We start from the raw sequence: 115,343 nt of genomic DNA, 5'->3' as shown, positions 1-115,343 counted from the left end.
CTGTTAACTCCTTACCCACCTCGGCATAATACTGGACTCCTTCATCCTCTGAAAAAGAGAACATTTCGCCACCTAGCAACTGCTGTATCCTATCAACAACCTCTAATGCGCCTCCTCCCAATCCGGCTCCGTTATAGGTAGATAAGTTATTAACGGTGTCTGAAAAAAATATCGAGAGTAGCGATGACAAGTGCCCGCCTAAACTGTGCCCTGCTGTAGAAACCTGATCCACATTAGCTAGAGCACCAATACCAACATCATCTGGGAACAACCCTATAGATAGTTTTAGTATGTCTGCGAAAAATGAATAATCAACAGGCATGCCCACTGGCGTTTGCAGTTTTTTGAAATAACGATACATATCAAATGCTTGAGAAGTCGCAATCCCCGACCGCCCAATGCCTAACAGATCAGCGAATAAAACATCGTTTAATTTTTCACTTAATGTCTCTAGTTCAGTACCTCTGTTAGCAAAGACATATTCTTGAGTATGTTTATTTTTAAACAAAGTAGCCGAAAAGCCTGATGCGGTATTCGCCTGGTGGCTCACGACTTCCCAGTCATTTAAGAACTCATCTATTTGGGTTTCACTAAGAGGACTTGTTACGGCTAATAAAGCGGCTTTAACTTTATCAACACTTGTAACTGTTTTATTAGCAGCTTCATCCCATAAATCAGCATAAGCCGCTTCGGCTAACAATGCATGATTGTATGCTGTCTTAATGTCCATAATTTAATCCTTTAAATTCTTAATTAACGACTCAAATGAAAGAAATGATTCACCATTTACTAACCACGAGGACTTATCACTTCTCGAACAAAGGCCTGTTCCCATCCATATTTTATAGTCTTGTAGACGAATGTTAGTACTGTGCATTAACGATCGTATCTCAGCCCTAAAGTCGACCCTTTTAGCTACTACCTCCTTGTTTTTTATATCTACTATCCGATCTTCTTTTTTATATAAGATATGCCAAACAGGTTGGTTAGACTCAATTTCCCATATAAAACGCTGATTCATTTCAAGGTTTACCACATCTCCATTTCTCATGATTTTGGGATTAACGGTAGGCACCAATGTGTTGGCTACCCCAGGGTTCTCCGCCTTCCATTGCTCAGGGGTTTTATACACAGTAAAACCGGCTTCGGTTTCACACTTATATTTATGCAATACATGAATAGGTATAAAATCCCAAAAAACAGGAGCCAGTAAAGCAACCGCCATTAATGAGGACCATAGCCAAGGATTTTTTCCGCGGTTACGCGCCCAACGAAACGTACCTTTTGCTATTGTTGACACCACCCAATAATAAATCGCTAGCGGTATTATAAATAATAGGCCGATCATGTTATCGCTCCCTCAGCCCTTCCTGGCCATAACGTAATAATGGTGCTAAGAAAAATTCTATTATCCTGCGCTTACCTGTTTTAACTTCAGCCGTCACAGCCATACCCGGAATTAACTTCACATTTTTTCCATCTACCCAAATAGTATTTTTATCCATGATGAGCTGCATGCTATAAATCAGTCCTTGTTGCTCATCTACCTTCGCATCATCAGAGACGGTAATAACTTTTGCATCAATAATGCCGTATTTAGTAAATGGAAACGTATGGATTTTTACTTCAGCAGGCATGGTTTCATGGACGAAACCAATATCTTTATTTTGCAGGTAGACCTCAACCGAGAGATGTTCTTCATCCGGAACAACTAACATCAATTGTTGGGCTTCAGTGACAACACCTCCGACCGTATTAACAGCAAGACCCTGCACTTGACCCGATACGGGTGAATACAAAATTTGCTTGGCATCAAGATCGGTTGCTTTTGCCAACTCTTCCTGCAAGGCAGCAATCTGCTGTTGTGTTTCAGCCATACTGTTTAAATGGGTTGCACGTGTTTGCGCCATATACCCATTAATCTGCTGCTGTATTTCTGATTCGCTCGCTTGTAATTGTTTAAGCCGCTGACGTTCTGCCACTAAATCTTGTGTTTGTTGTATACGTTCTTGTTCTAATGCCAGATATTCGGTTTCAGAAATATATTTCTTACGGTTGAGGTTTTTTAAATTTGCGGTACGACGTGTAATAATAGGTAGTATTTGCGTCAGTTTACTAATGATAGCGCGCGTGCCCTCTTGCTCCGCTTTAGTTTTACTTAATGCGCTTTGAAAGGCTTGCAGTTGTGCCCGGTATTGTTGCCATTGCTGCCATAGCAAACGTTTATGTAGCCGCTGGTCTTTTGAGGTGGTAAGAGTATCCGTGACGCTTAAGCTCACTTGGCTAGCCGTCAGTTGGCGCTGTTTCAGGACCGGTTTATCTAACATTCCCATCAAGGTTTGGCTGACAGCATGAAGTAACTGTGCACTCTGCAAGTCGCCCAAAAGACGTTTTTCATCAGAAGCGGTGAGTACACGATCTAACTCTATCAAAGGCTGACCTTCGGCTACCGTTTGTCCTTCCTTAACTAATATTCGTTTCACAAGCGCTTTTTCAATCGGCTGTATCACTTTTACACGTGAGCTAGGAATTATCTTCCCTTCTGCGGTAGCGACAATGTTTACTTCACCAAAATATGCCCAAAGTAGTGCTAAACAAAATAACAATATAAGACTACGACCAATCCATTTAGCCAGCGGGTTTGGCGGGGTTTCCTGTATTTCTAATGCCGCCGGCAGAAAAGCAGCCAGCTCCCGCATGTTATGTTTATCACCCAATTGATCCCGGTTAAGCCATGCCTCTTTAAACGCATTGAAGAGATTCATTATGCGCCCTCCCGCGTAACTTCAGGTGCAACCTGATTGCGTACGCGTGCATCTACCGACTGCAAATTAGGCGCATGACCCTGATAGCTATGTAAGCGGGCATAGTAACCGTTTAATGCTAATAGCTCTTCGTGATTACCTTGTTCTACGATGCGGCCTTTTTCCATCACAATAATCCGATTACAGTGACGTACCGTACTCAGGCGATGGGCAATCATAAAGACACTGCGGCTTTTACAGATGCTTGCCATATTGTCTTGTATTAAGCGTTCAGATTCGTAATCCAGCGCACTGCTTGCCTCATCAAAGATAAGGATGCGCGGATTAGTAATCAGTGCACGCGCGATCGCCAACCGCTGCCGCTGACCACCCGACAAGTTGCTTCCCTGCTCACCAACAAGCGTGTCATAACCTTCAGAAAGCTCGGCTATAAACTCATGTGCCCCTGACATCCTGGCGGCTGCAATGACACGCTCCATCGACGTGGCCGGCTCGCACAGCGCGATATTTTCACGAATAGTACGGTTAAATAGAAAGTTTTCTTGCAGTACAACACCAATCTGTTTACGCAACCACGTCGTATCGACCATAGAAAGATCCACACCATCAATAGACACCCGGCCTGATTCAGGAATGTAGAGGCGTTGGATAAGTTTAGTGATCGTACTTTTTCCTGAACCGGAGCGCCCAACAATGCCAATAACTTCTCCCGGGCGGGCTTGTAAACTAAACTCATCTAAAATAACAGGGCCATCCGTGTTATATCGAAAACGCACACGATCCAAAGATACCGCGCCCTGCAACGCAGGTAACTGAGAGCGGTTGGGATTAAAGCCTGGCTCTTTGGGTGTATTAAGAATGTCGCCCAAACGGGCGATAGAGATACCCGCTTGTTGAAAATCCTGCCACAGTTGCACTAACTTCAGGATAGGACCACTCACCCGACCCGCCAGCATATTAAAGGCAACAAGCTGGCCTACCGAAAGTTGTCCGCCAATCACAAGATGCGCACCTAGCCAAATAATGCCGAGAGTCATTAACTTATTGATTAAACCGGCTATTTGATTTGCAACGTTGTTCAGATTTTGGCTACGAAAAGAGGCATGAACATAATCAGACAGATGATCTTCTAACTTACGCCGCATCTGAGGCTCAACAGCCATGGACTTTACCGTACCGATACCACTGATAGACTCGGTCAAAAATGCTGTATTTGCCGCCCCATGCTTAAATTTTTCATCGAGTCTGCGACGTAAAATAGGCGTAATAAATAGAGAGAGAACTACATAAAATGGGATACTGCCCAAAACAATCCATGTCAGAGCCGGGCTGTAGTACCACATCACACCTAAAAAAACGAAAACAAAAAGCAGGTCAATAACCAGCGTCAGCGCTGTACCCGTAATGAAGTTACGAATAGTATCCAGCTCTCTGACTCGCGCAACATTTTGTCCTACCTGTCGTGCTTCAAAGTAAGCTAACGGTAATGCCATCAAATGATGATAAAGGCGGGAACCCAGCTCTACATCAACTCTATTGGTTGTATGACTAAAAATATAGTTACGAAAGCCACCTAACAGAGCCTCAAAAACAACAACAATAAAAAAACCGACAGCCAGTACATCCAACGTCGTAAAGCCGCGATGAACCAACACCTTATCCATAACGACCTGGAAAAATAACGGGGTGACTAAAGCAAAAAGCTGAAGAAAAAACGAGGCTAGCAAAACCTCAGCAAATAGCCTTCGGTATTTAACTAATGAAGGGATAAACCAAGATATATTAAATGCTTGTTGTAGACTCCCGCCTAACCCTTGTCGTTTAACCAGCGCAATAACGTCACCAGACCATAATGCAGCAAACTCCTCTGCCGAAAGCGACTGTGGAGATTCGTTACGTAAATCATGTATTAATACACCGGTTGCAAGAGGCTTACCCTGATTTGGCTTAGGCGTTGGCTTAGAAGAGTTAGCTTCAGGGTATGCTAAACGGGCCAGTATGATGTACTCGCCCCCCTTTGTTTTGGCAATCGCGGGTAACATCGCATTATTGAGACTGGCAAAATCGAGGGATAGTTTTTTGGCTTTTAAAGAAAGTGCTTTAGCCGCAATTAGCAGCTCAGTGTCAGAAAAAAGTTCACCCGGCGTTCCAAACTCATGAGCTAATTGGGTTGTTTCTGCAGGGAGTTGATGAAATCGCGCCAACGCGACCAATGACTGAAGTCCAGTATCCATATTGCTAATCCTTTAGCTTTCATGGCGGCTTATATGCTACATGCTTTAATTAACAATAGAATGACATAGCCGTTAATACAAATTGTACTGGTTAATCTCTCTTTAATTTTCGCTAAACAAACAAAAAAGCCGGTATAAGCATACTCATACCGGCTGTTAAGACATCTGTTATAAAACCATGTTAACCTTGATAGAATGTTTCTGCAGCAGCTAATGCTTTACCTGCATTAACCGGCGCGCCCATCTGTACCAAGGTGCTTTCCAGTGCAGACAAACATAGCGTGACATTTCGACGGTTGCAGGCAGCACCCATCAAACCGATGCGCCATACTTTACCCGCCAATGCGCCTAAACCTGCCCCAATTTCCAAGCCATAGTTATTCAACAATGCACTGCGTACGGCGGCTTCATCAACGCCTTCAGGCACAATTACCGTGTTCAACTGTGGTAAGCGGTAGGCTTCTTCCACCAAGAATTGAATACCCATCGCTTCTAAGCCTGCTTTAAGCGCTTGATGGTGGTGATCATGGCGTTTATGGGCGTTTTCCAGCCCCTCTTCCTGCAACATCACGAGTGCTTCGTGTAGCGCATAGAGGGAGTTAACAGGTGCCGTATGGTGATAAGCACGCTTGCCTTCACCACCCCAGTAGCCCATGACCAATTTTTTATCGAGGAACCAGCTAGGGACTCTTGATTCACGCGCCTGTACTTTGGCTACTGCTTTAGGGCCAAAACTGACCGGTGAAATCCCTGGTGGGCACGACAAACATTTTTGCGTTCCCGAGTAGATAGCATCAATACCCCATGCATCTACTTCAAGCTCTGTACCGCCTAGTGACGTCACCGCATCAACGATGGTTAATGCGCCATATTGCTGTGCCAATTTACACAGAGCCTGAGCATCAGAGCGAACGCCTGTTGACGTTTCAGCATGCACAAACGCTAATATTTTAGCATCGGGGTGTGCTTCAAAGGCTGCTTTTACTTTATCAACGCTCACCGGTGTGCCCCATTCATCGGACACCAGCACACATTCGCCACCAAAGCGCTCCACATTTTCTTTCATGCGGCCGCCAAATACGCCGTTTTGACAAACAATCACTTTTTCGCCAGGCTCGACCAGGTTAACAAAACAGGCTTCCATTCCCGCAGAGCCAGGTGCTGAAACGGGCATTGTCAGTTCATTTTCAGTCCTGAAAGCGGCTTTAAGCAGCACTTTCAATTCATCCATCATTCCAACAAAAGCAGGATCCAGATGCCCAATCGTTGGGCGAGCCATGGCTTCCAAAACACGAGGACTGACATCTGAGGGACCAGGGCCCATTAAAATTCTTTGTGGTGGATGAAACGACTTAATCATTGGAACTCTCCTCTGGGTAATCTTATTCGGTAAATAATCGGGGGTTAATCTAATACTATAAAGCCAGCCTGGAAAATTAAAGTTTAGCCAAGGAGCGCACGATCTCAATAACCATTTCTGCTGAATGTTTAGCGGCAGTCTCCAGGAACTGATCGAAAGACAAATTTGACTCTTTACCTGCGATATCAGAGAGCGCCCGGATAACGATAAACGGCGTACCAAACTGATGGCATGTCTGTGCGATGGCGGCCGCCTCCATCTCTACTGCTTTCATAGTAGGGAATAGTGCACGGGTGTGCGCTACACGCACAGGATCATTCATGAAACTGTCGCCGGTGGCGATCAGACCATGCACGGTCTGCATCCCATCTAAGCGTTCGATACATTGTTCTGCCACTTTGGCTAATGTCACATCTGGTTCGAATGCAGCGGGTAACCCTGGCACCTGTCCCGGTTCATATCCAAAAATAGTGACATCCACATCGTGATGACGTACTTCGGAGGAGATCACAATATCACCCACATTTAACATGGGGTCAAAACCACCCGCAGAACCCGTATTGATAATACAATCAGGCGCAAACTCATGTAACAACAACGCCGTACTGACAGCCGCATTAACTTTGCCGATACCCGACATCAATAAAACAATATCAAGGCCGGCCATTGAACCTGTATAAAAATCATAACCGGCAATCAAGTGTTGCTGTCGATTTTCTAAACGATCACGAAGAATCTCCACCTCCTGATCCATGGCGCCAATGATACCGACTGTAATTTTCTTGTCATTTTTTATAATGTCATGAAGTGACCGCTGTTTAATCATTGAGCCTAACTGTCCTTATACTCAGCCTTTGGTGAGCTGAATTATCTTCTATTGAATATTTGAGCCTACAGGATACGCAATTTAATTGTCGGTACAAACTGAATATGGCTCTATAAAACATTAACTTTAATCAGACTATACTGATCACTTCTGCTATATGAATATAATTAATCTTCATTCGTGCAAGCTGCATCTGATTCATCTATTTCGCCGGCCAATGCCTCTACGGTTTCAAGAGACTTCCAGGATTCCTGATCCGGATAAAGACCTTGCCACCCCAGCCGGTCAAATAAGTTGGCGACTTTACGTGTCACCGGTGCCTTAATCGTCAACACCTCACCGCTCGCTGGATGTTCGAATGTCAGCTCTGTCGCCATCAACAGCATACGCCGCGTATCCAGATGCTCCCTGAACAGACGGTTATGCCGCCCTTCACCATATTTAGTATCACCGATGAGCGGGTGCAAAATATGCTTCATGTGGCGTCGAATTTGATGCTTGCGTCCCGTGGCAGGCTTAACCTCGACCAATGAATAGCGGGCACAAGGATACTTTCCTACCGCAATGGGCAACTCTACCGTACCGAGACGACGGTACGATGAAACCGCTTCTTTGGCGGGTTTATCAGGATCAGCAAAAGGATCAGCCATTTTATCGAAGATAGGCTTTAATGCGTAATCGATTATCCCCTCTTGCGGTGTATAGCCACGTGTGACACACAGGTAAGTTTTTTGCACTTTGCGCTCGGCAAACAGTGCATTCATCTTTTGCGCCATCTCTTTGTTTTTTGCAAAGACAATCACACCAGATGTTGCCCTATCCAAACGATGTATGGTGTGAACCGGAGCGTTCCTGAAATAGGTTTTCAGTGAATAAACCAGATTCGGTGTATTTTTGGGCGCAATCCAACTGGGATGAACCAAAAGACCCGCGGGTTTATGTACGGCAATAAGATCGTCATCCTGATAAAGGATATCCAGATAAGTCATAAGGGTATTAATGATTCCAGGCGAGAAAACAGGGTAACGGTCATTTTACTTGGAATCTTTATCACAGAATAGGGTCATAACACTTGAAATGGCCTGAAAAGTAGCCATTATAGCTAGTGTTAACAATAACGAACTTCCGGGGATTACATGAGTAACGCACATTCTATTGGCACACGTTCAGAACAATCAGTTCTGCAAACCAACAAGGTCATTCGCAATACTTATATGCTACTGTCCATGACACTGGTTTTCAGTGCAGTAACAGCCGGTATTTCAATGGCGATTAACCCTCCTTTCTTTATGTATCTGGGAAGCGTTATCGTCAGCTTTATACTGCTGTTCGTTTTGAATAAAAAACAAAACAGCGCAGCGGCTCTACCGCTTGTTTTCGGTTTTACTGGCTTACTGGGGTTCGGCTTAGGTCCGATTCTTAACCAGTACCTTGGCTTGCCTAACGGCGGTGAAATCATCATGACAGCGATGGGCATGACAGCACTGACGTTTGTTGGCTTGTCTGCTTACGTACTGACTAGCCGTAAAGACTTCAGCTTCATGGGCGGATTTTTATCTGCCGGCATGATGGTCGCTATTATTGCCATGGTTGCTATGTTCATTCTGCCAATGTTTGGTGTGAATGTGGGTGGTTTCCATCTGGCACTATCAGCGTTAGTTGTTCTGTTAATGGCTGGCTTTATTTTATATGACACCAGCAACATCGTTAACGGCACTTACACTAACTATATTATGGCGACTACGAGTCTTTACCTGAATATCTACAATCTGTTTATTCACCTGTTAATGCTAACAGGTATTTTAAGCGACGATTAATCAGTTCATAGCCAGACCACACGCCCTGTTTTCTTTGATAAGATAACAGGGCGTTTTTCTTTGTACGGATGTTCATATGATTTTTTCCATTCTGATTTATGGCTCTGCGCATAACAGCCAATCTGTACACAGCGCCTACCGTTTTACTGATAGCGTGCTTCGCTCTGGCCATCAGATACACCGTGTGTTTTTTTACGGTGAAAGCGTTCATGCTGCGTCAATCTTAAGTGCACCACCCAGAGACGAACTGAATATACATCAGCTCTGGAAAGATCTTGCCGAAACACATCAGCTCGATATTGTTGTGTGCATTGCGGCCGCTTTAAAACGTGGGGTCATGAATGAAGCAGAAGCCAGGCGCCACGAAAAAGCCAGTTTCAATACCCAAGCCCCTTTTGAACTTTCAGGCCTAGGCCAACTCAGTGAAGCCGCGATCATTTCGGATCGTTTAGTCACCTTTGGAGCCTGATATGTCGCAGAAAAATATTTTACTAATACTGTCTCATGCACCCTATGGTGACGCTTACGCTAAAGAAGCACTGGACATTGCGCTCACTGCTGCGGCGTTCGGATTACCCGTTAGCCTGCTATTGACTCAGGATGCACCTTATCTGCTATTGAAATCGCAACAACCTCAGCAGATTCAACAAAAGAATTTCGCCAATATCTGCTCGGCCCTTCCTATGTACGATATTGAAAACATCTATATTGAAGCTCGGGCCGCACAAACCAAGCGTATCACCCTCGACCAGTTGGTCGTACCGGCAACGTTCGTCAATCAGGCGGATATTGCCTTGATGATTCGCGATCACGATGTTGTATTAAGGTTTTAAGCATGACGACACTCCATACGATTAACAAAGCACCTTCAGACACATCCCTGTGGCAGTCTTGTTTATCAGCAATACTCCCGGGTGATGCCTTACTTATGATTGAGAATGGCGTTTATGCGGCCAGCCAAACCAGTATCACCAGGCAACTACAAAGTATGCATGATGTAAGCCTTTACCTTTTATCCGCCGATATTGAAGCTCGCGGGCTTACGGATCAGATTCGTACGGATGCCACACTCATTGATGACCAGCAATTTGTCGAGCTGAGTTGCCAACACGCTAAAGTCGTGAGCTGGTTCTGATGCGACAGGTTATCATTAACAACACCAGCATAGCATTGGATGACGAAGGCTACCTACTTCACTTAGGCGACTGGTCAACGCCTGTCGCAGAGTATCTTGCTATCGAAGAAAAGATTCAGTTAACAGATGCCCATTGGGAAATCATTGAAGTCATCCGCAATTTTTATCAACAATATGAGTTATCACCCGCCATGCGGCCACTGGTAAAAGCGGTTACCTCAACGCTCGGAAAGGAAAAAGGGAAAAGCATTTATCTGATGAAACTTTTTCCCGAAAGCCCTGCTAAGCAAGCAGCAAAATTGGCAGGCTTACCCAAGCCTACCAACTGCCTCTGAAAATATTCGAACACCCCTTATTTCCCATTAATGATCGACAAAACACTATTGAAATATACTTATTTAAAATCTGCGCTATGCTAAAGCTTATGTACAAAATAAATACGCAATGCAGCTAGATAATATATACAAAACATAACCCCCATTCGGAAAATGTTTTTTTAGCTACTCAGCTAATCAAAAGTGGACAGACCAACATGAGCTTACAAGCTGAAGCAGAACACCTACAATCCATAGAAAGCATGCAGCAAACTCAACAGGATAAGAAAGAGCGGGCCAAGCGCGCCAATCAGGAAGAGATTGCCTACCATCAATGGGCAACGTTCAAAGTCAATAAAGAGCTTTATGGTATAGATGTCATGAAGGTCAAAGAAGTATTGCGCTATACAGACATAACGCCTGTTCCCGGCGCTGAAGATTATATTTTAGGCATTATCAATCTACGTGGTAATGTCGCTACCGTCATTGACACACGCCGTCTCTTCAGGATGCAAACAGCTGCTGTGGATGATAATACACGCATCATCATGGTTGATTACAATGAAGAGGAAGTAATCGGACTTGTCGTTGATAGCGTTGATGAAGTAATCAATATTCCACAAGATGATATTGAACGCGCCCCCAATCTTGCGGCTGAAGAGTCGGGCAGACGCTTTGTACAAGGTGTTTGTTATTACAACAAACTGTTAACCATTCTGCTGGATATCAACAAAATCATGAGCAGCATCACGCCTGCCAGTGAAGAAGAACTACACTGAGTCGAATTCAGTTAACACGAGTTCATGCTAGCTCAAAAAAACGCCTCTGAATCACTTCTGAGGCGTTTTTTGTTATCCGGGCAGGTTGCTGATGACGGCCTACATTACTCGGTTGGTTGTCATAAATTTACTATTCTGGTCCGGTCCTGTTCCGTCAGCATAGAGCGTTACCCCTGAACGCAAACAGATGGATAGATTCAGGTGAGACGCTTCTGTTTCTTTAGGCAACAGATGTTCAATCACCGCTTTTTCCTCTAATAGCTCTTGCTCGGTTTCATCCAAACGCTGTCGGCTAAAGTCATTTATCTCAATGCCACGAACGATCTGATAACGGCCATAGTTACAACGCACAGGGAAAGAGTAGAAAATACCTTTCTCAATCCCGTAACTACCATCACTCAGAATACCCATGCTAACGATTTCACCCGGGTCGGTACCCAGCACCCAATCACACATCTGGTTTACAATAGCCTGGGCTGCAGAGGCTGCACTGGATAATCCCCGTGCTTGTATAATCGCTCCACCACGCTGCTGAACCTGAGGGATGAACGTATCTTTATACCAATCAAAATCGATCTGCGGCAAGGCGGGCTCACCCAAAATAGTTGCATGATGAAGGTCGGGATACTGTGTAGGCGAGTGATTTCCCCAGATGATGATTCCGCTGATATCGCGTGCGGTTGCACCCGACTGACTGGCAAGAATGCCTTTCGCACGGTTATGATCAAGTCGTGTTAAACAGGTAAATTGTGAAGGGCTAAGGTCAGGCGCGTTGCGACTGGCAATCAAGGCGTTGGTATTCGCCGGGTTGCCCGTCACCAATACTTTTACGTCGCGGTTTGCAAAATCATTGAGTGCTTTACCCTGGCGGGCAAAGATCTCCGCGTTCACCTCGAGCAGATCACTGCGCTCCATACCAGGACCACGCGGACGCGCCCCAACCAGCAACGCATAATGAGCATTTTTAAAACCATCTTCAACATTATCATGCAGAGTAATAGTATGAAGTAAAGGATAAGCACAATCCTCAAGCTCCATCGCCACACCACGCAGGGAGTCCAAAGCATGAGGTAATTCGATCAACTGAAGAATAACAGGCTGATCTTTGCCCATCATCTCTCCCGCTGCGATTTTAAATAAAAGGCTATAACTGATTGCGCCAGCGGCACCGGTAACGGCAATTCGAACGGGACGTCTCATGGGTTTTTCCTGCTGTTGTTACTTATTATAATAATTACAACCAAAGTTTATAGCATACCAACACTGTTCAATGAAATATATCGGTCCATAAAAGCACCAAAGAAGTAAGTAATCAGAGACTTCTGTCGCAGGACTGACGTAAAAAGACAGATGACGCGCCGCTAATGGCATTCTCCAGCTGCGCCAATAAGTTTGATTTGTCGGTGCCTAACACGCCTTTCAACACCAACAGATTAGAAGCATGATCACTTCTGAAAATAGTTTTCTTCAATTCAAGTGCCTGAATAAACTGCTGCATCTCCCGAAACAACTGAACGTCACTCATCTCCTCAAAGCGGCCGCTAAAAGCTTCCTTGTAGCGCTGGTCACCTTTTGAAAAGAAAAGCACCAGGCTGGCAAGGTACTCTGGCTGAGTCGCGTTAATCAACCTGGCCGTTTGTGTTGCATGCCGGGCGCTCAACGCCTGTCCACCTAAGCCATTAATCACCATGACAGAACGCTTGATGCCGGCCCCTTGCAATTTGATCAAAGCATCATAGGTTGACTGATATGTTTCACCTTTGTCGATCAGCTTAAGTAGCTCATCGTCACCCGTTTCAACACCCACATAGACCATAGACAATCCGAGCGATTGAAGTTCAGCCAACTCGTCAACTGTTTTTTTCTTCAGGTTTCTGGGCAGGCAGTACGCTGTCACCCTCGTTACCATTGGAAGATGTTCTTTAATCGATTCCAGAATACTTTTCAGACGCCTGAAAGAGAGGGCCATCGCATCGCCATCGGCAAGAAAAACTCGACGCGTATGTGGCAACTCCTCTCCACATCGCTGAATTTCATCCAGGATTTCAGTTTCTGCTTTTGGTTTAAATTTTTTCTGAGGTGCAGTGTACATTTCACAATAAACGCATTTATTCCAGCTGCAGCCATTAGTTACTTGCAGAATCAGGGAGTGCGCTTCGCTCGGTGGCCGAAATAAAGGCTCAATATAGTTCACCGGCGGCATCATCCACATGAAGGGATACCGTCCAACTGAGCGGCTTTGCTAAATAAACGATAAAAATTCCCGGAGGTAGCTTCTGCTACTTGCTCAACTGACACACCTTTTAAGTCAGCGATGCACTGAGCGACTTCCACGACATACTTTGGCTCATTCTTTTTGCCCCGGTAAGGTATCGGTGCAAGATAAGGGGCATCTGTTTCGATCAGTATTTTTTCCAAAGGAATCGCTTTAACGACATCACGCAGTTCTTGTGCATTACGAAATGTGACAATACCTGAAAAAGAGATCAGATAATTCATATCAAGTGCCGCTTTTGCCATCTCTAAAGACTCTGTAAAGCAGTGTAATACGCCACCAGAGTCGCCACCGTGCGCTTTAATTAATGAGAGCGTATCTTCTCTGGCATCACGGGTATGAACAATCACTGGCATGCAGAGCTGATCCGCTGCACGAAGATGATTAATAAAGCTTTGCTGCTGAAGCTCTTTTGTCTCTGCCTGATAATAGTAATCCAGACCGGTTTCTCCGATAGCAACAATTTTTGAGTGTTGCTTTACACTATCCAGCAGGCTTTGAACCGATACGACTGCCGCTTCATTCTCTACATGCAGAGGATGAACCCCCAATGAAGCAAAAACCTTAGGCTGATCCTGAATCAGTTGATACATCCCTTTAAACTGCTCAAGATCGATTGAAACACACAGCAGCCGCGAAATATCTCTGTCAAAAGCCGCCGCGAGCATAGCGGAAAAATTATTATCGTAAGGAGAAAGGTCTAACTTATCGAGGTGACAATGTGAATCTATATACATAAGACTACATATTAAAGTGTGTTAGTTGGACGTCCGGAATTCAGAGCGCCTGCCAGGTGAGTTTCTATTTTTTGAACGAGTGTTGTATCCTCAGGCGAAAGCTGTATACCAATACCCGGTTTTTTTCCTCCCTGAGGCGCTTTTGGCGTCACCCAGATAACTTTACCCGTAATAGGTATTTTGTCCGGATCATCCATCAAGGTCAGCAGCATAAAGACCTCTTCTCCTAGCTGATAAGCGCGAGCCGTAGGTATAAAAATACCCCCATTGGCTACAAACGGCATATAAGCTCTGTAGAGATCTTCTTTCGTCTCGATGTTGAGTGACAATATACCATGGCTTATGCGCGGAACGACTGACATTGTGTCTTGAGAACCCCTTCTCTAGGATCGCACTAATGCGGACCAATCTATGAGTATACGTTCTAACAATAGCTGCTTATTTGGATTTTGCCTGCGCTGCAGACCTAACCGCTCAACCTGAACAAGGTCAGCTAAGGTAAAGATTTTAACTTTCGTGCTGTTTTTAGCAATACCCTTTAACATTTTTTGCATATCCATATTACGAATAAGCTCATCACTGTCTAGTAATAGTATGCGCACAACGTCGGCAAGCAATCCTTGCAACCAGCCGAGCAACAGATCCAAATCAGCCTTGAGAAACTCACCAGCAACTTCAACCGGTGTTTTCCTTTGCCTGAGTATATCTCTCAATGCCGTTAGAAAATCTGCTCTTAGTGCCTGATGGCCTTGTTTCTTAAACGACAACCCCGTTAAAGGGGCGCCATGTACAACATTAAGTAATTGTAATGCTTCCTGCGCGTCGACAGACAGTTGCTGAGATAACCATTCAACCGCAACAGTTTCCGACGGCGGATGACAGTCCAACCGCTGGCAACGGCTTCTGACCGTAGGCAGTACCTGGCCTAATTGATGTGTAATTAAAATAAGCAGCGTATCACGCCCGGGCTCTTCCAGTGTTTTTAACAACGCATTCGCAGCAGAGATATTCATGAATTCAGCAGGTTCAAGCACCACAATACGATAACCACCCTGTTGGGCGGTATTGTGCATAAACTCAGTCAACTGGCGTACCTGGTCAACTTTAATCGGCTTACCCGTTTCTTCCGGGCGCAGAAAGTACAGGTCAGGATGCCCACTGGAGTTTAATAAAATACAACTGCGGCACTGTCCACATGCCTTTAATGACTGAGGCCGGTGACACATAACATAACCCGCTATCGCTTCAGCTAAACGTGCCTTGCCAATTCCGGGCATACCACTGAGTAACAACGCATGCGGCAGGTGCTTATCATTATGCAAGCGAACAACTCTGTGCCACTGATCTTCAAACCAAGGGTAAATAGCCGCATCTAATGAATGATAACGGTCACCGATCTCCATTAAACAATATCCAGTTTTTCGGCTAGCGCAGCGGCTATTTGCCGCTGAACACCCTGCAATGACTGTGAAGCGTCAATCAGTGCAAAACGATCCGGTTCAGCTCTTAATCGATGATGATAGCCTTGCCTGACTTTATCAAAAAAATCCAACTTTTCACGCTCAAACCGATCAGGCTCTCCACGTTGCATTACTCTTGCCATCCCCTCTTCAACAGGAATATCCAGCAAGATAGTCAGATCAGGACGAAGATCACCTAAGACATATTGCTCTAACTGCTGAATGCGGTTCCAGCTTATCCCTCTGCCGGCGCCCTGATAAGCGAAAGTAGCATCAGTAAAGCGATCACTCAGCACCCACCCTCCTTTTTCCAGAGTAGGCTTGATCACCTGATCAACATGCTGCGCCCGAGCAGCAAACACCAGCAGTATTTCAGCATCATCGCAGACCACTTCCTCCCGGGGCTTTAGCAATAGCTCACGAATCTCCTCAGCTAATGGTGTTCCACCCGGCTCTCTGGTCAAACGCAGATCAATCCCTTTATCAGCCAAATATTGACGGATAAATTCTACGTTTGTGCTTTTTCCAACACCTTCAGTACCTTCAATGGTGATAAAGCACCCTTTATTTACCTTGTCCATTATTACTCCGGTGTTGAACGGTATTGTTGCTTTCGTTTCAGCTGATATTCCCTGACCGCTTGATTATGCTTAGCCAACGAGGGGGAAAACTGGTGATAACCGTCGCCTTTGGCAACAAAGTACAACGCTTTAGTCACCTCAGGATTCAATGCAGCGCTAATGGCTTCTCGCCCCACCATTGCTATCGGCGTAGGCGGAAGCCCGTTAATAGTATAAGTATTGTAGGGAGTCGGCGTTCGCAAATCCTTACGGGTAATATTTCCCTGATATTTATCACCAATACCGTAAATAACGGTTGGATCGGTTTGCAAACGCATGCCAATTGATAAGCGCTTAATAAAGACACCTGCTATCAGTGGCCGCTCCTCTGCTACTGCTGTCTCTTTTTCAACAATAGACGCCATTATTAACGCTTCATAAGGTGATTGATAGGGTAAAGAGGCATCCCGGGCCTGCCATGAGGACGTTAGCGCCTGCTGTAAGGCTTTATAGCTACGCTCAAGTAAGGCAAGATCTGTTGAATCACGCTCAATCTGGAACGTATCCGCTAAAAACAAGCCTTCCAGGTGCGGCTCAGTAACACCGAGAGCAGTTAAAATTTCCGCATCGGTTTTACCCTTAAGCGTTTGTTTAATCAGATCCGCTTGGCTTTCCAGTGAAGCCCGCAGCTGCTTAAATGTAGTTCCTTCAATAATGGTAAAGCTATGCTGAACGGCCTCACCATTAACCATCATCATCAATAGCTGAGCAGGTGTCTGATCTTTTTCGATAAAATACTCACCCGCTTTGATTTTGACACCTAACTTATTCAGACGTGCATAAGCTTTAAAATAAAATGGATGGCCAATAATGCTCGCTTGCTCTAAGCCTTCTAACATACGGTTAAAAGACGTACCTTTTGCAACGACAAAAGATGGGATATTTTGCTCTAAAGCGATCGGTGTTTGCATATAACGATGCATTTCCTGCCACACCCACCCCAGCACGGCGGCACTCAGCGCAAACATAATAACAACAAAAATCAGTAACCGTCTCAAACGCTATATTCCTCTTTCAGTAACGCCTGTATTCTGCGTGTATGCGGGCCTATTTGCCATTCCATCACCTCTAGCTTCCTGACAGGCCAAATATCTATTAATGAGTTACAAATAAAAACTTCTTCGGCCTTTTTCAGTACTGTCTCAGTAAACCGGCCTGTAAGCACAGGATTGTTCTGTCTAGCAGCAATATCAATAACAGTCTGACGTAGCACACCAGCGACACCAGATCGATCCAGCTCAGGCGTATAAAGTCGCCCCTGCTCTACCCAGAAGATATTACTCATCGTGCCTTCGATCAGAAATCCGTCAGCATCTTTCATCAAGCCTTCTGAAATATCAGCTGTATCCCATTCTTTTCTTGCAAGCACCTGCTCCAAACGATTCAAATGTTTTATACCGGCAAGCAGCGGATTGATAGACAAAGGTGTATGACACCATCGGAGTACCACACCTTCCATCGCCTTATGCGTAAAGTCCGGTGCTATCGATAAAGATGAGATCGTTGTGGGTCGAAGGTTGTTTGCCGCAAAGTAACCACGCGGCCCTGCCCCCCGGGTGACAGTCAGCTTAAGCACCGCCAGAGAGTGAGGGTTAACGGCTAAAAGATCGCTTATATCAGCCTTAAAGCGGTCTTTAAGGCCATCAGAAGCAATTCCCAAACGCTCACAACCCAGCGCAAGACGGCTAAAATGAGCATCTAACAGCAACGGCTTATTTTGAAAAACTTTAATGGTTTCAAATAAGCCATCGCCATAACACAACCCCCTATCCATCACGCCTAATGAATGGGATTTTTTTCCATTAACCCTTATCAGATCTGACACTTCTGAATCTGGCACTGTCAGATTTTGCGAAAGACAAGAGTACCGTTTGTTCCACCAAAACCAAACGAGTTCGATACAGCGGCTTCGATGACACAAGGTTGAGCGTCATGCGCCACGTAGTTCAGATCACACTCTTCTGATGGATTATCCAGATTAATGGTCGGCGGTGCGACCTGGTCGCGAATAGCTAAAATAGAGAATATTGCCTCAACAGCGCCGGCAGCACCCAACAGATGGCCCGTCATGGACTTAGTTGAGCTCATACGCAGATCTGATACAGAATTACCAAATACTAATTTGGCTGCATTGGTTTCGGCAAGATCACCGGCAGGTGTTGAAGTACCATGAGCATTGATATACTGCACCTGCTCAGGATTTAAGCGCGCATCGCGGATAGCATTAGCCATCGAACTTGCAGCGCCTTCCCCGGTTGCAGGAGGGGCTGTCATATGATGCGCATCATCGCTCATACCTAACCCTGCTAATTCACAATAAATATTCGCACCACGTGCCTTAGCATGCTCATACTCTTCGATAACGAGAACACCGGCACCATCGCCCAATACAAAGCCATCACGATCTCGATCCCATGGACGGCTGGCTCTTTGAGGATCGTCATTACGCGTTGATAATGCACGTGCAGCGGCGAACCCCCCCAAGCCTAATTCAGTCGTGGCCATTTCTGCACCGCCAGCGAGCATCACATCCGCATCACCATACTGAATCATGCGCATAGCAGATCCGATATTATGAGTCCCTGTTGTACAAGCGGTCGTGATCGCAATATTCGGACCCTTCAGGCCATACTTGATAGCCAGGTTACCCGAAATCATATTGATAATACTGCCAGGCACAAAAAACGGAGAGATCTTTCTTGGACCACCGTTTTTAAGCGTGTTGTAGGTACTTTCAATCAGCGTAAGTCCACCAATACCCGAACCAACAGCACAACCAATACGCGATGCATTAGTATCCGTTACTTCCAGACCTGAATCTTTAATAGCCTGAGATGCTGCAGCCATACCATACTGAATAAACAGATCCATCTTACGTGCATCTTTTGGATTCATGTATTCCGCAACATCGAAATTTTTTATTGGGGCTGAAAAACGTGTAGAAAACTGAGAAGCATCAAAATGTTCAATCGTCGCTGCCCCACTTTTACCGGCTAGGATACAATCCCAGGTATCCTGGACAGTGTTACCTACCGGCGTCAGCATACCTATTCCGGTAACTACCACTCTTCTGCGAGACATAGCGCCACTCCAGTGAAAAATCCATATAAATAGAAAAGCCGCACTCTACGTATATAGATGCGGCTTTTCGGTAAAACTTTAATCTAATACGGTTCGATTACTGATGAGCAGTTACGTAATCGATTGCCAGCTGAACAGTCGTAATCTTTTCAGCTTCCTCATCTGGAATCTCAGTTTCAAACTCTTCTTCAAGAGCCATTACCAGCTCAACAGTGTCGAGGGAATCTGCACCCAGATCTTCAACGAAGGAAGCAGCGTTGGTTACTTCTTCTTCTTTAACACCCAACTGTTCCGCAATGATTTTCTTAACGCGCTCTTCAATATTGCTCATAGCTCTTCCTATCTTCTTATCAACCCTTCACACCGAAGGTATGAAATCGTGATTTTATTAGAACCCACCTGTACATAGCAAGCAGGCATTTTAAATTCATTTCAGCTGACGGCCAATTATCAACATATTATCGAAAAAAACAATTCCTAAAATCAAATTGTCTGATTTAGCTCATGTACATGCCACCATTGACCTGAATTGACTCCCCGGTAACATAGGCTCCTCCCTCACTTGCAAGAAAACCTACGACCGACGCAATCTCTTCAGGGCGCCCCAGACGATTCATCGGAATCTGCGACTGCAAAGCCGCTTTCTGCTCTTCTGGAAGCCCACTGGTCATATCGGTATCAATAAACCCCGGCGCAACACAGTTAACCGTAATATTACGCGAACCAATTTCACGCGCAAGCGCTCGTGTAAAACCTTCCATGCCCGATTTTGCAGCAGCATAGTTAGCCTGGCCAGCATTACCCATTGACGCGACAACTGAACTGACGCTGATAATACGCCCCCAGCGAGCTTTTGTCATACCCCTGAGACAACCTTTAACAACACGATATACCGATGTTAGGTTCGTATTCAATACCGAATCCCACTCATCATCTTTCATGCGTAACATTATATTATCACGGGTGATGCCTGCATTATTCACTAAAATCGCGACAGCACCAAATTCGTCCTGAACGGCTTTAATAACCACGTCTACAGATTCGCTTGACGACACATCCAGCGTTATACCTTTACCGCTAATACCCGCTTGCCGGAGATACTCAGTAATTGAACCCGCACCTGAGTCGCTGGTTGCGGTACCAACCACAATAGCACCCTGGCGCCCCAACTCTAACGCTATCGCTTTACCAATTCCACGTGTAGCACCAGTAACAAGGGCTATTTTGCCTTCAATACTCATTCCAATATCCTTTTCTGTCACAATACCAAAGCAGCTTCAAGACCCGCAGAATCATTAATTGCTTTCAAAACCAGCGGTTTATGAATCTTCTTATTCAACCCAGACAATACCTTGCCAGGACCGCACTCGATAGTCGCCTCTACACCCTGAGCCACCATAGCCTGAACACTATCGGTCCATAAAACCGGGCTATATAACTGAGCCAGCAAATTAGAGATCAACTGCTCTTCATTGTCCGGCTGCGATGCAGACACATTTTGAATAACGGGGATTTCGGGCATGACAATAGTGATATTTGCCAAAGCATCTGCCAATTTCTCAGCAGCAGGCTTCATTAAAGAACAATGAGACGGCACACTGACAGGCAAAGGAATAGCACGCTTAGCACCCGCCTCTTTACAGGCGACAATCGCCCGCTCTACCGCCTCTTTCTCACCCGCAATAACAACTTGCCCCGGGCAGTTATAATTAACCGGAGAAACCACTTGCCCCTGCTGAGCAACCTGACAACTCGCCAGAATGGCATCATCAGCCAAGCCAAGAATAGCGGCCATGGCACCCGTACCGGCCGGTACAGCTTGCTGCATGTACTCGCCACGCAATCTTACCAAAGTAACCGCATCGCTAAACTTAATCGCACCCGAACATACCAGCGCCGTATACTCACCCAAACTATGCCCAGCCATGATCGCAGGCTTTGCTCCGCCTTTTTCAAGCCATAAACGCCACAAAGCCACGCCTGCTACCAACAATGCAGGCTGAGTTCTGTCGGTTTGATTCAGATCAGCTTCCGGGCCATTCTGCACCAGTTCCCATAAATCATAACCAAGAACAGCTGAAGCTTCGGCAAATGTATTTTGGATTATTGGATTTTCAGCAGCTAATTCAGCCAGCATACCTACCTGCTGGGAACCCTGCCCAGGAAAAACAAAAGCAAAAGACTGCGACATAAATGCCCTCAACTCGCTAAAATCTGATAAACAGCATAACCTTCGTTATGCCAAAAAAGTGTGTAGTTTACAATATTGCCAGAAAATATGAACGCCTAATCACTTCGAGACGACAGGTAGCCCGACAAACGCTCACTTATTCTTCCCGGAACGTTTTGCAAAACCTCCGCAATAGCACGATCCAGCGCATAGCCAAAACATCGCTGATCTGCACTTCCGTGACTTTTAATAACGATACCTTGCAGCCCCAGTAACGTTGCGCCATTGCGCCTTGAAGGGTCCAGCTGAACCTGAATCTCCTTTAAGACAGGGCGCGCCAATATCGCTAAAAAACGACGATATAAATTACGCGTAAAACCGAGCCGGACTCTGCGAGAGATCAGACGAGCCAAACCCTCGCTACTTTTCAGCGTAACATTGCCGACAAAGCCGTCACAAACAACAATATCAGCCTTACCGGCAAACACATCGTTTCCTTCAACATAACCGATGTAGTTAAGCCCCTCCTGCTGACGAACAAGATCATTTGCAAGCCTCACTTGCTCATTGCCTTTAACCATCTCCTCACCAACATTCAGCAAACCAATCGTAGGTTGAGGCTTATTATCAACTGCCTCAACCATCACACTGGCCATGATCGCAAACTGCAACAGATGCGCCGCACTAGAATCCACATTTGCGCCTAAATCCAGCATATAACAATGGCCATTCATGGTAGGCACTGAAGCAATAATAGCGGGCCGCTCAATGCCGGGCAGCATCTTCAGGGTCAGCCGCCCAAACGCCATCAAAGCACCCGTATTACCTCCACTGACGCATGCATCCGCCTGCTTTTCAGCGACCGCTTTAACCGCAAGGCCCATTGATGAGTTCTGCCGATGACGAATAGCCGATGATGGCTTTTCATCCATAGAAACCGAGTCACCAGAGGGCACAAGCACCAGCCTGGACATGATAGATTCAACAAACCGCTGTTTTGACAATAGGCTTTCTAACTGATCAATTTCGCCAATCAGTAAGATTTTAAGATAAGGATAACGTTCTAATGCGGAAAGGCATGCAGGGAGGATTACGTGGGGACCGAAGTCCCCACCCATCGCATCAACCGAGAGAGTGACGCGATTCAACAACGATATTATTCGCTATCTTGATTTACAACCTGACGGCCGCGGTAGAAACCGTCAGCTGTCACTTGGTGACGACGGTGAACTTCACCTGTCGTTGCGTCTACAGATAATGTCGGACCAGTCAAAGCATCGTGGGAACGACGCATATCGCGACGTGAACGAGACTTTTTGCTTTTCTGTACTGCCATGGTGAGTTAACTCCTAAATCATTTCTTATTGGCCTTAAGCTGGGCCAATACTCTAAACGGGTTCGGTTTTTCATTTTTTGGCTCTTCAGCCATATCCGCATCACCGAATTGGGTTTGAATACTACAATCTGCATGGTATGGAACTAACGGCAGACTGAGAATCAACTCCTCTTCAATGACGTGCAATAGCTCGATCTCTTCGTCCTCAACGATCAATGGATCATAATAGCGAGGCAGTTGCTTTGCCTTCTCCTCATTGAACGCGATAGCCAGATTGAACTCAGCCTGGACATCGACTTCGACCGCTTCCAGGCAACGCTGACACGTCATGTGAACATGACCTTTGGCATCACCTGTTATAATACGAATCCTTCGTTCATCCAGCGAAAAAAGTAGATTGACATCAATAACATCACCATCTTGACACAGATAGGATCTTACTCGTGGCATCTCTTTTACACTGACCTGACCGGCAATTCGGACTTCCCGCTCAGCAAGCTTTCGCGGATCAACTATTTTCGGTATGTTACCGTACGACATAAGCGCGCAATTCTAGGGCCCAGCGGCCCTCCTGTCAAAGGAAAATGAGGTTTCGTTCTTAAAAACGTTTACTATTTTACGCGTTTGCACATCAATAGATAAGTCCTTCAGGAAAAGAAACATGCAACCACTGGTTTTAGCCTCCAGCTCACCTTACCGTCGCGCCCTTTTAGACAAGCTTCAACTGCCCTATCGCTGCCATAGCCCGAACATTGACGAGAGCCGGCATCCCGGTGAAACGCCGCAACATCTGGTGATGAGACTTGCTGAAGAAAAAGCACGCGCCGTTGCCATAAACCACCCCGGTAGCATTATTATCGGCTCCGATCAGGCGGCTGTACTCAATGAACACGTGATGGGAAAACCAGGCAGCAAAGAAAAAGCCATTCAACAACTACAACAAGTTTCAGGCAAGCGTGTCACTTTTCTGACAGGCTTATCAGTCATGGATACGCGTAACACCACAATTCAAACAGAGGTCATTCCTTATCATGTGTACTTTCGCCTCCTTAACACAAAGATGATAGAAAACTATATCGACAAAGAGAATCCACTGGATTGCGCCGGCAGTTTCAAATCTGAAGGGCTTGGAATAGCTTTATTTGAAAGACTGGAAGGCGATGACCCTAACGCACTGGTAGGCTTACCGCTGATCTGTTTAACAAGCATGCTCCTTAACTGTGGTATATCTGCGATATGACATAACTGCCCGGACTCTTAACAAGAGGCTTTTAACAAAAGGCTCTGAAAACCAGGACTCTTCAACCGAGCGATTAAAGCCCGCACTATAAAAAAGGGGCTGTATAAACAGCCCCTTTTTAGTATTAGTAGTCCCTTTTGGATGCCTATATAGGCCCGCTAGAGCAGCTCCTCTGCAGCCCCTCTATAATCCAGAGCTGCTCCTTAGCGCAATGAATAGCCGCTCGTCAAACCCATCTGAGCCGCCAAGGTCTTACCAAATGAGACGCCGAATTTTTCAATCACTTTATCCAATGGAGACATTTTAGAAGAATAATCAATAAGCTTTTCCTGGCCAACAATCTCCCGAGCCACGAAACTGGTACTTCCCAAGCCATCAATCAAGCCTTTTCCAACAGCCTGCTCCCCCGTCCACACCAACCCGGTAAACAGATCAGGTGCGTCAACCAACCTATCGCCACGACCTTTTTTCACCTGATCAATAAACTGCTGATGCGTTGTATCCAAAACCGATTGCCAAAATACTTTATCGCTCTCTTTCATCGGACTGAAGGGATCAAGAAACCCCTTATTTTCGCCCGCCGTCATAGCACGGCGCTCGACACCGACTTTATCCATCAGGTCAACGAAACCAAACCCACCCGAAACAACCCCGATAGAACCTACAAGACTGGCTTTATCGGCATAAATTGCATCCGCCGCTGCGGCAATATAGTAGGCACCAGAGGCACCGATATCCATAATCACGGCATACACTGGCTTAGCCGGATATAAAGCACGTAAGCGCTTTATCTCATCATAAACATAACCAGATTGCACCGGACTGCCACCAGGACTATTAATACGTAAAATCACAGCCTTAGCTTTATCTTCTTTAAACGCATCGCGCAGAGACCAGATAATACTATCCGCATTGGCAGCATCATCGGCAGAGATGGGACCAGTAATTTCGATAACAGCCGTATGCTCGCCTGTTTTGCCTGGCAAGTCACTTGTAAAAGACGTATTAAAATAATAGATGCCTAAAATAGCGATCAGATACGCAAAGGTCAGGGCTTTAAAAAAGATTCCCCAGCGCCGCGCCCTGCGCTGCTCAACAAACAATCCATTGAGCATTTTCTCAATCAGCTTCCACTCTTTGCCAGCACCCTTGCTCGCCGCTTTTTCTAACGTTTTATCCAACGCTTCATCCTTTTCTTCATCCCAATGATTTTCACTCACACCGCTTCTCCTGATTTCAAATCCAGCCATTCCTCCAGATCTGGAAAGGCATGCATTTCCAGAACAGGATTATATTGCTTCAAACGATTTATATGGTGCGCGCCATAGCTCACAGCGATGGTATCCATGCCGGCCTTAACACCCATTTTCAGATCAAATTCTGTGTCACCAATCATCACGGCATCGTCGGCAGAGATTCCGCTCGCTATTAAGATCTCTTCCAGCATATGAGGATGCGGCTTAGAGGTTGTTTCATCGGCACAGCGGGTAATTTCAAATAACCAGCCCAGACCCGTATCGGCTAACACACGATCCAGGCCATGCCGGCTTTTACCCGTAGCAACAGCGAGCCGATAACCTTTCTTATGAAGACTTTCAAGCGTTTGCTGTACACCAGGAAATAACGATGCAGGCGTGTTATCACCTTCCATATAGTGGTATACATAGCGGTCACGCATCGGCACCAACAGATCACTACTGATACCTGGATACAATGCCTGTATCGCTTCAGGCAGTCCCAATCCGATAATCTCTCTGGCTTCATGATCCTGTAAGTGCCTGAGGTCCAGATCTCTGGCAGCCGACTGCATACTGGATACGATGCGTGCGGTCGAATCAATCACAGTGCCATCCCAGTCAAAAATAAGTAACGAATACACAATAGTTATCCTACAATCCGAAAAATCAACTTACTAAGAAGTATACGACACATATTGGAGACACACGTTCAAAATATAAGAGGCTTAACATTGATAAGCGCCGGACAATAACACAAGCCGGCTTAATACGAGGACATTCGGACTAAAAGATTTTAAAGCGGTCAATAAAAAGGGCGTAAACAGGATGCTTAAACGCCCGCTTACACCCTTAGGTAGAGAAGATTATGTCTGGTGGCAATTACAACGCCATCAGCTTTCCTGAATAACCGGACGAATATGCAACTCACTCACATCTATGTAGTCAGGTTGCGTTATCGCATAAAAAATAGCATTAGCTATATCTTCAGGCTTTAGAATCGCTGAACCTTCGGCGTACATATTAGCCTTTACCGCATCACGAATTTTCTCATGCTGAATGCTATCAGGAAGCTCCGTAGCAACTGCGCCGGGCTGAATATCCGTTACCCTTACACCATAACGAATCGCCTCTTTTCGCAAGGTATCTGAAATAGCACGCACAGCATGCTTGGTTCCGGCATATACCCCGGCGCTGGGGTAGGTTTGGCGAGCCGCAATAGAACTAATATTAACAATATGACCATTTTTACGTTCAGCCATGCCAGAATAAACCGCATGAATAGCGTAAAGCACACCTTTAATATTAACGTCTATCATCTGCTCCCACTCATCAAGCCTCCCTGCCAATATTGGGCTAATAGGCATGGTACCGGCATTATTGATTAAGACATCAACACCGCCTATCGCAGCAAGTTTTTCACCCACAGCAGCCATTCCGGCACGATCAGAAACATCAACAGGCTCTACATTTACAGTAACACCCATTAATCGTAATTCATCTGCCAACAACGCTAAGCGATCTTCACGACGCGCACTCAGCACTAAAGAAACACCTTCGCTAGCCAATCGCCTTGCCGTGGCTTCACCGATACCCGAACTGGCACCGGTAATCCAAACCCTTTTGCCCTTTAGCATGAACAATACTCTCCGTTAACGATGCTTAAAATCCGGCTTACGCTTTTCAGCAAACGCCGTCATACCTTCTTTGCAATCTTCAAATGCAAAGGAAGATGCAAAGTTACGACGCTCAAACGCAAGACCGTCACGCAATGACGCATCCACTCCCATATTGACCGATTCTTTTATCATGTAAACAACCGGACGAGAATATGACGCAATTTTACATGCTGTTTTAAAAGCCACGTCAGCTAGCTCATCGACGGCTACAATACGTGATACCAAGCCGCTACGCTCAGCCTCTTCTGCATCCATCACGCGACCACTAAGACACATCTCCATCGCTTTCGCTTTACCCACAGCCTTGGTCAAACGCTGAGTTCCGCCAGCACCCGGAATAGTACCGATACTCACTTCCGGCTGACCAAATTTTGCAGACTCAGCCGCAATAATAAAGTCGCATGCCATGGTCATCTCACAGCCGCCGCCCAGCGCAAAACCAGCGACCGCCGCAATAACAGGCTTACGCGCCTCATCGATTGCACGCCAGCAGTCACGCTGAATATAGGGAAAATCAGCCATATACAGCTGAGGAAAAGTCAGGTCTTTCATCTCATTAATATCAGCACCCGCAGCAAATACCTTATCACCACCGGTGATAATGATGCAGCCAACCTCTTCTGCTTTTTCCAAGGCGTCAACCGCTTCACCCACTTCACGGGTCAGGGTTTGACTCAATGCATTCATCACCTTAGGGCGATTCAGGGTAATCGTCCCAACGCCCTCTTTGATATCAACCAATATTGTTTCATAATTAACAGTTTCGTAATTAACAGCTTCGTAACTCATACTTATTTTCCTTTGCGACAACCCTTTACAACGACTCTTTACAACAACCAATCCAGACGCATTACGCGTGCCGGCGACTCTGTACGACACGGAAACGATTCGCCACAAAGGCCAAGTCAGACAAGCAGGCATTCGCCGCAGGGTTACAACCGGTTGCATGGAAGTCGCTGTAAGCCGCACTCTGGTTAACGAATACACCGCCGGTCAGGTTGCTGCTCAGCGCCACACCGCCGTCCAGCGCGGCCTCTTCTATCTGTTCCTGAACGCTCTCGTTGGTGGTGTAACACCCGAGTGTAATCGCGCCATGCTGTTTGACGGCCTCTGTCGCCAGTGCGATCGATTCGGCAGTGCTGTCTGTTTTGACCACAAAGCTGATCGGACCAAACAGCTCCTGCATGTAGGTATCTTGCTGATCGGCATCAATGCTCATCAACAAAGGGGAACGTAACCGTGCATTCGGAAAGTGCGGATGCGTCAGGGCTTCAGACTCACGCAGCACCGTGCCGAGTGTTTTGCTGTTGTCGATACGCTCCGCCGTCACCGGCGCCTGGATCGCCCCCAGTACCATGGCCGCGCGTTCCGGATCAGAGAGGAATTTGCTGACAGCGGTGGCGATATCATTGGCGACGTCATCAAAGCTTTTATGCCCCTGGTCGGTGTCAATACCGTCTTTGCTGACAAAGATATCCTGCGGTGTGGTACACATCTGGCCGGAGTATAGGCTCAGGGTGAAGGATAAGTTACGCAGCATGCCTTTGTAGTCGTCTGTGGAGTCGATAATCACGGTGTTCACACCGGCTTTTTCGGTATACACCTGTGCTTGTGTGCAGTTCGTTTCTAACCAGTTACCAAACGGTGTGTTGCCGGTAAAGTCGATCAGTTTAATCTCTTCACGTGTGGCCAGTGCCGCGGTGCCGGGCTTGCTGGCGTCTTCATCAATCACCATCGAAACGATGTGAGCAGGCAGACCGTTTTCGCTGAGAACCTCCTGCGCAATTTTGACACTGATCGCGGCGGGCAGAATGGCAGCCGGATGCGGTTTGACAATCACCGGGTTGCCGGTAATCAGATCAGCAAACATGCCGGGGTAGGTATTCCATGTTGGGAAGGTTGAGCAGCCAATCACCAGGCCAATACCCCGGCCCACGGTGGTGAAGGTTTTATTCAGGACTAACGGGTCCTGTTTACCCTGCGGCTTTGTCCACACCGCACTGGCGGGTGTATGCATCATGGCCGTATAGCCATACGCGACCGCTTCGAGTCCTCGGTCTTGGGCATGTGGGCCACCGGCCTGAAACGCCATCATGAAACCCTGCCCTGAGGTGTGCATCACTGCATAGCCGATCTCAAAGCTGCGTTTGTTAATACGTTCGAGTATTTCCAGACAGATAGCGGCACGGCCTTGCGGGCCAATGTCACGCCAGGCTTTGCGTGCATCCTGCATGGCAGGTAGCAACTGATCCAGATCCACCCGCGGGTATTTGACGTTAAGCTCAATACCATAAGGTGATACTTCAGAACCCGTTTCACCGACGATACCCGGCATATCCAGTGCAAAACTCTGGTTGAGATAGCTTTTAAACGCCGCTTCGCCATCGGCATTGGCGGTTTCGCCATAAGCACGCGGGCTGGGGTTTTCTGGGTAGGGCGTCCAGTAATCACGGGTTTTAATGGCATTAAGGGCGGCGTTCAGTGTGTTCTGGTGCTTGTCTAGTAAGGTAGCAAGCTGAGGCGTCATCACGTAGCTCATGAGGATTCTTTGTCCTTGTTCTGTGTCGGTTCTGTATAGAAAGTTCTATATAGAAAGTTCTGTAGGGGGCTTTTTTATATATTCTTTATATATTTTTTATATGCTCTTTGTACGCACTTTTAAGATAAATGAACCATACACCAAAGCTTATGATACATAAAGAACGTCTTTAGTTATAAATATTGTATCCCTTAACAAAGAACTATAACCTCTGCTTTTCGATTTGCGTGCACCTTCGGCGTTGATGCACGAAGACTTTACTCTGCTTAATAACAAAATAATTTCGGTGTACCTCATCCGCGCTTTTTTTTATTTTGGCAATAATCTTTTGCCAATTTATAGCCTGTTATAACCGACTAACCTTGAGTAAAGTCACCCTCTACACCTGCGAAAGGAATGTTGATGTTTTTACCTACCTCTCTGGCAACCATACTTATTCTTGCCTCTGTTGTTGCTCTGGGGCCTCTATCTACCGATATGTACCTACCAGCTCTGCCAAGGCTAACAACTGAGCTGAATGCCTCTATCGATCAGGTACAAATTACGCTATCCATCTTCTTCGGCGGCTTTGCTGTTGCTCAACTATTATATGGACCTTTGGCCGATCGTTTTGGACGTAAATCAGTTTTACTAGGAGGGCTATTTCTTTTTACGGCAGCGTCCTTTGGTTGCGCAACAGCCACCACAATTGAGGAGCTTATCTTGTTTCGCTTCCTGCAAGCACTTGGCGCTTGTGGCGGTCCGGTACTTGGGCGCACCATGATTCGTGACATATACGGACCGACGCAATCAGCCCGCGTACTCTCGATGATGGGTACTATTATGGCGCTGGCACCGGCCGTTGCACCCATCGTTGGTGGTTATATGCTCTTAGTCTTCAATTGGAGTGCTATTTTTATCTTTTTAGGAGTCTATGGTGCAATTGTCACCCTGATTATCATGTTTAAGGTTCAGGAGTCGCTGCAACCTGAAAATATTAGCAGCCTGCATCCAATGTCCATCTTAAGAAACTATAACCAACTGCTTCACAGTCGTATTTTCCTTGGCTATACACTCTGTTGCAGCTTTATCTTCTCTGGCTTATTTTCTTTTCTTTCTGGGTCATCATTTGTACTAATCGACTTTTTTGGCGTGCCCGAAGCCAATTACGGCTTCTACTTCACGGCCGTTGTTCTCGGCTATATGTCAGGCGCACAATTTAGCCAACGATTTGGATCTCGTTTTGGCATCAATAAAATATTAATCATCGGCACCTCATTTGCTACAGTATCAGGCAGCGCCATGCTGCTAGCTTCTTTACTTGAAATACATAACCTTTATTGGGTGATTGGCTGCCAGGTATTTTTTATGATGGCTGTCGGAATGGTCATGCCGCAGACAATGGCTGGCGCCATGGGACCCTTCTCTAAAATGGCCGGCACCGCCTCCGCATTATTAGGTTTCACTCAATCAGGTATTGCCGCCATTGTTGGCCTCATTGTTGGCCATAACCACTCAGGCACACCCACCGTAATGGCTGCCAGCATATCGCTTATGGGCATCCTCTCTTTAGCCAGTTATTGGCTGATTATCAGACCTGCGACGACTGAAGCTGAAAGTACACTTGGCAAGCTAACGGATAAGGAATTATCCTGAGTTCAAATAATAAGGAGAACATTATGCTGATTAGCCCAGAAAAATCCTGCCTACTCGTCGTGGATATCCAGGAAAAGTTGGCTCCGGCTATCTTTGAAAGTGAAGTACTGATCAAAAATAGCAAATGGCTCATTGAGATCGCCACCATTCTCAACGTACCTATAATGACGACCGAGCAGTACCCCCAAGGAATCGGATATACCGTTGAAGAACTTAAAAGGATTTTACCCTCAGATAAGACCATGGAAAAAACCCACTTCTCATGTATGGCTGAGCCAAGCTGTCAGAAGATAATTAACGAGAGCGGCGTTGAGCAGATCGTCATTATAGGCACGGAGTCTCATGTTTGTGTAATGCAAACCGCCATACAATTAAAGCAGGAAGCCTTTGATGTATATGTGGTTGAAGATTGTGTATCTTCCCGAAAACCGGCAGATAAAGCCTGCGCGCTGGCACGCATGCGCGGCTGCGGTATTCATATCGTAACGCGTGAAATGGTCGCCTTTGAATGGATGCAAAAAGCCGGCACTGAATCTTTCAGGCACATCAGTAAAAACTACTTACGCTAATTGGCTCCCAGCCACACTAACAGACTCTGCGTTACATTCACTGACGTCAGGGCATGCTAAAACATGCCCAGGCAGAAGAATATTCGAAATATCAACAACCTAGCCATACTTTTATCTCTCTGCAATCCGATAACAGCAAAAAGCCCTGCTGAATTCTCTATAGAATTTCCGCCGATAATTCTAATAACGCAAAAAACTAAATCCCCATGGAGACCGGCGTAAATGCAATCAATTATAGATTCTATAAACGGAATCATTTGGAGCCCTGCTCTTATCTACTTGTGCCTGGGTGCAGGCTTGTTCTATTCAATACTTACCCGTTTTGTACAGGTACGTTTATTTGGTGAAATGTGGCGCCTGCTTTTTTCAGGCAACAGCTCAGACAAGGGCATCTCCTCTTTCCAGGCACTGGCTGTTTCTCTTTCAGGGCGTGTAGGTACAGGTAACATTGCCGGCGTTGCTGCAGCTATCGGTTTTGGTGGCCCTGGTGCTGTTTTCTGGATGTGGGTCGTAGCATTTTTAGGTGCTGCAACAGCCTATACAGAATCAGCATTAGGGCAAATCTACAAAGAAGAACATGAAGGCCAGTACCGTGGTGGTCCGGCTTTCTATTTTGAAAAAGCGATGGGACAGAAATGGTTTGCGTGGATTTTTGCCATTGCTACCATTATCGCCTGCGGCGTCATGCTGCCAGGCGTACAGTCCAACGGTATCGGTAATGCTGCAGAACTAGCGTTTGGTACCGGCGACATTATCAGCACTACCATGGGCGACCTGAGCCTGACTAAAATAATGACCGCTATCAGTATTGTTTTGGTTCTCAGCTTCATCATCTTTGGTGGTGTTAAGCGTATTGCCAGCTTCACTCAGGTCGTTGTACCGTTCATGGCACTGACCTATATTGTTATTGCCTGCTCTGTGATTGCGCTGAATCTTGATGCTTTGCCTGGCGTTATCAGTGCAATTTTCACTGATGCATTTACTCCCATGGCTGGTATGGGCGCAGCTATCGGCTGGGGCGTGAAACGCGGTGTTTACTCAAACGAAGCCGGACAAGGCACCGGCCCTCACGCTGCTGCTGCGGCTGAGGTTGATCATCCCGCACAACAGGGTCTTGTTCAGTCTTTTTCAGTCTACATTGATACCTTGTTTGTATGCTCAGCGACTGCATTTATGATCCTGATCACTGGCGCTTACAATGTACATGGTGCTGGCGAAGGCATATTCCTGGTGCAAAACTTAGCATCCGAAATTGCAGCAAACAGCCCTGCTTATACACAGACAGCCGTTGAACAAGTACTGCCCGGTGTAGGCAAACCCTTTATTGTGTTGGCGTTATTTTTCTTCTCGTTTACTACGATTCTGGCTTACTACTACATTGCAGAAACGAACCTTGCTTACCTTAAGCGTACGCTGAAATTGCCTGGTTTTGACTTTTTACTGAAGTTTACCCTACTAGCAGCTACTTTCTACGGAACCGTCAAAACAGCTAACCTTGCATGGGGTCTGGGTGACATCGGCGTAGGACTGATGGCATGGTTGAACATTATCGGCATTCTAATCATCTTCTTCATCTCTAAGCCGGCGGTAAAAGCGCTGAAAGATTATGAAGCACAACGTAAAGCAGGTGTAAAAGAATACACCTTCAACCCAGAGAAGCTCGGCATCAAAGGTGCTGACTTCTGGGTTAAACGTTATGCCAAACAATCTGGTAAATCTCAGGCCAAACAGCCAGAAAAAGAACTCGAAAAAGAGCTGGAAAAAGAGATCGCGTAACCTTTAATACAGCTCAACAGTATTAGCTAAACTGTATTAGCTTAATAAGGCCGCTGACTTCAGCGGCTTTTTTATACCAACAAGAATATTCCGCAGGTTTTCCTGCCGGATACCATCACTATTCGCTGCCTCCCACATTTCTTCACTTTCCTATGACACTCCTTCACACTCACTCAAAAAAAAGACAAAACTTTATCCGCTGTAATACAGCCAGGTTTATCCTGATCAGTACTCCCCGATAATCGGAGTTATTGATACCTGTCAATTACGTTTGATTGACGCAAGACTAAAGTAAGTGCATAGCAACAAAGGAGCTACTCAGGTGATATCCAGACCGAACCCCGCGAAACGTGAATGTCACGCTGAAGCCGATACGCTCGTTTATACTATCGACAATCGTTTATACGTAAACTTAACCGACCGCTGCACCCTTGCCTGTCGTTTTTGCCCTAAACATAATGACAGTAAGGACGTTCATGATTACAACCTTACCTTGTCTGAACGCCCTGATGTGCAAAAAATAATCGAACTTATTGGAGATCCCACTCAATATGAAGAAGTGGTTTTTTGCGGATACGGAGAGCCCACTCTGCGCCTCAATGCATTAATTGAAATAGCAAATGCTGTAAAAGTAAACGACGGCAAAACACGATTAAACACTGACGGGTTAGCTAACTTATTTCATAAGAAAAATGTCATTCCATTGCTCGCCACCTGTATTGATGCAATCTCAATTTCACTCAATGCACAGAACGAACATCTCTATACACAGCATTGCGCGCCTAGCTTGCCACACAGTTTTCCTGCCGTACTTTCATTTATAGAAGATGCAGCGCAATCGATACCGGACGTTACCGCCACCGCCATCGATGGTTTAGAAGGGGTAGACATTCATGCGTGTGAAACACTCGCTGTTGCACGCGGTGCTAAATTCAAAGCCAGGATGCTCGATATTGTAGGCTAAAAAATATCGATAAAATATTTTAAGCTTTTGTTTTATATTTAGATTTATATTTACTGCAGAGAATTTGTAAAAATATAATGGTGTCTTGTCGCGTCATAGGAGAGCCCAAAAAATAGCCCTGCACAATATTACATCCTTGATCTTTTAGTGCCGCCATTTGCTCTTGTGACTCTACACCTTCCGCAACAACTTCCAACCCCAAGGACTGCGCCAGAGCAATCGTTGCTTTTACGATCATCTCATCGTTGACATCATGTAACATGTCTCGAATAAAACTTCGGTCAATTTTTAACCGACAGGCACTGAGTTTTCGCAGGGTCACTAATGACGAGTAGCCGGTACCGAAATCATCAATGGCTATTCGTAAGCCATGATTCACATAATTTTCGAGCAATTCAATCGTCTTTTGTGACGCATCCATACATGCGGATTCAGTAATTTCGACCTCAAAATGATGCAGAGGAATACCTGAGTCCTTCAGCAAGGATAAAAGACGTGCTATACCTTTTTCACTGCGTAATTGTACAGGGGAAAGATTAAACGATACCGTTCCAAAATCCAGTCCAGCCTCTAGCCATTGAGCGACTTCGATGCACACATGTTGTGCTACCCAGATGCCAATATCATCAATCATCCCGCGCTTCTCAGCGACAGGAATAAAGGTTAAAGGAGAAATAACGCCCTGCTCAGGATGTGTCCAACGCAGCAGCGCTTCAAATCCAACTAACAAACCACTTTCACAATCAAATTGTGGCTGATAGACCATGTAAAGCTGTTGCAAAAATCGAGCACTGCTGAGCATATGCGCCAATTCAGCCTCTTTCTGAACACGCTCTGTCATTTCTGACTGATAAAAAACATAGCGCCCCCGGCCCTGCTCTTTGGCTCGGTACAAAGCAACATCAGCACGCGAGATCAGTTCATCGACAGATACATCGTCATCGCAAATAACAATCCCTATGCTGGTATTGGTCTTAAGTTTATTACCCGCAACATCAAAAAAATAATCGAAACATCCAATCACTTTTTCCGCCAAAGCAGCGATATCTGACGGGTCATGAATATTACTTTGTAAAACGGTAAATTCATCCCCGCCGAAACGGGCAAAGGTATCGCAGGAACGCAGCACTTTTTTAATCCTGCGAGCGACTTCAATCAATAACTGATCTCCGGCTGGATGACCGAGCGTATCATTGATCTCTTTAAAATGATCCAGATCCATCATAAGCAGCGCCGAAAGCTGACCAGACCTGCGCCCTTGCAGAATATCATGCTCAAAACGGTCAAGAAAAAGTCGACGATTCGGTAAGCCTGTCAATGAATCATGAAATGCCAGATATCTGATCTGCTCCTCTACCTGCTTGCGCTGCGAGATATCATGAAAAGTAACCACCGACCCAACAATTTCTTCATTCAGGTAGATAGGCGAACTCCAGTATTCAACCGGAAATGGCTGATTATCTTTACGCCACAATACGTCTGCTTCTATCCGATAACTTTTTCCCTTACGGATCGACATCAGCATATAGCAGTCCTCTTTAGAAATAGGAGTGCCATCTGCATGCGAGTGGTGAATCAATCCATGATTATCTTTCCCGACCAGTTCATCAGGATCATAACCAAGCATCATCGCGGCGGCAGGGTTAATAAAGGTAGTAATTCCGTTGCAATCCAAGCCGAAAATACCTTCATTACTATGCTCTAATAATAAACGTGAACGGTGCTCCGCTATTTTCACCGCTTCTTCATAACCGAGACGATCACGAATATCTTTAAAAACAGTGATCATATAATTTTTATCGTGGTATGAAAAATGGCTCGAAGACACCTCAATAGGAACTTCCTCACCACTGCGAAGCAGATGTTTTGTTTTCACCGCAACTGTATTGTTCTTAATATTCTTCCAGCGACGCTGTAAGCGGCTTTTAGGGAAATCGGGATCCCAGTCATAAATATGAGTTTGGTAAAGCTCAGCAGTCGAAATGCCAAAATGCTTAAGGGCCGCAGAATTAGCATAAATAATCCGAAAATCCTCATCGGGAGAGGTACAGATTATCGAATCCAAACTGTGATCAACCATCGCATTAACGAGAGACAACTGACTACTCATCAATGCATGTTCCGTGATATCACGACTGACACCCAGTACACCTACCTGATCAATATCGGGAATATAAAGAGGTATGCGTAACGTATCCAATAGCACCCGGCGCCCATCCGGATAAGTCACCCATTCATCATGGCGCAAGGGCGTCTGACTTTGTAGCATCTGTTTATCAAAGTAGTGGAAAGTATTAGCGGTTACCGCATCAAACAACTCGCTATCAGTTTTTCCTACTAACGCGGCTTCTGACTTATCACTAAATTCCTCAAAGGCTTTATTACATCCAATAAAAACAGAGTCGCTGCTCTTGAAGTAAATAAGATCGGGAATAGAGTCAATCAACGTCCGTAACCGCTGCTTTTCCAACTGTAGCGTTTGTTCGGATAAACGTTGCTCTGTGATATCAGTACCCGACGACAAAATCCCGATACGCTGCCCATTCGCATCTTCGAGCACACGGTTATACCAAAGAATCAGTCGCTCCTCTCCGCCTCGCGTTACCACGGGCTTTTCTACTTGCTGGTTAGGATAATGACGGCTGCCCATCAAACGACTAAACGCTGATTCAGCAATATGTTTACCACTTTTGGGAAGAAAGTTTTCGAACCAGTTGAGGCCAAGCGCATCCTGTTGGTTTGTCTTCAGCAATTCACACGCAAAACGATTCAATAACGTTATGTTTCCACCCTGATCCAGGGTAACCAAAATAACACCGGCCATATCGAGATAGTAATTTGCTCGCTGATGCTCCTGTTCAAGCGCCGCAATCACTGATTCTTTATCCGTATAATCTGAAGGCCTGTAAACGCTATCCTCAATAATGGCTGTGGGCTTTTCAGGTAGGCTGGTAACAAGAAATTGCAAATAGAGTTGGTCTGCAGCCGCAGGCAATGGCCCACTGCTATCAAGAGCGCTATCCAATAAAACAGATACTTTTTGAAAACGCCCCTGATTATCCATTATCCGTAAGACTAATAGTTCAGGAAAGCGGCGTTCGGATTGCCACTGAGCCAGCGCTGCCTGCCAAAGCGACAGATCGGCAGTGTGAATCATCGCCGTTAGAAACGTCGTTTTACCCCACAAGATTGCTGCACAACCAAGAAAGAGGTCAGAGTCACATTGCGTGATACTGAACTGATCCTGAGTTATGTCGAAACACCCTCGCATAACACCTATCCTATTTAGGGGGGCATTTATACTTCCGGACATACTGACACTCATCGATCGCTCATTTTTATTTATTCTTAGTAATAATCATGCACAACAGATCTGATGAATATGATTTATTTTTAAGCTAAATTATAACACTCATCATACACATGAGCAGTCTTTAGGCGGGATTTAAACGCAGGTTTGAAGATAAGACAAAAAAAACGGCTAAAAGTCACTTGCTTTTAACCGTTTTTTTATTAAAAAACTAATGGCTAATACTTTTAGATAAAGTAAGTTTTTAACGGCGGAAACCCGTTAAACTCGACTGAACAATAACTACTGGTATACGCCCCCGTAGCCATCCAATACAAGCGATCACCTATTTCCAAAGAAAGCGGCAATTCGTATTTATGATTTTCGTACATGATATCCATGCTGTCACATGTCGGCCCCGCCAGCACAACCGCTTCCTCCTCACCCTCGCATTCCGTATAAAGCGGGTATTTAATACACTCGTCCAGGGTTTCTATCAGACCGTTAAACTTACCAACATCCGTATAGACCCATCGCTCCATAGCTGTTTGTGATTTTCTGGAAATAAGCACTATTTCAGATACGATAACACCAGAATCACCTAGTAAAGAACGGCCAGGCTCCAAAATAACCTCGGGTACCAGATCCGGAAAATCTTCTGTGAGGTAGCGGGTTATCTCTTCAACATAGGTGCTGAAGTCGTTTGTTTTCTGAATATACTGCGCTGGAAAACCGCCGCCCATGTTAATCATTTTTAAAGCGATGCCATGTTCACTAAACAACCGTTCAAAAACAACTTTTACTTTAGCAATAGCGCCATCCCAGGCATCAATTTCACGCTGCTGAGAACCCACATGGAAGGATATACCGTAAGGCTCTAAACCCAACTCTTTAGCCAGTGCCGCTAATTCAATAGCCATTTCAGGACTACAGCCAAATTTACGTGATAATGGCCAATCAGCACCCTCAGAGCCTTCTGTTAAGATGCGAACATAGATACGGGACCCCGGTGCAAATTCTGCAATATTGCGTAAGTCTGCTTCTGAATCTGTAGAAAAAAGACGAACGCCTTTCTCATAAAAATAAGCTATATCTTTACGTTTTTTAATGGTGTTACCAAAGCTGCAGCGATCAGCTGAAACATTGCACTCCAGAACTTTATCTAATTCATAAACTGAAGCAATATCAAAATTTGAACCTAAATCCGCCAGCAAGCTAAGCACTTCTTTAGCTGGATTGGCCTTTACCGCGTAATAGATACGTGCATAATCAAAGCCTTGTTTAAGTTCAACATACTTTTCACGTACCGTATTCAAATCTACAACAATAAAAGGAGTTTCTTTATTGTCGGAAAACGCTTTGATTTTATTCCAATTTTCAGGAGATAAATTTTCTGGATGTTTCACTACTTATATCACCTCACAATTAACTTTCTTTAGTTTTCATGAAAAAAGCCCGTATCAGATATCCTTTACGAGCTAAACTACAGCCTGATAAATCTACTAGCGAACAGCGTTAACACCTAGCATTTTCGCGAGTATAAATTAAACGTAAATGATAGCAATATGCTGGTGAATTAAATTCCGCCACCATGCGTTACAACCCGCTCAATCTCTGCAAAAGACTTGGCTTCATACATTATATCGAAGCCTATTTTCAGCTTTCTGGACACATCACTTGCTGAGATAATACCGCGAATCCGTTTCACCTTCGCTAAGCCTTCATCAATGACTAAAATATGCTGTTCTCCTGAATCTTTAAGGGTCAGCATGACATCACCTATTTTTGAATGTTGTAACTGCTCGAAGGTAAGCGCCTGTAATTGCTCTTTTGCTACCATGACATGTTTCACCAGCACATACTCACGAGGAATGCCGTGTGTCTGCATATAAGACATCACTCGGCTTCCCATGATATCGCGTGAAGTAATCACCCCACTGAAAGCATCATTTTTATCGGTCGCAAACAACAGCCTTACATGCTGGTTTTTCATCCATTCAAGCGCTTCATCGACCTGAACTTCCTGAGAAACTTTGACCGGATCTACTTTCTCAAAATCTGTCATAACATCGGTAGACGGACTGGTTAAACTGATAGGAGCCTGGAGTTGCTCCGGGGAAAGGAGATGCTTTACATCAGCTATCTCCTGTAAACGAATGTGACGAAATGATTCCAGCATCGGTGAACTCCTTTCTGTTATTTTTAGAGTATGAAGTCTGGTAGGATCTAACAACATCTTATTACGACAGCATAGACAGCTTTTTAAGAAAGGTCACCTCTTATACGCGCCGGAAAAGCCATCTTTAGCCTTAAGCATCATATAAATAAAACGGTCCCTCTGACATTACTAAAGCACTGCCAAATACCTCGACGCGACTCATAGTCGTAGCCAAAGGGTTACCACTAAATCACAGCCGTTTTCTATTCACTACTATCCACGCCAAAATGGCTTCTGTGCTTCTGACAAAGCATCTTCAGGACTGATCCCAATATCCTTCAAAGCGCGCCGATCCAGTGCGGCCAGTTGACGGCGTGAATGCTGACGCTGCTGCAACGCACCTAATCTCTGCAAAATTCTTCTAAGCATTTCAATGATAATCATCACTGTACCCTCCTGTAGTTGATGATAAATATCTTATGCCGTAAACTGAAATCATTACAGATTTAGCTTCAATTACTTTAGACGAATACAGATAACCGGCACAGATGACTGTATTGGTAATTTTTTAACAAATCTGTCATGCAGTTATCATTGAGTCAGCGGCGTTATTAACCAATAAAGAAGGCAAGGCAAGGAAATGAAACTTTATGAAAAAGTAGCGCACGCCATTGAAGAACGTATAGAGCAATCTTTTTATCAAGCCGGAGAGAAGCTACCTTCGATTCGGGCATTAAGCCTAACCCATGAAGTTAGTATATCTACCGCTCAGGAAGCGTACCGGTTACTGGAAGATCAAGGTTGGGTTGAATCACGCCCCAAATCGGGTTTTTATGTCGTCAATCGACAAAAAGCCCCTCAGCAGTTGCCCGACCTGTCCCGTCCAACACAAACACCGATAGAAGTGTCTCAATGGGAAGAGGTGTTAAACCTGCTATGCGCCAGTACGACGGCAGATATTGTGCAGCTCAGCCGCGCCATCCCAGACCTTGAAGCGCCCACATTAAAACCATTAATGCGTATCATGTCAGATTTAAACAAGCACGGCGGTGGCAGCATACTCTCGTATGAAGACCTCAGAGGTGCGGATTGCCTGCGTTTACAAATAGCACGCTTGATGGTGGATTCTGGCTGTCGTCTGCATCCAGACGATATTATTACTACCGCAGGATGCCAGGAAGCACTGTCTGCCAGTTTACGCGCTGTCACTCAACAAGACGATGTGGTCGCTGTGGATTCGCCTAGCTTTTATGGCTCCTTACAGGCCATTAAAGCACTCGGGCTAAAAGCGCTGGAGATCCCCACCCACCCTGAAACCGGGATTAGTATCGAAGCCCTGGAACTGGCAATGGAGCAATGGCCGGTCAAAGCGATACTGATCACTCCTACCTGCAACAATCCGCTGGGCTATACCATGCCGGTTGAGCACAAACAGCGTTTATTGGAACTCACCTCCCGCTACGACATCCCTATTATAGAAGATGACATCTACGGTGATCTTTCCTATACATCACCCCGCCCTCCCTCTATCAAGTCTTTTGATACAGAAGGACGCGTCTTGCTGTGTTCCTCATTTTCAAAATCACTCGCTCCTGGCCTGCGTATCGGATGGGTTGCACCCGGTCGCTATGTTAATCAGGTAATGCACATGAAATATGTGGTCACTGCCAGCACACCCACCCTACCTCAACACGGCATTGCGGAATTTATCGCCCAAGGCGGCTATGAACGTCATATTCGTAAAATGCGGGCAAAATATCATCAGAGCAGAGATGTGATGATAGGCTGGGTAGAAAAGTACTTCCCCAAAGGAACAAAAATCAGCTATCCCCAAGGCGGCTTCCTGCTATGGGTCGAACTGCCTACAGATATCGACACCGTGGAGCTTAATCAGCGCACCATGAAGCGAGGAGTCAGCATAGCACCAGGCGTGTTATTTTCTGCCTCAGGTAAATACCGCAACTGCATGCGTCTTAACTTTACCGATAAGCCATCTGAAAAGAATGAGAACGCCATAAAACAGGTCGCTACCTGTATACAAGAGATGGTTTCAGAGCTGACTTAATGGTTGATAGAAGCGAAACTAAAAGCCTTACATAAGATAACGGTATAAACATATCCACTAACGGCTGCTCACCTTATAAAGACACTGAAAAGCGCAATTACTTGACCAAAAAATCAGAAAGATAATATGCTTAAATAGACTTAAGTGTCTGATATTGTCTGATACAGCCGCAAATAGGAGCCGTTAATGATCCATTTTCTACTCAACAATCAGCGGCAATCTATTAGCACGATCGACCCCAATACGACTGTGCTCAACTACTTACGCAACGTACAGCGTCGCATGGGTACCAAAGAGGGCTGTGCATCCGGGGACTGTGGAGCCTGTACCGTCGTACTAGCAGAAGTGGAAAATGGCCAGCTAGCCTATCGCTCAATTAACAGCTGCCTGACGCTGCTGCCTGCATTGAATGGAAAACAACTACTGACCGTTGAAGATTTAAAAGAGGCTGATCAACTACATGCTGTACAACAGGCGATGGTTGACCATCACGGCTCCCAATGCGGCTTTTGTACGCCGGGCATAATCATGTCGCTGTTTGCCTATCAAAAAAATGCCTCGCAAAAAAAATCCATACAAAACAATCCCTGTGTTGAATTCAACAAAGCCGAAGCTTTAGCAGCGCTAGCCGGCAACCTCTGCCGCTGCACGGGTTACCAGCCCATAATGAATGCAGCAAAAGAGATCGGCAACCACCATCAGTCAGACAAGTTTGACCAACAAAAGCAGCGGACAATAGACATTCTTAATAGCATCCAGCCTGTCCAATGCCATGCAATCAGCAACGCGCAACACAGCACCACGCACGCATTAAAAACGGCCTTTTCACCCACCACATTGCAAGAACTGGATGAATTATTACAGCAACATCCTGCCGCTCAGCTTCTGGCCGGTGGTACTGACTTAGTGCTGGATATCACCCAAAAACATCAATCGTTTAATACACTCATCTATCTGGGAGAAATCCTGGTACTCAAACAAATAAACCTCACTGCAACCCATATCGAGATCGGCGCTGCCGTTCCGCTCAGTCAATGCCATTCGGTGATTGCTGAAGAATATCCAGACTTTGGTCACTTATTAGAACGTTTTGCTTCACTGCAAATTCGTAACCAGGGCACACTCGGAGGAAATATCGCCAATGCCTCTCCGATTGGCGACGCACCTCCCGCACTCATCGCCGCAGGTGCTATTTTGCAGTTACGTATAGCCGGAGTAAGGCGCTTTCTGCCGATAGATGAGTTCTTTGTTGATTATCGGAAAACGCAATTAGCGCAAGGTGAATATATCGAAAAGATTATTCTTCCGCGTAAGCCGCAAGACTCTATTTATCGTGTTTATAAGATATCGAAGCGACTCGACGATGATATCTCGGCTGTGTGTGCTGCTATCCATATCAAGATAAACCATGGCCAGGTTAGCAGCGCCATTATTGCGTTTGGTGGCATGGCGGCCATCCCTAAACGCGCCAGCCATTGCGAGCAAGCCTTACTCAACCAGGTATGGGCAGAAACCACGATTCATCAAGCAATGGACGCCTTACAACACGACTTTGCCCCCCTGTCCGACTTCCGCGCCAGTGCAGATTACCGCATGCGGGCAGCACAAAATATACTGCTAAAATGCTGGATAGAGTCACAATCAGCCCTTAAGCCAAACGCCAATGCAAACCATAAGCCAACCCAAACGCTGCCCCATATACCAACCAGAGTGACGGATTATGTCTAAGCAAGCGTCTCCTACCCCCGTTAAGTCGAGGGCAGAGCTGGAACAGCAACTTACACAGGATCTGAAAAACGGTGTAGGTAAAAAGATTCCTCATGAAAGTGCGGCAAGGCATGTCAGCGGCGAAGCTTTATATGTAGATGATCGTTTAGAATATCCTAACCTGCTACATTTATATGCACGCCTCAGCGAACAGGCACATGCCACTATTGTAAAAATAGACACCTCCCCCTGTGACGAGATTCCCGGCGTTGTCTGTGTCATTACCGCTAAAGATGTACCCGGAAAACTGGATATAGGCGCCGTGTTTGCCGGAGACCCCTTGTTGGCAGATGGCGTTGTCGAATACCTGGGCCAGCCGATACTTGCGGTTGCGGCCAACTCACTCGATATTGCAAGGCAAGCTGCCAATGCTGCCATTATCGAATATGCACCGCTACCCGCTGTACTGGATGTAAAACAGGCGCTCGACAACAAACAATTTGTTCAAGAAAGTCACCAGCACAAACGCGGCGATGCGAGAAAAGCGCTGCAAAACGCCAAGCATCGCTTACAAGGCGAACTGCATGTTGGCGGGCAAGAGCATTTTTACCTTGAGACACAAGTCTCTTCCGTGATGCCAACGGAAGACGGTGGCATGCTGGTTTACTGTTCCACGCAGCACCCGAGCGAAATACAAAAGCTGGTCGCCAGTGTACTTGACCTACCCATGAGTAAGGTTGTTGTTGATATGCGCCGTATGGGTGGTGGCTTTGGTGGCAAAGAAACTCAGGCAGCAGGCCCTGCGTGTATGGCGGCTGTGGTTGCAAACATCACAGGACAACCCGTAAAAATGCGTCTGCCACGTATTGACGATATGATGATAACCGGCAAGCGCCACCCTTTTTATATCGAATATGATGTTGGCTTTGATGATACGGGCAGGTTACAAGGCATCAATATGCAACTGGCTGGTAACTGCGGCTATTCTGCAGACCTGTCGGGTTCCATCGTAGATCGAGCCATGTTTCACTCTGATAATGCGTATTACTTAAGCGATGCTCTCATTACCGGCCACCGTTGCAAAACTAACCTTGCCTCCAATACTGCCTTTCGAGGTTTTGGTGGTCCGCAAGGCATGCTAGCGATTGAAAATGTGATGGATCATATCGCCCGTCATTTAGGTAAAGACCCGTTAGAGATTCGTAAGCGTAATTTTTACGGCAAAACCGAACGCAATATCACTCACTACCAGCAAACGGTAGAAGAGAATTTACTGGACGAGATAATAAGCGATCTGGAACAAAGTTCTTGTTACGCAGAACGTCGCACCGCGATTAAGCAGTTTAACCAATCCAGTTACATCCTAAAAAAAGGGATTGCACTCACCCCGGTTAAATTCGGCATCTCCTTTACCGCGACCTTTCTGAATCAGGCCGGCGCGCTTATCCACATCTACACCGATGGCAGCATTCACCTGAACCACGGCGGCACAGAGATGGGCCAGGGGCTCAATACCAAGGTGGCGCAGATAGTAGCCGAGGAATTTCAGGTCGATTTGGAACGTATCCAGATCACCGCAACTAATACCGGCAAAGTACCGAACACATCCCCGACAGCTGCCTCCTCTGGAGCAGACCTGAACGGCAAAGCCGCACAAGCGGCAGCTCGTATCCTCAAACAACGTCTCAGCGATTTTGCCGCAGCACATTTTGGCGTGGATATTACCGAGATCAGATTCAATAACAATCTGATTCAAGCAGGCGAGCAGCTCATCAGCTTTGATGATTTGGTACAACTCGCCTATTTTGCGCAAGTTTCACTCTCTAGCAGCGGTTTTTATAAAACGCCTAAAATTTTCTACGATCGTGACAAAGCCAGCGGCCACCCTTTCTACTATTTTGCATACGGAGCGGCCTGCTCAGAAGTCGTTATTGATACCTTAACCGGCGAATATAAAGTATTGCGCGCCGATATTCTCCATGATGTAGGTGCATCGCTGAACCCTGCCATCGATATTGGACAAGTTGAAGGCGGCTTTATTCAAGGCATGGGCTGGTTAACTACCGAAGAGCTGGTTTGGAACGAGCAAGGCAAGCTTATGACCAATAGCCCTGCCAGCTACAAAATTCCGGCAGTGGCGGATACGCCGTTAGATTTTCGGGTAAAACTGATCGAAAATCGCAAAAATCCAGAAGATACCGTATTTCATTCTAAAGCCGTCGGCGAGCCACCGCTTATGCTGAGTATTTCAGTATGGTCAGCGATTAAAGATGCGGTATCCAGCTTATCGGGTTATCGAATTCATCCGCTGATAGATGCCCCTGCCACACCAGAAAAAGTACTCATGGGCGTAACAGCATTGCGTCAACAATTGGCGGCGGAGCAGGAGTCATGAACTGGCTGAATACGCTTAATCGCCTGAACAACGAAGGTACAGCGGCAATTCTGATTACCGTCGTAGCAAACCGCGGATCAACACCCCGTGATGCGGGTACTAAGATGATTGTCACCGCCGACGATACATATGAAACCATCGGAGGTGGTCATCTCGAGCACAAGGCAATTAAACAAGCCCGCCAGCGATTAGCAGAACACTGCAGCAGTGCGCAGCTTGAGAGCTACGCATTAGGCGCCAGCCTTGGCCAATGTTGTGGCGGCACAATCCAACTGTTATTTGAACCCATCAATCCGCCTGCGTTACATATTGCGCTTTTTGGTGCAGGCCATGTGGCTAAAGCCTTAATTCCTTTGCTGGGTAACCTTCCCTGCAAAGTCACCTGGATAGATAACCGTGCTGAACAATTTCCCGCCGTATTGCCGTCTAATGTCACCCATTGTGTATCTGAGGAACCCGTAGATGAAGTACCTGACCTGGCCGCTTTCAGCTACTGCTTAGTAATGACCCACAACCACCAGCTAGACCAGGCATTGATAGAAGCGCTTCTAAAACGAGATGACTACCGTTACCTCGGCATGATCGGATCAAACACCAAACGGCGTAAATTCGAACATCGCCTGCGCCACAAAGGCTTTGATGAAAGCAGTATTGCGCAGTTACATTGCCCGGCAGGTCTGGCCTCGGTCTGCGGCAAACTCCCCGGCGAAATTGCCGTCTCCATTGCTGCCGAGCTTATTGCCCATTACCAGATAGCCGCCACAGGCAATAAAACGAAAAGCGCTACACCTGACAAAAATATAACCAGCATCCCGCTCCAACACACAGCATCACTGGCACACAAGCGATGACAACAACTTATTCAGACTCTCTCTTTCACCCTCATGCTCACGCATACCGTGCCGCCATTATTCACACGCTTGATGATCCGGCAAGGGTCGGTATAGATGCCAGCTATCAATACTTTGAAGACGGTCTGCTCATCGTAGAAAACGGACTCATCACAGCAGTAGGCCCTGCTGAAACATTACTCGCCACATTGGCCGCCGAGACACCCATCACTACATTTAAAAACGCGCTGATCACACCGGGCTTTGTCGATACGCATATTCACTACCCGCAAACCGGCATGATCGCCTCTTACGGTGAACAGCTACTCGACTGGCTGAATAACTACACCTTTCCTGAAGAAGACAAATTTGCGGATAAAGACTACGCGGATAACGTCGCAGAGATCTTTTTAACCGAACTACTGCGCAACGGCACCACCTCAGCATTGGTATTTGGCACGGTGCACCCGCAATCGGTCGATGCTTTTTTTGAGGCGGCAGAAAGCCGTAACCTGCGGATGATCGCCGGTAAAGTCATGATGGACCGTAATGCACCTGACACACTCACCGACACGCCAGAAAGTAGCTATCACGACAGCAAAGCACTGATCGAACGCTGGCATGGCAAAGGTCGGCTGCACTACGCCGTGACTCCCCGATTTGCGCCCACCAGCAGCGGCCAACAGCTCACATTAGCCGGCAAACTGCTGAGCGAGTATCCGCAGCTGTATATGCACACGCATCTGAGCGAAAATAGACAAGAAATAGAATGGGTAAAAGCGCTGTTTCCTAATCAAAGCGGCTACTTAGATGTATATGACCATTTTAACTTATTAGGCGAGCGTTCTGTCTTTGCCCATGGCGTACACCTGTGTGATGACGAATGTAAACGCCTGGCCGAAAGCGACTCTGCCCTCGCCTTTTGCCCGACGTCCAATCTATTTTTAGGCAGCGGATTGTTTGATCTGGCCAAAGCAGAGCAACACAATATTAAAGTAGGACTCGGTACTGACGTAGGCGCAGGCACCAGCTTTTCGATGCTGCAAACCCTCAACGAGGCCTATAAAGTGATGCAACTACAGGGCAAAAAACTTAATCCGTTTAAATCCCTCTACCTGGCGACACTCGGCGGCGCGCGCGCACTTAAATTAGAAGATAAAATCGGCACCTTGCAACCCGGTACAGAAGCCGACTTTGCCGTACTCGACTACCACGCCACGCCGCTTATGGCGTATCGCATGCAGCAAACAACCTCAATTGAAGAACGCTTATTTGTACTGATGACACTCGGTGATGACCGTGCCATTAAAGCGACGTATGTAATGGGTGAAGCGGTACACACTCGGGGCTAACCATCACTCAGCTATCACCTGCTTAATCATCACCGAGTCATCCATAGCACATGCCCCCAAGCTATTGCACACTGAGCACCGCAGCGCTATGGTGAAAATAGCGTGTTTAAAAAACAGTCTTTTATAGTAGAAAGCATCAGTAATAGAGCCTTCTTTAATAAATAGTCACTGAAGAAAGAGTTTGAGTTGTCCTTTCTGCTAAATACGGTTCAACGAACAATCTAGCGGGGATCAATCATGACAAACGTAAACGTTAATGAAGCGCAACAGCCTCTGCGAGCTCAATACAAAGCATCGCCTGATACAGCCATGGTAACGGATCATGCCCGCACCTCCGGTCCAGATGCCAGCGATCCCTTTCACTCAATAGTTGAACCGATGCAAGGCTGTGGTGTAAATGTGCCTATTGGTGTCCACCGCGCACTCGGTGGCTTGCACGATGCCCCCACACCCGGCGATATGCTATGTGCAGCACTGGCCGCCTGCCAAGATTCTTCCATCCGTATGGTGGCTAATTTATTGGGCATCGAACTGGAATTTCTTCAAGTAAACGTCGAAGCAACAGTAGATGTACGTGGCGCAATGGGTATAGAAAAGAGCGTCCCGGTAGGTTTTCAAAACATACGATGTACAGTCCAGCTACGTGCCAAAGAAGGTACCGATCCTACCATGCTGCAGAAACTACAAATAGGCGCAGAGCGATGCTGTGTAGTACAACAAACTTTACGTAACCCACCACCAGTGGAAACAGTATTTACTACTGCTTAGCATCTGGCAACACTACTCTGTCGCGCACTGCAGGGTAGAACTACCCAGCCAATTTCGCACTCATACCAGCCATAGTAATGGATAGCTTGTTTTCGACATCAACTCTAGCCGTGATGCTAAACTGTACGTTTGTAACCCTTGCCATTTGTTGGAAGTTAACATCTAATTAGCGGCATAAACCGATACTGATGACACCTGCCCTGAAGAGCCTCTATTAATGATTAGTAAATATTTTCCACATATCCTTGCTGGAACCTATCTGATTTTTTCGATTGTGTTGGCTATCAACCCGGTTTCACGTGATGTGTGGATCGCAGAGATCATCCCTGTCGTTGTGATCTTCCTGACTTTTGTGTTTACGTTCCACCTATTCCGCTTCAGTAATCTGGCTTATGGGTTGGTTTTTATCTGGATCTTTTGGCATACGGTTGGCGGACATTACACATTTGCCAATGTCCCTTTTGGCTGGGTAACGGAGCTGCTGGGCGCTGAGCGCAACCATTTTGATCGCATAGGTCATTTTACCATCGGATTTTATGCGTTTGCGATGGCCGAGTGGTTATTACGTAAAGGCGATTGCGGTTTTAAATTAGCGATGACATTTAGCTTGTTCTTCATTATGAGTGTTGCTGCCGCTTATGAAATTATTGAGTGGTGGTATGCTGCGCTCGAAGGTGGTGATGCAGGTGTTGAGTTCTTAGGTTCGCAAGGTGATATATGGGATGCTCAAAAAGATATGCTATCCGATACATTAGGTGCTATTAGCTCGCTTGTACTCTTTTACTTTTATCGACCAGACCAAAAACTACAAGACTGATAGAACAAGCTTAATAGTACCTAGCACAAAGAAAAGAATATAAAGCAACAATGAACTGCATAACCCCGGGTTAATTCAGGGCCATGCAGATCGTCAGGGAATATAAATCCAGGCAGATAAGTCAAGGAGGATGGTTAGATGAAAAAATTACTACTTATTGGATTGCTCGGTTTTGGTGGATGGCAGTATTATTCAGATAATCAGACAGGAACCCACTCACTTCCAAGCATCTCATCATTCGCACCCGTGACAAGCAAAATACAAGCCGCTCCTCAGCCATCATACACTTGTGATGGCCGAGAGCATTGCTCACAAATGAGATCGTACGAAGAAGCTGTATATTTTATTCGCCATTGCCCAAATACTAAAATGGATGGCGACCATGATGGCATTCCCTGTGAAAGGCAATTTGGTAGGTAGTTGAATTAAGAAGCTGAATTCGAGAAGTTAAATAAGAGGGTCACGTTTCAACACCGTTCATTTTTAAATTCCCAGCAAGCCGTTTTCAGTGATATTTACAGGTGTTATTAACGTTATTATTTTCGCTCAGGTGTCTCGGCTAACTCTACTTTCTGTAAGTATAAACGCAGCAACGGCGGATGAACCACCAGAGTATAAAGGCATAAAACAAAAACCAAACATAACATTTCGAAGCGATAAATGTAGTCCGCAGGGATCATCAGCACCAGAGCGGCAGACACTGCACCACGTAAACCACCGAGCATCATCACATGCTGCCACGGTAATGGTAATGGTTTACGTACCGAGCGCAGTAACAGTGAGCCGCCATAAACCACCACGGCTCGCGACACTAACAACACAATGACGACACCCGGGAGTGCCCAGTTAATCGGAAAATCATGCGCTCCGGCGGCGGTTCCCAGTGAAAAAAACAATATACTGCCCGCTAAAACTTCTAAATATTCCCAAAAGGACGTAAACAATTCACCTTCTTTAGGTTGTGCACCTGCCTGGCGGCTGCGAATAAATGCCAGGGAGGCACACAATACGGTAATAACACCGGAAACATGCAGCACTCCCTCGCCTAACAAATAGCTTCCATATGCCAGTAATAATGTCAGAGTCAGGCCGGAAAAACGGTTCTGTTCACGCCAGTGCAGTACTAGCTTTCCTGCCAACCAACCCAATGCCAAGCCCAGAGGTATAGCCCCGGCAATAGACCAAACAAATTGCATCAGAGCCTGTGTCAGAGATAGCGGCACATCGGTTAAGGCCAACGCAGCCATTAAACTGAAAAGCACGATCGCCGTTCCATCATTAAACGTCGACTCCCCTTCCAGTAAAATATTTAACCGTTCGGGAATAGGAAAGCGTTGGAAAATAGCCGCTACCGCAGAAGGGTCTGTTGCTGCAACTGCCGCGGCAAAAAACAAACCATCTGCTAACGGAATCGACATCATCCACGAAAGAGGTATACCAATAAGAAATAGTGTCAAAATAACCCCTAAGCCTGCGAAGCAAAAGATTGGCAGAGCCTCCTTTCGCAGGGCTGGGATTGAAGTATTGCGGGCGCTGGCGAAGATAATAATAGGCAGTAACAGCCAGATCACCAACTCAGGCGAAAGCTCGATAACAGGTAGTGTTGCTACATAATTGTGTTGCACAGAACCGTAAACGACACCCGCCAGCAATAACCAGGATTCAGGTGGTAAGAAATTACGCGAGCTGTAGTGGCGCAGACAGGCAACGAAGAAAAGAAAAGCACAAATGCCGACAAGAATGAAGAAAAGCGGTTGATCGTGGGCGCTCATAATGTAGCCCCTCTTGGTTTACTATGACGCCAGTGTTTCTCAGTTATTCTGTGCGCCCTAGCTGCGCTGTACTCGTCTGGCATTACATCCGTGACGAATTCAACAAGCAATATTAATCAGAGTAAGCGCTATAAACTTAAAAATCTACCGTTATGACATGCGTTTCGCCTGAACTACTGCTGTCTCCAAACCTATGCTTATCTTTAAATAAAGGTTAGTACACAAGGTTTATACATAAGACGTATGCACACAGATCTGAGCTTACAATAATTCCCTGCCGCCATAGAACTCTGCCAATTCATCTAACTGCGAGCTGGTGGCATCAAAGCCCTTACCTGAAAAGTAGTAAGACACCTTCACTTTATCCGCACCCCGATGTAGCTTCACTTTCACATCAGCGACGCTCCATACCTTTAATGCATTCAAAAAGCGGGTTGCCTGCTGGCCCGTTGCAAAAGCATATATAATTTGTGTTTCCATGGAAAAAATTCTGAATACTAAAAAGCGCGCAGTGTGGCACAAGTTTGCAAATAAGGCATTTCGTTTTTTCTGATTAACTAATTAGATAAAATATTAGTGGTTTTGTTTTTATAAAAATTACTCATCATTTTATTTTTCGAATAGTATCTACCTATAGTTAACTATACTGTTACCAGAACACCATCATGTACCAGAAACATATAGCTACTGGAACATATAGGCGAAAACCATACTTTTCGGCTATCTGCATAACTTTGATTGTGACACTACTGCTGAGTGAGCTTACTTGGGTATGGATGAAAAAAAGAAAGAACAGCGCGCAATCGCTTTCGATTACCTATTTGACTCAGTCGTGATTACTGATTTACAGGGTATTATCACCGATTGGAACAACGGCTCTGAAGATCTTTACGGCTATTCTCAAGCAGAAGCCATTGGTCAACCCGTTTGTATGCTGCATGTGCCCCAAGACTCTGCACACATTACAGCTGAGGTTATTGCGGCTGTTGAAGAATTTGGTAAGTGGACGGGCGAAGTAAAAATGCTACGCAAAGATGGGTCGATAGGCTGGATTGAATCCATGTGTGTACCATTACTCGACGATAACGATCAGATCATTGGCGCACTTGGCATCAATAGAGATATTACCGAACGTATAAGAAAATCAGAACAGCTCCTACAACTGGCTCACTATGACCAACTAACTCAAATCCCTAATCGGTATTTGTTACTCGAACGCATCTCTCACTTGATTAACCAATGTGAAAGAAACCAAGGCACCTTCACGCTGCTATACATTGATTTAGATAAATTTAAGACCATTAATGATGCAAAAGGCCATGCATTTGGAGATAAGGTACTACAAGAAGCGGCCCGTCGCATGACACAGTCAATTCGCAAATCTGATACATTGGCACGCTACGGGGGCGATGAGTTCGTCTTACTATTGGAAAATCATCTCACCAGAGAAGAAGTTACTACCCTGTCCAAAATACTGATTAATACTCTCAGCAGGACATTCAAAGTAGATAACAACCCAGTAGATATCAGTTGTTGTATTGGCATTGCAACCTACCCCGATAACGGAACCACCACTGAAACATTGTTATCTTTTGCTGACAACGCCCTGTACAAAGCTAAAAGCAAAGGCAACGGTACTTATCAATAAACGCAACAGACTACTTGCCACTAATTACCTACCAGTGACCACTGAAGATTCGATATGAACAAAATACTTGGTTTTATGCTTATCAGCGCTTTCGCGATCTTTTCCATTGCATCTGTTGTCATTCACACCCTTCCCTTTTTGGTGCCCGCCTTTTATTTAGTGATCAGTGTTATCACCTTTATCATCTATGCCTTTGATAAGTCAGCGGCAATCAATGGTCGCTGGCGAACGAAGGAAAGTACGTTGCACTTATGTGCAATACTCGGTGGCTGGCCCGGGGCTTTGCTGGCGCAACAAAAACTACGCCATAAGTCTTCAAAGCAGGACTTTCGTTTTGTGTTTTGGATAACGGTTATACTGAATCTTAGCGGTTTTATATGGCTACATACGTCTGATGGCAGCTCTTTTTTATACCGCCATGTACACAACGCTGATGCGCAATTCCTGAGTCTGATTTCGGATATATCGTTACCCGATTTTGTGCAGATTTGGCTTTGGAAACTTGACTACTATTGGAATAAATAGTTCGCTCAATAGCCTAACTGGCGATCTACCGCTTCAGGTATCCGTCCTGATTTAAAGTATTCCTTTATATTGTTGGCCACGATTTTACTGGCACTGCCAAGACAGGTGGGTGCAGAGATGTGCGGCAGAACGGTGATGTTGGCATGCGACCAATAAGGGTGGCTGGCAGCTAGCGGCTCCGCTTCAAATACATCCAGAACGGCATGTGAAACGATGCCTGCATCCAACGCGCTTAGTAAGTCAGCTTCGCTCACAGTTGCACCACGACCAAAATTAATGATGGACACTCCCTGCTTACATTGGGCAAAGCGGGCAGTATTCAGTAAGCCTCGTGTTTCGTTAGTCAAGGGTAGTAAATTCACCACAATATCGCTCTGTGCCAACATGGATGCCAGCCCATCTGTTGCGGCAAACGTTCGGATATTTTTTAACCTTCTCTGTTGGCGGCTCCAGCCTAAAACGTTAAAACCATTAGCCTCCAGACGTTCGGCACTCAGGGCACCCAACTTGCCTAAGCCCAATATCCCCACGGTTCGCTCACACGCAGCGATATAAGGCCGCTGCAACCACTGAGCACTGGCTTGCTGTTCGCGATAAGCAGGCATATCGCGGTGCAAGTATAGTGTCCAGGCTAATACGGCTTCTGCCATGGTGTGCGCTAATGTCGGGTCTACCAAGCGAACGATAGGTAGCCGTTCAGTGACTGAAAGCTCAGCCACCATACGCTCTACACCAGCCCAGGTACTGTGCACCCATTGCAAGTTCGGTAGCTGGCGAAGTTCTGCCGGATCCGGATTGGCAACCACAGCTAAAGTGCATAGCTGTTTTTGCTGCGCCGTCAGGCTATCGAATAAGCGAACATCATTGTCGGGCAACAATTCATTCAGAGCGATTAACCACTGCTGCATTTCAGCACGGGGAATACGACTAACGAAAGCGATTACATTGGAACTCGTTAATTCTGAGCCCGAAAGTAGAATTCGAGACGTGCCGGTAATACTCATACGCTTAACACTCTATTATCATTTGGCACACCTAAGATATCGATAGTCCTTATTCTCAGAAAGTACTTATTCTAAGAGAGTCCTTATTTATAGATAGTTCTCCTTTTTAGATTATACGTGTTTTCAGAGAATACGTGCCTTGACAGATGCTGTCAGCTTAATTGCCCCATCACAGGCATTCGCAAGCTCACGTCCTTTTTTAATGAAGTGGCGAAGAAAATACTCACTATGTTCATCGCCGTCATGAAAGTGGTGCGGTGTCAGGACTGCGGTTAATACCGGCACTTCGGTTTCTAGCTGCACCTGCATTAAACCAGTACATACCGCTTGGGCAACAAAATCATGTCGATAAATACCACCATCGACCACCAAGCCACTACATGCAATGGCGGCATACTGGCCGGTTTTTGCTAACAGCTTAGCCTGCAGAGGAATTTCATAAGCGCCAGGTACCGGAAAAACGTCGATTTTATCGATATCATATCCAGACTCAGCCATTTGAGTCCGAAAGCCTTCCAGGCAATTAAGGACAATATCGGTATGCCAGGAGGCGTGGATAAATGCGATATGTTGGGTTTTAACATCTAACAACTGCGTATTCGCTGAGCTCTGATTCATTGGTAAAATCCATCATAAGATACTGAATCAGGGCGAACGGGCAGACAACTAATACCTTTTCAACAGGAAACCTGTACGGCATTAAACAACTCACCGTATCAACAGCGGTGTGTTCTTGTCTGACACGCTCTCTATCATCCGGACTATAACCGTCGGCTCTGGAGTCTCACCAGATCTGCTGACCCTTTTGCAACAAACTCTATATCAGATCTGTATCAAAAGGCGCTCGCGGGCTTAAGTAACAAGGTGACATGTGCACTCCTTACTTTTACCGCCGGTGGGGAATTGCACCCCGCCCCGAGAACGAAACCGGACTATTCATCCGGAAAAAGACTATAAGATTTTTATCAAATGGAGTCAAAAAAATAGCGGTTATTACTGATACATGATGTTTATATGTGAAATTCAGAAAACGCAGTTTTGTGGTTCAAAGTACTTAGGGATACAGACGCACATTAGTGAATACAATAAAGCGGTAACCTTCAAAAAAATGACTTTATCTGTATAAAAGCCTGCTTTACAACCTATTTACCCCATAAAAACGGCTATATGATCATTTTTCATACATACGTCCTATGGCAATCAACGTCCAAAACAAGCCCTAATAGGACGAAGATTTTTTAACATCTGTGCACTATGCTTATTATTAACAGCCTGGTTTATATAGTCTGCGTAACTCACCTTTGAACTAAAAAGCTTTTGGATTAAAAAAACATATGGGCAGAATCCGTGAAATCAACAGCGAACGTATTCTTAAAGCATCTTGTATTGAGTTTGCTGAAAAAGGCTATGCGGCTACCAAAATTATGGACATTGCTAATAAAGTAGATCTGCCCAAGCCGAATATCTACTACTATTTCCAGAGCAAAGAGAAGCTGTATCGCTGCGTACTCGAATCAATCATCGACCCCTTACTAAAGGCCTCTAACGCTTTTGAGATATACGATGAGCCGGGCATCGCGTTAGAACAATATATCCACACTAAAATTCATATTTCGCAACAACACCCGCATGCCTCTAAAGTTTTTTCCAGTGAAATCATGCATGGTGCTCCCCATCTGACTCAGGATGTAACAGACAAGCTGATGCAGCAAACTACACAGATGACAGCACGGATCAACCAATGGATTGCCGATGAAAAAATGGAAGCCGTTGATCCTCAACACCTTCTCTTTATGATATGGGCTTCTACTCAAACCTATGCAGATTTTGATTGGCAGATTGCTAAAGTCACAGGGAAAAAAGCACTCGACACTCAGGATTATCAAACAGCTGCCAACTTGATTACCCGGATGGTACTTAAAGGCTGCGGATTAAATTTTAAAGAAACAACGTAAAAATATTTACTTATGCTAAAATCAATACGAACATATCATATGCTCCGCTAGATTCAGTCCATCTTAATTTTTAGACTCATTCGTTATTTCGTAAAAAGGCGTTTCCAATACTAATGACAGAAGAAGAATTTGTTTCAACATTGCGCTCTCTCAGTCTTCAGCAGCTCGATCAGTTTCAGCAAGACCTCGAACAAAAAGTCCAGGAGAAAAAGCGTAAGAGTGACAAGCGAAAAGCAGCAATGAAAGCCCCGCCTCGTAAAACCAGCGACGTTGAAAAAATGGCTGATCAGATGGGACTTGACCTAAGTAGCTTGATGCGCGAAATATCACGCCGTTAACTTTCGTTTTAAACTCTCGTTTATTTATCTCGTTTATAACGACAGTTTAAGTGTAATTCTTCACATCTGTTTATTTACACTAACCAAATACCTGTTGAAGCTTTTCCTTTAACATCTCCCCTGCTCTTCCCAGTGGTTCATTTTTTCGGAAAACAAGCAGTGGCGAATATGAGAATCGTGAACCTCCCTGATAGTCAACTTCCTGTAATTGACCGTTGAGTAATTCATGGCGTATCTGCTCTAAAGGCATCCAGCCAAAACCTAAACCCTGCAGTAACGCTTCTTTTTTTGTTCTAAAGTCGCTCAGATAAAAAACCCGCTCGCCTCCAAAAGTTTGTAAACCTCCGTAAGCAGAACTATAACTGGAGTCATGTACGGTTAACTCGACAAAGGCATGTAGTTCGCGGGTATCCAGTGCCTGGCGAGCCGCCAACGGATGCTCACGACTAACCACTAAGACTACTTCCAAAGCTTGCAATGATATCGCACTGTAAGCAGGATCAGTCTGATAATCCAGTACCAGCATCAAGTCAGCCTGCTGCTGCTCAAAACGTTGCTGTACTCCGCCCAGAAATTCAGTACAAAACTGAATTCGGGTAGGAATGGCAAGATCCGTCATCTCTTTCAAAACACCTAAGACTGGCGCCGTCGGTAACATTCCATCCACGACTAACTCAAGTTTTGGTTCCCACCCCTCAGAAAACTGGTCAACTAAGCGGGCAACATAAGCTGCTTGTTGCAATAACCGCCGTCCCTCTTCCAGAATTCTCAGCCCAACAGGTGTCAGCTTAGCCCGATAGCTACTGCGATCAAACACCTGAGCCCCCAGCTGCTGCTCTAATTTACTGATCTGGTAACTCACTGACGACTGGGTTTTATGTAATCGATCAGCGGCTTTAGCAAAGCTCCCTGTCTCAACGACAGCACTCAACACCCGTAACGACTCTAAATCCACTGCCATAAACACCATCGAATTATTTGATCATAAGGTATCAAATATTACGCTTTTTTTGAATCATCGGACAGATTAACGTATTGAGTATAACGCTGCACCAACAACACATTATAAAAAATGCCCAACCCAAGCTTATCTAGAATAAAAAAGAGCATAAATGAAGGATAAACCTATGAACGCTGATAAAAATCCCATTGGCCTTAGAGGCATCGAATTTACTGAATTCACCAGCCAAGACACGGAGTTCATGGATAGCGTATTTTCAGCTTTTGGCTCCTCTAAACTCAAACGCCACCATGATAAAGAGATCTATTACTACAACCAGAATGATATTCACTTTCTGCTCAATAAAGAGAAGTCTGGTTTTTCTGCTGATTTTACTCGTCGTCATGGTCCCGCCATCTGCTCAATGGGCTGGCGAGTAGATAATGCGAAAACAGCATTGGTTGAAGCGGTCAAACGTGGCGCCAAAGCGGCTGACCCAGCGACTACCGATCTTCCTTATCCTGCCATTTATGGTATAGGCGATAGCTTAATCTACTTTATCGATAAATTTGGCGCTAACGGCTCTATTTATCACGATGATTTTGTTGCACTGGACGCCCCAACGATTGTCGAAAATCTCGGCTTTATCGAGATCGATCACCTTACTAACAACGTTAATAAAAGGCACCATGGAAACCTGGGCTAACTTTTACAAAAACGTGTTTGGTTTTGAAGAGGTTCGCTATTTTGATATCAAAGGCCAGAAAACAGCATTGATTTCTTATGCGTTACGCTCTCCGGATGGTAGTTTTTGTATTCCGATTAACGAAGGCAAAGGTGATACTAACAACCAGATTGATGAATATCTGGACCAGTACAACGGACCAGGTGTACAGCATATCGCTTTTCGCTCAAACAACCTGCTAAGCTCGCTTGATAAAATGGATCGCTCTGTCATAGACACACTGGATATTCATGATGGTTACTACGTCGAAGTCTTTAACCGCGTACCTCATGTAACCGAAGATCCTAAAAAAATTCAGCGACATCAAGTACTGGTTGATGGCGATGATTCTGGATATCTCCTGCAGATATTTACCAAAAACCTATTTGGCCCCATCTTCATCGAATTAATCCAACGAAAAGAAAACCTTGGATTTGGTGAAGGAAACTTCCAGGCGTTGTTTGAATCAATTGAACGCGATCAGGAACGAAGAGGCGTTATTTAGCTCTGTTATTTAATTCGGTTATTTAATTTGCTTATCTAGCTCCTGAATAATGACACTCTGCCCAGCCAACGCCTTTCAGGATAACTCTTTGAGTTACTGAGGGCGTTGATTATTGTGGAACGCTAAGCGCTAAATAGGCACTACAATGTTTCATCTATAAAACGCACGTCAAATTTTGTACCTTAAGTCGAATCTCTTCATAGCGTAAATGCTCACACAGTCCAAACCCGGGTAACTGACGTATCTTATGGCGGCTGAAAACAGGGACACTGATACCGGCCAAAAAACGACTAAGGTTATCGGTTGTCTGTATTATTGACGAGGCATGTACTGACTTCGCAGCCATATGCCTTTTGAGTCCCTCCAGGACTTGACTGATCTGCTGATCAGAGGGCCAATGCGGCGGGGTCGAATACTCAAGCTTTGCAACCTGGCCGCGACATACCGAACAATGACCACAGTTTTCAGGCGCATGCTCATCATCAAAATAGAGCGATAGATGGTGATTCAAACATCGATCCAACTCAAAAAATCTTACCAGCGCAGCAATCCTTTTTATCTCTTTTTGCTCTTTATCAACAAAATAGTGGTGCAGTGTTTCGGCTAGATCCGTTTTAACTAACAGATCCAAATCCACACTAAACACTTCCGTAATGCGTTTCGTTTCCAAAGTAATACAACGCATCTGCTGTAAGTATTCCAATGCGGCGACCACACGGGATCGATCACATTGATAGCTTTGAAACAGCGCATCAAAATCGGGCTCTCCCCAAACTTTCTTAAACGCAGTATGCGCAAAAACAGCCGCTAAAAAGGCCTGTCGCTCCCCTTGGAACATCGCCACAATTTCTTCTTTTGGCTTGAGGAATTTAAATTTAAACTCTGCAAAATAAGCATACAAAGGTCGTACGACACCCAACAGTTCAAGCTGTACCAGCAAAGTTTTCAGTGGTAATTGGCGAATATTACTCTCATTCGATAAGCCGACTAACTGCAGCTCCCATTGGTTATTTGTTTGGTTATTTGTTTGGTTATTTGTTTGGTTATTTGTTTGGTTATTTGTTTGGTTATTAGTTTGGCTATTAGCTACGCCATGCCCGCCTACATCCCTCGTTTCATCCTTGATCGTCTTTACTAGATATTCAATAGCGCTGTGCTCAGGGGTATCACCGTAAACAAAATTTTCTACGGTATTAAGACCATCCAGATTCGCCAATGTTATACAATGTGATGCCGCACCATCGCGTCCTGCCCGGCCAATCTCCTGACTATAGTTTTCTATGGATTTAGGCAGATCGTAATGGATGACAAATCGAATATCTGCTTTATCTATGCCCATGCCAAACGCAATGGTTGCGACAACCACCTGCGCCCGGCCTGCCATAAAATCAACCTGTATCTGTTGTCGCCGCTCACTGGGCAACCCCGCGTGGTATGCCACCGCATTTATCTGATGCCGGCATAACAGCTCAGCCACCTGCTCGGCACTGCGCTGCAGGGTCACATAGACAATGCCTGCCCCTCCTTTTTGCTCACTAACTTGCTGAACGGCTTGCTGTCGAATAGCTTCGATCAGGTGCGCATCTTTATCGGAAGCACTCACCGGCACAATTGACAGGTCCAGATTAGACCGATAAAAACCAGTCTGCACGATATGCTCTTGCGCAATACCAAACTTTTGCGCCATATCCTGTTTTACTTTGCGTGTAGCCGTCGCCGTTAACAACAACACCAGAGGAATATTCAATGCCGAACGATATGCAGGCAATTTCAAATAATCCGGACGAAAATTATGCCCCCATTCAGAGATACAATGCGCTTCATCGACCACCAGCATCGATACTGGAATTGATTCTATAAAATGACGAAATCTCTCATTCTTAAAACGCTCAACCGACACCATCAGAATTTTAATCTTTCCCGCGCGGCTATCCGACATCACCGTTTTACTTTGCTCGGCGGTCAGGGTTGAATCTAAACTCGCCGCAGGTATGCCTCTGCTGGCAAGAAAATCCAACTGATCTTTCATCAATGCTAATAAAGGTGACACGACTAATGTGAGATGCGGTAAATGCAAAGCCGCCAACTGATAACAAAGCGACTTGCCTGATCCGGTAGGGAAGATAGCCAGAGAAGACTCTGCGGCTAATAGTTGTCGAACAGCTTGCTCTTGGCCTTCGCGAAAGTGCGAAAATCCGAAATGCTCTTGAAGGGAGGAATGTAGAACCGCTGAATCCATTATCAACACCAATACTCTTCGGCCCACGCTTGCTGCTGGCCATGAGTCAGAAAACTCCAGGCAATTAATCGACTACTCTTTTGTCCTTGGCTCATTTTGATTACCTTACACTGCTGCGCGCCCAAGCGATTTATAATCTGTGTCAGTGGCTTAATATTCTCTTTCTTAGACACTAAACTGGTAAACCAGCATACCTGGCCGGCAAAACCGACACTCTCTTTCACCATTCGTTCTACAAAAGCCAGCTCTCCCCCCGGGCACCAGAGCTCTGACTGTTGTCCACCAAAATTCAGTTTTGGCTGGTTTATTTCTGCTCTGCTATTCTTAACCGAAGCATTACCTGCAGGCTTGCTATGCAGCTGATCCCTGCCTTTGCTGAGATTTTGCCATTTGCGCTGACTGCCCGCTTGTGCCTCCTGCATTGATGCATGAAACGGAGGGTTACACATGCTCAGGTCAAACCGATCGGTTGGCTTAATTACCCCGTTAAAAACAGACTCACTGTCTTTTTGATGAAGCAATTTAACCTGTTTACTCAGGCAGTTATTCGATTGGACAATCACACCAGCTACTTTAATCGCCAGCGCATCAATATCTGATCCGACAAACTGCCAACCGTAACTCTGACTACCGATAATAGGGTAAATGCAGTTCGCGCCACTTCCGATATCCAGTACGCGTACTTTTCTGCCGGTGGGATATTTATTATCCACCACATTGGATTCCGCCAGCAGATCTGCCAGATAGTGGACGTAATCAGCACGCCCCGGAATAGGGGGACATAAATAACCTTCAGGAATCTGCCAATGATCAATATGATAATAATGAGCCAGCAACGCTTTATTTAAACACACGACTGCTTTGTCATCACTAAAGTCGATTGTCTGATCACCTTTAGGATTTGGCCGCAGGAAGGTGTTAAGCTCCGGACAGGTAAGGCTTAACGCACTTAAATCATAGCGTCCCTGATGCAGGTTTCTTGGATGCAATTTAACGCTCATTACAACCTCGCAAACCGATCGACCACCTGTCCGCCTGCCAGTGTTACTTTTTCAAAAAACATCTTATAAGGCCGAACCCAAAGACCTGCGTCACCATACTGAGGGCGATACAACACCAGCCATTCCTCGGTTTCAGAGTGTCTGACCAGATCAATCACTTCGTATTCATTACCCTTATAATGGCGATACTTGCCTGCCTGACACACAGGCTTATGCGATATATTCTTGCTCATATTTTACCCTGAATTAATTTTTCTAATGATGCCTTGAGCATCGCCAACTGCTCTTCACCGCTACTTTCGTTCCAGAAAGCGGTTACATTGACGGGGGTTGATTCTAGCGCCATCACATCAGAAGGGAGCATACTGATCGCTTCATTTAATACCCGTAACTGCGGTTCGGATAACACACGCTCGCCCAATTTCCAGCTCCACCCTTCTGGTAAGCCTTCATTGGCTATCGCTTTGACTCGAAAAATCTGCCAGGGAGCCATCGCACTGACTTCTCTTTTATCTAAATTCGATCTCGGCAAACGGTAAGCTGGCGTGTTGCGGACATTCCCATCCATCTCCCCTTCGGCTCTTGGTGCAGTGAGCCTGACGAGCTGAACCATAAAACCCTCTTTTTTTGCTTTTAAGCGAAGTTGCGCCTGAAATTTTTCGCGTTGTGTCGGCATCATCCACATGAATGAACCCAACAGCGACATAACAACAACAACGATAATAAAAACTTTCATCTTAAAAATTTCCTTTAACACTCATATTCTATTGATGGCAATCAAAATTTTATAATGCTGCGATATGATAGACTGAAATAAATTCAATAGTGAGGATTAATCTAATGGCCGTTTATTCGAAAATTCTCTTGGCTGTCGACCTATCAGAGGAGTCCGACCAGCTGATTGAGAAAACCCGTGCTATTGCACAAAACAACCAGGCATCTGTAACGGTTTTACATGTTATTGAGCCTCTGAGTTTTGCTTATGGTGGCGATGTTCCGATGGATCTTACCACGGTGCAGAATCAACTGGATGAGCATGCGCGCACCAAGTTATCGGTATTCTCTGAAAAACTTAATTACCCCGTTGAATCCCAGCAGGTCATTACCGGCCATACGGAATCTGAAATCCATCATATGGCCGAAGAAAAAGGCTGCGACCTGATTGTTGTCGGCAGTCATGGACGCCATGGATTGGCTTTATTATTAGGCTCAACCGCTAACAGCGTATTACATGGCGCGCCGTGCGATGTCCTCGCTATCAGGGTTTATGAGCCCGAAAAATAGCATTACATCGCTTCTAATTCGACCCAGCGCTCCATCAACACTTCAATCTTGCGTTCCTGCTCCTGCAGCAGCGCAAGCTTCTCTGTGACAACGGCATGGTCTTTTTCATAAAAACCTGCTGACGCTGTTTCCGCCATCAACACTTCCAGGGCTAGCTCTGCAGCTTCCAGCTCAACAGGCAGCTGTTCCAGTTCACGCTGTAGTTTATAGCTCAGTTTAGATGCTTTTTTGGCCGGAGCTGCCGCTTGCGATGAGGTACCAGGTGCCGCTCCCGCCTGACTCAATCCCGCTTTTGCTGGCGGCTTCTCTTTCGCCATCACCGGACGTTGTCTCAGCCAGTCCTGATACCCACCGATATAGCTGTTAACCCCACCATTTTCGAAGACGAAAGAGCTGGTCACCACATTATCTAGAAACGCTCTGTCATGACTGACTAACAGGACCGTTCCCTTAAAGTCCATCAAGATCTCTTCCAGAAGTTCAAGCGTTTCAACATCAAGGTCATTTGTCGGCTCATCAAGCACCAATAAGTTAGCAGGCTGACTAAACAAACGTGCCAGCAATACACGGTTACACTCTCCTCCGGATAAGGCTTTTAACGGTGTTCTTGCCCGTTCTGGTGCAAACAGAAAATCTTGCAGATAACTGATGATATGGCGGCGTTGGCCATTGATCTCAATCGCTTCACGTCCTTCAGAAATATTATCTATAACAGATTTCTCAGGATCCAGTTGACCACGAAGCTGGTCAAAATAAGCAACTTCAAGTTTCGTACCATGCGAAACACTGCCACTATCGGGCTTGAGTTCGCCCAGAATGAGTTTTAACAGCGTGCTTTTACCTGCACCGTTAGGGCCGATTAAACCAATTCTGTCGCCCCGTTGTATCGATGCAGAAAAGTTCTTAATAACCGTACTGCCCTTGAAGCCAACCGTTACGTTTTCCAGCTCAGCAACCAACTTACCTGAACGTTGCGCGGCCTCCAGATTGAAACTGGCTTTACCCTGGCGGTTTAACCGATCAGAACGTTCACGTCGCAATGATTCCAACGCACGTACCCGTCCTTCGTTACGGGTGCGGCGTGCTTTAATACCCTGTCTAATCCACACTTCTTCTTGTGCCAGTTTTTTATCAAAAAGTGCGTTATTACGCTCTTCCTGCTCCAGCAGGATCTGTTTCTGCTCAGTATAAGAGGTATAGTTACCGTTAAAAGACGTTAAAATACCCCGGTCTAATTCGATGATACGTGTGGCCAGGTGATCAACCAATGCACGGTCATGCGAGATAAACAGAACCCCACCACGAAACTCCAACAGCTGCTTTTCAAGCCATTCAATAGTATCAATATCCAGATGGTTGGTCGGCTCATCTAATAACAGCAGATCAGGCTCCTGAACCAATGCAGTTCCTAATGCCGCCCGACGGCGCCACCCCCCAGACAATGAAGACATCAAGGCTTCGCCATCTAACTTCAAACGAGTGAGCACACGTTCTACACGTTGTTCTAAACTCCAACCATCATTTGCTTCCAGCTCATGTAGCAAGTGATCCAATTGAGCAAGTGACTTAGCATCAGTCGCAGATGATAATTCATCATACTGAGCACGCATATCAACTACTTCCTGTACCCCGGAAGCCACCACATCCCAGACCTTACGTTCATCCGCCGCAGGCAATGCCTGAGCTAATTCAGCAATACGGCAAGAGGGATCAATCCATATTTCACCATTATCCAGATGAACCTGACCCGTGATCACCTTAAGCAGAGTTGATTTACCCGCACCATTCAAGCCTACCAGACCAATGCGCTCCCCCGGTTCAATATTAAGACCCACATCAGCAAGTAAGGGACGGGAGCCAAACGCAACGGAGGCTTTATCAAGACGAATCAGGGGCATGGTGTTCTCTATAAGGAAAAAATGAGCCAGCATTTTAGCGAATTTAGCAGTAGCAATATAGCGGATTCTTTAAGAGGTTTCGGCTGGCGCCAACGGTTGGATATGCCGGTTCATCAAATGAGCCCGCCAGAATGCATCTGGACAGTGATTTAACAGGCGGGTAAACACCGCCAATAGCACAAAAGTAAACTATACCAATGACTTTTAATACTTTAAGTGCGGCTAAAAGTACAATGATGACCACTTGAATCATCAGTAAACTTTTTAATTGACTGAGAGACCAGGCTAACATCCCCGGCTCCGGCATTTCTGGTTGCCACATAAGCGTGACGGGCTCTTGTAACAAATCAAAAAAACGATAGAAATGATGCAACATAACGCCTAACAATAAAGCACCACCAACTCTCAGCAACAATGTCACGCGCAAGCGCACTCCGGCTTGCTGTGCTATCCGGGCTTCAACCGGAAGCGCATGTGCCAGTAGCATCATAATTGACAGTACCGTTATTTGAGCCACCGTTAACACTTCAGTGTGCTGAATATAGAAAAAAACCAACATGCCTCCATATATATTCGTCACTATGGTTGTTGCCCAGACCAAGCCCATCGACTCAGGCAGACCGACACTCTGCATCACAGGCCCAAGAAACAGCCCCAGATATTCAACCGCGCCCAGTTCTTCCAATATTTTGACCACAATAATGACGGGAATCATTAAGCGAAACAAAGTAACGGATACCTGATAAATATCTCTTCCCAGTTCAGAAAATGCCGCTCGCACTATAAATCCTCTTTGTTTGATTATTAAGCCAGGCAAAAGCAAGCCAACATCTGAAGTTTAAGCTCGCGTTCACGTTCACTTTTGCATAGTAACCAAGACTATTACACAGGCTGCAATTTTATAGATTTTGTCATCTGAAAACATAACAATGTTTTATTCATCACTGCCCTTGGCTGACAAAACTGTTTTATTTTTACTACACCTTTATAGAACCTCCACCATGAAAAAAACGCACCCAGGCATGATTACAAATAGACGTTTGCTCAACGCGTCCGTGTCCTTATGAAAGCCGTCGGATTATTATTTTGTTTTAATTCACTTTATCTAATAAAAAACGACCAAATTACTCTCTCTTCCTATTCTTTTCGTTGCTACTCTAAGATAAGCAGCAAGGCTTATCGACTCATATGAAAGGCGGAATAAATAATGAAAAACACCCATATAGATTATATCCGGTCGTCCATTCAACAGCCTCTATTAGGAAAACTCCCTTACTGGGAATCTCATGTAAAACAGGATATTTTAGAAGGCAGTTGGAGCAAAACAAATATTGAGGAACATATAAACTTAGCGCAGTGGCAACCTTATCTGCAGAACTTACCAAAAGACCCCTATGTTGATACCCGTTGGAAAAGCATGTCATGGCTTTACCTTGATGATTCAGGCCATATCAATACGTTGCACGACTGCCCTATGGCTCAAGGGGGGAAATATAACGATGCGAAAACCATGGCCGACAAATTACGCCACTACCCTGCTCTGGAGGAAGAGTTTTTACAAAGAGAGGATGTTCAGGAGTTTGTCAAAGCGTGGGCGGATCTATGGAAAATACAGCCGAAAGAACCTATTCTCATGCAAATTAATGGGGTTAAAGGGAACCAGCTCCTGGACCCATTACAGGGACAGGGTATTCATCAGGACGGCAGTCATTTTTTAAGTATTTTAGTGATAAACAGACAGAATGTAACAGGAGGATCGAATAGCCTTTACAGCGATAAAGCAGGCCATCATCAAATAACAGAAACCACATTAGCGCCGGGTGAAGTAATACATATAAAAGACAATGAAATCTTCCACAATATAACAAGGGTTGAGCCGCTCAACAATAAGATCCCCTTTGAACGATTCATTATCATTATTAATAGTCGATTTAACGACCCATTCCAAAATAAAGTATTACGTCAGCACTTCCCGGAGGCGGTCCTTAATAACGGATAATTTTGATTTTCAAAACACAGCTGAATATTTTTCAGCTGTGTTTTTTCATAATACCTAAACAAGCACGAGGGAGATTATTTTTTATACAACAAAACGTCAAACCTACTTCTAAGAATTGAATATCTATAAAAGTTTTTTAATCTATTACCTTTTTCTGCAAAGCTGTTTTACACTTAGGTATAACTGACTCAACTCTAGGCGCATAACAAAATGTTAAAAACAAAAAAACTGTTAACGGCTGTCGCTCTCGTCAGCGCCTCTTTCAGCCTCGTTGCTCCTCTCTCTACAGCACAGGCCAACACCTCTGATCAGCAGTTATATCTGAAAGCCAAAACGGCCTTCGAAAAAAACGACGTTTCGTTGGCTGATAAGTTGACTGCAGAACTTAAAAACTACCCACTGGCTCCCTATCTTCATGCACGACAGATAACACGTGACATTGCTCAACTTGATGACAAGTCAGTCAGCCGGTTTATTAAAGACAACGAGGCAACACCCTTCGCAAAAGATGCCCAAACCGCAAGACTGGACAATCTATTGCAGCAAAAAAAATGGCAACAATTCATACAAGCCTACGCTGAATATCCTATTAAAAGTAATCGCTTTCAGTGCGAACTAGCGAACGCCCAGTTCCAAAGCGGTTACACAAAAGAAGCCTTCACCTCCGCAAAGCAGCTCTGGCAGGTTGGCTATTCACAGAATAAGGCCTGCGATCCGTTATTTTCGGTATGGATCCAAAGTGGACAGCTGACCCCAAGCGTCGCAGAGGTACGCTTCTGGAGTGCCATCCATAAAAGAGACTTTGCATTAGCAAAATATTTGGAACGCTTTTTAACAACATCAGCACAAAAAAAAGAAATCGAGCTATGGTGGCGCATTAAAGAGCAACCGGATCTGATTACCGATACCACACTATTATCAGCAAACAATACGCAGCATGGAATCATGGCAGCCTATGCGATTCGCCAGATTGCACGCTCTGATATTAATACAGCAGCGGATCTATGGCTGCGTGAACGCTCTCGGTTAGCTTTTGATCAAACGACTATCGATAAAACAAACGAATACTTTGGTATGCGATATGCCAAAGGGTTCAGGGACAACGCTGATGAGATGTTAGCCAAACTCGATCCGGAGTTCAGTCACGAAAAGCTGACTGAATGGCGCATTCGTCTCGAGCTCGCCAAGCAAGACTGGCAAGCGGTTCTCACACTTATCGAAAAATTACCTGAGGACCTTAAAAAAGAAGGTCGTTGGGCTTATTGGAAAGTATCATCTCAACAACGCCTCAACCCGGGAAAACAAAAAGCCGATTATGCGGACGTAGCCAAAGAGAGAAGTTTTTATGGTTTTCTGGCATCTGAGCTGACAAACGACCCGTTTTACCTGAATCACCGTCCATCAGGCATCACCGCTGCTCACAAGAAAAAAATAAGCGCGCTTCCTGCCGTTCAGCGTATTAAAGAATTATTGGCTTTTGATTATCAATATGCCGCCCGTGTTGAATGGAACCTTCTCACTAAAACGCTTTCTGAAAATGATCAGTTAGCGATGGCCCATATAGCCTACGACTGGGGCTGGTATGACCAAGCGATACGCGGCGCTGCCCGAATAAAGGCCTGGGATGATCTGGATATCAGATTCCCTAACCCGCATAGCTCGCTGTTTGAGGAGTTAACCAGCGAGCGAGGTATTTATCAAACCTGGGCTATTGCCGTGGCTCGCCAGGAAAGTGCCTTTCATCAGCAAGCACGCTCAAGAGTCGGCGCTCGCGGGTTAATGCAGCTGATGCCTGCCACTGCCAAAATGACAGCCAAAAGATATGATGTTAAATATAGCGGCCCCAGCGAACTCTTTACGCCACGCACCAATATTGCATTAGGTACAGCTTACCTGGCTGAGGTACTGGAAACATTCGAAGGAAATCGCGCTTATGCTACTGCTGCTTATAATGCAGGGCCGCACCGCGTCAAAAGGTGGCTACAAGCCAGAGGCGACTTACCATTGGATGCGTGGATTGAAACCATTCCTTTCGATGAAACCCGGAACTATGTACAAAATGTATTAGCTTTCAGCGTTATCTACGATGTGATGGCATCAAGAAGCACCAGCCTGTTCAACAAACGTGAATCGGCATCGCTAGCGCTAAATAGTGACGCTAAACCACGCCAGCAACCGACGCTCTGATAGGCATGACGGAACTTATTGATATTGGCGTAAACTTAACAGACAAACGTTTTCAACACGACATTGACGACGTCATCAATAGAGCTAAAGCATCGCACATCAGTGCGATGCTCATTACCGGAACATCTTTGGCATCATCCAGACAAGCCATTGCCCTATGCCAACAGCATCCTGGCTTTCTGTTTGCGACAACCGGCGTCCACCCGCATGACGCGTCATCAATGACGGATATTGTCATGGAGGACCTGGCGTCATTGAGCAAACAAAGTTGCATTGTCGCTATTGGTGAAACCGGCCTCGATTTCAACCGCAATTTTTCTACACCAGAAGAACAAATCATCGCGTTTGAGCAACAAATAGAGCTCGCAAAATCTACCCGACTCCCTTTATTCCTGCATGAGCGCGATGCCACTGAAAAACAGGTTCAACTACTTAAACCGCATAGCCAACAACTAAAAGGAGCAGTACTGCACTGTTTTACCGGGGATAAGAACGCCTTATTCAACTACCTTGATTTAGGATTCTATATTGGAATCACTGGCTGGATTTGTGATGAAAGAAGAGGACTACCACTCAAATCTCTGGTGAAAGAGATCCCCCCTGAACGTTTATTACTAGAAACAGATGCGCCCTACCTACTGCCCAGGGATCTGGCCATCAAACCTAAAAAAGGACGCAATGAGCCGGCCTTTCTGCAACACATTGCAATGACGATTGCCCGCCTGCGCGACATTACTTTTGAAGAGCTTTCGATGCAAACAACCGAAAACACCCGACGACTTTTCAACATCTGAGTTCGATCAGGTTAAATCCATCACTGACCAATAAAATCTAACAATTGCCCTGCATCAAAGGGCCACCCCAACTCAGCCCCTGTTACTTCATTTTTTATAAGCGGAATTCGCTCACCATAGCTTTCTAACAACTGGTCATCATAAGCTATATCGAGCGCATCAACCTGATGGATATCGGGATCCAGATGAGCAACAAGCAAGGCCTCAGCCAGTTCACATAGATAGCATCCCTGTGTCGTGAAAAAAATAAAATTCTGCATGGGCACGTATTTTTCCATCTGTTTTACATATTTTCATGCAGATTATGGCACTTCTGCTAACCTTAAGCATAGATTGTTTCTTAAATAATCAAGCCATTCAGTGACTTAAACTCTCTCTTTATAGAGACCTAATCTATGAAGCCAAACATCACACCCATCGACCATGAAGTAGTTCTGGCTGATAATGAATTTATTGTCAGCAAAACAGACACCAAAGGGATTATCACTTACGTTAATCGTACTTTCATGGCAATTGCAGGGTATGCAGAAGCAGAATTACTCGGCAAACAACACAATATCATTCGACATCCAGACATGCCCAGAGGCGCTTTTCAATTGCTATGGAACACCTTACAGCAAGGGGAAGAATTTTTCGGCTATGTCAAAAACCTCTGTAAAGACGGAAGTTATTATTGGGTTTTTGTGAATGTTACTCCCGACTTTGACACCCGCGGCCAATTAAGAGGCTACTACTCTGCCAGAAGAAAACCTTCCCGGCTTGCCATTAATACGATAAAACCGATCTATCAAGAAATGCTACAGATCGAGAACAACAGCAGCACCAAAGAGGCAATAGCTCACTCGCTGGCCTACCTTAACGACACATTGCACTCTCTCAATACGAGTTACCCTCATCTGATACTAAGCTTGAATAAAACAGAGGAGCATGCATGAGCATCCACCATCCTCAACAATCGGGGGTCAGTGCCGGAACTCCTTTTCTGAATGCACATATTAAAGGCTACTGTTTTAGTTTCATTGCGATATCAGTGATGAGTTCCTGTTACGTCACCCTAGTCTACGATATGAATGCTATCTGGCTGATACCCCCGCTTATAACAAGCTACCTTGCTTATCGCCTGATGATAAAAATGAGCAATGTATTCAATGCCCTGCAACGCATCCACGATACACTGAGGCAAGCAAATCAAGGGGAATTCCATGTACGCATCACCCGCACCGCAAAGCTGGGTGAAGTAGGTAAGGTAGCCTGGGAGGTCAACGACTTTCTTGACAAAGTAGAGTCCTATTTCAAAGAAGTAGACGCTTGCTTCAGTCATGTTTCCCGAGGTGACTATGGGCGTCCTGCGCTACACCAAGGACTCCCGGGTTTACTAAAACAGTCATTGAGCAATATCAACTCGGCGCTGAGCGACATGCAAAAAGGCACGGATATGATCGCCGCAAATGCCTTACATTCAGAACTACACTCGCTCAACGGAAAACATTTAATTAAAAACCTGCGACAAACACAAAACGATTTAATACGCATCAGTGAAGAGATGATTCAGGTGGAGTCGATTGTTAAGGAAAACGGAGAAGCGGCACAAAACAGCCAACAGTCGGTCAGTCAGATGGTCAGCGCTCTGGAGAACATATCTTCCACTATCAACTCTATCGCACAAGTAGTAGGCAGACTCGGAGAAGACAGTGCAAAAATCACAGAGTCACTGTCCATAATTACAGACATTGCCGATCAAACCAATCTTCTTGCACTCAATGCTGCCATTGAAGCAGCCAGGGCCGGCGAACAAGGGCGCGGATTTGCCGTCGTTGCCGATGAAGTGAAAGCACTTTCACGCCGAACCAAAGCGGCCGCTGTAGAGGTTACATCAACCATTACAAACTTTAGCCTGCACGTTGACGAAATGATTACCCAGGCAAATCATTCCAACACCTTGTCGACACAAGCAGGCTCAATAGTATCGGGATTCAAAGAGCAATTCGATGCATTTGCAACGGGGGCAGATGAAACATTACGTGCGATAGAGAATACTAAAGACAGAGCCTTTGGCTCATTAGTCAAAGCCGACCACGTCATTTTCAAGCAAAATGGCTATATAGCACTCGATCATTCTATGGATCGACATGATGAAATATCAGCGACTTCAGTCACGCATCATGAATGTCGTCTCGGAAAGTGGTACTATGAGGGTCCGGGCGCAGACTATTTCAGTAATACTGCAGCCTATTCAAAACTAGATGGACCTCATGAGGCTGTGCACCTTGCGATACAAAATGCAGTATCATTACGTGATGCTGACTGGGGCAACAATCAAAGCATTAAGCAAGAGATCATTGATTCAATGGCTCGCGCAGAAGATGAGAGTTACAAAATTTTGCAACATATCGATGCTATGATTGATCAGCATCATGCAGAGAAACAAGGCTAAAGTACTATTATGAGCGGCCCCATAATACTTGCGCACGCTGTAGCTGCAAGGATATGCTGAACAATCATTCATAAACCGTTCAGAAACCGAATATAGTAAACTGTTAACAACAATCTGAAAAACGTCAAATCGACACCTAGGTAATAGCTGGGCAACCAACAGATTTTCAGCAAGAAGGTAGTTTCATGGAAAAAAATAGTAACGACAAGCTTACGAATCCTCAAGAGTTCATCAACTACGTCAACCAGGAAACTCAAAAGCTCCTCGAAAATTACACTAAAGCGGGTGGCGATGACGTTTTTTCTCAATTCACACAATCTTGGTCAGAGCTTGCAACACGTTCACTAGAAGACCCAACGGTATGGATAAAGGCAATTACAGATTATCAGCAAGCTCAGATGAACTTGTGGAAAGGTCTGTTAACCGGCCAGAGTGGAGCACAAGCTACCGCTGCCCCTGCTGATCGTCGCTTCAATGCAGAAGTGTGGTCAACTAACCCTATCTTCAGTTACATCAAGCAGTCTTACCTACTAGGCTCGGGTATGTTGCAGAACATGGCATCCAATGCCAATCTGTCAGAGAGTGAGCAACGCAAGCTTGAATTCTACACGCAGCAGTATATTGATGCGATGTCTCCTACTAACTTTGCCATTACTAACCCTGAAGTTTTACAACAGGCGTTAGAAACAAAAGGTAAAAGTCTGGTAGACGGCCTGCAAAACCTTATGGGCGATATCGAGAAAGGCCGCATCTCGATGACAGATGAGAGCGCTTTCGTCTTAGGTGAAAATATTGCGACATCAAAAGGCGCTGTTGTTTTCGAAAACGATATGTTCCAGCTTATTCAATACAAGCCATCGACTGAACAGGTTTATGAAAAGCCAACGCTTATTGTGCCTCCATGTATCAATAAGTTTTATATTCTTGACCTTCAAGAGCACAATTCATACGTTAAGTTCTGTGTTGATGAAGGCCAGACAGTTTTCTTAGTTTCCTGGATTAACCCAAGCATTGAGCAGGGCAATATCAGCTGGGATGACTATGTTGGCAAAGGTGTTATCACAGCAATTGACAAGGTTAAAGAGATTTCCGGATCACCTAAAGTCAATGCAGTTGCCTGGTGTATAGGTGGAACGCTGCTGGCTTCAGCCTTGGCAGTACTAGCACACCGTAAAGACACCAGCGTTGCATCAGCAACCTTCCTGACCACGCTGACTGACTTCCGTGATCCAGGTGACCTGTGTGTGTTCCTTGATGAACAGCAAGTCAAAAAACTTGAGAACAAGGTCAATAATCAAGGCTACTTGTCAGGTAAAGAACTAGCAACGTCGTTCAACATGCTGCGTTCTAATGACCTGATCTGGTCATATGTTGTTAACAACTATCTGAAAGGTCAGACACCGCCTCCATTTGATATCCTCTACTGGAATGGTGACTCAACTAACCTGCCAGCTGAGATGTACACTTTCTACATCAACAACATGTATCTGGAAAACAAACTGGTTGAGAAAGATGCACTGACGATCTGCGGATCTCCAATTGACTTGGGCCGCATTAAAACTCCGTGCTACTTCCTATCGACGATTGAAGACCATATCGCTCCATGGAAAGGTACTTTCACCGGCGCTGAGAACTTCAGTAATGTTGAATTTGTGCTGGGCGCAAGCGGTCATGTTGCCGGGGTGATTAACCCTGCTTCTAAAAACCGTCGTAACTACTGGATCAAAGGTGAAATGGGACAAGGTTCTGATCACTGGCTTGAAACCGCAGAGCGCGTTGAAGGCTCATGGTGGCCAAACTGGTCTGAGTGGCAAAAGAAGCGTGGCGGCAAAAAAGTCGACGCTCCAGCAGATTATGGCAATGCCGATAACAAAGCTATTGAGCCGGCTCCAGGTCGTTATGTAACAGTACGCATCGAATAACAGACTCGTCTGTACTAAAAAAAGCCTCTGCACTGCAGAGGCTTTTTGTTTTCTGCTATAAAATATATCCACACTGACAGAATTCCAATTCGCCACACGACCCTTTGAGATATATCCATTGATACAGCATCGCCTCCGGCAGGAAACAAAAATTCTTCTTTCGTTAGGCTTCCCCATAATGCTGACGCAAATAGCACAGGCATCAATGGGTTTTGTCGATACCCTGATTGCAGGGCAATATAATACGTTGGATTTGGCCGCAGTCGCGCTAGGCTCAAGTATTTGGCTACCCATTTACCTCGCAGCCACAGGTATTCTTATGGCAACCACGCCTCTGGTTGCTTTCGCAATGGGATCAAAGCAACCCGAAACTGTTCTTAGCATTTTCAAACAAGGCATCTGGGTTGCCGCAACCCTTGGGGTAATAAGCGTTATTTTACTGAATTCAGCCACATGGGTATTTGAGGTAATGAAAGTTGAGGAGCCTTTAGCCCTAAAAGCTCAAGAATACCTCTATGCTATATCCTGGGGCTTTCCAGCGCTGATGTTTTACCAGTTACACCGGAGTTATTTTGAAGGACTGGGCCAGACACGCCCCGCCATGCACATTGCCTTGCTTGCACTGCTGCTCAATATACCGCTGAACTACCTATTTGTTTTTGGAAAAATGGGATTTCCCGAGCTCGGCGCTGCCGGATGTGGCTGGGCAAGCGCATTGGTGATGTGGCTTATGCTAGCCTGTAGCCGGGTCGCCCTGAAAAAAAGCCCTCAATTACGCCTTCCTAATGCTTTGCATTCCCACTGGTTTGATGCCCCAGCCCTACTCAGCTACCTTAAGCTGGGTGTTCCGATGGGATTCGCTATCCTTATTGAAACCAGCATGTTTTGTGTGATTGCGCTGTTACTGGCGCCGTTAGGAACATTGGTGGTTGCCGCCCACCAGATCACGATGACACTCTCAGGGCTGGTTTTCATGATTCCACTCAGTATGGCTATGGCCTGCACTATCCGTATCGGCCAGCTATCCGGCGCAGCCGAACATGAAAACGCCTGGTTCAGTGCAAAATCATCTCTGTTAATTACGACCAGCATTGCGGTTTTAACCAGTATTTCCATCTTGTTATTTGCCAGATATATCGCTTACATATTCACGTCTGAACAACAGTTAATAGAACTTGCCGTAAGTTTACTGCTTATAGCTGCTTTGTTTGGAATATCGGATGCCCTGCAAGTCACTGCTGCCGGAGCGTTACGTGGTTATAAAGATACCAGCATCCCTTTACTGATTGTATTTATCGCTTACTGGATAATAGGGCTACCTTTAGGCTATGTTGTAGCGCTGACCGACTTGATTATTCCTGCGCTTGGCGCGGCCGGCTTCTGGTATGGCTTAGTGATAGGCCTGTCAGTTTCAGCGGCATTACTTTTAATAAGATTACGCCGGGTAGCACAGCATGCGGCATTTTAAAGTCTGCATAGTCATGGCGTTACTGCTCTCCTTGGCGGGATGTAGCAACGAAACGCCAGAGCAAGCACTTATGCAGACTTATGCCAGCAGAGTCGCCAATGTACTGAAGGAAGATTACCAGTGGCAGCAACCAGAACCGATCCCGCCATTACCTCCTCAACGTTTACGACTTCAAACCATTCCAGATCTGAATGAGGGGCTGATTGATGTGCTGGATTTAGCCAAATGCGACCTTCTTCCCCTAATCGCATCACGTAACAGCTCATTAGGAAAATTAGCCCGCCCCTCTCAGCGCCTTGTTTACGAAATTCAGTTTTTTAACCTCATCAGCAGCTGCCTGCCTCTCATCGAGAAAGCCCCCTCTGTCGAAGCTGAACTAAAAGAGCGCATTTATAATATCTACAACATCAAAAAGCGTAATCTGCCTGTCATATTTTGGAACGCACTCTATACCGGTCAGGAGATAGAAGCCTCTATGGCCGTTAATCAATCCCCCCTGCCTCTTCTACAAACTGACCACAGCGCGGCGTTAAGCGCGTTAAATTCACTCTCTTTTATTACGACGTCTACACTGCAAAACAATATCGACTTCGATACGTCGTCTCTGTCACAGATCGAGCAATATTATGAAGATATCTATCATGCTCCTCTGGGTGCACCACTTCTAAAGTCACTGCTATTACTAGAAGTAACCATGAATAATGTCTCCCAGTTGATCAATACCCGGCTGGAAAGAAGACCCATGTGCTTCTCTTCTATGCAAAACCCACAAGCTAACATATTAAAAAATGTTTTTATTGAATACTATGCACGCCAGATTCAACCCTATATGGCTTATGTGCATCGAACTGGCGAACAATGGTTCAGTATTCATAGCAAAACGCTGGCACTACTGCCTATTCCACATGAGATAGCGCCTTATGCACAACAAGCATTCATAACAAATAGTAAAACAAGTATCTGGGAGCGTTATATCAATGCCCGGGACAGGCATACACAAGCATGGCAGAGAGTTCTCAAACAATGTAATTTAATGCCAAGCCAGCCCAACTAAAGCGCTTCTTCCTTGAAAAAAACATATTCTTCTACCATGCTTCATGCACTATTTATGTATGACAGGGCATGGCGTGCAAAGTAAACGCATTTTTAATGCAGATAACAAACGGCGCAGATCTTTCAAGGCCAATAGCGCTGGCTATCTTCTCATTGCCTTGTTTTCATTAACATTATCCCTGTTCGCATTAAGTGAAATCAGCGTCAAACTCAGCAATGCATACATACAGCAACTGGGCCAGAAATATGGCGCCCAAGCAAAACTCAGACTACAGGCCTGGCAGGACTTAATGCTTGAGATTGCGGATAAACCGGAAAAAGAAAAACTAAAACGAGTTAACGATTTTTTTAACCAAGTCAGATTTTTAGATGATTCAATACACTGGGGCCAAAAAGATTACTGGGCAACACCCGTTGAGTTTCTCATCAGTAACGGCGGTGACTGTGAGGACTTTTCAATTGCAAAATATTACACACTTAAAGAGGTTGGTGTGGATATGAGCAAACTGAGCATCTCCTATGTAAAAGCATTAGAACTTAATCAGGCACATATGGTACTCACCTATTATGAAAAACCTACTTCTATGCCGGTTGTGCTGGATAATTTGATTGCAGAGATAAAGCCCGCGTCTCAACGCCCCGACCTTCTTCATGTATACAGCTTTAACGGGGATAACTTGTGGCTTTCTAAAAAAGGACGCAGGACAACCCTGGTAGGAACATCAGATCGACTTGGCCCATGGGTACAACTTAAATCAAGGCTGGAAAACAATCGTGTTAATGTTAACTAATCAGGCGCCAAGGAGAGAGACATGTCTTTACTAAATCAACTAATCGCGGCGGTATTTGCCGTATTGATTGGCTTGGTCTCGGGCACCCTTTACATTATGTCGGACAGCTCAAAAGAGATGTTAATCCATCAACTGGAATCTCATGGCCAGGACACCGCCACGCATTTAGGGCTTTACCTTGCGCCATACATAGCGGCAGAAGATAAAGCAGCCATCGAAACTACCGTTAATGCAATTTTTGATAGCGGCTTTTATCAAAAAATAGAGATAACCAACAGTACTGGCGATACTCTCTTCGTTTCGACAAACACCTCAATTGCGCCAGAAAGCGTGCCCAAATGGTTCTTAACACTGGTTCAGTTCACCCCTCCTTCAATGGAAAGAGAAATTAGCTACCAATGGCGCAAAGTAGGAAAGGTAAGCGTACAGAGTCGCGCTGGCTATGCTTATGAACAACTATGGAAAGGTACGGAAAAAACACTCATCTGGTTTATATCACTATCACTGATTGCTGTGTTCTCCTTGAGCTATTTATTAAGAAGGATTCTGCGCCCTCTCAAAGGGGTGGCAGAACAAGCCACCGCACTCTCTGAACGTAAGTATATTGAACAGAAACACATCCCTAAAACAGTAGAATTAAAACTGGTTGTCGAGGCAATGAACCGTATGGTTCAAAGGGTTCAGCGAATGTTCGATGAACAAGCACGACATATCGAAGAGCTACGCAAAACAGCTTATCTGGACAATCTTACCGGACTAGCGAATCAACGCTCTACCCATGCCCAGCTGTGTGACTGGCTGGACTACCGTAAAGAATTCGGCCACGGTACCTGCATCTACCTGCATATCCCTAACCTCCAGGCACTGAATGACACTCAAGGGGAGGAAGCAGCCAATAATTTTTTAAAATATGCAGCAAAACAGCTCGCCGACCTATCCGCTCAGTACCAACCGGCTATTATAGGGCGCCTATCCGGTTCAGATTTTCTGGCACTCATACCAGAAAGTAACGAGGAGATCGTTAAGCGGGAAGTCTCTAAGCTAAATGAATCACTGATTACTCTTGCCAACTTTGAAAAAATATCACCCAATGAACTAGCGACTCATATCGCTATAATACAAACCGATTTGAATACCTCAGCGGCACAGCTTCTCTCTGAAGCACGGCTTCTTATCAAACAGGCCATCGCTGAAAAAAGAGATATCCAATACCCTGTAGAATTCACCGGTAGTAAAATCACATCGACCTCTTGGCAGGAACATGTGGCCAGTGCTATCAACAATAAACAAGTTTTTCTACAATTTCAGAAAGTCATATCAACGCATGATGAGCAACCACTGCAACACGAGTTACTAGCGCGAATTCTGAATCGGGATAACAACCCCTGCTCAGCAGCTGAATTCATACAAGTCGTCAAGGAACTTGGGCTAATCGATGCGCTGGATAAAGCCGTTCTGGAACGTGCAATAGAATATCTCACGCACAATACAACCTGCCCACCTTTGACAGTCAACCTGAGCCAACAAGCGATTCAGACTGACGACTTTGAAAAGTGGATTAAAAGCCAACTGAGTAAACACAACCTACGCGGCCGATTAAATATAGAGATTAACGAGACAGCTATACTCAACGATATCAATAATATCGTGACATTCCGAGACCTATTGAAACAAAACGGCATCGGCTTTGGCGTTGATAATTTTGGTATTCACCCGAGTGGGTTTAGCTATCTTTACGCGGTACAACCCGACTATATAAAAATTGATGGATCCCTTTGCCAGGAAATAGATCAAAGTGACGAAGACTGCTTCTTTATCCGCAGCCTTATCACAGCAGCCCATAGCTTAGGGATTAAGACCTATGCCGAGCGCATCGAACGAAAAAGTCAGGCTGAACGCCTGAAACAATTAAATATTGACGGCACACAAGGCTTTTTGCACGGAAAACCAGAAGCGTTGGTATGAGCGAAAGCGGATAGCCAACAGGAAGCGAGCTAGCAGAATGGCTTCAACCAATTCTGCAGACTTGACGCATCCATAGCGCCCGCCTGTCGTGCGACCTCTTTACCGTTCTTTATAACGATAAGTGTTGGAATACTACGAATAGAAAAACGAGCGGCCAGCGCCTGTTCTACTTCCGTATTCACCTTGACGAACCTCAGGTGCGGCTCTAATTGCTTAGCCGTCTGCTCAAAAACCGGAGCCATCATCTTACAAGGCCCGCACCAAGACGCCCAGAAGTCGACCACAACCGGCGTATCACTTACTTTGATAAACTTATCAAATTGTGCCATCGATAAATCAGCAGCCTTGCCCTGAAAAAGTAATTCACGACAGCGTCCACAGACGGGACGATTGCTTAATTTTTGAGTAGGAACTCGATTCGGAGTTTGACAGGAAGGACAAGAAACTAATGTTAATACAGACATAAAACACCTTATACATAAGATTAATATAATATAAGGTGTTTTATAAAGAATTCAAGATCTATTAACGCTTATTCAGGGCGACCAACTGATCCAGCTTTGAATGAAGACGGTCAGCTTTCTCCGCCTCTCGCTGTTGCTTCTCTTTTTCACGCTGCAGGTCACGCCGATGCTGATGAAATTCTTTTAATTTCCCTTTAGCATGCTCAGCTTCTTCAGCAGTTACCTGCCCTTGAGCTTCTCCCTGCAAGTTAACTCTATCAGCACCCTCTTGAAGAGATCGAAAATACTGAGGTGAGCGCACATAAGATGCCAACGCTCTTTTTATTTTGTTTTTGGCAACTTTCTCATCAGCGATCAAATCGTCCTGAATACCAATTTTGAGAGGCCGTACGTTGTCACGATTAAAGACCTGAGGATAAGTTTCCATCAAAAGCTGAAGGGCCGCCTGATTTGCAGCTCGGTTCTTCGCTTTACTTTTACTTTTTGGTATCACTACGTCGTTCACAACATTTCTCTCGATCACTTTGATATTCGAACGGTTTTTTTTCAGCTCTAGCTCGCCTAGTAACCGTTCGCACTCTTCAACTTGCCGCAATGTTTTATTCACAGCGGCTTCTATATCACTGAACACTTATCTCAGCTACCTTTTCGAATATAATAGCTAAATATTTCTTTTTCGCTTTCATTGATTTGCTCAACGAGTTCATGCCCAAGAAATGCACAAAACTTGGGTATATCACGCTGCGTAGAAGGATCCGTAGCCAACACCAGCAAAACGTCACCTATGTCAATTTCACGCACCTTATTATGCAACATCATTACTGGTTCAGGACAATACAAGCCTGTCGCATCCAGCAAATGATCTTCTTTGATACCAACCATTATGCATCTCTTTTCAAAAACGATCCTATTGTCTCAAATAAAACCCAGTAGCGAAAGCAGACACTTGCCAAAGTATGAGTTTGTGATTTGCAACACAAGGTTTATGCTTAATATATGAGTGATAAACACAGGAGACTATCATGATTAAGGTAATAATTGAGCGCCATATCGCTGACGAATTAGGTGAACATTATGAAAAAGCAGCGAGAACAACGTTACAAAAAGCCATGCAGGCACATGGTTTCATCTCCGGAGAGGCGCTAAGGAATGTTAATGACCACAATCACCGGGTTGTCATAGCAACTTATCGCACCGTTGCAGACTGGGAACGCTGGCTATCCTCAGAAGAACGAAAAGAGATGATGGAGCAGATCAGACCCATGCTTGACCGAGAGGAAAAATTCACGCTGCTAGAACATTAGCACAGGGCACTGAGATAACTGTTTATCAATAACACGGCTTATAAATAGCACTGCTTATAAAGAGTGCCGCTTAATCAGCATTAACATTTCATCTAGTGCTGAATAAATATGCTCTTGCTGTGTAAAGCCTGATACTTTGAGCGGTTTTAAATCGTGATTTCCATCTGGCAGCCAGCGAATCTGGACTGCCGGTGGCAAAGAATATTGTGCCACTTCATCTTTACAGCCCATCGGATCCCTTTCCCCCTGGAACACATACACAGGCTTACTCAGCTCCGAAAAATGATCTGTACGTGTAGTCAGCAACTTTCCAACCGGATGAAACGGATAACCAAATACAAAGCAAGCTTGCGCATCCGAGCTTTGCAAAATCATTGTTGCTATCCGCCCTCCCATGGACTTACCGGCAAGATACACCGGCACATCGCCAGCAAACTGTTCAATCGTGTCTTTAAAAGCACTGATCAGCTTGTCTGCCCGATCAGGTGGACGTTTTTTACCATCAATGCGGCGCTGTTTCATATACGGAAACTCAAACCTGATCACCTCTAGCCCACGTTCAGACAGGTAGCGGCTCGTCATCTGCATGAAATCACTTTGCATACCCGCGCCCGCACCATGAGCTAATATCACCCGCCCAAACAGTGGTTCCCCTTCAATCAACAGATCCAAAAACCCACCTCGCCAATTAAACGATTAAAGACGCCATTGTAAGGCTTGATCTATATCAAGCAAATGATAGTTAGCTAACAAAATAAACGCGCCTAAAGTAGTAAAGAAAAACGTAACAACCCCCTAAAGTACACTGTAGACGATTGTAGGAGATCGCATACGAATATATATATTTTAAATAGAATCAATAAGATAGAGGCAAACAAAACAAATAACTAATCTGCATATACAATATATTTACCGGGCGTTTTGTGCGACAATGCGCCACACTCAACGCCTAAACCTCGTTGAAAACACAGGGCTATTCCAAGATAATTGCCCGTGAAACTGTACTATAAAACAAGCTTTTTGATGAGAGCCTGACATGAGCACTGCAATCGAACACCCAACTTATAACTACAAAGTTGTGCGCCAGTTCGCCATTATGACGGTGATATGGGGTATCGTCGGCATGGCAGTTGGCGTCTTAATTGCCGCCCAACTGGTATGGCCGGCATTAAACTTTGACACTCCGTGGCTGTCTTTTGGCCGTATACGACCTCTACACACCAATGCGGTTATTTTCGCATTTGGTGGATCAGCCTTATTTGCTACATCGTATTATGTAGTTCAGCGCACGTGTCAAACGCGTCTATTCTCAGACGGCTTAGCGGCCTTCACGTTCTGGGGATGGCAAGCCGTTATTCTTCTGGCAGCAATAACCCTACCCATGGGCTTAACTTCTTCTAAAGAATACGCTGAGCTGGAATGGCCAATTGACATACTGCTGGCCGTTGTATGGATTTCCTATGCAATCGTTTTCCTTGGCACTGTCAAAAACCGTAAAACCTCGCATATTTATGTAGGTAACTGGTTTTATATGGCATTCATTATTACCGTAGCGGTTCTGCACATTGTTAACAGTGCAGTAATACCGGTTTCTATGTGGAAATCCTACTCAGTTTACCCGGGTGCAGTTGATGCAATGGTACAGTGGTGGTACGGACATAATGCTGTAGGCTTCTTCCTGACAGCTGGTTTCTTAGGAATGATGTACTACTTCGTACCTAAGCAAGCAGAACGCCCAATCTACTCTTACCGCTTATCAATTGTGCATTTCTGGGCATTGATTGCGACTTACATGTGGGCTGGTGGTCATCACCTTCACTATACTGCATTACCGGACTGGACCCAGTCTGTAGCAATGGTTATGTCATTGATCCTATTGGCTCCATCTTGGGGTGGTATGATCAACGGTATGATGACACTGTCTGGCGCCTGGCATAAATTGCGTACAGACCCTGTTCTTCGCTTCCTGGTTGTTTCTCTATCCTTCTACGGTATGTCTACCTTCGAAGGTCCGATGATGGCCATTAAAACTGTGAACGCACTGTCTCACTACACTGACTGGACTGTTGGTCACGTACACGCCGGCGCACTAGGCTGGGTTGCAATGATCTCTGTCGGTGCTACCTACCACATGCTGCCAAAACTGTTTGGCAAAACTCAAATGTGGAGCGTAGGCCTTATCAATGCTCACTTCTGGCTAGCCACAGTCGGCACTGTACTTTACATCTGCGCTATGTGGGTCAACGGTATTCTGCAAGGTCTGATGTGGCGCGCTGTTAATGAAGACGGCACACTGACATACAGCTTCGTCGAAGCACTGGAAGCATCTCACCCGGGTTACTTCGTTCGTTGGTTAGGCGGCATATTCTGGCTGACAGGAATGCTTCTGATGGCTTACAACACTTGGCAAACTGTTCGTAAGGACAGCAAAGCCCCAGTAGCAGAAGCTACTGCGCAGGTTGCATAAGGCTGAGGAGCAGAATAATGATCAAGCATGACACAATAGAAAAGAATATCGGCTTAATGGTCCTGTTAATCATCATCGTTATCAGCGGTGGTGGTTTAGCTGAAATCGTTCCTTTATTTTTCCAGGCACAAACGACCAAACCAGTTGAAGGTCTTCGCACGTATAGCGCTATAGAATTGGAAGGACGTGACATCTACATCCGTGAAGGCTGCCACGTATGTCACACACAGATGATTCGTCCATTTCGTGCTGAAACTGAACGATATGGTCACTTTTCTACCGCTGGCGAGCACGTTTGGGAGCATCCGTTCCTATGGGGTTCAAAGCGTACCGGACCAGATCTGGCGCGTGTAGGTGGACGCTACTCCGACGACTGGCATCGCGCTCATTTATACAACCCTCGCGATGTTGTACCTGAGTCGAAAATGCCATCTTATCCATGGCTATTTGAAGACAGGGTAACGGGAGAGGATACTGCCAAAAAAATGAGTGTTTTGCGCAGCCTGGGTGTTCCTTATACGGATGATCAGATCGCTACAGCTCAGGATGATGTAGCAGGTAAATATGAGATCGAAGCTGTGGTTTCATATCTACAAGCGCTGGGCAAAACCCATTCTGTTTACAATAACAAACGGTAATTACTAGTGAGTTACGATGTTTACGGCCCATTCATACCGGTGATTATGCTCATCACCTTTATCGGACTTTTTATCTGGGTCTTATTACCCGGCAATAAAAAACGATTTGATGATGCATCTCAACTACCTTTCGCCGATGAGGCGCCAGATAATTCGGATGAATCGACCCCGAACAGGAGAGTTGAAAAATGAGTGCTTTCTGGAGCGCATGGGTAACGATTATTACCCTGGCAGTAATTTTTGGCTGTACTTGGTTGCTTTTACGAACGCGTAAGAGTGAAACCTTTAAAGAAGAAACTGATAAGACTGTCGGCCACGAGTTTGACGGAATTGCAGAATATGATAATCCCCTGCCAAAATGGTGGTTCCAGATGTTTCTGGGTACAGTCGTTTTTGGTCTGGTTTATCTGGCGCTATATCCTGGCCTGGGTAACTTCAAAGGATTATTAGGCTGGACCTCTACTAACCAGTGGGAAGAAGAGATGGCTCATGCTGATGAAGTATATAAGCCAGTCTTCGCTAAATACGCCACACTGTCAGTAGAAGATCTACAAAAGCCAGAAAACGAAGCAGGCCTGAAAATGGGTCAGCGCATGTTCGCTAACAACTGTTCTGTTTGTCACGGTACAGCAGCAACAGGGGCGCACGGCTTCCCTAACCTGACAGATAATGACTGGTTATACGGCGGAACCCCTGAAGCGATAACCCAGACTATTCTGCATGGTCGCCAAGGCGCTATGCCTGCATGGGGCGCAGTTTTAGGTGAAGAAGGTGTACGCGATGTAGCCAGCTATGTGCAAACGCTCAGCGGTCAGGAAGCTGATGCCGATGCTGCTGCACGTGGTAAAACTCAGTTCCAGGCACTTTGCACGGCGTGCCACGGTGTTGACGGTAAAGGAATGCATGCACTCGGTGCTCCAAACCTGACTGACAACATATGGCTTTATGGCAGCTCTTTTGAGAATATTACCCATACTATCCGCTCCGGACGTAATGGTGTAATGCCTGCTCAAAAAGATCTGCTAAGCCAGGATAAGGTCCAGCTAATTGCAGCTTATGTGTATAGCTTGTCTAACAAGTAATTGACAACTATCAATAAAAAGGCGATATGAAGAGATTCATATCGCCTTTTTTTTAGAGATTCGATTACAATATGCAGCTTCTCTAATGGATACGTTGGTCCAATAGGCTAATACCCAACAATTCAGCTTGTGAGCACAGACATGAATCAGATACCTGTAAAAGATGTCACACCTCCAACAAACGGCAAAAAAGAGGTCTATGAACTCTACGCCAGCCGTGAACACATTTATGTAAAGTTCTATAAAGGTTTTTTCAAGAACCTTCGCGTTATTTCCGGCGCTATAATGCTGCTCATGTTTTACGCATTTCCGTTAATCGAATGGAACGGAAGACAAGCCATTCTCTTCGACCTGCCCAACCGCCAGTTTCATGTATTTGGTATGACATTCTGGCCACAGGACTTCATGCTTCTGTCATGGCTTCTGATCATTCTTGCATTCACCCTTTTCTTTGTTACCGTTTTTGCTGGACGCCTCTGGTGCGGCTATGCGTGCCCTCAGTTTGTCTGGACCTGGTTATTCATCTGGGCAGAAAAATTTGCCGAAGGCGATCGCAATCAGCGCATTAAGCTCGATAAAGCGGACTGGAGTGCGGAAAAGATCAGAAAAAAATCCATTAAACATGGTTTATGGATATTTATTGCTGTCACCTCTGCGGTTGCCTTTGTCGGCTATTTTTCTCCGATCCGCGAGTTAGTTGCAGATTTAGCCGCCTTCTCGCTAGGCCCATGGGAAACCTGGTGGATTGGTTTTATTGCCGTTGCCACATATGCAAATGCTGGCTGGTTACGCGAACAAGTATGTATCTACATGTGCCCTTACGCCCGCTTCCAAAGTGTTATGTTTGACCAGGACACACTGGTTATCTCCTATGATGAAAAACGAGGAGAAAAGCGCGGCAAACGCAAAAAAGATAGTGATTACAAAGCCGATGGCCTGGGTGACTGCATCGATTGCGGCTTCTGTGTCAATGTTTGCCCTGTCGGAATCGATATCCGCGATGGCTTACAGTACGAATGCGTGGCCTGCGGAGCATGCGTCGACGCCTGTGATGACATTATGGATCGTATGGGATATGAAAAAGGCTTAGTACGCTATACAACAGAGCATCAGCTGAACGGTAATACAACTAACCTACTCCGACCTCGTCTGATGGCTTATTTGGTAGTACTCCTGGCGATGTGTATCGCCTTTGGCTACACCATCTTCAGCCGTATCCCCCTTGAAGTTGATATTTTACGAGATCGCGGTCAACTATATAACGAAACACCTAACGGCCTGATTGAGAACGTGTACAAACTTAAACTCGCCAACAAGGAACAACGCGACCATGATTATCGGATTAGCGTTAGTGGTATTGAAGGACTGAAACTAATATCAGAACCAGTGGTCACTATCAAAGCGGGCGAACTACTTGATTACAACATTCGTATTCATTTAGAGAGGGAAAATATCAAGCGTCCAAATTATGATATACAGATCAAAGTTCAGGCATTAGATGACAACAGTATTTCAGTGACTGAAGATAACCGATTCATTGGCCCGGCGCCACGTCGATAACCGACCTGCGCGTTAAATTAAGGTACAATAGCTGCTCTCTGCAAAGACAGCAGCTATTTTTATGACAGAAAAAAATATGACCGAAGATGAAATTCAAGCAGCAAAACCTTGGTATAAACAACCTTGGCTCCTTTTTATTCTGACTCCAATATTCGCCGTGGTGTTTTACGGTTTTGGTTTTCTTTACCTGTCTATCGTGACAATGGACGGCGTTGTAAAAGATGACTACTACCGCATAGCCAGAGGCTATGAACTCAACACTGAAAAAAATCAAAACGCCATTGACCAGAAGATTATTGCAGAGCTTAATCTGGATGATGTGACCGGCGATATCATGATTAAATTAAATGGTGAACTCACTAATGTGCCTGAATTCCTGACACTGGATATTGTCCACCCCACTCACCAGAAGTACGACCAGCTGATCACTCTCAAAGCGATTGGCTCCCGACAGCTGTATTCCGGGTCACTGGCCAACCCACTCAAAGGAAAGCGTTTTCTGTTCCTCTTTCCACCTGATGAAAACTGGCACCTTCACAAAGAGATTCTGCCACCTTATGAACAGCGCCGCATTGAACTAAAGCCGAATTTGTAAGGCACGCAGAAGTATGAATAGTAGTCTTAATAGTCAGCACAGCCTTGTGAAATGCTTTCATTGCGGCCAGGATGTACCCAAAGGCGTACAATTTGTTGCCAATATTAAAGGTACCGCACAACCCATGTGCTGCCCCGGATGCAAAGCGGTAGCAGAAACCATTGTTTCCAGCGGGCTTGAGCACTACTACAAATACCGTCAGGGAGATTCAACCTTCACCCCGGATCTCTCTGGCACAGAACTGCCGAGCGCCATTCAGGACGAGTTAAAACTCTATGACAATGCTTCGATCCAACAAAATTTTGTCATCACATTAGAAGATGATATTAAAGAAGCAACCTTGGTCATTGAAGGCATCACATGTGCAGCCTGTGTCTGGTTACTTGAACATCACCTGGTAAAACAAACAGGTATTGAGCAAGCGTCTGTCAACCTCACCAATCACCGGGCACGAATCCGCTGGCATGATAGTGAAATTACATTAAGCAGCATCATGGCGGCGATATACCACATCGGGTATCAAGGCCACCCCTACCACCCGGATAAAGAAGAACAATTACTCGAACTTGAAAAAAAGCGCGCTTTTCGCCGTCTCGGCTTAGCGGGCCTCGCCATGATGCAAATCATGATGATGTCCATCGCTTTGTATGCAGGCGCATTACAAGGAATAGAAGACAAGATTGAAGTCTTTATCCGCTGGACCAGCCTGATTATTGCTACACCGGTACTGCTCTACTCCGCCAGACCCTTCTTTACGGCTGCGTTACGTGACATCAGAGCACGACATCTGAGTATGGATGTTCCCGTATCTATCGCCATAGGTGGAGCCTACCTGGCCAGCGCCTGGGCCACCTATACCCAAAGTGGCGAGGTTTATTTCGACTCCGTTACCATGTTTACTTTTTTTCTGTTGATCGGTCGCTATCTGGAGATGCAGGCAAGGCATCGAACCGGACGGGCCGGTAATGCCTTATTAAATTTAATCCCCGACAGCGCCATAAAATTAGCAAACGGGCAAGAAATACTGATCCCGGCAAACGACCTGAGCATTGATGATGTTGTGCTGGTTAAACCGGGCCACACGATACCGGCAGATGGCATTATTGTGGCGGGTTATTCCTCAGTAGATGAATCAGCACTGACCGGTGAGTACCTCCCCATCAACAAAACCCTGGGTGATCATGTTGTCGGTGGGACGATTAATGTAGAAAACCCCCTTCAGCTGCAAATTACAGAAGTAGGTGCAGGTACAAAATTATCTGCCATTGTCAGGTTACTCGACAGAGCCCAGGAAGAAAAACCAGCGGTTGCTAAAATTGCCGACAAAGTCGCTAGTTATTTTGTCGCAGCCGTTCTTTTAACCGCTGTTATTGTCAGCCTTATCTGGTGGAACATCGACCCGCAAAACGCCTTCTGGATTACCCTGTCAGTACTGGTTGTTACCTGTCCTTGCGCACTTTCATTAGCGACACCCACCGCGCTCACCGCAGCAACCGGCACATTAAGGCAACATGGCCTGTTGATTACTCGTGGGCATGTGCTAGAAAGCCTGGCGACTGCCACACATATCGTTTTTGATAAAACCGGCACGCTCACTGAAGGCAACTTATCGCTTAAGCGCACACATTTGTGTAGCAATACAGATGCACAAACTGTGCTGGAAATTGCCGCCGCATTAGAAGCCCACTCTGAACACCCTATTGCCAAAGCGTTTCGAAAATACCAACTGCAAACTGCAGACTCGATGAATGCAGAGCTGGGACAAGGCTTAGAAGGCAATGTTGATAACATCGTTTATCGCATCGGCAAACCTGAATTTGCTTCTGCACTCTGCCAACAAAAACTGACTTATGATGACGCACCCGATCATAATGGCCAATGGCTGCTGCTTTGTAACTCCGAAACGCCTCTCGCCTGGTTCTGCTTAAACGACCAGATTCGAAAAGGCACTCAACAGACTTTAGCTATTTTACAACGTCTTGGGCTCAAGATTCAGATGCTGACAGGCGACAACTCCGCTGCGGTGCAGGACGTTGCTGATGAACTACATATAGATCAGGTCGTTGCTAACGCCTCTCCTAAAGAGAAGCTTGCCTATATTCAAAAGCTGCAAAAGCAAGGCGCCAAAGTTGTGATGATCGGTGACGGCATCAATGACATCCCTGTACTCGCCGGTGCTCAGACATCCATAGCCATGGGGAGCGCAACGGATCTTGCCAAAACCAATGCTGATGCAGTGCTGATTAGTAGTGAGATTGAGCGCTTAACCGATGCTATTCTGCTGTCACGAAAAACCCAGTATATTATCCGCCAAAACCTGAGTTGGGCACTGTTGTATAATCTGATTGCCTTACCATTGGCTGCCATGGGCTTTATTGCACCCTACATGGCCGCGATTGGCATGTCAGTCAGCTCACTGATTGTTGTTGGCAATGCGCTTCGCCTGACTAAACTTGTTCGCCGTAATCCTGTAAAATAGCCACTTCAATTTTCGAGATGATTCTCCATGGAAATTCTTTTTATATTAATACCCATCGCTATCATCCTGCTGGGGTTCGCTATTTGGGCTTTTTTCTGGAGCGTTAATACCGGGCAATATGATGACCTTGAGTCACCGGCCCACAGCATATTATTTGATGACGATGAAGATATGATTCCGGACGATGCCAAACAGGGAAAGAAAAATTCCTCTCGTGACTGAATCTCTTTCTTTAACAACAGCGCTACTGCTAGGCTTGCTGGGTAGCGCTCATTGCCTTGGCATGTGTGGGGGCATCGCTGCCACTATATCCATGGGACAAAAAAACTCACGACTACCTAACCTGCTGGGATACAACTTCGGCAGGCTTTGCAGCTATGCACTAGCAGGGGCATTGGTGGGTTCACTCGGGGTTATCATTAAAGACAGTACATCAGCCATTGTGCTGCGCACCTTGGCTGGCATCCTTCTAATCAGCATGGGTTTGTATGTTGCACAATGGTGGAAAGGTCTTGTCCATATTGAAAAACTCGGCAATAAACTCTGGGCTTTAATCCGCCCGACAGCCAGTAAACTTTTACCGGTTACAAACATAAAACAAGCACTTCTGTTAGGTTTTTTCTGGGGCTGGCTACCCTGTGGCTTAGTTTACAGCACACTGATATGGGCAGCGACCGCGCAAAATGCATTACATAGCAGTAGTTTAATGTTTGCTTTTGGTATCGGCACACTACCCGCTATGCTAACCACCGGCCTGCTGGCCAAACAGGTTCAAACATTACTGGCAAACCGTAACGTTCAATATTTTGCAGGCCTTCTTATACTGCTTTTTGGCTTATATACTATCCCATTCCGTGCAATCATCGATATTTGATACATATCAAATCAATCTTCTGATCAGATGCTATACTGCTGCGCTTAAAATAATGAGGAAACTATCGTGAGCCTGGACAAAACCATTTCATGGGATCTAGATCTTATTAAACGTTATGATCTTTCCGGTCCCCGGTATACCTCATACCCAACAGCTATTCAGTTTGATACGTGGCTGTCTGAAACACAGTTGGTTGAAAGCGGACAAACTACGACAGATACATCGGCTCCACTGTCTCTGTATATCCATATCCCCTTTTGCGCTCATGTTTGTTATTTTTGCGCCTGTAATAAAGTCATTACCCGCAACCGGAAAAAAGCTCAGCCGTATCTGGACACACTCTATAAAGAGATAGAGCAGGTAGCCAAATGGTACAGCGATAAAAGAATTGTTAACCAGCTTCATTGGGGCGGCGGAACACCAACCTTTATCAGTGACGAACAGATGGCGGAACTGATGAATAAAATCAAGCAGGAGTTCAACCTACTCGAGGATGACAGTGGTGACTATTCCATTGAGATCGACCCTCGTGAAGCCTCATATGAAACGATGCAAACCCTCAGAAAGGTCGGCTTCAACCGCATCAGCCTGGGTGTTCAGGACGTTAACCCTGCCGTACAGGAAGCAGTAAACCGCATACAACCCACCGAACAAACTGCCGCCGTGCTCAAGTCAGCGCGAGAGCTCGGTTTCAAATCGATTAACATGGATCTGATCTATGGACTTCCGCACCAGACTTTCGAGAGTTTCAATGAAACACTCGATACGGTAGTTGCCATGAGTCCAGATCGCCTATCCGTTTTCAACTATGCGCATATGCCGGATCGTTTCCGCTCACAAAAGCATATCAATGCAGCCGATCTACCTAGCCCGGAAACCAAACTCGCTATTCATGAGTCCACTATTAATAAGCTACTCGCTGCAGGCTATGTTTATATAGGAATGGATCATTTTGCCAAACCCGATGATGAACTGGCCCTTGCACAGCAAAGTGGACATTTACATCGCAACTTCCAAGGCTACACAACGCACTCTGATTGTGACTTGGTAGCGATGGGAGTCTCTGCCATCAGTCAAATTGGCGATGTTTATTATCAAAATGAACATGACATAACAGCGTATACAAACGCGGTCGAAACACGTGCCAGCGCCATTCGTCGCGGCGTAAAACTCAGCACAGATGACCATATCCGCCGCGCTGTAATTACTCAGCTGATATGTCATTTTGAGCTTGATCCGACCTCGATAGAAGAAGAGTTTAATATTGATTTTAAAGAGTATTTCGCCCAAGAACAGGTGGAACTGCAGCACTTCGATAAAGATGGGCTCATCCGGTTGGATGGCCAACGCATTATCGTTACAGCCGCAGGGCGTTTACTGATCAGACGCATCTGTATGGCTTTCGATCGTTACATTCCAAAACAGCAACCGACACAAGGTTTTTCCCGCATCATCTAATAGACACTTCACGGTTCATGCGAAATACGACATAATTGGAGGCTGAGTAGCCCTCACTATGTACAATAACCACAGGAACCGGCCATGAGCAATGTTAAAAAAGAAGGGAAACTACATAGCCTGCAACAAGCACATTGTAATACATGCAGTATTAGCTCGCTCTGCCTTCCCGTGTCATTGAACAACTCGGAGATGGACAGTCTGGATAACATCATCGAGAAAAGCAGACCGCTAAAGAAGGGAGACCACCTTTTTCATCAGGGTGACCCTTTTGAGTCTGTATTTGCCATCCGGGCAGGCAGTGTAAAAAGCTATACCATTACGAATGAAGGTGAAGAACAGATTACCGGATTTTACTTTCCTGGTGAAGTGGTCGGTTTAAGTGGTTTTGATGAACAACACTACCCGGTATCCACTAAAATTATGGAAACCACAACGGTCTGTGAAATACCCTTCGAGCATTTAGACACTTTATGTGGACAGCTACCCGAGTTGCGCCGTCAGGTCATGCGCACCATGAGCAAAGAGATCAGAGATGATCAGCAAATGATGCTCCTGCTTTCAAAGAAAAATGCCGAAGAGCGCGTAGCCACTTTTTTAGTTAAACTTTCGCAGCGCTTCCAGGCACGCGGATACTCGGCCCACAAGTTCAGACTATCCATGTCGCGCAACGAAATTGGTAATTATTTAGGCTTGGCTGTAGAAACGGTTAGCCGCATTTTTACCCGTTTTCAGAAGAACAAACTGATTCAGGTCGAGGGCAAAGAGCTCGACTTACTTGACCTGGAAAGCCTTTATGAGGTTTCCGGTGAGTGCGACGGCAAAAATATTAAAGAAACGGATGTTCAGCAGCTTTCTTTATAATGACGAACAAACAGCCTGACTTAATAAACCGGCTGACTATTGCGAATAAGATGTCTGGATAAATAGTCCGTATAAATAGTTTGTAAAAATAATCCGTACAAAAGCCCGGTTAAAGATACGGGTTGAAAAAAGCGCCGTACAAATAACTGAACGGCGCTAAAGTTGCACAAAGAAGTAGCCATCTCTATGTGTAACCCAACGGAGTAATTAAAACCTATATTCTTTATTTAAACATTGAGCCATATCAATCATTTACGTTCCGGCCTGCTTGAGGAGCCATTAGTACATGTCATACGACGAATTTTACGTAAAATCAGTCATTCGTTCACTTCCTGACTGGCCAGAACCGGGGGTTATGTTCCGCGACATCACTCCCCTTTTCAAAGACCCTAAAGCTTTACGCATGGTGGCGGATGGTTTTATTCAGCGTTATATGGAATCAGATCTGACGCATATCGCCTGCATAGATGCACGCGGCTTTCTGATTGCCTCCATCATGGCTTATCAGATGCAAAAGCCATTGGTACTGGTTCGCAAAAAAGGCAAACTGCCTGGCAAAACAGTCCACCAGGAATATCAACTGGAATATGGCACCTCCGCCGTCGAAATGCAGATAGATGCCGTCGGCCCCGGGGACAGAGTTCTGGTCTTTGATGACCTGATTGCTACTGGTGGTACTCTCCTGGCTGCCTGCACACTGATTAAAAAGCTCGGTGCCGAAGTGATTGAGTGCGCCGCTTTAATTGATCTACCTGACCTGGAAGGTTCTGTTCGGATTCAAGAAACAGGGATTCCTGTCTACACGATGCTCGCCTACGAAGGTCTGTAGATAAAATTAGCATCCTCTGATATTGTTATGATGATATAAGCATATCAGAGGTCCAGATGCCTAACTCCCTACTGAAAATCTCATCACTGTTTCTGCTCCTTACCTGCCAATCTGTATTTGCGCAAGAAGTCACGACATCACATAACAAGCTGCTACTTAATGCAGAATTGAAACTGGCTGAGGGCAGCACACTTGCTGATGGCGTGCTACTGATCACCCACGGCACGCTGGCACACAACAAGATGGAAGTGATTGCAACGCTGCAAGATCTACTCACTGATGCGGGCATCAATACACTCGCTATTAACCTCAGCTTAGGCATTGATAACAGACACGGCATGTATGATTGCCAGGTACCGCATCAACATAAACACAGCGACGCAATAGATGAGATTAACACCTGGTCAATGTGGTTAAAGAGCCAGGAAGCCGGAGATATTAGCCTGATGGGCCATTCCCGCGGAGGAAACCAGACGGCATGGTTTAGTGACTCTTACCCTGACCAGGTTAAATCTCAAATTTTACTGGCACCGGCCACCTGGAGTGAAGCCGCAGAGCAAAACGACTACAAGCAACGTTATAACAAATCATTAACAGAAATACTCACACTGGCAGAACAAGGCGATGACAACACATGGATGGATGCAACTAATTTTATTTACTGCACGGACAGTCGTGTTAAAGCAACATCATTTGTAAACTACTACGCACCAGATCAAAGATTCGATACCCCTTACCTTTTAAATAAAACAAGCACACCTAGCTTGGTCATTAGCGGATCTGAAGACAACACCGTTTCTGATCTTGCAGAAAAAATGGCCGATATATCTAACCCACGTGTAGAGCACATATCAATTGAAGGAGCGGACCATTATTTCAGGGATCTTTATGCTGATGAGGTGGTCGAATTTATTGTTGATTTCATGGAAAAACAGCAATGAAACTGCGCGCGCTGCTCTTTGTTCTGACCAGTTTATTTTTAAGCATCCTGCTTAACAGCACACACGCCAGCAGCTTACCTGCAGGCAACAACTTTAATCTGGATGCCGAGCTACTCGGAGAGAGCCGAATACTCGTGGTAATGATAAGCCAGAGTGATTGCAGTTACTGTCAGCTAGTCCATGACGACTTTTTGGCCCCCATGCATAGTGGCGGGCGGTACCAGCAAAAAGCGCTGTTTCGTGAACTTAAAATAGACACAAATAGCGCGCTCCTGGATTTCGACGGTCAGCAGATTACGCCTAAGCAGTTTGCCAAAAAGTATCAATCAACATTCACACCGACTCTTCTCTTTCTTGATAACAAGGGCAACCCCTTAGTAGCCAATATGGTCGGGATAAATACCCCTGAGTTTTACGGATACTACCTTGATCAATCGATAGATGAAGCGATAACACGTCTGCAACATCCATAAAGCAGGTTAATTACATAAAATGTTAGTAATTCTGCGTGCATCCCGGGTTTTCATAATCCCGTGATCAGCGGGAGGCCTTAGATAAAAGGAGCGACTATAGACATACTCCCCTTGCGCATCATAACCAATACATTTGATACGCTGGCTGTGTATGACAGGATCAAAAACCACCTTCACGGCATAACCCGAATATTTTTCTAAACGCGGCATTCCATATCCCCGCTGACTGGAAATTTGTTCTTGCCTTTGTAGAACACGTGCCTTTTGACCCAAATCCTGACGTAGTTCATCTGATTGCTCTTTACGCTCTTCCAGGCTTTGATAACGTAAAATACAGCGATCACGATCCATCTTATCAGTGATAGCCATACAGATTGCCGGGGTTATCGAATTTGCCTGAGCATAAACTGGAACAGTTAACAGCGCCCCGAATAAAGCGAAAACACAGAGCCTCATAAAACCTCTTAAAACGACTAGAGTAAGACTTACCATTTTAGCAAAGATTTAAAAAATGCGTAAAAACTCAACAGAAAAAATTAGGCTTACTTCATTAGAGCTGCTGGGCCACTAACCTCAATAGATTCAATAGCTGCTCCTTTTCACAGTGCAGCCTTAAGAAAAACGCTTTAATGACTTCCCGGGTTTCTCTTCAAGTGGCTGCTCAGGCCACCTATGCTTTGGGTAGCGCCCCCTCATTTCCTTTGCCACCTCAAAATATGATGTTCTCCAGAAATTAGCCAAATCACTTGTTGTCTGGATCGGCCTGCGCGCAGGCGAAAGCAACTCAAACCTTATGGGAACCTTACCCCCAGCAATTTTGGGAGAGACCACCTCACCAAACATCTCCTGTAGCGGAACCGATACCGTGGGTCCTTGATCGCTATCGTAAATAATGGTCACTGTTTTATTACTGGGTGTTTGATAAACAAGCGGCGCCTCCCTCTCTAAAAATTTTTGTTCCTCCCACGACAAGATACCCAGCAATAACTCGAACAAACTGACTTTTTTTAGCGCGGATATCGATTTGACTCCGCTTATATACGGCAGCAACCACTCATCTGATGTTTCTAAAAGCAAAGCCTTTGTGATCTTGGGAAAAGTGTCCGCATATCGACCCAACCATTCTGCTCTGGCTAACCAGTCATGACAGCGAGCAGTCCAGTTGAGGATACTCAGCTCACTACTTTTCAACACATCAAGTAAGCACTCTTGGAATTTATCAGAGGGGATGTCTGACAATGAAGACCGCTTTATTTCTAAAGCACCATATTCAGTGATACTTCGCCCGATTATTTTTTGTTTTGCGCTGTCATATTCATAATGAGCTGTTTCGACAATACTTTCATCAAGGCAGTCCAATACTGATTCCAACGTGATTGCAGCAGCGCTATAGATTCGTCCTTCTTTTTTGATAGCATCACAATCAACGACAACAAGCCACTGGCTGCCAAAGAGAGGATCATCATCAAATAAAAAGACACCCCGTCCATTGGCTAACTGATAACGCCCGCTATTATCTGATCGCCTTTTTGCCAAACGATCCGGATAGGCATACAAAAGTAGTTTTCCAATGCTGTTGTGTAATTGTGTCAGCGTATATTCCGAACTCGACTTGTCGAGTTGGACACTGCTTTTTAATGAGCTAACGCTCATCAAAAGCTGCTCAATCGAGGCACGATTGATCGGGTGAGCCTTCAGTGCCGCATTACGGTTAACCTTATAGTCCTGTAGCGCTAATAGTCGCTCTGCGATGTCTACCCCTTTACCCGAATAAAAAATATCTCTATCGGACAATAAAGCAGCCAGCTCACAGGCAACACCTTTTTCAATACCCCCCTCTGCCTTAAGAAGCATTGCCGCCAATCTGGGGGTAACACCTATCCCGGCGGCTTTATCACCCAAGGCGGTCACTTTACCTTGCGAGTCAATCAGGCCTAATGAAGCCAAGGTCGCTTTAGCGGATAGAAAATGCGGCATAGGTGGAGGAGTTAACCAATTGATATCCTGATATTCGCTATAACCCCAAATAAACAGTTCCAGTACAAAGCCCGTCAAATCAGCCAACAGAATCTCTTCACTTTGATAATCACGCAGAGATCTTTGCTTTTGCTCATCCCATAATCGGATACACGATCCCGCTTGAGTACGGCCGGCCCTACCCTTTCGTTGTGTAGCCGATGCTTTAGAAATATAAGCAGTTTCAAGGCGTGTCATACCACTGACAGGATCATAGGTCAGTGCTTTTTCCAGTCCGCTATCAATGACACAGGTAACACCTTCAATGGTTAAGCTTGTCTCAGCGATATTGGTGGTAAACACAATTCGTCTGTTACCGCCGGGGTCTGGCATTAAGGCTTGCTCTTGCTTTAACAAAGGCAGTCCACCATACAGCGGTAGTAAAACCAGATGAGGGTCCGAACCCAATAGCGCAGAAGACTCAGACATACATCGCTTTATATCGGCTTGCCCCGGAAGAAAAACCAAAATATCACCGTCTGACTTACCTGCACTACTCGTGTTACCAGCAGCAAGCAACGTACTCAATACACGCGTTACTTGCCGGGACAAAGGCTCCTGACCTCTTTTAATATATTCAACCGAGACAGGGTAGGCCCTGCCCGGACACTCGATAACCTCGGCGCTCCCCATATACCAGGATATCAGATCGGTATCGATAGTCGCTGACATAACCAGTAGCTTAAGGTCATCACGAATAGTTTGCTGTATCTCCAGCGAAAGCAATAAGGATAAATCAGCATGAATAGAGCGCTCGTGAAACTCATCAAATATAATAAGCCCGATATCTGATATTTCCGGATCGCTTTGCAGCCGCCTGGTTAATATGCCTTCGGTGACGATTTCCAACACCGTGTCTTTGGATATTTTTCTGTCATTTTTTATTTGATAACCAACTCGCTGACCCACTTTCTCACCTAGCTGGCGGGCCAAATAATGAGCAATCGACTTTGCCGCAACACGACGCGGCTCGAGCATTAAGATCTTTTTTCCCTTGAGCCACTTAGCGTCAAGCAAACTCAGGGGCAACGCGGTGGACTTACCTGCCCCAGGCTCCGCTTGCAGGATTAAATTATTTGCATTGGCTAGCAGGCTAACAATCCGGGGTAAAAAATCAGTGATGGGTAACAATGAAACATAACTCTCTGAATATGATAGAACGACACTGTTCGTTTGAAGCTTTTTAACAGTCTATAGCAAATCATGTTTAATATTCAGGCGATCCTTCATTAAGCCCCCTTCACATCATTAACCGTTAAAAGAAAAATTAGCACTTGTTACTAATTAATTTGCCTATATCTAGCATGAAACCTGTAGAATGCACTGCGTTAACTGACGATAATTTTATATCTATTAATGCGTCATTGAGCAGTATTAAATGCTTTATAGCCGAGGGATACATGTCTAACAAATTTGAAGTTGCACTAGAAACAACCATATTCAAAAGCCGTTGGTTGTTAGCACCCTTTTACGTTGGTTTAGTGCTTAGCATTGTCTTGTTATTTGTAAAATTTGTTCAGGAATTTTGGCATATCGCCAGTCATGTTGTCTCTATGCCGGAAAGTGATGTCGTGATTGGCATCCTGGCATTAGTTGATTTGTCACTAGTGGGTAGCTTGTTGTTGATGATTATTTTTAGTGGCTACGAAATTTTCATCTCAAAAATCGATTTGAAAGATCATGAAGACCGACCGGAATGGATGGGAAAGGTCAACTTTTCAGGCCTCAAACTAAAAGTCATCGGAGCAATTGTAGCCATCTCGGCAATTGATCTGTTAAAAACGTTTATGAATCTTCCGACAAGCCTTTCTGACGAACAAGCAACCCACATCATGTGGAAAGTAATCATCCATTTAACATTTGTTTTTTCTGGGCTGATCTTTGCTTACATGGATAAAGTAGCCGGTGATACCAAGCATCATTAATCGCCATTGATCCTGCAAAGCACGTACTTCAGAGAGAGCCTGCTCAACTACAGCGGCTCCCTGCTCCCCAGCAAAGCCAATTTAACAGCGCACCCGAGACGTAGGAAGGCGCAATCAAGTTAACCCGAATCATGCTGGGTCCAACTGTATGCGTGTATTAGCCGTCATCGCGCGGTTTTGTTATCACGGTTCCATCCGCTAACGGTTGTGCGTAATCAGGTAATGTCGCAGATACCTCATCACGGTCATAGACACCTAGATCCTCTTTTATGTGTGTTCTCACTGAGGAAAATAATTTTTTAACCACCGTAAGATTTTTCTCAGTAGGTTCACATTCCAAATACTGCAAACCTTTTAGAAAATCATTCGTAGTTGATGCAGAAAGATGCATTGCATTACCATCATCGTAGTACCACTTCCTTAAGTCTTCAAAAATGCTATTCAACTGGCCTTGATCCAGTCGGAGTTTATCTCGCGGATTGAGGTCTTTTGTTTTCTCCCATAAACTTCTGTAAGCCGCTACTCGTGAATCTGTTAAAGCAATTTGCTTTGCGTATCTCGACTTTATTTCTTCAAGAGTTTTGTCTGTTTCTAGCCTAAAACCAGCGGCTAACTTCTCTGTTATCCACGCTCTGGCGATCCATCCTACGACGGCAAGGAGCATCGCAGTTGAAAACGATGCAAAGAATGCTTCTTTCATATCGTTACTCCCATTGCTGACACCTCAACGCCCGAGAAAACTCTAGGACACATAGCATTTTGTTGTAAAGTTCTTACACAAAAAGTAACCGTTGGGACTGCCAGATTAACAGCTCTTGTATTGATTTTTTTGATCACCAATGCACTTCTTCGCCGTTTTCAACGACTCTACCTGAGCTTATGATAGTTGTGGTGACATGTACTTCAGATAAATTAAGGCTGAAGTACTTTGCCAGCGCCCTGGCTAAGCCTATTTGCAAGGATGAAATATCAGACGCCGACCAAATTGATGGTAACAATAAATTTGCCATAACAGCATACTGATTACCTATTTGCTGCTGACTATACATAATATTTATAGTCATGTGCTCAGAAGACTTTCCAGATTCTTCTGCCCATAGCTCGACTAGATTTGTTGTACCTTGCTGGCTATTCGACGTAACAAAACAGTTAGCAATTGGCATCAGCTCTTATCTCCATTTGTAGCGAAGATTCATACAATGAATGACTCCCACGATATTTTGACCTCAATTTTCGGGAGTTAGCTGCAAGTCAAAGGCATATAGTATCTGTTAACTCTACCTACTATTAGGCAAGCTCCAGGCCAATAGTGCTCATTACCTAATCTCTTGAAAAGAATAGGAATGTCCAATACAACCTCATCGTTTATTCACCTAAGCGGGTCAGAGCCGCCCCACCCTCCTCAATAAAAAATCATAACAGCATGATATTTTAAAAAGCGATCAAAGGGTTAGTGATGAGCGAAGCTGGGGCCTAAACAACCCATCTAATGCAGCTAACCAGGCAAGTTATTTTCATGGCTTAAATGGTAATTAAAAAGGTGTCGGGGGAATTGGAGGGCTCGAGTCACCGATAGCTAATGGTGTTAAGCATTTGCTTAGTCTTTATTTATATTTCCTCCCACTGAAACCAAAATGTTTGCCAACCTCCGACTGGCACTAGCCAAAATATTGCCCCGATACCTGAAGTGCGTTCTTCACCAATTAATGCGCCTCCCAAGGCACGCCTCAAGTAAAGTCGGCTCTCGGATCTGTAGCCGCCGGTTCCGTCCGCATTCTTATCAACGACGATTGGTAAGACGAAGGCTCCTTCAGAACAAGAAAAATCGCCGTTTTCTTTTGATAGCAATTGTTCATCGATAACCCCCGTATTATTAAGGGCTTCGACTCGTAGCGTGGCTGAAGAGAAAACAAGAACAACTGTGTCCGCGTCTTTCAACTCTGCGCCTAGTCGGAACGCCAGCGAGTTAGCAGCAGCCATCGGTAGGAACGAGTAGGTAGCGAGGTTTTGATAGCGCCCCGATAGATCAGGGCATTCGTCACCAGAACTGGACGAAATTGATGGCCAATCTTAAGGGTATTTTGGCGATATGCCTGTCAACGCAGCGCACCCGGAGAGGAGCGCAACACTGAGGGAACAGACGATTAAACTCTTCAGGGAGGCTAACATTTTAATACTGCGCATACTGCTGAGAGTTCAGCGTTCTGAAGAATATTGATATATAGACATTTTTTGACCGCATCTGTCATTTTCCTCTTTCTACCCAGAACAAACGGCGCTTCAAGCTGAGAAAAGAAGGCTCCTGATTTATATACGAATATCATACACCAATATATTGCGGGCACTTTAGGCCCGCTCAGTAAATTAAACTAATACTGCTTTCGCTAATAACTCAAAACTACGTTTTCTTGATGCAAAGTCGTGTGTCACCGTCACTAAACCCACCTCATTGGTTTTCCAGTATTCTGAGATTTGCTCAAGCTGATCAGCACATTCTTGCGGGGAGCCGAGCGTGACGGAGTCGAGCAGGCTTTGGTAATAACTTTGATCAGAGATGGAGAGTTTTTTTACTTTATCCAATGCTTCTTTTGGACTTACCCAGGGATTACGAATGCCGTGTCGAAACGCCATGACTTTCCAATAGGCTTGTGATGCGGCGAGGTAGAGCGCTTCTTCTTTTGTCGGGGCACATAAAGCAGCAATAGTGATCATGGTGTGTGGTGATCCGCTATGGCCGGATTGTTGATAGGCGCGTTTATACTCATCCATGATAGCGATGGTTTGGTCGTCCGGGCTGATGAATAAGCCTAACGACATGTTAAAACCCATTTGACCGGCAAAGGCGGCACTGCCACCGCTTGTACCTAGCATCCACAGTTCGGGGCATGGCTCATCACTGGGCATGATTTTCAGGTCATTAAAGGCGTGACCTTGTGGAAAGCCATCACGTAAAAATCCAGTCAATAGTTGTGCTTGTTCCGCATAACGCTCGCCGTGTGTTGGCTTATAAGGATAAGCCAGAGCCTGGCTGGCAATGCCATCACCGCCCGGCGCCCGGCCAATGCCCAGATCAATGCGCCCGGGAAACAGTGTTTCGAGCATCCGAAACTGCTCGGCTACTTTATAAGGATTATGATTGGCTAACATAACCCCCCCACTGCCAACACGAATGTTTTTGGTGATACTGGCGATATGGCTGATCAGTACTTCAGGGCATGGCCCGGCGAAGCTATTGCTGTTGTGATGTTCTGCTAACCAGTAACGAGAATAGCCCCATTGATCGCATGCTTGCGCTAACTGAGCAGAGAGCTGCGGTGCTTGTTCAGGCCCTGCCGTGCTAAGCTGCACAGGCGTTTGGTCGACTACAGTCAGTTTGATTGTCATCTATTTAAGCCCTATTAATAAAAACGTTTAATAACCGCATTAACATCACACTTCACCTTTCTTCTTTTCTTCTTTTCTTCTTTTCTTCTTCATTTAACAACAAGACATGGCTCTGCCATCAAGCGGCTAAGCGGTCATTATTATTCTAATTTTATCGCTTCCACATGTTGCATCAACTCGGGAAAGAACGCTAAAAAGCCGCTTTCAATCTCATCTTGGTAGGTTATCAGCTCTTCAACCGAGCCATAAAAAGAATGATCAAAACGTATTCTGTCTGCGATACGGTCCAACGCAAAACCTATACCTTCAAGCGTCTGATAGGAATCAAACCATTGCTGTTTAATCACCCGCTGGGTGACACGCTGCATAGCGGGAGGCATCAGCACTTGTCCATCATCCAGGGCCTGATAATAAATATCGCAACTGGCCGCAAACGAGCGATGGCTGAAGTGATGCCAATGTTTAATCAGATAATGATCAAACACCATGTCCAACATAATGCCTGCAAAGCGTTTACGATCAGCCCCCACCAAGCATTTCAGCTGCTTAACTACAATATGATTGTCGGTAAATCGATCGACGGCGCGATGATTTAGCAAGCCATTTTTTACTGGCTTTGATAACTGAGCAACCACAACCCCCTTTGCAAAATCACCCAGAAGATTGCCAACACGAGATTCTACCGTAGCCTGCGCCAAAAACAGATGCGCCAGATAATTCACAGGCAATTAATAACTGGATAATTCATAGATAAATAGCTCATTGATAATCAGCTACATTAAATACCATCACGCTAACAGACTCTTTTACAGGGACTCTTATAAGCACTCTTATAGCCTCACTTACTGGTCGCTTTATGGAATACTCAGTATGCCATTCAATACAGTAAGCCACATAATAACTAACGACGTTATTTTTAGTTTTCATCTTTCCATTTACGCAACGATAGCTGCACAATTGAGAAACAACATGGATAATAAATACGTTATAATCTTTTCAATTTGTTGATTCAGCCTGTTTTAAGTCTTGCCATAAGACGCTTCGTGAGTCTTTTTTTTAAGAACAAGCACCCGAGATAAGTGTAAAGCGCGATCTGAAAGCGTCAAATAACAGAAAATACAGTTAATAGTTTACAATATCGTTTGAGGCTCTAGCACTTGGAATAAGTTGCTTAGTATAAAATGGGACACAAAAGTAGTTATGCAGCGTTCAAATATTTTCTCTTTAAGTATTATTAAAAATTATATTCAACAATTAATCAACACCTTGCATATCAACAGATGAAAATGCAAATGACATATTAAAGATATCATTTTTAAAAGGTACGAAATAATTAACTTAATCGCATCTTATTTTTCCACATTAATTTTTTAAATAAAATAAATTAATCAATGTTGCATGATCAGGTAATCCCGTCTGTTTTAATAATTTTTCTTTCTGATATTTCTTTAATGCAACCTCCGTTTCTTTGTTAAAAACACCAGAAACATTTTTCTCATAAAACCCAGAATCGAGTAAAAATTTTTGAGTTTTAACTAAAATTTCTTGATGAATCAGCATGCTTTCGTTGCCGACACGAATGGTTAATAACGGAGTGAAATTTTTCAATCTTTGGCTATCAAGTGCTTTTACCACATACGCTGTAGCTTGATAAAAAGATGCATTTTCATTTTTTATACAATAACCGGTAACAATTGCAATAAGGTAGTCTGCTGACTGCCAAGGTGCCACATCAAAGGTGTCTGGGCGAAGTTGATTAAACGCAGTGATAAACCCTTCTACCCAGCCGCCATAATTATAATATTCTTTATTTTTTAATTCAGCTGCGTTTAAAAAACGATCACAACTAGCCAATCCAGCTCCTTTCGCCATGAACCTATTCTCTGCATCTGCAGAATACCCAGCTACAGAAAATAACAGCAACAAACTCATAATAATAAATTTCATTTTATACCTTAAATATCCTTATAAATAAAATTGACCAAGTGCTTAGCAATTGGTCAATTGTACACGTAAAAATCTACGCTTTATTATTTTTTTACGATTTTTAATTTACGAGAAAACCCATAAGCAAATAATGAAGACAGCATAAGTGCTAAGGTTCCTGGTGAAGGAACAGCGCTAGGTGAGGCAACAAATGTTGTAATAGGAGTCTGTGTGACATTTACTTGTCCAGAATTCAGAAAAGTAAGCCCGGTTACAAAAGCGAAAGGGTCGTTTGGACTTAGCATCTCCAAAGTGTCTATTTCACTGATAATAAAACAATCAGCACCATCCCCTCCAGTAATAGCCCCCAAATCAAATGCAGTTCCTGCATTTAATGAGTAAGTGGTGCTCTCTCCACAAAGGTTAACTAAAAACTGTCCATCCCCATTAGGTAATATATTAGGGATAATTACAGATGTAATATGTGGCTGGCCTTGGACTACAGCATACTCATAGGCGACTGCTACATCAGGGTCGATAAATATTGGAAACTCAGTACCTAAACCATTCACTCCAACATTAATTGCAAAATCAAAAAATGGGTCTCCCGTATTGTCAGGCAATAACGCTGTTTCGGGGAGGCTTCCCGGAGGAGCTACATTAATACTTGCTGAGTCAAAAGTACCTGTAAAATTGTCAATAATATAACGGCTTGGTTCAGGATCGAAATCAAAAACTCCATACGAAGCAACACCTGGAAAATTTAAAGACAATACTGCCTCAGGAAAACTACTAGTGCCAAAAGAAGTGTCAGTAAATAGTGATGTTTGATACGCGCTATTTAATAAGTTATTGTTTCCATCAAATACGCTAAACGTAACTCCTGCGCCGCTCTGAAAATCACTGACAGCAAAGCCAAATTCTATATTAGAAACAGCACCCCCTAAAAAATCTACTCTCAAGTCTTCAGGAATAAGCGTAGTTCCTTCCAAGCCTGGCTCTGTTATGTACAACATATTTGGTCCAGGACCAGCTGTATTAAACCCGAACGGATCAGTAGTACTAAAAATCACATCAGCAAGCCCATCGCTATTGCCATCAAAAGAAAAAGACTGAATTCCGTTTATTGCTTCGTCAAATGTAATTACTTCAGCAGCATTAGTTGTTGATACATAAGAGAAACTGGTCGCCAATAGCACGGCTAATATCTTTTTTTTCATTTTATTTTCCATTTCTTAATCCCTAGTCTATAAATTACTAGCAAAAATTGTTCCTTTTTTTATTTTTAACTTAAAAAACAAATAGATATAGATATGAAAATCATATATTCACAAGTTAATTGTAAAATATTCTGACACATGATGAATGTGTATCAAAAATGCTACATGGTGAAACTAAATCGGAAAACCCGGACGACAATCACTCACAGAAAATGACTTGTTAGATCGTACTTCTTTAGTATCAATAGATTAAAAAATCAGCACTTTGAAAAAAATAACACTACATTTCATCGTTTTAGAATCATATATAAACCCATAAGTTTATCCCGTCGACTTCCAATATGACCAGCTTTCATGACACAGGCAACATTTAACTATTTGCCTCATGATCAATTATTTGGACGCGCCGGTTTAATCTCGGAGTATAATCAAAGCTCAATCTTCTATCTAAATCCCCTGCTAGAGGTTTAAATGCACGACCTGCAAGCAACCAGCATCAAATATCAGAGCAACACCTTGTATGTACTGGATCAGCATCAGCTGCCTCATATTGAAAGCTGGCTACCTTGTGAATCAGTGGATGCGATGGTCGCCATGATTCAAAAACTACAGATTCGTGGTGCACCGCTCATCGGTATTGGTGCCAGCCTATTGTTAGGCCATTTGGCCGCTAACGGAACATCCGCTGCTAAGCTACAAAGCTCAGCAGAGGTGTTACGCGCGGCTCGCCCCACGGCTGTAAACCTGATGAACAACATGGACAGCATGCTAGCGGCTTTACATTCATCTGGCCCTGCGGCTTTGCCCGCAGAGGCGGAACGGCTGTTTCATGAAGATATCGCTTTGTGCGATACCCTTGCCACGCTCGGTGCCGAGCTGATAACGGCCAATGCAAATATCTTGACCCACTGCAACACTGGCAGCCTTGCTACAGCAGGCGTAGGCACCGCTATTGGTGTCATCAATGCCGCCCACCAACAAGGAAAGAACATCCATGTGTATATCGATGAAACCCGCCCATTACTGCAAGGTGGTCGCTTAACGGCATGGGAGATGAAACAGCTCGGCGTTGCGCATACCTTGATCTGCGATAACATGGCAGCACTGCTGATGCGTGATGGCAAAGTGGATTGTATTTTAGTCGGTGCCGACAGGATCGCGGTGAACGGTGATTTTGCCAACAAAGTGGGCACTTATTCGCTAGCCGTCAATGCACACCACCATAATGTACCTTTTTATGTGGTTGCTCCCTATACAACCGTTGATGTTGAATGCCTGAACGGCGAGCAGATTCCTATTGAAGAACGTGCCGCCGCTGAAGTGCGCGGTGTGAGTAGCAGTTTTGGTGATGTTTGCTGGAGCCCAACCGACACGCCGGTGTTTAACCCCGCGTTTGATGTTACGCCTGCAGCGCTTGTAACCGGCTGGATTTTAGATAAAGGGGTGTTTAATCAAGAGCAAATTAACAAAGGTGCCTTAAAAACACTTTAATTGTTGCCAGCATCTTTAAACAATTGGGTTAAACTCCTATGATGCATGGCTTTTTTAACGAGTAAAGCGAGAGTAATCAGTTTGGCAGTTACAGAGTTTATTCCCGGCCAGCGCTGGATCAGTAATACCGAAGCAGAATTAGGTTTAGGCCTGGTCACATCCAACGCAGACCGGCGCGTCACCATTCTATATCCCGCCGCTGAAGATGAGCGTACTTACGCTACCGATAACGCCCCTGTCAGTCGGGTCGAATACCCTGTTGATGACACGATTAGCAATGCGGCCGGCATCAAAATCAAAATTGCCGAACGCATCGAGAAGAATGGCTGCTTTATCTACATCGGCCTTGATGATGACGGCGAAGAGCATATTATTCCGGAAATTGATCTGGACAGCCATGTGCAGTTTAACCGCCCGCAGGATCGCCTTTTTGCGGGTCAGGTGGATAAATTAAGCCGTTATAAGTTACGTCTCGAAACGCTCGAACATCAGCACACCCAACAGAAATCCGACACTTATGGTCTATCGGGTGGACGTGTTCAACTGCTACCGCACCAGTTTTATATTGCTCATGAAGTAGCCAATCGCTATGCGCCGCGTGTTTTGCTGGCGGATGAAGTAGGTTTGGGAAAAACCATTGAAGCGGGTTTGATTTTACATCAGCAGCTGATCAGTGGCCGGGCAAAACGCGTACTGATTACCGTACCTGATAGCCTGATCTATCAGTGGCTGATCGAAATGATGCGTCGTTTCAACCTGCATTTCAGCATTATGGATGAACTGCGCTGTACCGCGCTGGAGATGTCCGGTTCAGAGAACCCTTTCGATACTGCTCAGTTATTGCTATGCGGCCAATCATTTATCGATAACAACGCCACCCGTGTTGAGCAGGTCCTGGCCTGTGACTGGGATATGCTGATCGTTGATGAAGCACACCACCTTGTGTGGAGCGAGGATGCTCCTAGCCCGCTATATACCACTATCGAGACGCTGGCGAATGTTATTCCCAGCTTATTACTACTGACGGCAACACCTGAGCAGCTCGGCCTTGAAAGCCATTTTGCCCGCTTGCGTTTGCTTGACCCGGATCGTTACAGCTCGTTGGAGCAGTTCCGCGAAGAACAGGCTCACTACAGCGAAGTTAATAGTCTCACTCAGAAACTACTGGCTGATAACGGTATTGAGCAACTGAGTTCTGACCCGCAGTTCCAGTCCGAACTTAACAGCTTTCTGGGTGAAACAACCGCCGCCAAATTGATTAACGATGCGCAAGAAGGAAAGGCTGAAGAAGCCATTCAGCAGTGTATTAATCACCTGTTAGATCGCCACGGTACAGGCCGCGTATTGTTCAGAAATACACGTGATGCCGTCCACGGTTTCCCTGAAAGAATTCTTATTCCATATCCACTGCCGATGCCTGATGCCATGCTAACGCACATCGATGAGTTTTCTCTGGATCAGATTTTGAAGCCAGAATTACTCTTAGGTGATGACTGGCTCGAATTTGATCCGCGTGTTGAATGGTTGGATAACTGGCTTAAATCTCACCGCCTGGAAAAAACCCTGCTAATCTGTGCTCGCGCAGAAACCGCTCAAGCGCTGGAAGAACACATCCGCTTACGTAAGGGTGTACGCTCGGCTGTTTTCCACGAGAAAATGACGCTTATCAACCGCGACCGTGCTGCCGCATATTTTGCTGATACTGAAGAATACGCGCAGGTTCTGGTATGTTCCGAGATCGGCAGTGAAGGCCGTAACTTCCAGTTTGCGCAACACCTGATCATGTTCGACTTGCCGCTAAACCCTGATCTACTTGAGCAGCGTATCGGCCGGTTAGACCGTATTGGCCAGAAAAACGATGTGCAGATTCATATCCCGTATTACGAAGATAGCGCCCAGGCGATCTTATTACGTTGGTTTGATGAAGGCATTAATGCTTTCCGTCACACCTGCCCGGCTGGACAGGCACTGTTTACTCAGTTTGAAGACACTCTGGTGAGCCTGTTACTGGATGGTGCAGACGAAGAAGTATTTGAAAACCTGATTACTGAATCACAACAAGCCTCACAGAAGATTCTTCTCGAAATGCAACAAGGCCGTGACCGACTGCTGGAAATGAGCTCGTGTCGCCCTGCTAAAGCCGCCAAGTTAATTGAATCCGTTGAAGACACCGAAAATCGCCATCAGCTAGTCGATTACATGGAACATGTTTTTGATCAGTTTGGCGTTGATCAGCAAACTAACGGCCTGCATTCTGTCATCCTGCAACCGACCGACCAGATGATCTATCATCGGGTGCCCGGCTTGCCTGATGAAGGCTGCACAGCAACCTTCTCACGCGATGAAGCACTCGGCCGTGAAGATATGCAGTTCCTCAACTGGGAACACCCGATGGTAACCGGTGCGATGGAAATGATCATCGGTAGTGAGTTTGGTAATACCGCTATCTGTACGCTAAAACTACCACCACTGGCACCTGGCACCCTGCTGGTTGAAGCGGTGTTTGTTCTCTACTGTGCAGCACCTCGCCATCTCAACTTGCAGCGCTACCAGCCGCAAGCCACCGTGCGCGTCGTATTGGATAACAACGGAAACAATCTCAGCGCTATCATCACGCCGGATCACTTAAATAAACTCGGTGAAAGGGTTAAACGCCATGCGGCTCAGAATCTGATTCGCCATGGTCGTGAACAGATCAGTGGTGTACTCAGCAAAGCAGAAGATGTTGCACAGAGCCAGCAGGATAAACTGATCAAGGCGGCGATAAGTAAAGCAACCTCGGTACTTGATGAAGAGGTCGAGCGGCTCGAAGCGCTGAGCAAGGTTAATCCTTCTATTCGTAGCGAAGAGCTCACGCAATTACGTACCGATCGTGCCAGCATTCTTGAGCTACTGAGCAGCGCCAAGCTGAAAATGGATGCCGTACGCGTGGCGGTCGTCAGCGACTAGCGCTCTGACTCCTAAGCGTAATCACGACACAAGTTCCATCAGGAGAGCACAATGAGTCTGAAAGACTGGGGTCTGGCATTACTCGTTGTGTTGGCCTGGGGTGTCAACTTTGTGGTCATCAAGTGGGGGCTGGATGAACTCCCTCCCCTGCTACTCGGTGCGCTACGATTTATGCTGGTTGCCTTTCCTGCTGTGCTTTTTATCAAAGCACCAAACTTACCGATAAAGTGGTTGCTGGCCTATGGCATCACTATCAGCTTTGGCCAGTTCGCCTTACTTTTTAGCGCTATGCATCTGGGCATGCCAGCCGGTTTAGCCTCTTTAGTGCTTCAGGCACAAATGCTGTTCACTATGATCTTTGCCTTTATGTTTTTAGGCGAACGCTGGAAACTGCCGCAAGTTGTGTCTTTGATAGTTGCGGCCGCAGGATTAATTTTACTGGCAACCCAAACCCCCGCCAGCAAAATGACCTTTATCGGTTTTACCTTAACCATTGCTGCAGCGGCTAGCTGGGGGATGGGCAATATCATTAACCGCAAGATCGGGCAATTGGGAAATGTGAACCTGATGGGCTTAGTTGTCTGGAGTGCGCTGATTCCACCCATCCCCTTTTTGCTGCTATCTTACGCTGTTGAAGGGCCTGAGTTGATCCTATCCAGTCTGCAGAATATCGGCCTCAAATCGATCGCCAGCGTTTTCTACCTCGCTGCCATTGCCACCATCTTTGGCTATAGCACCTGGGCACATCTCCTTAAACAGTATCCCGCATCACAAGTAGCCCCATTAACACTACTCGTGCCTGTGATCGGGCTCGTGGTTGCCTGGCTGGTATTAGATGAAACCCTGAGCATGATCCAGGTAGTTGGTATTTTACTGATTATGGGCGGCTTACTGATTAATGTGTTCGGGCATCAAGTCATGCGCCGACTCGTATAAATGTTGTTATTCGTTTAATTTTACAACCAACTGATCATCAGTCACTTTGAGGTAGGCAATCCCCGCGGCAAAGTTCTTCCAGAAACCTTCTTCACCACCATACTCATCAACCAGATCGATATTTTTTAAATTACCCATCCAGGCGTTTGGTAAAGGCACACCCCACAGACTAATCCCCCGAAGCTTGATACTCGGACGGTTATTAGTGAAAGCGACATCGATACCCGCATTGATTCTGACGGTTTCGCCGCCCAGTATCGGAAAATCCGGATCAACAGGAATCAGCAACTTAGCACTGGCGAGGTTATCCGAAAGCTCGATAGCAAAGCGGCTAGCCAGATCCGGATTTTTAGCGATCAGGCTGTTCAACTCTTTTTCGGAGAACAGGACTTCACGCTTTGCGTTATCTTCTGAATACGCTTCAGGCTTTAACGGCTTAGAAGGATCATGAGATGCCGCCTCTTCGTTCTGAATACCGAAAAAAGTCAGCTTTTTATTGAGCTCTTTCTGCTCGTCAGAAGAAAGGGTCACCGGGCTGAATGATGATGGAAAATACAGCCACTTAACAAATAGCCCACCGAGTACAATCGCTAAAAAAACAGCCAGAAAGACCGTTAAGAAAAGCGGAAACCGTCGCTTTTGATCTGCTGCCGGTGGGGTGTCATTGTCCATAAGTGCGCCTGTATTTTTTTTATTGTTACCATCAAGGTACAGTACAGCGCCCAGAGTGAACACAGGCTGTATCAATTTGCACTTATTTAGCGCCGAGCGTCCACTGTGCGATCCATTCTGTTTCTTCAGGCTGAAGGTAGGCTTGTTCCAGCAGCTCCTGTGCCCATGGCTCATTTTTGGCCAGGTGATTAAGGATAACAATCGCCGTAACCTTAGCCGCCGTCACCTCACTCCACATGGTCGTACCTAAACAACGCCAATGATTTGCATCAAGACGTTTAGGTCGCTCAACTTGCTCTTTGCAGGTTTCGCATACCATTAAGCAATGCTCATAAGAGGGCTCAGCAGCAACAGGTGGCACTTCATAAATACTCAGTGATTCACCACTGGCATTACACAACTCACAATGTGCACCACAACGGCGTACCAGATCTTTACCAAACATGGAAAGGTCATGGTGGCGCTCCTGGTGTTTATCACGTCCTTTTGACATAGTATTTCTTACTCATCAAATAGTGGGAAATGCGTGGCAATATCATCACCGGTAAAATCAGCGACCCAGCCATCGGGGTTATTAAAAAAGCGTATCGCGGTAAAATGTGGCTCAGGGCCCATATCAAACCAGTGCTTCGTCTGATCCGGAACAGACAGCAGGTCATCTTTACAACAGTGGATCATATAGACTTTATCGTCGATATGAAGGTAGAACATACCTTCACCTGCAACAAAGAAGCGTACTTCATCTTCTGAATGGGTATGCTCATTCAGAAACTTTTTACGGAACTCGCCTTTTTGCGGATTATCAGGTGTCATCGCGGCGATATCAACCGTTTTGTAACCCTCCAGCGCTACCAGCTTATCAATTTCCTGATCATAAGCCTGCAGAATTTCTTCATGAGACATTTCCGGCGTTATCGGGCAATCTATCACCCAGCGCTCAAAGCGAATACCGACCCCACTCAGGATACTTTTGATAACATCTCCCTCTTCACTATGCAGTATCGGCAGACGAGCATCGTGGTCTTGATATACGGTTATTGCACTCATTACTTACTCCCAGCCTCGCAGGCTGCCGGACTTAACACTGATCTTCGACCGGCCAATCCCGACAGTATATGCTGTCTGTTGCTCATTAAAAGTGGATCTGACTCAGGTCTGTTGTTACAGACGTCCTAATTCAGAACTCATGACTCAAACACCCGAATAATACTGTTACAATTTAATGGATTCAAATGTACTGACGACATCATGTGTCGCACTCTCTGGCATCTGATCTCGCGCCAACAAACACGTTTTCATTCCCGCCGATTGTGCCGCATCCAACTCTTCGACGATATCCGACAAAAAGAGGATATTTTCAGGCAACTGCTGCAATGCATCTGCAATCGCAACATAGGCGGCCTTTTCCCTTTTGTGACCGGTGGTTGTATCGAAGTAGTGACTGAATAAGGGAGTAAGATCACCAAAATCGCTATGACTAAACAGTAGCTGCTGAGCCTTAACCGAACCTGATGAAAAAATACTTAATTCAATACCCTGTGCATGCCACTTTTTAAGGAATTCGTAGGCATCCTGATATAAATGCCCGGTAAAATCACCACTCTTATAACCTTCTACCCAGATCAATCCCTGCAGTGTTTTTAAGGCAGTTACCTTTTTATCCTGATCAATCCAGTTGATAAAGGCCTGAATCAGGGTTTGCTGATCTGCATCAGCTGAATCCAACTCCAAACGCGCTTGCTGCATAATCTCCTGCACAACCGGCTCGTCCCAACGCTGCTGAACAAACGCAGGTAACTGCTGACGCGCATAAGGAAACAGCACATCATGTACAAAACGGATATCAGTGGTCGTGCCTTCTATATCGGTCAGAATTACTTTTATTGTCATTGTATGGCCTTATCTATTTAACAACATCATGTCTCGCTCGCAGGCAAACAGAAACTCCAGCCCTTCAAGGTGCCTTCTGGCTTCGGACATATCCCGTCCCCAGGCATATAAACCATGGCCGCGAACTAAAAAGCCCCATTGAAGCGGCGTGTCTGTCCATACCTCTTTTAACTGTTGCGCCAGCAGCTGCATATCCTGGGTGTTTTCAAACACGTGGATTGAAATCGTGCTGTCATGCGTTTGATTACCCGATAAGGACTTCTGCATCTCATAACCACTCAACAACAGAGAGTCCGATGCTTCCAGACGGGACAACACTGTTGATGCAACAGAATGAGTGTGTAGCACTGCACCAATATTCTCATCCAGAGCATACAGCGCGGTATGCAACAATGTTTCCGCAGAAGGCTTTAGCACAGAATCTATAGGCTGCCCTTCAAGATTAACTTTAAGCAGGTCATAAGGTGTTAACTCACCTTTATGTCGGCCCGATGCCGTTACCCATGCCGATGCGTTATCAATACGCGCCGAGA

The 115,343-nt window shown here is 45.4% G+C and carries 116 protein-coding genes and 1 riboswitch (2 of these 117 cut by a window edge); of the genes, 55 read left to right on the top strand and 61 right to left on the bottom strand.

The window, feature by feature from the left end:
- The 7 genes from BM099_RS06905 to BM099_RS06875 form a co-directional block, all read right to left on the bottom strand.
- Positions 1 to 730 carry the 5' end (the start) of a calcium-binding protein gene (locus BM099_RS06905; RefSeq protein WP_090726074.1) on the bottom strand. It extends 6,740 nt beyond the left edge of the window, so the window shows 730 of its 7,470 coding nt (coding positions 1-730); it begins with the start codon at positions 728 to 730; its stop codon lies off the left edge, out of view.
- 3 nt (positions 731 to 733) lie between these two features.
- On the bottom strand, positions 734 to 1,348 hold the full coding sequence (locus BM099_RS06900; RefSeq protein WP_090726072.1) for a hypothetical protein: 615 nt from the start codon (positions 1,346 to 1,348) through the stop codon (positions 734 to 736).
- 1 nt (position 1,349) lies between these two features.
- Positions 1,350 to 2,765 (bottom strand): HlyD family type I secretion periplasmic adaptor subunit, encoded by a 1,416-nt coding sequence (locus BM099_RS06895; RefSeq protein WP_090726070.1) that lies wholly within the window; start codon positions 2,763 to 2,765, stop codon positions 1,350 to 1,352.
- The gene (locus BM099_RS06890) at positions 2,765 to 4,999 is read right to left on the bottom strand and encodes a type I secretion system permease/ATPase (RefSeq protein WP_090726069.1); all 2,235 of its coding nucleotides are present in this window, start codon (positions 4,997 to 4,999) and stop codon (positions 2,765 to 2,767) included. Before BM099_RS06890 ends, BM099_RS06895 begins: the two co-directional genes overlap by 1 nt.
- 181 nt (positions 5,000 to 5,180) lie before the next feature.
- Positions 5,181 to 6,359, bottom strand: coding sequence for a pyridoxal-phosphate-dependent aminotransferase family protein (locus BM099_RS06885; protein WP_090726067.1), 1,179 nt, complete (start codon positions 6,357 to 6,359; stop codon positions 5,181 to 5,183).
- Between the two features lie 76 nt (positions 6,360 to 6,435).
- Positions 6,436 to 7,185 carry a 5'-methylthioadenosine/S-adenosylhomocysteine nucleosidase gene (gene mtnN / locus BM099_RS06880; RefSeq protein ID WP_198064139.1) on the bottom strand — a complete coding sequence of 250 codons (750 nt, stop codon included), beginning with the start codon at positions 7,183 to 7,185 and terminating at the stop codon, positions 6,436 to 6,438.
- Positions 7,186 to 7,352: 167 nt separating this feature from the next.
- Positions 7,353 to 8,174 (bottom strand): pseudouridine synthase, encoded by an 822-nt coding sequence (locus BM099_RS06875; RefSeq protein WP_090726066.1) that lies wholly within the window; start codon positions 8,172 to 8,174, stop codon positions 7,353 to 7,355.
- Positions 8,175 to 8,321: 147 nt separating this feature from the next.
- Here BM099_RS06875 and BM099_RS06870 point away from each other — a divergent pair, with 147 nt between their 5' ends.
- The 6 genes from BM099_RS06870 to BM099_RS06845 all read left to right on the top strand — a co-directional run bounded on the left by BM099_RS06870 (position 8,322) and on the right by BM099_RS06845 (position 11,230).
- Positions 8,322 to 9,002, top strand: a complete 681-nt coding sequence (locus BM099_RS06870) for a Bax inhibitor-1/YccA family protein (protein WP_090726063.1) — start codon at positions 8,322 to 8,324, stop codon at positions 9,000 to 9,002.
- A gap of 76 nt (positions 9,003 to 9,078) precedes the next feature.
- Complete coding sequence (tusD, locus tag BM099_RS06865; protein ID WP_090726061.1) at positions 9,079 to 9,471, top strand: sulfurtransferase complex subunit TusD; 393 nt, start codon at positions 9,079 to 9,081, stop codon at positions 9,469 to 9,471.
- Position 9,472: 1 nt separating this feature from the next.
- Positions 9,473 to 9,835, top strand: a complete 363-nt coding sequence (gene tusC / locus BM099_RS06860; protein WP_090726059.1) for a sulfurtransferase complex subunit TusC — start codon at positions 9,473 to 9,475, stop codon at positions 9,833 to 9,835.
- Between the two features lie 2 nt (positions 9,836 to 9,837).
- A complete protein-coding gene (tusB, locus tag BM099_RS06855; RefSeq protein ID WP_090726057.1) occupies positions 9,838 to 10,137 on the top strand; it encodes a sulfurtransferase complex subunit TusB in 300 nt (99 codons plus the stop codon).
- A complete protein-coding gene (locus BM099_RS06850) occupies positions 10,137 to 10,472 on the top strand; it encodes a TusE/DsrC/DsvC family sulfur relay protein (RefSeq protein WP_090726055.1) in 336 nt (111 codons plus the stop codon). Before tusB ends, BM099_RS06850 begins: the two co-directional genes overlap by 1 nt.
- 197 nt (positions 10,473 to 10,669) lie before the next feature.
- Positions 10,670 to 11,230 carry a chemotaxis protein CheW gene (locus BM099_RS06845; protein ID WP_090726053.1) on the top strand — a complete coding sequence of 187 codons (561 nt, stop codon included), beginning with the start codon at positions 10,670 to 10,672 and terminating at the stop codon, positions 11,228 to 11,230.
- 99 nt (positions 11,231 to 11,329) lie between these two features.
- On the opposite strand, the gene BM099_RS06840 is transcribed toward BM099_RS06845, so the two are convergent.
- The 15 genes from BM099_RS06840 to BM099_RS06770 form a co-directional block, all read right to left on the bottom strand.
- Entirely contained in the window at positions 11,330 to 12,430 is a 1,101-nt protein-coding gene (locus BM099_RS06840; RefSeq protein ID WP_090726051.1) for a malate dehydrogenase, read from the bottom strand.
- 112 nt (positions 12,431 to 12,542) lie between these two features.
- Positions 12,543 to 13,433: a radical SAM protein gene (locus tag BM099_RS06835; RefSeq protein WP_332311454.1), complete on the bottom strand. Its 891-nt coding sequence runs from the start codon at positions 13,431 to 13,433 to the stop codon at positions 12,543 to 12,545.
- Positions 13,433 to 14,242, bottom strand: a complete 810-nt coding sequence (locus BM099_RS06830) for a TatD family hydrolase (protein ID WP_090726047.1) — start codon at positions 14,240 to 14,242, stop codon at positions 13,433 to 13,435. Before BM099_RS06830 ends, BM099_RS06835 begins: the two co-directional genes overlap by 1 nt.
- An 11-nt stretch (positions 14,243 to 14,253) precedes the next feature.
- Positions 14,254 to 14,604, bottom strand: a complete 351-nt coding sequence (locus BM099_RS06825) for a PilZ domain-containing protein (RefSeq protein ID WP_090726045.1) — start codon at positions 14,602 to 14,604, stop codon at positions 14,254 to 14,256.
- A 21-nt stretch (positions 14,605 to 14,625) separates the two neighbouring features.
- Positions 14,626 to 15,645, bottom strand: a complete 1,020-nt coding sequence (locus tag BM099_RS06820; RefSeq protein WP_090726043.1) for a DNA polymerase III subunit delta' — start codon at positions 15,643 to 15,645, stop codon at positions 14,626 to 14,628.
- Complete coding sequence (gene tmk / locus BM099_RS06815) at positions 15,645 to 16,283, bottom strand: dTMP kinase (RefSeq protein WP_090726041.1); 639 nt, start codon at positions 16,281 to 16,283, stop codon at positions 15,645 to 15,647. Before tmk ends, BM099_RS06820 begins: the two co-directional genes overlap by 1 nt.
- Positions 16,284 to 16,285: 2 nt before the next feature.
- Positions 16,286 to 17,320, bottom strand: coding sequence for an endolytic transglycosylase MltG (mltG, locus tag BM099_RS06810; protein ID WP_232348977.1), 1,035 nt, complete (start codon positions 17,318 to 17,320; stop codon positions 16,286 to 16,288).
- Positions 17,317 to 18,147, bottom strand: a complete 831-nt coding sequence (pabC, locus tag BM099_RS06805; protein ID WP_143083740.1) for an aminodeoxychorismate lyase — start codon at positions 18,145 to 18,147, stop codon at positions 17,317 to 17,319. Before pabC ends, mltG begins: the two co-directional genes overlap by 4 nt.
- A 17-nt stretch (positions 18,148 to 18,164) precedes the next feature.
- Entirely contained in the window at positions 18,165 to 19,403 is a 1,239-nt protein-coding gene (fabF, locus tag BM099_RS06800; RefSeq protein ID WP_090726037.1) for a beta-ketoacyl-ACP synthase II, read from the bottom strand.
- Between the two features lie 97 nt (positions 19,404 to 19,500).
- On the bottom strand, positions 19,501 to 19,734 hold the full coding sequence (gene acpP, locus BM099_RS06795; RefSeq protein WP_090726035.1) for an acyl carrier protein: 234 nt from the start codon (positions 19,732 to 19,734) through the stop codon (positions 19,501 to 19,503).
- Positions 19,735 to 19,900: 166 nt separating this feature from the next.
- The gene (gene fabG / locus BM099_RS06790) at positions 19,901 to 20,644 is read right to left on the bottom strand and encodes a 3-oxoacyl-ACP reductase FabG (RefSeq protein ID WP_090726033.1); all 744 of its coding nucleotides are present in this window, start codon (positions 20,642 to 20,644) and stop codon (positions 19,901 to 19,903) included.
- A gap of 17 nt (positions 20,645 to 20,661) precedes the next feature.
- Positions 20,662 to 21,594, bottom strand: a complete 933-nt coding sequence (gene fabD / locus BM099_RS06785) for an ACP S-malonyltransferase (protein ID WP_090726032.1) — start codon at positions 21,592 to 21,594, stop codon at positions 20,662 to 20,664.
- A gap of 95 nt (positions 21,595 to 21,689) precedes the next feature.
- Positions 21,690 to 22,724, bottom strand: a complete 1,035-nt coding sequence (plsX, locus tag BM099_RS06780) for a phosphate acyltransferase PlsX (RefSeq protein WP_198064138.1) — start codon at positions 22,722 to 22,724, stop codon at positions 21,690 to 21,692.
- 5 nt (positions 22,725 to 22,729) lie between these two features.
- Positions 22,730 to 22,909 (bottom strand): 50S ribosomal protein L32, encoded by a 180-nt coding sequence (gene rpmF / locus BM099_RS06775; RefSeq protein WP_090726028.1) that lies wholly within the window; start codon positions 22,907 to 22,909, stop codon positions 22,730 to 22,732.
- An 18-nt stretch (positions 22,910 to 22,927) separates the two neighbouring features.
- Complete coding sequence (locus tag BM099_RS06770; RefSeq protein WP_090726026.1) at positions 22,928 to 23,449, bottom strand: YceD family protein; 522 nt, start codon at positions 23,447 to 23,449, stop codon at positions 22,928 to 22,930.
- A 121-nt stretch (positions 23,450 to 23,570) separates the two neighbouring features.
- Here BM099_RS06770 and BM099_RS06765 point away from each other — a divergent pair, with 121 nt between their 5' ends.
- Positions 23,571 to 24,149, top strand: coding sequence for a Maf family protein (locus tag BM099_RS06765; RefSeq protein WP_090726024.1), 579 nt, complete (start codon positions 23,571 to 23,573; stop codon positions 24,147 to 24,149).
- 203 nt (positions 24,150 to 24,352) lie between these two features.
- On the opposite strand, the gene BM099_RS06760 is transcribed toward BM099_RS06765, so the two are convergent.
- The 5 genes from BM099_RS06760 to paaN all read right to left on the bottom strand — a co-directional run bounded on the left by BM099_RS06760 (position 24,353) and on the right by paaN (position 29,602).
- A complete protein-coding gene (locus BM099_RS06760; protein WP_244889925.1) occupies positions 24,353 to 25,369 on the bottom strand; it encodes a S49 family peptidase in 1,017 nt (338 codons plus the stop codon).
- A complete protein-coding gene (locus BM099_RS06755; RefSeq protein ID WP_090726019.1) occupies positions 25,366 to 26,028 on the bottom strand; it encodes an HAD-IA family hydrolase in 663 nt (220 codons plus the stop codon). The genes BM099_RS06760 and BM099_RS06755 overlap by 4 nt, the downstream gene beginning before the upstream one ends.
- A gap of 249 nt (positions 26,029 to 26,277) precedes the next feature.
- Positions 26,278 to 27,021: an SDR family oxidoreductase gene (locus BM099_RS06750; RefSeq protein WP_090726017.1), complete on the bottom strand. Its 744-nt coding sequence runs from the start codon at positions 27,019 to 27,021 to the stop codon at positions 26,278 to 26,280.
- 15 nt (positions 27,022 to 27,036) lie between these two features.
- Entirely contained in the window at positions 27,037 to 27,852 is an 816-nt protein-coding gene (locus tag BM099_RS06745) for an enoyl-CoA hydratase-related protein (RefSeq protein WP_090726015.1), read from the bottom strand.
- 61 nt (positions 27,853 to 27,913) lie between these two features.
- Positions 27,914 to 29,602, bottom strand: a complete 1,689-nt coding sequence (paaN, locus tag BM099_RS06740) for a phenylacetic acid degradation protein PaaN (RefSeq protein ID WP_198064137.1) — start codon at positions 29,600 to 29,602, stop codon at positions 27,914 to 27,916.
- A gap of 402 nt (positions 29,603 to 30,004) precedes the next feature.
- Here paaN and BM099_RS06735 point away from each other — a divergent pair, with 402 nt between their 5' ends.
- The 4 genes from BM099_RS06735 to BM099_RS06720 all read left to right on the top strand — a co-directional run bounded on the left by BM099_RS06735 (position 30,005) and on the right by BM099_RS06720 (position 34,546).
- The gene (locus BM099_RS06735; protein WP_090726013.1) at positions 30,005 to 31,237 is read left to right on the top strand and encodes a Bcr/CflA family multidrug efflux MFS transporter; all 1,233 of its coding nucleotides are present in this window, start codon (positions 30,005 to 30,007) and stop codon (positions 31,235 to 31,237) included.
- Between the two features lie 23 nt (positions 31,238 to 31,260).
- The gene (locus BM099_RS06730; RefSeq protein ID WP_090726011.1) at positions 31,261 to 31,806 is read left to right on the top strand and encodes a hydrolase; all 546 of its coding nucleotides are present in this window, start codon (positions 31,261 to 31,263) and stop codon (positions 31,804 to 31,806) included.
- A 222-nt stretch (positions 31,807 to 32,028) separates the two neighbouring features.
- The gene (locus BM099_RS06725; protein ID WP_090726009.1) at positions 32,029 to 33,582 is read left to right on the top strand and encodes an alanine/glycine:cation symporter family protein; all 1,554 of its coding nucleotides are present in this window, start codon (positions 32,029 to 32,031) and stop codon (positions 33,580 to 33,582) included.
- A 322-nt stretch (positions 33,583 to 33,904) separates the two neighbouring features.
- Positions 33,905 to 34,546 (top strand): TatD family nuclease-associated radical SAM protein, encoded by a 642-nt coding sequence (locus tag BM099_RS06720; protein WP_244889924.1) that lies wholly within the window; start codon positions 33,905 to 33,907, stop codon positions 34,544 to 34,546.
- Between the two features lie 19 nt (positions 34,547 to 34,565).
- Here the strand turns inward: BM099_RS06720 and BM099_RS06715 are convergent, their stop codons facing one another.
- From BM099_RS06715 to BM099_RS06700, 4 genes are all read right to left on the bottom strand, one after another.
- The gene (locus tag BM099_RS06715) at positions 34,566 to 37,817 is read right to left on the bottom strand and encodes a sensor domain-containing protein (RefSeq protein ID WP_177201100.1); all 3,252 of its coding nucleotides are present in this window, start codon (positions 37,815 to 37,817) and stop codon (positions 34,566 to 34,568) included.
- 266 nt (positions 37,818 to 38,083) lie between these two features.
- Positions 38,084 to 39,241 (bottom strand): type III PLP-dependent enzyme, encoded by a 1,158-nt coding sequence (locus BM099_RS06710; RefSeq protein ID WP_090726005.1) that lies wholly within the window; start codon positions 39,239 to 39,241, stop codon positions 38,084 to 38,086.
- A gap of 170 nt (positions 39,242 to 39,411) precedes the next feature.
- Positions 39,412 to 40,014, bottom strand: a complete 603-nt coding sequence (locus BM099_RS06705; RefSeq protein ID WP_090726003.1) for a CBS domain-containing protein — start codon at positions 40,012 to 40,014, stop codon at positions 39,412 to 39,414.
- Positions 40,015 to 40,266: 252 nt separating this feature from the next.
- Positions 40,267 to 40,437 carry a DUF1127 domain-containing protein gene (locus tag BM099_RS06700; RefSeq protein ID WP_090726001.1) on the bottom strand — a complete coding sequence of 57 codons (171 nt, stop codon included), beginning with the start codon at positions 40,435 to 40,437 and terminating at the stop codon, positions 40,267 to 40,269.
- 196 nt (positions 40,438 to 40,633) lie between these two features.
- On the opposite strand from BM099_RS06700, the gene BM099_RS06695 reads away from it, so the two are divergent.
- The 8 genes from BM099_RS06695 to BM099_RS06660 all read left to right on the top strand — a co-directional run bounded on the left by BM099_RS06695 (position 40,634) and on the right by BM099_RS06660 (position 50,347).
- Entirely contained in the window at positions 40,634 to 42,058 is a 1,425-nt protein-coding gene (locus tag BM099_RS06695) for an aminotransferase-like domain-containing protein (protein ID WP_090725999.1), read from the top strand.
- A 186-nt stretch (positions 42,059 to 42,244) separates the two neighbouring features.
- Positions 42,245 to 43,786, top strand: coding sequence for a xanthine dehydrogenase small subunit (gene xdhA / locus BM099_RS06690; RefSeq protein WP_090725997.1), 1,542 nt, complete (start codon positions 42,245 to 42,247; stop codon positions 43,784 to 43,786).
- Positions 43,779 to 46,160, top strand: a complete 2,382-nt coding sequence (gene xdhB / locus BM099_RS06685) for a xanthine dehydrogenase molybdopterin binding subunit (RefSeq protein ID WP_090725995.1) — start codon at positions 43,779 to 43,781, stop codon at positions 46,158 to 46,160. The genes xdhA and xdhB overlap by 8 nt, the downstream gene beginning before the upstream one ends.
- Complete coding sequence (gene xdhC, locus BM099_RS06680; protein WP_090725993.1) at positions 46,157 to 47,011, top strand: xanthine dehydrogenase accessory protein XdhC; 855 nt, start codon at positions 46,157 to 46,159, stop codon at positions 47,009 to 47,011. The genes xdhB and xdhC overlap by 4 nt, the downstream gene beginning before the upstream one ends.
- Entirely contained in the window at positions 47,008 to 48,342 is a 1,335-nt protein-coding gene (guaD, locus tag BM099_RS06675) for a guanine deaminase (RefSeq protein ID WP_090725991.1), read from the top strand. Before xdhC ends, guaD begins: the two co-directional genes overlap by 4 nt.
- Positions 48,343 to 48,579: 237 nt before the next feature.
- Positions 48,580 to 49,110, top strand: a complete 531-nt coding sequence (locus BM099_RS06670; protein WP_090725989.1) for an OsmC family protein — start codon at positions 48,580 to 48,582, stop codon at positions 49,108 to 49,110.
- Between the two features lie 217 nt (positions 49,111 to 49,327).
- Positions 49,328 to 49,927, top strand: coding sequence for a DUF2238 domain-containing protein (locus BM099_RS06665; protein ID WP_090725988.1), 600 nt, complete (start codon positions 49,328 to 49,330; stop codon positions 49,925 to 49,927).
- Between the two features lie 138 nt (positions 49,928 to 50,065).
- Positions 50,066 to 50,347: an excalibur calcium-binding domain-containing protein gene (locus tag BM099_RS06660; protein WP_090725986.1), complete on the top strand. Its 282-nt coding sequence runs from the start codon at positions 50,066 to 50,068 to the stop codon at positions 50,345 to 50,347.
- A gap of 116 nt (positions 50,348 to 50,463) precedes the next feature.
- Here the strand turns inward: BM099_RS06660 and BM099_RS06655 are convergent, their stop codons facing one another.
- On the bottom strand, positions 50,464 to 51,699 hold the full coding sequence (locus BM099_RS06655) for a cation:proton antiporter (protein ID WP_090725984.1): 1,236 nt from the start codon (positions 51,697 to 51,699) through the stop codon (positions 50,464 to 50,466).
- A gap of 261 nt (positions 51,700 to 51,960) precedes the next feature.
- Positions 51,961 to 52,179, bottom strand: a complete 219-nt coding sequence (locus tag BM099_RS06650) for a hypothetical protein (RefSeq protein ID WP_090725982.1) — start codon at positions 52,177 to 52,179, stop codon at positions 51,961 to 51,963.
- A 292-nt stretch (positions 52,180 to 52,471) separates the two neighbouring features.
- Between BM099_RS06650 and BM099_RS06645 the strand changes: the two genes are divergently transcribed.
- Positions 52,472 to 53,347 carry a sensor domain-containing diguanylate cyclase gene (locus tag BM099_RS06645; protein WP_090725980.1) on the top strand — a complete coding sequence of 292 codons (876 nt, stop codon included), beginning with the start codon at positions 52,472 to 52,474 and terminating at the stop codon, positions 53,345 to 53,347.
- A gap of 54 nt (positions 53,348 to 53,401) precedes the next feature.
- Positions 53,402 to 53,872 carry a DUF1294 domain-containing protein gene (locus BM099_RS06640; protein WP_090725978.1) on the top strand — a complete coding sequence of 157 codons (471 nt, stop codon included), beginning with the start codon at positions 53,402 to 53,404 and terminating at the stop codon, positions 53,870 to 53,872.
- Positions 53,873 to 53,877: 5 nt separating this feature from the next.
- Here BM099_RS06640 and BM099_RS06635 read toward each other — a convergent pair whose 3' ends face one another.
- Both BM099_RS06635 and BM099_RS06630 read right to left on the bottom strand, forming a co-directional pair.
- Positions 53,878 to 54,876: a 2-hydroxyacid dehydrogenase gene (locus BM099_RS06635; RefSeq protein WP_090725976.1), complete on the bottom strand. Its 999-nt coding sequence runs from the start codon at positions 54,874 to 54,876 to the stop codon at positions 53,878 to 53,880.
- Positions 54,877 to 54,999: 123 nt separating this feature from the next.
- The gene (locus BM099_RS06630) at positions 55,000 to 55,494 is read right to left on the bottom strand and encodes a 6,7-dimethyl-8-ribityllumazine synthase (protein ID WP_090725974.1); all 495 of its coding nucleotides are present in this window, start codon (positions 55,492 to 55,494) and stop codon (positions 55,000 to 55,002) included.
- A gap of 122 nt (positions 55,495 to 55,616) precedes the next feature.
- A riboswitch (FMN riboswitch) is annotated at positions 55,617 to 55,803 on the bottom strand.
- A gap of 407 nt (positions 55,804 to 56,210) precedes the next feature.
- Here BM099_RS06630 and BM099_RS06625 point away from each other — a divergent pair.
- Positions 56,211 to 56,831 (top strand): TetR/AcrR family transcriptional regulator, encoded by a 621-nt coding sequence (locus tag BM099_RS06625; RefSeq protein WP_090725972.1) that lies wholly within the window; start codon positions 56,211 to 56,213, stop codon positions 56,829 to 56,831.
- 113 nt (positions 56,832 to 56,944) lie between these two features.
- Complete coding sequence (locus tag BM099_RS06620; protein ID WP_090725970.1) at positions 56,945 to 57,169, top strand: H-NS family histone-like protein; 225 nt, start codon at positions 56,945 to 56,947, stop codon at positions 57,167 to 57,169.
- A gap of 79 nt (positions 57,170 to 57,248) precedes the next feature.
- Here BM099_RS06620 and BM099_RS06615 read toward each other — a convergent pair whose 3' ends face one another.
- Complete coding sequence (locus BM099_RS06615) at positions 57,249 to 58,130, bottom strand: LysR family transcriptional regulator (protein WP_090726196.1); 882 nt, start codon at positions 58,128 to 58,130, stop codon at positions 57,249 to 57,251.
- 166 nt (positions 58,131 to 58,296) lie between these two features.
- Between BM099_RS06615 and BM099_RS20635 the strand changes: the two genes are divergently transcribed.
- Complete coding sequence (locus tag BM099_RS20635) at positions 58,297 to 58,815, top strand: VOC family protein (RefSeq protein ID WP_232348976.1); 519 nt, start codon at positions 58,297 to 58,299, stop codon at positions 58,813 to 58,815.
- Positions 58,799 to 59,338: a VOC family protein gene (locus BM099_RS20630; protein WP_232348975.1), complete on the top strand. Its 540-nt coding sequence runs from the start codon at positions 58,799 to 58,801 to the stop codon at positions 59,336 to 59,338. The genes BM099_RS20635 and BM099_RS20630 overlap by 17 nt, the downstream gene beginning before the upstream one ends.
- A 154-nt stretch (positions 59,339 to 59,492) precedes the next feature.
- On the opposite strand, the gene BM099_RS06605 is transcribed toward BM099_RS20630, so the two are convergent.
- The 4 genes from BM099_RS06605 to BM099_RS06590 are packed head-to-tail and all read right to left on the bottom strand — an operon-like array spanning position 59,493 to position 63,314.
- A complete protein-coding gene (locus BM099_RS06605) occupies positions 59,493 to 61,577 on the bottom strand; it encodes a RecQ family ATP-dependent DNA helicase (RefSeq protein ID WP_090725969.1) in 2,085 nt (694 codons plus the stop codon).
- Positions 61,578 to 61,579: 2 nt separating this feature from the next.
- Entirely contained in the window at positions 61,580 to 62,578 is a 999-nt protein-coding gene (rlmF, locus tag BM099_RS06600; protein WP_090725967.1) for a 23S rRNA (adenine(1618)-N(6))-methyltransferase RlmF, read from the bottom strand.
- Positions 62,578 to 62,811, bottom strand: a complete 234-nt coding sequence (locus BM099_RS06595; protein WP_090725965.1) for a DUF1653 domain-containing protein — start codon at positions 62,809 to 62,811, stop codon at positions 62,578 to 62,580. Before BM099_RS06595 ends, rlmF begins: the two co-directional genes overlap by 1 nt.
- On the bottom strand, positions 62,808 to 63,314 hold the full coding sequence (locus BM099_RS06590; RefSeq protein WP_090725963.1) for a hypothetical protein: 507 nt from the start codon (positions 63,312 to 63,314) through the stop codon (positions 62,808 to 62,810). The genes BM099_RS06595 and BM099_RS06590 overlap by 4 nt, the downstream gene beginning before the upstream one ends.
- 104 nt (positions 63,315 to 63,418) lie before the next feature.
- Between BM099_RS06590 and BM099_RS06585 the strand changes: the two genes are divergently transcribed.
- Positions 63,419 to 63,862, top strand: a complete 444-nt coding sequence (locus BM099_RS06585) for a universal stress protein (RefSeq protein ID WP_090725960.1) — start codon at positions 63,419 to 63,421, stop codon at positions 63,860 to 63,862.
- Between the two features lie 2 nt (positions 63,863 to 63,864).
- Here the strand turns inward: BM099_RS06585 and BM099_RS06580 are convergent, their stop codons facing one another.
- Complete coding sequence (locus BM099_RS06580; RefSeq protein WP_090725958.1) at positions 63,865 to 65,760, bottom strand: ATP-binding cassette domain-containing protein; 1,896 nt, start codon at positions 65,758 to 65,760, stop codon at positions 63,865 to 63,867.
- Between the two features lie 43 nt (positions 65,761 to 65,803).
- Positions 65,804 to 66,541, bottom strand: a complete 738-nt coding sequence (locus BM099_RS06575; protein ID WP_090725956.1) for a hypothetical protein — start codon at positions 66,539 to 66,541, stop codon at positions 65,804 to 65,806.
- A gap of 426 nt (positions 66,542 to 66,967) precedes the next feature.
- Between BM099_RS06575 and BM099_RS06570 the strand changes: the two genes are divergently transcribed.
- From BM099_RS06570 to BM099_RS06560, 3 genes are all read left to right on the top strand, one after another.
- A complete protein-coding gene (locus BM099_RS06570; protein ID WP_090725954.1) occupies positions 66,968 to 67,759 on the top strand; it encodes a 2OG-Fe dioxygenase family protein in 792 nt (263 codons plus the stop codon).
- Between the two features lie 210 nt (positions 67,760 to 67,969).
- Positions 67,970 to 69,946, top strand: coding sequence for a transglycosylase SLT domain-containing protein (locus tag BM099_RS06565; RefSeq protein ID WP_090725952.1), 1,977 nt, complete (start codon positions 67,970 to 67,972; stop codon positions 69,944 to 69,946).
- A gap of 5 nt (positions 69,947 to 69,951) precedes the next feature.
- Positions 69,952 to 70,740 carry a TatD family hydrolase gene (locus tag BM099_RS06560; RefSeq protein ID WP_090725950.1) on the top strand — a complete coding sequence of 263 codons (789 nt, stop codon included), beginning with the start codon at positions 69,952 to 69,954 and terminating at the stop codon, positions 70,738 to 70,740.
- A gap of 20 nt (positions 70,741 to 70,760) precedes the next feature.
- On the opposite strand, the gene BM099_RS06555 is transcribed toward BM099_RS06560, so the two are convergent.
- Positions 70,761 to 71,000, bottom strand: coding sequence for a glutaredoxin family protein (locus BM099_RS06555; protein WP_090725948.1), 240 nt, complete (start codon positions 70,998 to 71,000; stop codon positions 70,761 to 70,763).
- 135 nt (positions 71,001 to 71,135) lie between these two features.
- Here BM099_RS06555 and BM099_RS06550 point away from each other — a divergent pair, with 135 nt between their 5' ends.
- The 7 genes from BM099_RS06550 to BM099_RS06520 all read left to right on the top strand — a co-directional run bounded on the left by BM099_RS06550 (position 71,136) and on the right by BM099_RS06520 (position 80,373).
- Complete coding sequence (locus tag BM099_RS06550) at positions 71,136 to 71,675, top strand: PAS domain-containing protein (protein WP_090725946.1); 540 nt, start codon at positions 71,136 to 71,138, stop codon at positions 71,673 to 71,675.
- Positions 71,672 to 73,174: a methyl-accepting chemotaxis protein gene (locus tag BM099_RS06545; protein ID WP_090725944.1), complete on the top strand. Its 1,503-nt coding sequence runs from the start codon at positions 71,672 to 71,674 to the stop codon at positions 73,172 to 73,174. Before BM099_RS06550 ends, BM099_RS06545 begins: the two co-directional genes overlap by 4 nt.
- 185 nt (positions 73,175 to 73,359) lie before the next feature.
- Positions 73,360 to 75,096, top strand: coding sequence for a PHA/PHB synthase family protein (locus BM099_RS06540; RefSeq protein ID WP_090725942.1), 1,737 nt, complete (start codon positions 73,360 to 73,362; stop codon positions 75,094 to 75,096).
- A gap of 178 nt (positions 75,097 to 75,274) precedes the next feature.
- Positions 75,275 to 76,564: an MATE family efflux transporter gene (locus BM099_RS06535; protein ID WP_090725940.1), complete on the top strand. Its 1,290-nt coding sequence runs from the start codon at positions 75,275 to 75,277 to the stop codon at positions 76,562 to 76,564.
- Entirely contained in the window at positions 76,551 to 77,618 is a 1,068-nt protein-coding gene (locus BM099_RS06530; protein ID WP_090725938.1) for a DUF3080 family protein, read from the top strand. The genes BM099_RS06535 and BM099_RS06530 overlap by 14 nt, the downstream gene beginning before the upstream one ends.
- A gap of 73 nt (positions 77,619 to 77,691) precedes the next feature.
- Positions 77,692 to 78,408: a transglutaminase-like cysteine peptidase gene (locus BM099_RS06525; RefSeq protein WP_244889923.1), complete on the top strand. Its 717-nt coding sequence runs from the start codon at positions 77,692 to 77,694 to the stop codon at positions 78,406 to 78,408.
- Positions 78,409 to 78,429: 21 nt separating this feature from the next.
- Positions 78,430 to 80,373 (top strand): bifunctional diguanylate cyclase/phosphodiesterase, encoded by a 1,944-nt coding sequence (locus BM099_RS06520; RefSeq protein ID WP_090725934.1) that lies wholly within the window; start codon positions 78,430 to 78,432, stop codon positions 80,371 to 80,373.
- 29 nt (positions 80,374 to 80,402) lie between these two features.
- On the opposite strand, the gene trxC is transcribed toward BM099_RS06520, so the two are convergent.
- The 3 genes from trxC to tusA all read right to left on the bottom strand — a co-directional run bounded on the left by trxC (position 80,403) and on the right by tusA (position 81,719).
- Positions 80,403 to 80,837 carry a thioredoxin TrxC gene (trxC, locus tag BM099_RS06515; RefSeq protein WP_090725932.1) on the bottom strand — a complete coding sequence of 145 codons (435 nt, stop codon included), beginning with the start codon at positions 80,835 to 80,837 and terminating at the stop codon, positions 80,403 to 80,405.
- Between the two features lie 61 nt (positions 80,838 to 80,898).
- Complete coding sequence (locus BM099_RS06510) at positions 80,899 to 81,468, bottom strand: ProQ/FINO family protein (RefSeq protein WP_244889922.1); 570 nt, start codon at positions 81,466 to 81,468, stop codon at positions 80,899 to 80,901.
- Between the two features lie 5 nt (positions 81,469 to 81,473).
- Positions 81,474 to 81,719 (bottom strand): sulfurtransferase TusA, encoded by a 246-nt coding sequence (tusA, locus tag BM099_RS06505; protein ID WP_090725931.1) that lies wholly within the window; start codon positions 81,717 to 81,719, stop codon positions 81,474 to 81,476.
- A gap of 140 nt (positions 81,720 to 81,859) precedes the next feature.
- Between tusA and BM099_RS06500 the strand changes: the two genes are divergently transcribed.
- Positions 81,860 to 82,141: an antibiotic biosynthesis monooxygenase family protein gene (locus BM099_RS06500; protein ID WP_090725929.1), complete on the top strand. Its 282-nt coding sequence runs from the start codon at positions 81,860 to 81,862 to the stop codon at positions 82,139 to 82,141.
- Positions 82,142 to 82,195: 54 nt separating this feature from the next.
- On the opposite strand, the gene BM099_RS06495 is transcribed toward BM099_RS06500, so the two are convergent.
- Entirely contained in the window at positions 82,196 to 82,813 is a 618-nt protein-coding gene (locus BM099_RS06495) for an alpha/beta family hydrolase (protein ID WP_232348974.1), read from the bottom strand.
- 364 nt (positions 82,814 to 83,177) lie between these two features.
- Between BM099_RS06495 and ccoN the strand changes: the two genes are divergently transcribed.
- The 14 genes from ccoN (at position 83,178) to BM099_RS06425 (ending at position 96,401) form a co-directional block, all read left to right on the top strand.
- Positions 83,178 to 84,608: a cytochrome-c oxidase, cbb3-type subunit I gene (gene ccoN / locus BM099_RS06490; RefSeq protein WP_090725926.1), complete on the top strand. Its 1,431-nt coding sequence runs from the start codon at positions 83,178 to 83,180 to the stop codon at positions 84,606 to 84,608.
- A gap of 17 nt (positions 84,609 to 84,625) precedes the next feature.
- Positions 84,626 to 85,246, top strand: coding sequence for a cytochrome-c oxidase, cbb3-type subunit II (gene ccoO / locus BM099_RS06485; RefSeq protein WP_090725924.1), 621 nt, complete (start codon positions 84,626 to 84,628; stop codon positions 85,244 to 85,246).
- Positions 85,247 to 85,252: 6 nt separating this feature from the next.
- Positions 85,253 to 85,438, top strand: coding sequence for a cbb3-type cytochrome oxidase subunit 3 (locus BM099_RS06480; RefSeq protein ID WP_177201099.1), 186 nt, complete (start codon positions 85,253 to 85,255; stop codon positions 85,436 to 85,438).
- Positions 85,435 to 86,328, top strand: coding sequence for a cytochrome-c oxidase, cbb3-type subunit III (ccoP, locus tag BM099_RS06475; RefSeq protein WP_090725919.1), 894 nt, complete (start codon positions 85,435 to 85,437; stop codon positions 86,326 to 86,328). Before BM099_RS06480 ends, ccoP begins: the two co-directional genes overlap by 4 nt.
- Positions 86,329 to 86,469: 141 nt before the next feature.
- A complete protein-coding gene (gene ccoG / locus BM099_RS06470; protein WP_090725917.1) occupies positions 86,470 to 87,888 on the top strand; it encodes a cytochrome c oxidase accessory protein CcoG in 1,419 nt (472 codons plus the stop codon).
- Positions 87,889 to 87,949: 61 nt separating this feature from the next.
- Entirely contained in the window at positions 87,950 to 88,483 is a 534-nt protein-coding gene (locus tag BM099_RS06465) for a FixH family protein (protein WP_232348973.1), read from the top strand.
- Between the two features lie 13 nt (positions 88,484 to 88,496).
- Complete coding sequence (locus BM099_RS06460; protein WP_090725915.1) at positions 88,497 to 90,962, top strand: heavy metal translocating P-type ATPase; 2,466 nt, start codon at positions 88,497 to 88,499, stop codon at positions 90,960 to 90,962.
- A gap of 27 nt (positions 90,963 to 90,989) precedes the next feature.
- The gene (ccoS, locus tag BM099_RS06455) at positions 90,990 to 91,184 is read left to right on the top strand and encodes a cbb3-type cytochrome oxidase assembly protein CcoS (protein ID WP_090725913.1); all 195 of its coding nucleotides are present in this window, start codon (positions 90,990 to 90,992) and stop codon (positions 91,182 to 91,184) included.
- On the top strand, positions 91,177 to 91,836 hold the full coding sequence (locus BM099_RS06450) for a sulfite exporter TauE/SafE family protein (RefSeq protein ID WP_198064135.1): 660 nt from the start codon (positions 91,177 to 91,179) through the stop codon (positions 91,834 to 91,836). Before ccoS ends, BM099_RS06450 begins: the two co-directional genes overlap by 8 nt.
- A gap of 66 nt (positions 91,837 to 91,902) precedes the next feature.
- Positions 91,903 to 93,294: an oxygen-independent coproporphyrinogen III oxidase gene (gene hemN / locus BM099_RS06445; protein ID WP_090725909.1), complete on the top strand. Its 1,392-nt coding sequence runs from the start codon at positions 91,903 to 91,905 to the stop codon at positions 93,292 to 93,294.
- Positions 93,295 to 93,378: 84 nt separating this feature from the next.
- Complete coding sequence (gene fnr, locus BM099_RS06440) at positions 93,379 to 94,158, top strand: fumarate/nitrate reduction transcriptional regulator Fnr (RefSeq protein ID WP_090725907.1); 780 nt, start codon at positions 93,379 to 93,381, stop codon at positions 94,156 to 94,158.
- A gap of 286 nt (positions 94,159 to 94,444) precedes the next feature.
- Positions 94,445 to 94,987, top strand: coding sequence for an adenine phosphoribosyltransferase (locus BM099_RS06435; RefSeq protein ID WP_090725905.1), 543 nt, complete (start codon positions 94,445 to 94,447; stop codon positions 94,985 to 94,987).
- 56 nt (positions 94,988 to 95,043) lie between these two features.
- Positions 95,044 to 95,928 carry an alpha/beta hydrolase gene (locus BM099_RS06430; protein ID WP_090725903.1) on the top strand — a complete coding sequence of 295 codons (885 nt, stop codon included), beginning with the start codon at positions 95,044 to 95,046 and terminating at the stop codon, positions 95,926 to 95,928.
- Positions 95,925 to 96,401, top strand: a complete 477-nt coding sequence (locus tag BM099_RS06425) for a thioredoxin family protein (RefSeq protein WP_090725901.1) — start codon at positions 95,925 to 95,927, stop codon at positions 96,399 to 96,401. Before BM099_RS06430 ends, BM099_RS06425 begins: the two co-directional genes overlap by 4 nt.
- A gap of 6 nt (positions 96,402 to 96,407) precedes the next feature.
- Here the strand turns inward: BM099_RS06425 and BM099_RS06420 are convergent, their stop codons facing one another.
- On the bottom strand, positions 96,408 to 96,770 hold the full coding sequence (locus tag BM099_RS06420) for a hypothetical protein (protein ID WP_143083739.1): 363 nt from the start codon (positions 96,768 to 96,770) through the stop codon (positions 96,408 to 96,410).
- A gap of 243 nt (positions 96,771 to 97,013) precedes the next feature.
- Positions 97,014 to 99,548 (bottom strand): ATP-dependent helicase HrpB, encoded by a 2,535-nt coding sequence (hrpB, locus tag BM099_RS06415; protein WP_090725897.1) that lies wholly within the window; start codon positions 99,546 to 99,548, stop codon positions 97,014 to 97,016.
- A gap of 269 nt (positions 99,549 to 99,817) precedes the next feature.
- On the opposite strand from hrpB, the gene BM099_RS06410 reads away from it, so the two are divergent.
- Positions 99,818 to 100,342 (top strand): TIGR00645 family protein, encoded by a 525-nt coding sequence (locus BM099_RS06410; protein WP_090725895.1) that lies wholly within the window; start codon positions 99,818 to 99,820, stop codon positions 100,340 to 100,342.
- 157 nt (positions 100,343 to 100,499) lie between these two features.
- On the opposite strand, the gene BM099_RS06405 is transcribed toward BM099_RS06410, so the two are convergent.
- The 7 genes from BM099_RS06405 to BM099_RS06375 all read right to left on the bottom strand — a co-directional run bounded on the left by BM099_RS06405 (position 100,500) and on the right by BM099_RS06375 (position 106,884).
- Entirely contained in the window at positions 100,500 to 101,042 is a 543-nt protein-coding gene (locus BM099_RS06405) for a hypothetical protein (protein ID WP_090725893.1), read from the bottom strand.
- Positions 101,043 to 101,175: 133 nt separating this feature from the next.
- A complete protein-coding gene (locus BM099_RS06400; protein WP_090725890.1) occupies positions 101,176 to 101,505 on the bottom strand; it encodes a hypothetical protein in 330 nt (109 codons plus the stop codon).
- 445 nt (positions 101,506 to 101,950) lie between these two features.
- Positions 101,951 to 102,280: a hypothetical protein gene (locus tag BM099_RS06395; RefSeq protein ID WP_143083738.1), complete on the bottom strand. Its 330-nt coding sequence runs from the start codon at positions 102,278 to 102,280 to the stop codon at positions 101,951 to 101,953.
- Positions 102,281 to 102,706: 426 nt separating this feature from the next.
- Positions 102,707 to 103,726 (bottom strand): LLM class flavin-dependent oxidoreductase, encoded by a 1,020-nt coding sequence (locus BM099_RS06390; RefSeq protein ID WP_090725886.1) that lies wholly within the window; start codon positions 103,724 to 103,726, stop codon positions 102,707 to 102,709.
- A gap of 140 nt (positions 103,727 to 103,866) precedes the next feature.
- On the bottom strand, positions 103,867 to 104,448 hold the full coding sequence (locus BM099_RS06385) for an acyl carrier protein phosphodiesterase (protein ID WP_090726188.1): 582 nt from the start codon (positions 104,446 to 104,448) through the stop codon (positions 103,867 to 103,869).
- Positions 104,449 to 105,088: 640 nt separating this feature from the next.
- The gene (locus BM099_RS06380; RefSeq protein WP_090725884.1) at positions 105,089 to 105,673 is read right to left on the bottom strand and encodes a peptidoglycan-binding domain-containing protein; all 585 of its coding nucleotides are present in this window, start codon (positions 105,671 to 105,673) and stop codon (positions 105,089 to 105,091) included.
- 83 nt (positions 105,674 to 105,756) lie between these two features.
- Positions 105,757 to 106,884 carry a hypothetical protein gene (locus BM099_RS06375; RefSeq protein ID WP_090725882.1) on the bottom strand — a complete coding sequence of 376 codons (1,128 nt, stop codon included), beginning with the start codon at positions 106,882 to 106,884 and terminating at the stop codon, positions 105,757 to 105,759.
- 459 nt (positions 106,885 to 107,343) lie between these two features.
- Between BM099_RS06375 and mtnA the strand changes: the two genes are divergently transcribed.
- From mtnA to BM099_RS06360, 3 genes are all read left to right on the top strand, one after another.
- Positions 107,344 to 108,363, top strand: coding sequence for an S-methyl-5-thioribose-1-phosphate isomerase (mtnA, locus tag BM099_RS06370; RefSeq protein WP_090725880.1), 1,020 nt, complete (start codon positions 107,344 to 107,346; stop codon positions 108,361 to 108,363).
- Positions 108,364 to 108,444: 81 nt separating this feature from the next.
- Positions 108,445 to 111,312 (top strand): RNA polymerase-associated protein RapA, encoded by a 2,868-nt coding sequence (gene rapA / locus BM099_RS06365; protein ID WP_090726187.1) that lies wholly within the window; start codon positions 108,445 to 108,447, stop codon positions 111,310 to 111,312.
- Positions 111,313 to 111,363: 51 nt separating this feature from the next.
- Positions 111,364 to 112,248, top strand: coding sequence for an EamA family transporter (locus BM099_RS06360; RefSeq protein ID WP_090725878.1), 885 nt, complete (start codon positions 111,364 to 111,366; stop codon positions 112,246 to 112,248).
- Between the two features lie 6 nt (positions 112,249 to 112,254).
- Here BM099_RS06360 and BM099_RS06355 read toward each other — a convergent pair whose 3' ends face one another.
- The 5 genes from BM099_RS06355 to BM099_RS06335 all read right to left on the bottom strand — a co-directional run.
- Positions 112,255 to 112,920 carry an arginine N-succinyltransferase gene (locus BM099_RS06355; protein WP_143083737.1) on the bottom strand — a complete coding sequence of 222 codons (666 nt, stop codon included), beginning with the start codon at positions 112,918 to 112,920 and terminating at the stop codon, positions 112,255 to 112,257.
- Between the two features lie 82 nt (positions 112,921 to 113,002).
- Positions 113,003 to 113,413 (bottom strand): phnA protein, encoded by a 411-nt coding sequence (locus BM099_RS06350; RefSeq protein ID WP_090725874.1) that lies wholly within the window; start codon positions 113,411 to 113,413, stop codon positions 113,003 to 113,005.
- Positions 113,414 to 113,421: 8 nt separating this feature from the next.
- The gene (locus BM099_RS06345) at positions 113,422 to 113,967 is read right to left on the bottom strand and encodes a 1,2-dihydroxy-3-keto-5-methylthiopentene dioxygenase (RefSeq protein WP_090725872.1); all 546 of its coding nucleotides are present in this window, start codon (positions 113,965 to 113,967) and stop codon (positions 113,422 to 113,424) included.
- Positions 113,968 to 114,132: 165 nt separating this feature from the next.
- The gene (mtnC, locus tag BM099_RS06340) at positions 114,133 to 114,810 is read right to left on the bottom strand and encodes an acireductone synthase (RefSeq protein ID WP_090725870.1); all 678 of its coding nucleotides are present in this window, start codon (positions 114,808 to 114,810) and stop codon (positions 114,133 to 114,135) included.
- Between the two features lie 9 nt (positions 114,811 to 114,819).
- On the bottom strand, positions 114,820 to 115,343 hold the 3' portion of the coding sequence (locus BM099_RS06335; RefSeq protein ID WP_090725868.1) for a methylthioribulose 1-phosphate dehydratase. The gene runs 85 nt beyond the window's last position; the window shows 524 of its 609 coding nt (coding positions 86-609); its start codon lies beyond the right edge, outside the window — the gene reads right to left on this strand; its stop codon occupies positions 114,820 to 114,822.

The sequence above is a fragment of the Neptunomonas qingdaonensis genome (genome assembly GCF_900113275.1).
Lineage (GTDB): Bacteria > Pseudomonadota > Gammaproteobacteria > Pseudomonadales > Balneatricaceae > Neptunomonas > Neptunomonas qingdaonensis.
This window is presented reverse-complemented; position numbering and strand designations above follow the sequence as displayed.

Excerpts from the sequence above, each read along its gene's own strand:
- BM099_RS06900 (WP_090726072.1), bottom strand. The coding sequence starts at position 1,348 with ATGATCGGCCTATTATTTATAATACCGCTAGCGATTTATTATTGGGTG.
- BM099_RS06895 (WP_090726070.1), bottom strand. The coding sequence starts at position 2,765 with ATGAATCTCTTCAATGCGTTTAAAGAGGCATGGCTTAACCGGGATCAA.
- BM099_RS06890 (WP_090726069.1), bottom strand. The coding sequence starts at position 4,999 with ATGGATACTGGACTTCAGTCATTGGTCGCGTTGGCGCGATTTCATCAA.
- BM099_RS06885 (WP_090726067.1), bottom strand. The coding sequence starts at position 6,359 with ATGATTAAGTCGTTTCATCCACCACAAAGAATTTTAATGGGCCCTGGT.
- mtnN (WP_198064139.1), bottom strand. The coding sequence starts at position 7,185 with ATGATTAAACAGCGGTCACTTCATGACATTATAAAAAATGACAAGAAA.
- BM099_RS06875 (WP_090726066.1), bottom strand. The coding sequence starts at position 8,174 with ATGACTTATCTGGATATCCTTTATCAGGATGACGATCTTATTGCCGTA.
- BM099_RS06870 (WP_090726063.1), top strand. The coding sequence starts at position 8,322 with ATGAGTAACGCACATTCTATTGGCACACGTTCAGAACAATCAGTTCTG.
- tusD (WP_090726061.1), top strand. The coding sequence starts at position 9,079 with ATGATTTTTTCCATTCTGATTTATGGCTCTGCGCATAACAGCCAATCT.
- tusC (WP_090726059.1), top strand. The coding sequence starts at position 9,473 with ATGTCGCAGAAAAATATTTTACTAATACTGTCTCATGCACCCTATGGT.
- tusB (WP_090726057.1), top strand. The coding sequence starts at position 9,838 with ATGACGACACTCCATACGATTAACAAAGCACCTTCAGACACATCCCTG.
- BM099_RS06850 (WP_090726055.1), top strand. The coding sequence starts at position 10,137 with ATGCGACAGGTTATCATTAACAACACCAGCATAGCATTGGATGACGAA.
- BM099_RS06845 (WP_090726053.1), top strand. The coding sequence starts at position 10,670 with ATGAGCTTACAAGCTGAAGCAGAACACCTACAATCCATAGAAAGCATG.
- BM099_RS06840 (WP_090726051.1), bottom strand. The coding sequence starts at position 12,430 with ATGAGACGTCCCGTTCGAATTGCCGTTACCGGTGCCGCTGGCGCAATC.
- BM099_RS06835 (WP_332311454.1), bottom strand. The coding sequence starts at position 13,433 with ATGCCGCCGGTGAACTATATTGAGCCTTTATTTCGGCCACCGAGCGAA.
- BM099_RS06830 (WP_090726047.1), bottom strand. The coding sequence starts at position 14,242 with ATGTATATAGATTCACATTGTCACCTCGATAAGTTAGACCTTTCTCCT.
- BM099_RS06825 (WP_090726045.1), bottom strand. The coding sequence starts at position 14,604 with ATGTCAGTCGTTCCGCGCATAAGCCATGGTATATTGTCACTCAACATC.
- BM099_RS06820 (WP_090726043.1), bottom strand. The coding sequence starts at position 15,645 with ATGGAGATCGGTGACCGTTATCATTCATTAGATGCGGCTATTTACCCT.
- tmk (WP_090726041.1), bottom strand. The coding sequence starts at position 16,283 with ATGGACAAGGTAAATAAAGGGTGCTTTATCACCATTGAAGGTACTGAA.
- fabF (WP_090726037.1), bottom strand. The coding sequence starts at position 19,403 with ATGTCTCGCAGAAGAGTGGTAGTTACCGGAATAGGTATGCTGACGCCG.
- acpP (WP_090726035.1), bottom strand. The coding sequence starts at position 19,734 with ATGAGCAATATTGAAGAGCGCGTTAAGAAAATCATTGCGGAACAGTTG.
- fabG (WP_090726033.1), bottom strand. The coding sequence starts at position 20,644 with ATGAGTATTGAAGGCAAAATAGCCCTTGTTACTGGTGCTACACGTGGA.
- fabD (WP_090726032.1), bottom strand. The coding sequence starts at position 21,594 with ATGTCGCAGTCTTTTGCTTTTGTTTTTCCTGGGCAGGGTTCCCAGCAG.
- rpmF (WP_090726028.1), bottom strand. The coding sequence starts at position 22,909 with ATGGCAGTACAGAAAAGCAAAAAGTCTCGTTCACGTCGCGATATGCGT.
- BM099_RS06770 (WP_090726026.1), bottom strand. The coding sequence starts at position 23,449 with ATGTCGTACGGTAACATACCGAAAATAGTTGATCCGCGAAAGCTTGCT.
- BM099_RS06765 (WP_090726024.1), top strand. The coding sequence starts at position 23,571 with ATGCAACCACTGGTTTTAGCCTCCAGCTCACCTTACCGTCGCGCCCTT.
- BM099_RS06750 (WP_090726017.1), bottom strand. The coding sequence starts at position 27,021 with ATGCTAAAGGGCAAAAGGGTTTGGATTACCGGTGCCAGTTCGGGTATC.
- BM099_RS06745 (WP_090726015.1), bottom strand. The coding sequence starts at position 27,852 with ATGAGTTACGAAGCTGTTAATTACGAAACTGTTAATTATGAAACAATA.
- paaN (WP_198064137.1), bottom strand. The coding sequence starts at position 29,602 with ATGAGCTACGTGATGACGCCTCAGCTTGCTACCTTACTAGACAAGCAC.
- BM099_RS06735 (WP_090726013.1), top strand. The coding sequence starts at position 30,005 with ATGTTTTTACCTACCTCTCTGGCAACCATACTTATTCTTGCCTCTGTT.
- BM099_RS06730 (WP_090726011.1), top strand. The coding sequence starts at position 31,261 with ATGCTGATTAGCCCAGAAAAATCCTGCCTACTCGTCGTGGATATCCAG.
- BM099_RS06725 (WP_090726009.1), top strand. The coding sequence starts at position 32,029 with ATGCAATCAATTATAGATTCTATAAACGGAATCATTTGGAGCCCTGCT.
- BM099_RS06715 (WP_177201100.1), bottom strand. The coding sequence starts at position 37,817 with ATGCGAGGGTGTTTCGACATAACTCAGGATCAGTTCAGTATCACGCAA.
- BM099_RS06705 (WP_090726003.1), bottom strand. The coding sequence starts at position 40,014 with ATGCTGGAATCATTTCGTCACATTCGTTTACAGGAGATAGCTGATGTA.
- BM099_RS06700 (WP_090726001.1), bottom strand. The coding sequence starts at position 40,437 with ATGATTATCATTGAAATGCTTAGAAGAATTTTGCAGAGATTAGGTGCG.
- BM099_RS06695 (WP_090725999.1), top strand. The coding sequence starts at position 40,634 with ATGAAACTTTATGAAAAAGTAGCGCACGCCATTGAAGAACGTATAGAG.
- xdhA (WP_090725997.1), top strand. The coding sequence starts at position 42,245 with ATGATCCATTTTCTACTCAACAATCAGCGGCAATCTATTAGCACGATC.
- xdhB (WP_090725995.1), top strand. The coding sequence starts at position 43,779 with ATGTCTAAGCAAGCGTCTCCTACCCCCGTTAAGTCGAGGGCAGAGCTG.
- xdhC (WP_090725993.1), top strand. The coding sequence starts at position 46,157 with ATGAACTGGCTGAATACGCTTAATCGCCTGAACAACGAAGGTACAGCG.
- guaD (WP_090725991.1), top strand. The coding sequence starts at position 47,008 with ATGACAACAACTTATTCAGACTCTCTCTTTCACCCTCATGCTCACGCA.
- BM099_RS06670 (WP_090725989.1), top strand. The coding sequence starts at position 48,580 with ATGACAAACGTAAACGTTAATGAAGCGCAACAGCCTCTGCGAGCTCAA.
- BM099_RS06665 (WP_090725988.1), top strand. The coding sequence starts at position 49,328 with ATGATTAGTAAATATTTTCCACATATCCTTGCTGGAACCTATCTGATT.
- BM099_RS06660 (WP_090725986.1), top strand. The coding sequence starts at position 50,066 with ATGAAAAAATTACTACTTATTGGATTGCTCGGTTTTGGTGGATGGCAG.
- BM099_RS06655 (WP_090725984.1), bottom strand. The coding sequence starts at position 51,699 with ATGAGCGCCCACGATCAACCGCTTTTCTTCATTCTTGTCGGCATTTGT.
- BM099_RS06650 (WP_090725982.1), bottom strand. The coding sequence starts at position 52,179 with ATGGAAACACAAATTATATATGCTTTTGCAACGGGCCAGCAGGCAACC.
- BM099_RS06645 (WP_090725980.1), top strand. The coding sequence starts at position 52,472 with ATGGATGAAAAAAAGAAAGAACAGCGCGCAATCGCTTTCGATTACCTA.
- BM099_RS06640 (WP_090725978.1), top strand. The coding sequence starts at position 53,402 with ATGAACAAAATACTTGGTTTTATGCTTATCAGCGCTTTCGCGATCTTT.
- BM099_RS06635 (WP_090725976.1), bottom strand. The coding sequence starts at position 54,876 with ATGAGTATTACCGGCACGTCTCGAATTCTACTTTCGGGCTCAGAATTA.
- BM099_RS06630 (WP_090725974.1), bottom strand. The coding sequence starts at position 55,494 with ATGAATCAGAGCTCAGCGAATACGCAGTTGTTAGATGTTAAAACCCAA.
- BM099_RS06625 (WP_090725972.1), top strand. The coding sequence starts at position 56,211 with ATGGGCAGAATCCGTGAAATCAACAGCGAACGTATTCTTAAAGCATCT.
- BM099_RS06620 (WP_090725970.1), top strand. The coding sequence starts at position 56,945 with ATGACAGAAGAAGAATTTGTTTCAACATTGCGCTCTCTCAGTCTTCAG.
- BM099_RS06615 (WP_090726196.1), bottom strand. The coding sequence starts at position 58,130 with ATGGCAGTGGATTTAGAGTCGTTACGGGTGTTGAGTGCTGTCGTTGAG.
- BM099_RS20635 (WP_232348976.1), top strand. The coding sequence starts at position 58,297 with ATGAACGCTGATAAAAATCCCATTGGCCTTAGAGGCATCGAATTTACT.
- BM099_RS20630 (WP_232348975.1), top strand. The coding sequence starts at position 58,799 with ATGGAAACCTGGGCTAACTTTTACAAAAACGTGTTTGGTTTTGAAGAG.
- BM099_RS06605 (WP_090725969.1), bottom strand. The coding sequence starts at position 61,577 with ATGGATTCAGCGGTTCTACATTCCTCCCTTCAAGAGCATTTCGGATTT.
- rlmF (WP_090725967.1), bottom strand. The coding sequence starts at position 62,578 with ATGAGCGTTAAATTGCATCCAAGAAACCTGCATCAGGGACGCTATGAT.
- BM099_RS06595 (WP_090725965.1), bottom strand. The coding sequence starts at position 62,811 with ATGAGCAAGAATATATCGCATAAGCCTGTGTGTCAGGCAGGCAAGTAT.
- BM099_RS06590 (WP_090725963.1), bottom strand. The coding sequence starts at position 63,314 with ATGAAAGTTTTTATTATCGTTGTTGTTGTTATGTCGCTGTTGGGTTCA.
- BM099_RS06585 (WP_090725960.1), top strand. The coding sequence starts at position 63,419 with ATGGCCGTTTATTCGAAAATTCTCTTGGCTGTCGACCTATCAGAGGAG.
- BM099_RS06580 (WP_090725958.1), bottom strand. The coding sequence starts at position 65,760 with ATGCCCCTGATTCGTCTTGATAAAGCCTCCGTTGCGTTTGGCTCCCGT.
- BM099_RS06570 (WP_090725954.1), top strand. The coding sequence starts at position 66,968 with ATGAAAAACACCCATATAGATTATATCCGGTCGTCCATTCAACAGCCT.
- BM099_RS06565 (WP_090725952.1), top strand. The coding sequence starts at position 67,970 with ATGTTAAAAACAAAAAAACTGTTAACGGCTGTCGCTCTCGTCAGCGCC.
- BM099_RS06560 (WP_090725950.1), top strand. The coding sequence starts at position 69,952 with ATGACGGAACTTATTGATATTGGCGTAAACTTAACAGACAAACGTTTT.
- BM099_RS06555 (WP_090725948.1), bottom strand. The coding sequence starts at position 71,000 with ATGCAGAATTTTATTTTTTTCACGACACAGGGATGCTATCTATGTGAA.
- BM099_RS06550 (WP_090725946.1), top strand. The coding sequence starts at position 71,136 with ATGAAGCCAAACATCACACCCATCGACCATGAAGTAGTTCTGGCTGAT.
- BM099_RS06545 (WP_090725944.1), top strand. The coding sequence starts at position 71,672 with ATGAGCATCCACCATCCTCAACAATCGGGGGTCAGTGCCGGAACTCCT.
- BM099_RS06540 (WP_090725942.1), top strand. The coding sequence starts at position 73,360 with ATGGAAAAAAATAGTAACGACAAGCTTACGAATCCTCAAGAGTTCATC.
- BM099_RS06535 (WP_090725940.1), top strand. The coding sequence starts at position 75,275 with ATGCTGACGCAAATAGCACAGGCATCAATGGGTTTTGTCGATACCCTG.
- BM099_RS06530 (WP_090725938.1), top strand. The coding sequence starts at position 76,551 with ATGCGGCATTTTAAAGTCTGCATAGTCATGGCGTTACTGCTCTCCTTG.
- BM099_RS06520 (WP_090725934.1), top strand. The coding sequence starts at position 78,430 with ATGTCTTTACTAAATCAACTAATCGCGGCGGTATTTGCCGTATTGATT.
- trxC (WP_090725932.1), bottom strand. The coding sequence starts at position 80,837 with ATGTCTGTATTAACATTAGTTTCTTGTCCTTCCTGTCAAACTCCGAAT.
- tusA (WP_090725931.1), bottom strand. The coding sequence starts at position 81,719 with ATGGTTGGTATCAAAGAAGATCATTTGCTGGATGCGACAGGCTTGTAT.
- BM099_RS06500 (WP_090725929.1), top strand. The coding sequence starts at position 81,860 with ATGATTAAGGTAATAATTGAGCGCCATATCGCTGACGAATTAGGTGAA.
- ccoN (WP_090725926.1), top strand. The coding sequence starts at position 83,178 with ATGAGCACTGCAATCGAACACCCAACTTATAACTACAAAGTTGTGCGC.
- ccoO (WP_090725924.1), top strand. The coding sequence starts at position 84,626 with ATGATCAAGCATGACACAATAGAAAAGAATATCGGCTTAATGGTCCTG.
- ccoP (WP_090725919.1), top strand. The coding sequence starts at position 85,435 with ATGAGTGCTTTCTGGAGCGCATGGGTAACGATTATTACCCTGGCAGTA.
- ccoG (WP_090725917.1), top strand. The coding sequence starts at position 86,470 with ATGAATCAGATACCTGTAAAAGATGTCACACCTCCAACAAACGGCAAA.
- BM099_RS06465 (WP_232348973.1), top strand. The coding sequence starts at position 87,950 with ATGACAGAAAAAAATATGACCGAAGATGAAATTCAAGCAGCAAAACCT.
- BM099_RS06460 (WP_090725915.1), top strand. The coding sequence starts at position 88,497 with ATGAATAGTAGTCTTAATAGTCAGCACAGCCTTGTGAAATGCTTTCAT.
- ccoS (WP_090725913.1), top strand. The coding sequence starts at position 90,990 with ATGGAAATTCTTTTTATATTAATACCCATCGCTATCATCCTGCTGGGG.
- fnr (WP_090725907.1), top strand. The coding sequence starts at position 93,379 with ATGAGCAATGTTAAAAAAGAAGGGAAACTACATAGCCTGCAACAAGCA.
- BM099_RS06435 (WP_090725905.1), top strand. The coding sequence starts at position 94,445 with ATGTCATACGACGAATTTTACGTAAAATCAGTCATTCGTTCACTTCCT.
- BM099_RS06430 (WP_090725903.1), top strand. The coding sequence starts at position 95,044 with ATGCCTAACTCCCTACTGAAAATCTCATCACTGTTTCTGCTCCTTACC.
- BM099_RS06425 (WP_090725901.1), top strand. The coding sequence starts at position 95,925 with ATGAAACTGCGCGCGCTGCTCTTTGTTCTGACCAGTTTATTTTTAAGC.
- BM099_RS06420 (WP_143083739.1), bottom strand. The coding sequence starts at position 96,770 with ATGGCTATCACTGATAAGATGGATCGTGATCGCTGTATTTTACGTTAT.
- BM099_RS06410 (WP_090725895.1), top strand. The coding sequence starts at position 99,818 with ATGTCTAACAAATTTGAAGTTGCACTAGAAACAACCATATTCAAAAGC.
- BM099_RS06405 (WP_090725893.1), bottom strand. The coding sequence starts at position 101,042 with ATGAAAGAAGCATTCTTTGCATCGTTTTCAACTGCGATGCTCCTTGCC.
- BM099_RS06400 (WP_090725890.1), bottom strand. The coding sequence starts at position 101,505 with ATGCCAATTGCTAACTGTTTTGTTACGTCGAATAGCCAGCAAGGTACA.
- BM099_RS06390 (WP_090725886.1), bottom strand. The coding sequence starts at position 103,726 with ATGACAATCAAACTGACTGTAGTCGACCAAACGCCTGTGCAGCTTAGC.
- BM099_RS06380 (WP_090725884.1), bottom strand. The coding sequence starts at position 105,673 with ATGAAATTTATTATTATGAGTTTGTTGCTGTTATTTTCTGTAGCTGGG.
- BM099_RS06375 (WP_090725882.1), bottom strand. The coding sequence starts at position 106,884 with ATGGAAAATAAAATGAAAAAAAAGATATTAGCCGTGCTATTGGCGACC.
- mtnA (WP_090725880.1), top strand. The coding sequence starts at position 107,344 with ATGCACGACCTGCAAGCAACCAGCATCAAATATCAGAGCAACACCTTG.
- BM099_RS06360 (WP_090725878.1), top strand. The coding sequence starts at position 111,364 with ATGAGTCTGAAAGACTGGGGTCTGGCATTACTCGTTGTGTTGGCCTGG.
- BM099_RS06355 (WP_143083737.1), bottom strand. The coding sequence starts at position 112,920 with ATGGACAATGACACCCCACCGGCAGCAGATCAAAAGCGACGGTTTCCG.
- BM099_RS06350 (WP_090725874.1), bottom strand. The coding sequence starts at position 113,413 with ATGTCAAAAGGACGTGATAAACACCAGGAGCGCCACCATGACCTTTCC.
- BM099_RS06345 (WP_090725872.1), bottom strand. The coding sequence starts at position 113,967 with ATGAGTGCAATAACCGTATATCAAGACCACGATGCTCGTCTGCCGATA.
- mtnC (WP_090725870.1), bottom strand. The coding sequence starts at position 114,810 with ATGACAATAAAAGTAATTCTGACCGATATAGAAGGCACGACCACTGAT.